Source organism: Vibrio sp. Vf1514 (assembly GCF_052076135.1).
Classification (GTDB): Bacteria; Pseudomonadota; Gammaproteobacteria; order Enterobacterales; family Vibrionaceae; genus Vibrio; species Vibrio furnissii.
Window position 1 is genome coordinate 230,686 of the sequence record NZ_CP197267.1, and the last position, 115,343, is coordinate 346,028.

Below are 115,343 nucleotides of genomic sequence, written 5' to 3' on the forward strand. Positions count from 1 at the left end.
AAACTGCACCAAACGACGCATGTCGTAGGATTCTGGAAACCCTTTCTTATGCATGATATCACGTTCATTGAGCACGCGGTTGGGATGCAGAAATCCATCGGTGGTGACCAGCTCGACTTTCGGGTGATTTTCCCAGCGTGACAACAGTGCTTTGAGTAGACGAGCGGTGGTGCTTTTTCCGACGGCAACACTGCCAGCGATGCCAATCACAAACGGTGGCGCTTTCTCGGTGTTCCCCAAAAATTGATTCAGCACTGAGTTACGGCTTTGCCTTGCAGCAACATACAAGTTCAGTAACCGAGCAAGGGGCAGATAGATCTCCACCGCTTCTTTGATGGTTAGGTTTTCATTGATGCCTTGCAGCTCTTGAAGGTCCGTTTCTGACAACGTCATAGGCACAGAATTACGTAACTCTGCCCACTGATGACGAGCAAAAGACAAGTACGGGCTCATAAAATGCTCAATCGTATAATTAGAATAAGAGAGGGGAACATACAATATGGCGCTGATAATTCAAATGAGAAAGGTGACAGAATTAGCGATTGAATCGAAATTTGAGTGAAAAATCATCGAATAAACAAAAACGTGCCAAATTTGGATTTTTTTTGGTTTTAAGGGTTGCAAGGTAAGAAATCATTCAATAGAATGCGCTCCACTTATGCCGACTTAGCTCAGTAGGTAGAGCAACTGACTTGTAATCAGTAGGTCACCAGTTCGATTCCGGTAGTCGGCACCATTTTCCTTCGGAGTAAGACTCCAAGTCGTAAAATGGGTAAAAAATTTGGAGGGGTTCCCGAGTGGCCAAAGGGAGCAGACTGTAAATCTGCCGGCTCCGCCTTCGATGGTTCGAATCCGTCCCCCTCCACCATATTCTTAAGGAAATAGCTCTCAGAGTTACGTGTTGCGGGCATCGTATAATGGCTATTACCTCAGCCTTCCAAGCTGATGATGCGGGTTCGATTCCCGCTGCCCGCTCCACTCATTTAAGAGTGCTGATATAGCTCAGGCGGTAGAGCGCATCCTTGGTAAGGATGAGGTCGGCAGTTCGAATCTGCCTATCAGCACCAGCTCTAAGCAAACTTTTCCTTTTGATATATACTTTACTACCGGTAATTTTTGGTTGCGTGGTCATTATTTAAAGCCACCTATATCCGTACCTAGAGGGACAACCCATGTCTAAAGAAAAATTTGAACGTACGAAACCGCACGTAAACGTTGGTACTATCGGCCACGTTGACCACGGTAAAACAACTCTAACTGCAGCAATCTGTACTACACTGGCTAAAGTGTACGGCGGTGCAGCTCGTGACTTCGCGTCAATCGACAACGCTCCAGAAGAGCGTGAGCGCGGTATCACAATCTCTACTTCACACGTAGAGTACGACACTCCAAGCCGTCACTACGCACACGTAGACTGCCCAGGACACGCTGACTATGTTAAAAACATGATCACAGGTGCTGCGCAAATGGACGGTGGTATCCTAGTTGTTGCTGCAACAGATGGTCCAATGCCACAAACTCGTGAGCACATCCTACTAGGCCGTCAGGTTGGTATTCCTTACATCATCGTATTCATGAACAAATGTGACATGGTTGACGATGAAGAGCTACTAGAACTAGTAGAAATGGAAGTACGTGAACTTCTGTCTGAATACGATTTCCCAGGTGATGACCTACCAGTTATCCAAGGTTCTGCACTAGGCGCACTAAACGGCGAAGAGCAGTGGGAAGCGAAAATCGTTGAACTGGCTGAAGCACTGGACAACTACATTCCAGAGCCAGAGCGTGCAGTAGACATGCCGTTCCTGATGCCAATCGAAGACGTATTCTCAATCCAAGGTCGTGGTACAGTAGTAACTGGCCGTATCGAGCGCGGTATCCTGAAAGTAGGTGATGAAGTAGCGATCGTAGGTATCCACGACACTACAACAACTACTTGTACTGGTGTAGAAATGTTCCGTAAACTGCTAGACGAAGGTCGTGCAGGTGAGAACGTTGGTGCACTACTACGTGGTACAAAACGTGATGAAGTAGAACGTGGTCAAGTACTAGCGAAACCAGGTTCAATCACTCCACACACCAAGTTTGAATCAGAAGTATACGTACTGTCTAAAGATGAAGGTGGTCGTCACACTCCATTCTTCAAAGGCTACCGTCCACAGTTCTACTTCCGTACAACTGACGTAACAGGCAACATCGAACTGCCAGAAGGTGTAGAGATGGTAATGCCAGGCGACAACATTCAAATGATTGTTGAGCTGATCGCGCCAATCGCAATGGACGAAGGTCTACGCTTCGCAATCCGTGAAGGTGGCCGTACAGTTGGTGCTGGTGTTGTTGCTAAGATCATCGCTTAATCACAGATTCTGTGAAGAATGATTTGACTACACAGTAGCAAAGAGGGCATCATTTGATGCCCTTTTTCTGCGCTGTAGTTTTTGGTGCTGATTTATTCATCAAATCTCGCACTTAGCAAGGAATTCCGGGGCTAAGAGATCCTCTTGGTCTTGAACGATCGATTGGCACATTTTGTGTCAATGGAATGGATTTGCCCTGCAACAGCGGGGTTGTTGTCGTCTATAGTTAGACTTGTGACAGGTTGGTTTATGAAAGCAAACAATGCTGAGACTCCTGATAGCTCAAGTGCAGCAAATACACTGAAGTGGGTTGTCACTTTTGTACTGCTAGCTGCCGCTGTTGTGGGTAATTACCTGTATGGTGAATTGTCTGTAGTGATTCGCGCTGCAGGTGTGATTGTGTTGATTGCCGCGGCGCTTGGCGTTGCTGCAACGACATCAAAAGGTAAAGCCGCGATTATTTTTGCACGCGAATCTCGCATGGAAGTTCGCAAAGTTGTTTGGCCTACGCGCCAAGAAACAATGCAAACGACACTGATCGTGTTAGCTGTAAGTATTGTAATGGCTCTAGTGCTTTGGGGCATTGACGGCATTATGGTTCGTCTTGTTGCCTTTGCAACTGGGGTATAGAGGGTTTAATACATGAGTGAAGCTCCAAAAAAACGCTGGTATGTAGTTCAAGCCTTCTCGGGATTTGAAGGTCGTGTCGCTCAATCACTGCGTGAACATATCAAAATGCATAGCATGGAAGAGTTGTTCGGCGAAGTATTGGTTCCAACTGAAGAAGTTGTAGAGATGCGCGCGGGCCAACGCCGCAAAAGCGAACGTAAATTCTTCCCTGGTTACGTGTTAGTGCAAATGATCATGAATGATGAATCATGGCACTTAGTGCGTAGCGTTCCTCGTGTAATGGGCTTCATTGGTGGTACCTCTGATCGTCCAGCGCCTATCACTGATAAAGAAGCTGACGCTATTTTGAACCGTCTTGAGAAAGCGAGCGAAGCTCCGCGTCCTAAGACCATGTTTGAAGCGGGTGAAGTGGTACGTGTTAACGAAGGTCCGTTTGCTGACTTCAACGGTACCGTTGAAGAAGTGGACTACGAGAAGAGCCGTCTGAAAGTGTCTGTGTCGATCTTTGGTCGTGCGACACCAGTTGAGCTTGAATTTGGTCAGGTTGAAAAACTTGATTAAAAAAACAGCTTTATAGGCTTGTTTAAGGCGTGAAATCTGACTATAATTTCGCGCCTTTTTGCTTCTACGGAAGTGAAAAGTTTTTTGCTCTAACGGGGAGCTGATCAATCGATTAGCGTCTGAACCCATAATCTAGGAAATATCATGGCTAAGAAAGTTGAAGCTTATATCAAGCTGCAAGTTGCAGCGGGTATGGCTAACCCAAGTCCACCAGTTGGTCCTGCTCTAGGTCAACGTGGTGTGAACATCATGGAATTCTGTAAAGCGTTCAACGCACGTACAGAGTCTGTAGAGAAAGGTCTACCAACTCCAGTTGTTATCACTGTATACAGCGACCGTTCTTTCACTTTTGAAACTAAGACTCCACCTGCAGCAGTTCTTCTGAAGAAAGCGGCTGGCGTTAAGTCTGGTTCAGGTCGTCCAAACACTGAAAAAGTGGGTACCATCACTGACGCTCAAATCCAAGAAATCGCAGAAACTAAAGCTGCTGACATGACTGGTGCTGATATCGAAGCAATGAAGCGTTCTATCGCGGGTACTGCTCGTTCAATGGGCCTAGTGGTTGAGGGTTAAGACAATGGCAAAACTAACTAAGCGCATGCGTACTATCCGCGAAAAAGTGGATGTAACTAAAGAGTACGACATCAACGAAGCTGTTGCTCTTCTGAAAGAACTTGCAACTGCAAAATTCGTAGAGTCTGTTGACGTTGCTGTTAACCTAGGTATCGACGCTCGTAAATCTGACCAAAACGTTCGCGGTGCAACTGTACTGCCACACGGTACTGGTCGTGATATCCGCGTTGCTGTATTCACTCAAGGTGCAAACGCTGAAGCGGCTAAAGCTGCTGGCGCTGACCTAGTGGGTATGGAAGATCTTGCTGAGCAAGTGAAGAAAGGCGAAATGAACTTCGACGTAGTTATCGCATCTCCAGATGCAATGCGCGTTGTAGGTCAACTAGGTACTATCCTAGGTCCTCGCGGTCTGATGCCAAACCCTAAAGTTGGTACTGTAACTCCTAACGTTGCTGAAGCAGTAAACAATGCTAAAGCGGGTCAGGTTCGTTACCGTAACGACAAGAACGGTATCATCCACACTACCATCGGTAAGGTGTCTTTCGAAACTGAACAACTAAAAGAGAACTTAGAAGCTCTGCTAGTTGCTCTGAAGAAAGCAAAACCTTCTTCTGCGAAAGGTACTTTCGTGAAGAAAGTTAGCATCTCTACTACCATGGGTGCTGGTGTTGCTGTTGATCAGGCGACTCTGACTGCTCAAGTATAATGCATTTGCTTAGGCGCGAAATTTGTGTATAATTTCGCGCCTAATATTTGTGGTTGGGGCTGAGGTCTCATTCTTTGAATGAGTGTTCAGTCTCCGTCCAAGACCGTAGGCGTTATCTCTTGATAACTTAATGCAACCTACGTAGATGGTGCCCGAACCTGACAGAAAGATTTTCATTTTTTATTTTAAAGAATGCGTTAACTTTCTTCTGGGACTGCACCTAATAAGCTCTCACTGTTGTGATAATAGTGAGTGGTGTAACGACAACCAGGAGTAATCCAAGATGGCTTTAAATCTTCAAGACAAAAAAGCAATTGTCGCTGAAGTCAACGAAGCGGCCAGTGGTGCACTTTCTGCAGTTGTAGCTGACTCTCGTGGTGTACAAGTTGCTGCGATGACAACTCTACGTAAACAAGCGCGCGAAGCGGGTGTTTACCTACGTGTTGTTCGTAACACACTAGCACGTCGCGCAGTAGAAGGCACAGCTTACGAATGTCTACAAGACGTATTCGTAGGTCCGACTTTGATCGGCTTCTCTAACGAGCACCCAGGTGCTGCAGCACGTCTTTTCAAAGACTTTGCTAAAGAGAACAAAGCATTCGAGATCAAAGCGGCTGCATTTGAAGGCGCAATTACTGACGTTGAAGTACTAGCGACGCTACCAACTTACGATGAAGCAATCGCACGTCTGATGATGTGCATGAAAGAAGCTTCAGCTGCTAAGCTGGCTCGCACTATCGCTGCTATCCGTGATCAAAAAGAAGCTGCTGCGGCTTAATTGCCTTGCTTTTTACTGGTTGCAAAATAAACTTATTGTTGACTTAAAAGAGAATTGTTATGTCTATTACTAACGAGCAAATCCTAGACGCTATTGCAGAAATGTCTGTAATGCAAGTTGTTGAACTGATCTCTGCAATGGAAGAGAAATTCGGTGTTTCTGCTGCTGCTGCAGTAGTTGCTGGCGGCGCTGCTGCTGGTGGCGCAGCTGCTGAAGAACAAACTGAGTTCGACGTAGTTCTGACTTCTGCTGGTGCAAACAAAGTTGCTGTTATCAAAGCAGTACGTGGCGCAACTGGCCTAGGTCTGAAAGAAGCTAAAGCTCTAGTTGACGGCGCTCCAGCACCTCTGAAAGAAGCTGTATCTAAAGATGAAGCTGAAGCACTGAAGAAAGAGCTTGAAGAAGCTGGTGCATCTGTTGAAGTTAAGTAATAATTACTTAAATTCTTAGCCGCAAGGCTAATGGCTGGTGGTTTAATGACCACCGGCCTTTTTGCGCTGTAGGGTATGAGCGAATTTTCCCGCTGTTTAGGCGTCTCATATTCTTGCAAAAAACGTCTCATTCATACGTAATGAGCCGTCACTACAGTAAACAGCGATTTAGTCACTGTCCCCTCTTTAGCGGACAGTTTGGGTCACTTATCAGCGAGCTGAGGAACCCCATGGTTTACTCTTATACCGAGAAAAAGCGCATCCGTAAGGACTTTGGTACTCGTCCACAAGTGTTGGACATTCCATACCTGCTATCGATCCAGCTCGATTCGTTCGAAAAATTCATCGAACAGGATCCTGAGGGACAATACGGTCTTGAAGCCGCTTTTCGTTCTGTATTTCCAATCCAGAGCTACAACGGCAATTCAGAGCTGCAATACGTTAGCTACCGTCTTGGTGAGCCAGTTTTTGACGTTAAAGAATGTCAAATCCGTGGTGTAACTTATTCAAAACCGCTACGCGTGAAACTGCGCCTAGTGATCTTTGATAAAGACGCGCCAGCAGGTACTGTCAAAGACATTAAAGAACAAGAAGTCTACATGGGTGAAATTCCACTCATGACAGACAATGGTACCTTTGTAATCAATGGTACCGAGAGGGTTATCGTATCCCAGCTGCACAGAAGCCCTGGCGTATTCTTCGACAGCGATAAGGGTAAGACCCACTCTTCAGGCAAAGTGCTTTACAACGCACGCATCATCCCGTACCGCGGTTCTTGGTTGGATTTCGAATTCGACCCTAAAGATAACCTGTACGTGCGTATTGACCGTCGTCGTAAGCTACCTGCATCTATTATCCTGCGTGCGCTGGGTAAGACGACTGAAGAAATCCTCGACATCTTCTTCGAAAAAATTAACTTCGAAGTGAAAGACCAAACTCTGATGATGGAGTTGGTGCCTGAGCGTCTACGCGGTGAAACTGCGTCTTTCGATATCGAAGCAGATGGTAAGCTGTATGTTGAGAAAGGTCGTCGTGTAACGGCTCGTCACATTCGTCAACTTGAAAAAGATGGCGTGACCTTTATCGAAGTACCGGTTGAGTACATCGTAGGTAAAGTTTCTTCTAAAGATTACATCAATGAAGCAACTGGCGAGATCATCGTTGCAGCGAACCAGGAAATTAGCCTTGAATCGCTGGCGAACCTGTCACAAGCAGGCTACAAAAAACTAGAAGTTCTGTTTACGAACGATCTAGACCACGGTCCGTTCATGTCTGAGACCTTGCGTGTCGACAGCACAACAGACCGTATTTCGGCGTTGGTAGAAATCTACCGAATGATGCGCCCTGGCGAGCCGCCAACAAAAGAAGCGGCAGAAGCCCTATTTGAAAGCCTATTCTTCTCTGAAGAACGCTACGATCTGTCTACTGTCGGTCGTATGAAGTTCAACAGCTCTATCGAGCGTGCAGACGCTGAAGAGCAAGGCACTCTTGACGAAACAGACATCGTCGAAGTGATGAAGAAACTGATCGCGATCCGTAACGGTAAAGGCGAAGTGGACGATATCGACCACCTTGGCAACCGTCGTATCCGTTCTGTTGGCGAAATGGCAGAGAACCAATTCCGTGTTGGTCTTGTACGTGTTGAACGCGCAGTGAAAGAACGCCTAAGTCTTGGCGATCTGGACAACGTGATGCCACAAGATCTGATCAACGCGAAACCGATTTCTGCTGCTGTTAAAGAATTCTTCGGTTCTTCACAGCTGTCTCAGTTTATGGACCAGAACAACCCGTTGTCAGAAGTTACGCACAAACGTCGTATCTCTGCATTGGGCCCTGGCGGTCTGACTCGTGAGCGTGCTGGCTTTGAAGTACGTGACGTACACGTAACTCACTACGGTCGTCTATGTCCTATCGAAACGCCTGAAGGTCCGAACATCGGTCTGATCAACTCGCTGTCTGCGTTTGCACGCTGCAACGAGTACGGTTTCCTTGAAACCCCATACCGTCGCGTTGTAGATGGCGTTGTCACGGATGAAGTGGATTACCTGTCAGCTATCGAAGAAGGTCAATTCGTTATCGCACAGGCGAACGCGAAACTGACTGAAGAAGGTGGCTTTGCTGATGAGCTGGTTACAGCACGTCAAAAAGGTGAATCTGGTCTTCACCCACGTGAACACGTGAACTACATGGACGTTGCAACGAACCAAGTTGTATCGATCGCAGCATCGCTGATTCCATTCCTGGAACACGATGACGCGAACCGTGCATTGATGGGTGCGAACATGCAACGTCAAGCAGTCCCAACGCTGAAAGCTGAGAAGCCTTTCGTTGGTACCGGTATTGAACGTAACGTAGCGGTCGACTCAGGCGTAACTGCAGTCGCGAAACGCGGCGGTATGATTCAGTCTGTTGACGCATCACGTATCGTGGTTAAGGTTAATGAAGAAGAGTTGATTCCTGGCGAAGCGGGCATCGATATCTACAACCTGACTAAATACACCCGTTCTAACCAGAACACTTGTATCAACCAGCGTCCATGTGTGATGCCGGGTGAACCTGTGGCTCGCGGTGACGTACTGGCTGACGGTCCATCAACTGACCTTGGTGAACTGGCGCTTGGCCAAAACATGCGTATCGCGTTCATGCCTTGGAATGGTTACAACTTCGAAGACTCGATCCTAGTTTCTGAACGTGTTGTTCAAGATGACCGTTTCACGACTATCCACATTCAAGAACTGTCTTGTGTGGCGCGTGATACTAAGCTGGGTGCAGAAGAGATCACTGCGGATATTCCAAACGTCGGTGAAGCTGCGCTGTCTAAGCTGGATGAGTCAGGTATCGTTTACATCGGTGCTGAAGTGAAGGGTGGCGACATCCTGGTTGGTAAAGTAACGCCGAAAGGCGAAACCCAACTGACTCCTGAAGAGAAGCTGCTACGCGCTATCTTCGGTGAGAAAGCATCGGACGTTAAAGATACTTCTCTGCGTGTACCTAACTCTGTTGCGGGTACGGTTATCGACGTTCAAGTCTTTACTCGCGATGGCGTAGAGAAAGACAAACGTGCGCTTGAAATCGAACAGATGCAGCTGAAAGAAGCGAAGAAAGACTTGACCGAAGAATTCCAGATTCTGGAAGGCGGTCTGCTTGCTCGTGTTCGTTCTCTGCTGATCACTGGCGGTTACAGCGAAGCGAAACTGGATGCTATCGATCGTAAGAAATGGCTAGAACAGACGCTAGAAAACGACGAACTGCAAACTCAGCTAGAGCAAATGGCTGAACAGTACGACGAACTGAGAGCTGAATTCGATAAGAAATTCGAAACCAAGCGTCGCAAGATCACCCAAGGTGATGACCTTGCACCTGGCGTTCTGAAGATCGTGAAAGTGTACTTGGCAGTGAAACGTCGCATCCAACCGGGTGATAAGATGGCGGGTCGTCACGGTAACAAGGGTGTAATCTCTAAGATCAACCCTGTTGAAGACATGCCATACGATGAGAAAGGCCAACCGGTCGACATCGTACTGAACCCACTGGGTGTACCTTCTCGTATGAACATCGGTCAGATCCTAGAAGTTCACTTAGGTCTGGCTGCGAAAGGTATCGGTGACAAGATCAACCAGATGATCAAGGAACAACAAGAGCTGGCTAAGCTGCGTGAGTTCCTACAGAAAGTTTACGATCTGGGCGAAACTCGTCAACAAGTCGATATTGCGGCGCTGTCTGATGATGAAGTACGTACACTGGCACAAAACCTGCGTTCAGGTCTGCCAATTGCGACGCCAGTCTTTGATGGTGCGAACGAAGCGTCAATCAAAGCGCTGCTGAAACTGGGTGATCTGCCAGAATCTGGTCAGTTGACTCTGTTTGATGGCCGTACTGGTGATGCGTTTGAGCGTTCTGTCACTGTTGGTTACATGTACATGCTGAAACTGAACCACTTGGTTGACGACAAGATGCACGCTCGTTCAACGGGTTCTTACAGCCTAGTAACTCAGCAACCACTGGGTGGTAAAGCTCAGTTCGGTGGTCAGCGTTTCGGTGAGATGGAAGTATGGGCACTGGAAGCATACGGTGCAGCTTACACCCTACAAGAAATGCTAACTGTTAAGTCGGATGACGTTAACGGCCGTACGAAGATGTACAAAAACATCGTCGACGGAAACCACGCGATGGAACCTGGTATGCCAGAATCGTTCAACGTACTGTTGAAAGAGATTCGCTCGCTAGGTATCAACATCGAGCTAGAAGACGAAGAGTAAACCTTAAGGTTCCCCACTCGGGGAGCCTAACCGGTTTTCTGGTAGGAAGGAGCTCGCTAGTTCACACGGCGAGTTCCTTTTAACTCCTTACAGGAGCTGATTGTGAAAGACTTATTAAACTTTCTAAAAGCACAGCACAAGACCGAAGAATTTGATGCAATCAAAATCGGTCTGTCTTCACCTGACATGATTCGTTCATGGTCATTTGGTGAAGTGAAAAAACCTGAGACCATCAACTATCGTACGTTCAAACCTGAACGCGATGGTCTTTTCTGTGCGCGTATTTTTGGCCCGGTAAAAGACTACGAATGTCTTTGTGGCAAATATAAGCGTCTGAAACACCGTGGCGTTATCTGTGAGAAGTGTGGCGTTGAAGTCACGCAAACTAAAGTTCGTCGTGACCGTATGGGCCACATCGAACTGGCTTCTCCTGTTGCTCACATCTGGTTCCTAAAATCACTGCCGTCTCGTATCGGTCTGTTGATGGATATGCCACTGCGCGACATCGAACGTGTGCTTTACTTCGAAATGTACGTGGTGACTGAACCAGGCATGACTGACCTAGAACGTGGTCAGATGCTGACTGAAGAAGAGTATCTGGATCGCCTGGAAGAGTGGGGCGACGAGTTCACTGCGAAAATGGGTGCAGAAGCGATCAAAGATCTGCTGTCATCTATGGATCTGCTGGCTGAAGCTGAGCAGATGCGCGAAGAGCTGGATACGACGAACTCAGAAACTAAACGTAAGAAAGTTACGAAGCGCCTGAAACTGGTTGAAGCATTCGTTGCATCAGGTAACAAACCTGAGTGGATGATTCTGACTGTGCTTCCGGTACTTCCGCCAGATCTACGTCCGCTAGTACCGCTAGATGGCGGTCGCTTTGCGACATCCGATCTGAACGATCTATACCGTCGTGTGATTAACCGTAACAACCGTCTGAAACGCCTTCTAGAGCTTGCTGCTCCGGACATCATCGTACGCAACGAAAAACGTATGCTACAAGAGTCTGTTGATGCGCTTCTGGATAACGGTCGTCGCGGCCGCGCGATCACAGGTTCGAACAAGCGTCCTCTGAAATCTCTTGCTGATATGATCAAGGGTAAACAAGGTCGTTTCCGTCAGAACCTGCTTGGTAAACGTGTAGACTACTCAGGCCGTTCTGTAATCACAGTAGGTCCTTACTTGCGTCTGCACCAGTGTGGTCTTCCTAAGAAGATGGCACTTGAGCTGTTCAAACCATTCATCTATAGCAAGCTGGAAACTCGTGGCCTAGCTACGACGATCAAAGCTGCGAAGAAAATGGTTGAGCGTGAAGAAGCGGTTGTATGGGATATCCTGGATGAAGTTATCCGTGAACACCCAGTGCTACTGAACCGTGCACCAACACTTCACCGTCTAGGTATTCAGGCGTTTGAACCTGTTCTAATCGAAGGTAAAGCGATTCAGCTACACCCACTTGTGTGTGCGGCGTACAACGCGGACTTCGATGGTGACCAAATGGCGGTACACGTGCCTCTAACTTTAGAAGCACAGCTAGAAGCTCGTACACTGATGATGTCGACAAACAACATTCTGTCGCCAGCGTCAGGTGATCCGATCATCGTACCTTCTCAGGACGTTGTATTGGGTCTGTACTACATGACTCGTGAAAAAGTGAACGCTCTGGGTGAAGGCATGTACCTTGCTGGCCCTAAAGAGGCTGAAAAGGCATACCGCACGAAGACGGCTTCACTGCACGCACGCGTTAAAGTACGTATCACGGAAACCGTGGTTGACGAAGACGGCAATCGCACAACTGAGACCAAGATGGTGGATACCACTGTCGGTCGTGCAATGTTGTGGCAAATCGTACCGAAAGGTCTGCCATATAGCGTCGTGAACCAGAAGCTAGGTAAGAAACAGATTTCTAACCTGCTGAACGAGGCGTACCGTAAACTGGGTCTGAAAGACACTGTTATCTTCGCAGACCAAATCATGTACACCGGTTTCGCTTACGCGGCACTGTCAGGTGTTTCTGTTGGTATCGACGATATGGTTGTACCACCTGCGAAATACACTGAAATCTCCGAAGCGGAAGAAGAAGTACGTGAAATCCAGGAACAGTTCCAGTCTGGTCTGGTAACTGCTGGGGAACGCTACAACAAAGTGATCGATATTTGGGCATCAACCAACGATCGCGTTGCGAAAGCGATGATGGAGAACCTGTCGTCTGAAATGGTGATCAACCGTGATGGCGAAGAAGAGAAACAAGAGTCGTTCAACAGCATCTACATGATGGCTGACTCTGGTGCTCGTGGTTCTGCAGCGCAGATTCGTCAGCTTGCTGGTATGCGTGGTCTGATGGCTCGTCCAGATGGTTCGATCATCGAAACGCCAATCACAGCGAACTTTAAAGAAGGTCTGAACGTCCTTCAGTACTTTATCTCAACGCACGGTGCTCGTAAGGGTCTGGCGGATACAGCACTGAAGACAGCGAACTCAGGTTACCTCACCCGTCGTCTGGTAGACGTTGCTCAAGACGTTGTTGTTTATGAGCACGACTGTGGCACCCAAGAGGGTGTTGACATGATGCCTCACATCGAAGGTGGTGACGTTAAAGTTCCGCTGACTGAGCTTGCGCTGGGTCGTGTGGTTGCTGAAGACATCCTGAAGCCAGGTACAGAAGAAGTGCTTGTTCCTCGTAACACGCTTCTAGATGAGAAATGGTGTCAGGTTCTTAACGACAACTCTGTTGACCGTATTAAAGTACGTTCAGTGGTAACTTGTGACGCTGACTTCGGTTGTTGTGCACTGTGTTACGGTCGTGACCTAGCACGTGGTCACTTGGTGAACCAAGGTGAAGCTGTGGGCGTTATCGCGGCTCAGTCAATCGGTGAACCGGGTACACAGCTAACCATGCGTACGTTCCACATCGGTGGTGCGGCATCGACAGCAGCAGCAGAGAACAGCATCCAAGCGAAGAACAACGGTTCTGTGAAACTGCACAACGCGAAGTTCGTAACGAACAAAGATGGCAAGCTGGTGATTACTTCTCGTGCATCTGAACTGACCATCATTGATGAGTTCGGCCGTACGAAAGAGAAACACAAACTGCCATACGGCTCGCTACTGAGCAAAGGTGACAACGATGCAGTTCAAGCGGGCGAAACCGTGGCGAACTGGGAAGCGCACACCATGCCAATCATCACTGAAGTGGCAGGTCGCATCCAATTCGTTGACATGATCGATGGCGTCACTGTTTCTCGTCAAACGGATGACCTCACTGGTCTGTCTTCAAGCGAAGTGACCGATGCAGCCGCTCGTCCAGCAGCAGGTAAAGATATGCGTCCAGCTATCAAACTTGTGGATGAGAAAGGTAACGATGTCCTGATCCCTGGTACCGATATGCCAGCTCAGTACTTCCTACCTGGTAAAGCGATCGTGAACATCGACGATGGCGCTGAAGTGAATGTGGGTGACACACTGGCTCGTATTCCTCAGAAATCTGGCGGTAACAAGGACATCACCGGTGGTCTACCACGCGTTGCTGACCTGTTCGAAGCACGTAAGCCGAAAGAGCCTGCGATTCTTGCTGAGTACACAGGTACTGTGAGCTTCGGTAAAGAGACCAAAGGTAAGCGTCGTCTCGTGATCACTCGCGATAGCGGTGAAGTTTACGAAGAGATGATTCCTAAGCATCGTCAATTGAACGTGTTTGAAGGTGAGCGCATCGAACGTGGTGACGTGATTGCAGATGGTCCAGAATCGCCACATGACATTCTGCGCCTACGTGGTATCCACGCTGTGACCACTTACATCGCGAACGAAGTTCAGGAAGTTTACCGTCTGCAAGGCGTTAAGATTAACGACAAGCACATTGAAACAATCGTTCGTCAGATGCTACGTAAGTGTACTATTACTCACGCAGGTGACTCTGAGTTCCTGCCTGGTGAGCAAGTAGAATACTCACAAGTGAAGATCGCCAACCGTGATCTGGAAGCTGAAGGCAAAGAGCCAGCACGTTTTGAACGTGAACTTCTGGGTATTACGAAAGCGTCTCTGGCAACAGAATCGTTCATCTCAGCCGCATCGTTCCAAGAAACGACTCGCGTTCTGACTGAAGCTGCGGTTTCTGGTAAGCGTGATGACCTACGTGGTCTGAAAGAGAACGTTATCGTGGGTCGTCTGATCCCTGCTGGTACTGGTTTTGCGTACCACCAAGACCGTCAATCTAAGCGTGAAGCTCAGAAAGAAGGTCCTTCAGCAGAGCAGGCTACCGACAACCTAGCAGCGCTGCTTAACGCAGGCTTCTCAGCTGACGAGTAATCGTTCTGATAGCAAAAAAGGCACCTTCGGGTGCCTTTTTATTTGCCTGCGATTCACGCTGGTGGTTTTCGTTGACGGTGAATCAAGCGAATACGTTAAGCGCCCGGCGGAATCGAAAGGCTATCTGCGATGAGCTGGATCAAACCATCTTCGGTTTCAAAACGCGACTCCAACAATTCCCCAACGTGCGACAAATCATCATCCAGCGTTTCCAGATCATCGTCTGCGTGGATGGTGGCGTATTTGTCGGTGAAATTGAGCAACGGCTCGGTGGTTTCGATGATCTGCGCATACGTCTGATTGATTTCATCAGTGGCATGAAAACCGGTCGCATGCCATGTGTTCATGACCATATCGTAAATCTTAAAATGGCCTTCTGAAATGTAATCGACGAGCTCTTGGCTGAAGTATTGCAGCGCTTTGGGGGATGGAAGTTCGGTGACCGCAGCTTTGGTTGCGCAGGGTTGTAGCGCTGCGAGTTTGCAGTATTCGACGATCAGGTGCTGACGCTTATCCAGCCAATGATCGATGACTTGACTCGAACCGCCCCATTGTTCTTGCGTTCGTTTAAGTTTTTTTAGCATGACCATGCCCTCATGATCGGGATCATTCAACGATGATCTTTCCTTTGCACGTTTGTTGTAGTGGTACAGCACAACGTCTTGTCCCTACTAGAATTTATAGATTTAAAATCAAATCTATACAAACTCTGGTATGAAATTAGATTGCCAGTAAAATGAACGAACTGCAAGCAATCAGGAGTTGGCATGTTAAAAAACAGTGACACAAAATCCGCTTATTGGTGTGTGGTTTCAGGCAGTGAGATCTGGACGATTGATGGGGAAATCCCGTTTGGCAACGGTGAGCAGTGGGATCTACCCGTTGAGGCGGCGATCAAAATCGATCAGCATCAGGGTGCGCCGGTGTATTGGGTGAATGCCTCGGATTGGGATCGCGACCTGACGTTGACCTCATTGCGTGACTTACTGCACGTGCCGGAGCCGCTGTTCCTGATGGCAAGCAAAGCGATTCAATACGGCCATATGAGCCAGAGCTTGCGTTTTTGCCCGCAATGCGGAGGCCGCAACTACCTTAACCATCGCGACTTAGCGATGCAGTGCCACGATTGCCGAACGTTACATTATCCGCGTATTTTCCCGTGCATTATTGTCGCGGTGCGTAAAGACAACGAGATTCTGCTGGCCCAGCACCCACGCCATCGCAGCGGCATGTACACCGTGATTGCGGGCTTTTTGGAAGTGGGAGAAACGCTGGAGCAGTGCGTTGCGCGTGAAATCAAAGAAGAAACGGGCATTGCGGTGAACAACATTCGCTATTTTGGCAGCCAGCCGTGGGCATTTCCGTCCAGTATGATGATGGGCTTTCTGGCCGATTATGCGGGTGGAGAGATCAAGCCGGATTACTCTGAATTGAGCGATGCACAGTGGTTTCGACCAACCGAAATGCCGCCCGTGGCGCCGCAAGGCACCATCGCCCGCGCCTTGATTGAGCAAACACTCGAAGATATTCGTCTTACGTCGGAAAATAGATAAAAAAAACCCTCCGATTAGGGAGGGGGTAAGTAAGATGTCGTTATGAGATGCTGAGTACTGAATACTCAGTTTATAATTGTAGTTTTCGCTAGCGAACAAATTTGTAACATCGAAAAAGATTGTACGCAAATTAAGCATTGATTTAAAAGTTAATAACTTGATCTGGGTTGCAAAGCTCTCCGCTCATGAATAAAAATCAATGCTAGAATACGCCCCATAAATAAGCCCAAAAAAGAAGTGGAATACGGAATGACTGAATTAAAAAACGACCGCTATCTGCGCGCTCTGCTCAAGCAGCCTGTGGATTGCACGCCGGTATGGATGATGCGTCAGGCTGGGCGATATCTCCCAGAATACCGTGCCACACGCGCTCAAGCTGGCGACTTTATGTCTCTGTGTAAAAACGCTGAACTCGCTTCTGAAGTGACGTTACAACCATTACGCCGTTTTCCGCTCGATGCCGCGATTCTGTTTTCAGACATTCTGACCATTCCCGATGCCATGGGATTGGGGCTGCGTTTTGCCGCGGGTGAAGGCCCGGTATTTGACCGCCCAATCACGTGCAAAGCAGATGTCGATAAAATTGGCTTGCCGGATCCCGAAGGCGAACTGCAATACGTCATGAATGCTGTGCGTCAAATTCGCAAGGATCTGCAAGGTGAGGTGCCACTGATTGGCTTCTCTGGCAGCCCATGGACACTGGCAACCTATATGGTTGAAGGTGGCAGCTCTAAGGCATTCACCAAGATTAAAAAGATGATGTACGCCGAGCCTGCGACTCTGCATTTGCTACTGGATAAACTGGCGGACAGTGTGATTGAGTACCTCAACGCGCAAATCAAAGCCGGCGCGCAATCGGTGATGGTATTTGATACGTGGGGCGGCGTGCTGACGCCACGTGACTACAATCTGTTCTCACTGCAATACATGCACAAGATTGTGGATGGCCTGATCCGTGAACACGACGGTCGCCGCGTCCCCGTGACGCTGTTTACTAAAAACGGCGGCATGTGGCTAGAGCAGATCGCGGCTACCGGGTGCGATGCGGTTGGCCTTGACTGGACCATCAATATTGCCGATGCCAAAGCGCGCGTTGGTGAGAAAGTGGCGCTGCAAGGCAACATGGACCCATCCATGCTGTACGCGCCGGAAGCACGCATTCGTGAAGAAGTGGCATCGATTCTTGATGGCTTTGGTCACGGTGGCACTGGCCATGTGTTTAACCTCGGTCATGGCATTCACCTCGACGTGCCGCCCGAAAATGCCGGTGTATTTGTGAATGCGGTGCATGAGCTGTCGAAGCCATATCACAAGTAAGCCAATACGATCAGCGCCCGACATGGGCGCTTTTTTACCATTTAAGGGAGCTGTTTTATACTTTAGGTAATCAGGAAGGAATGTGACCCATTAATGAAAACAAGAGACCGAATTGTCCATGCCGCGTTAGAGCTGTTTAACGAGCATGGTGAACGCCCGATGACCACCAACCATATCGCGGCACATATTGAGATCAGCCCGGGCAATCTTTACTACCATTTCCGCAATAAGCAGGAAATTGTGCGTGAAATTTTTGCGCTCTATTCGGCCGAGCTGATTGAACGCTTTACGCCGCTGCAAGGTCAATATGAAAGCCTGACCCTGCTCAAACACTACCTCGACTCCATCTTCACCCTGATGTGGAAATACCGTTTTTTCTACGCCAATTTGCCTGAAATTCTGCAACGGGACGAAGAGCTGCATGACGATTACATTCGCGTGCAAGAAAAACTGCAAACCAACTTGGTCAACATCATGCGTGCTTTTGTTGGCATGCAGTTGCTGGCACTCAATGACGATGAGATGAAAAAGCTGGTTACGACTTTACACCTGATTGCGTGCAGTTGGCTGGCGTATCAGTCAGCAATGTCACCGAAAACTCAGATCACTGAACAGGTGATTCATCAAGGCATGTTACAGATTATCTCGGTCATGAAACCAAATGCGACTGAGCAAGGACTCGAGCAGTTGCAGTTGCTGGAAGATGGCGTGCGCGCCATGCATGCTTAAACGAGATGACATATAACCTTTCATTCTTGTGCTGGTGGGCGTGAAACTGCTAGTTTCTGATGTTATTCCAAGGCTTTAAAGTAGCGCTCACTATGCATTATGACGTATTTAATGGTGATGCCGATGGCATCATCGCTCTTCTTCAACTTCATTTGGCTCAGCCCAGAGACAGTCAGTTGATCACGGGTGTGAAACGCGATATCGAGCTATTGGCCAACGTGGATGCACAACCCGGTGATACCCTGACCGTGCTGGATATCTCCATGGCGAAAAACCATCAGGCGTTGTGCCATGTGCTGAACAACGGCGCGCACGTGTTTTATGCCGATCACCATCAATCGGGTGACATTCCCCAGCATGAGCAGTTAGAGGCACACATCAATCTGGATGCCAATGTGTGTACCGCATTGATTGTAGATGCGCTGCTTGACGGTCAGTTTCACCCTTGGGCCATCACAGCGGCTTATGGCGATAACTTGCTCAGTGTTGCCGATGCGCTGGCAGCCAAGGCAGGTTTCAGCGCTGAACAGGCCGAGCAGTTAAAACAGTTGGGGACCTTGATCAATTACAACGGTTATGGCCAAACGGTGAGCGACTTGCATTATCATCCGGCGGATTTGTTTCGCGCGCTGCAAGGCTACGTGTCGCCGTTTGATGTGATTGCAGATGCCCAATCGCCTTATGCGGTGCTGAAACAGGCGTATGAGCAGGACATCGCTCAAGCGCTGGCTAAATCGCCCTACTATGAGAGTGACACGTTGCGCGTGTTTGAATTGGCTGATGAAGCGGCCTCACACCGCGTGAGTGGGGTATACAGTAATTTGCTTGCCAATCAACGGCCTGAACAAGCGCATGTGGTGTTGACCGTGGCCGATGAAGCGCACTATACGGTATCGCTGCGCGCGCCCCTGAACAATAAGCAGGGGGCAGGAACGGTGTGCAGCCAGTTTGCCACCGGTGGTGGCCGAGAGGCTGCGGCGGGGATCAATCGCCTACCCAAATCAGAGCTGATGCGCTTCATCGATGGCGTGCAAGCCTATTACGCGGCGACAAATGCCTAGGGTATGGAACATGAAACAGGCCGCTCATTGAGCGGCCTGTTTGCTTTAAAGGTGATGGGATTAACGAGTCAGCCAGGTGCGCGGGTTTTCCGCTTTACTGTTGCGGCGAATCTCAAAATAGAGGGCGGGACGAGATTGCCCCCCGGTGTCACCAGCCAGCGCTAATGTTTCGCCAGCCGCGACTTTATCGCCCTCTTTTTTCATCAGTGTTTGGTTAAAACCATATAGCGTCATGTCGCCTTTTCCGTGGTCCAGCAGTACCACTAAACCATAGCCGCGCAGGTATTCGGCAAACACCACTGTACCCGGGTACACCGCTTTGACCGGTTGTCCGTAATTGGCATCAATCACCAGCCCTTTCCAATCGATTTGACCAGTTTGGCGCTCGCCAAATTGATGCAACACCTTGCCTTGCAATGGCCACGGTAACTTACCGCGCTGACGGCTGATACCATCCATCGGTACAGCATTCCGTTTTGCAGCTTTCGCAATTTCGGCTTTGAGGCGGGTTTCATTGCGTTGCAATTCGGCCAGATACACTTTATCGCCCGAGATGCTTTTTTGAATGCTGCCCAGCGTCTGACGACGTTCGGATTGCGTTCTGGCCAGTTGGTCGCGTTTTTTCGTTTGTTGCTCCAGCAGCGCATTGATTTGGTCGCGCTCCAACTGCAACTGACGTTCGTTGTCTCGCAGCGCCTGACGCGTTGTTTCTAACGCCGCAATGGTTTCGGTTCGTGCTTTGGCCAAGTGCTGGTAATACTGACTGATGCGATCTTCTTCCACACCATTGTTGAGTAGGTCGCCACTGGCTTTGGCGCGTTGTGTGACGTAATAGGTTTGTAGCAGCTCGGCCAGCTTATCGGCCTGCTGTTGACGCTGCGCTTCCAAGGCCGTTATTTTTTGCTGCAATCGACCAATGTTGGCATTGGATTCTGCCAGCTGGTTCTTGGTTTGCTTGATTTGGTTTTCCAAGCCGGAAATGCCCACTTCCTGTTGCTTCAGCGTGTGTTGCAACTGGTCGAGTGTTTTCTGTTGCTGCGATAACGATTGTTGCTGACGTGAGATCTCGCTCTTGACACCTTTCAGTTCCTGTTGCGTCGCGGCAAAGGCATGGCTGGAGAGCACGCCGGTACTGAGACACAGAATGAGCAGGCTTTGACACAGGCGTGAAGCCGGCTGGGAAGTTGATAACGTCATGTTTTTACGATAATCGCGATTGGAAGCATGGAGCACTCAGTATACCCAATGTGCAGAATGAGGCGAGTGCAGCAGGTAAAAAGTTTGCAATTGTTCCAATGTCACGGGCAAAAAAATAAAAAAAAGCCTCGAGCAAGTCGAGGCTTTTCATTCATCGTTCTGGCATTAAGAGAACAGGACGTGACCTGTCATTTCCGCTGGAATGTCTTGATCGGTCAGTGCCAGCATAGTTGGTGCTAGGTCAGACAGTTTGCCGCCATCGTTCAGGGCAATGTCTTTGCTGCCGACGTAGATCAGTGGCACAGGCAGGTTGGTGTGCGCAGTGTGCACGCCGCCAGTTTCTGGGTTCACCATCATTTCCGCGTTACCGTGATCTGCTGTGATCAGCAGTTGACCATCCACTTCTTTGATTGCTTCAACCACACGACCGATGCATTCATCAACCGCTTCACATGCTTTCACAGCTGCATCGTAAACGCCGGTGTGACCAACCATGTCGCCGTTCGGGTAGTTACAGATGATTGCATCGTATTTGCCTGATTTGATCGCGGCAACCAACTTGTCAGTCAGCTCTTTTGAACTCATTTCTGGTTGCAGGTCGTAGGTCGCAACTTTTGGCGAAGCCACCAGTTGACGTTCTTCACCTGGGAATTCACTTTCAACGCCGCCGTTGAAGAAGAAGGTCACGTGTGCGTATTTCTCGGTTTCAGAGATACGAAGCTGCGTTTTGCCTGCTTTCGACAACCATTCGCCGTAGGTGTTATCCAGAGACGCTGGTGGGAATGCACATTGCAGCGGAATGTCTGCTGCGTATTGAGTCAGCATCACGAAGTCAACGGCTGGGAATGCTTTACGTTCGAAGCCCGCGAAATCGGTCACGAAAGTACGTGTGATTTCACGTGCGCGGTCAGCACGGTAGTTCATGAACAGCACCGCATCGCCATCACGCATGGCTGCTGAATCTTGGCCTTCAGCACGCACTTCAGTGGCTTTCACGAATTCATCGTTTTCGTCACGTGCGTAAGCGGCTTGCAGGGCTTCAACCGCAGAACCGAAGGTGAAATCGCCGTGCGCTGCAGTCAGCAGGTCGTACGCTTTTTCAACGCGATCCCAGTTGTTGTCACGGTCCATGGCGTAGTAACGACCAACCAGTGACGCGATGCGACCTTTGCCCAGTTTTGCGAATAGTTCATCAAAACGTTTCAGAGAGGCTTCTGCGCTGCGAGGTGGTGTATCACGACCGTCAAGGAAGCAGTGCAGGTAGATTTTTTCTGCGCCACGTGCCGCTGCCAGTTCAACCGCAGCGTAGATGTGGTCTTCATGAGAGTGCACGCCACCGGGTGACATCAGACCCATCAAGTGAACTGCTTTACCCGCTGCGACGGCTTTATCGATGGCCGCAACCAGCACTTCATTTTTTTGGAATTCGCCGTCGGCGATCGCTTTGGTGATGCGCGTCAGATCTTGGTAAACGATACGACCCGCACCAATGTTGGTGTGACCCACTTCCGAGTTACCCATTTGACCGTCAGGTAGACCGACGTCCATGCCTGAAGCAGAGATAAGCGTGTGTGGATTGTGCGCCATCAGACCGTCAAGAACCGGTGTGTTTGCGTTGTTGATCGCGTTGCTTGAGTTGTCTTCGCGGTAACCCCATCCATCTAGGATCACCAGAGCCATAGGCTTCTTAGCTGACATAGTTATGACCTCGTCAAATTCAAAGTAACTAGAAATCGAAATTAGCGTAATTTTACTACACTTTGGTGCGCTTGCAGTAGGTTAAGATCAATGATTCTCCCTATCAATGCAATAAAACGTTGCCTATTGATCAAAATCGGCCAGCCCGTGGCCGCAAGGTCGTTCTCAATACACCAATATGCTGGTGCCCATGACGGCCACCAGTGCACCCAGCCAGGCGAATCGATTCGGCCTTTGCTTGGTATAGACCCATAGTATAGGCAAAAGCATGATGGGTGTGGTGGAAGAAAGGAGCGCCACCATGCCCACGTTACCCTCTCGGAGTGCGTAAAGAATCAATGTCATGCCCACCGCCATCGCCAGAAAACCGTTGAGGGCGGTGATGGCAAAAATCGTGCGGTTCATCGGTTGAGTCGCACGCGCCACGCGTGAGCCGGTGGCTCGCAACACACAGTGCGCCGCGAATGCGGTCATCATTCGAATCGCTGATGCGGCCACGGGATCAATCGCCGTTTGCATGACTGGTTTGGCGATGATGCCGCCCAGCGCCTGACACGTGGCGGCGGTGAGCCCAAGCCCAACCCCGATCCAGACGTTGCCGCGGATCATCTCCAGCGTGTTGTTGGTTTGACCTCGGCGCCCGAAAAAGATCGCCGTGAGCACGCCAGAAAAGACCAGGGCGGAGCCGAGTAGTTCGCCCGACGTCATGCGCTCGCTAAACAGAAAGTAGCCTAAAATGGCGGAAAACACCGCGTGGCAGGAGAAGAGCAACCCGGCCTGGCGCGGTCCCATGCGGTTGAGACACGCAAACAGCGCCGTATCGCCAATAAAAATTCCGATCAAGCCCGATAGCATCATCGGCGTGACCGCACTGACCTCGACGCTCGACCAACCACCACTCAGCAGCGCAATGCTCCCCAAAATCACCGACGTGCATCCCATGCGCCAGCGGCTGTAAGCAAAGGTGCCTAGATGGCGAGCGGGTGTCACCGACATCAGGCCAGCGATGGCCCACAAAAAGGCAGCGGCGAGCGCGAGCCATTCGAATCCCATAACATCGTCCTTGGGTATGCGGGGGAAAAATAGGCTCTCAATATGCCACTAAGGCTGGGGAAAACAAAGCAAATTCAAGGCGCCGGATGCCCCGTCAACAGGGGCATCCGACAAACGCGTTCAAGCGCTGGGGAGGTTATACTTTAAAGCGACTGATTTCTTGGCGCATTGCATCGGCCGCTTGGTGCATCTCGCTTGCACTTTCGCTGCTTTGTTGCGCTTGAGCGGCGAGATCATCAGAAGCGTCTTTGATGCCTTGCGTGTTGCGACTGATGTCTTCACTCACCGCGCGTTGCTCTTCGGCAGCACTGGCGATTTGCAACGCCATGTCGTTGATCTCATTGATGGCCTGCGTGATGCTGCTGAGGCTATCTTGCGCTTGCTGCGCGTAAGAGACGCTGCTATCGGCCAGCGAGGTGCTGGCTTCCATGCTCTCCACCGCCTGCTGCGTATTGCGTTGCAGGGTTTCAATCATGGTGCGAATCTCCTCGGTGGAGCCGTGTGTGCGCTGGCTCAGCACGCGCACTTCATCAGCCACCACGGCAAAGCCTCGGCCTTGTTCTCCGGCGCGCGCTGCTTCGATGGCAGCGTTGAGTGCCAACAGGTTGGTCTGTTCTGCAATGCCTTGAATGGTCGACAAAATCTGGTTGATGCTCTGGGCGTTGCTTTCCAGTTCCCGAATCACGCTGGCAGCGCTGGTGACTTGATTGGCCAGATCGGTGATGGCTTGACGGTTTTTGCCAATCACTTGCTGGCCGTCTTCGCATGCAGATGATGACGCTTGCGATGCGTTGGCAGTCAATTCCGCATGGCTGGCGACCTCGGCCGCAGTGGCCGACATTTCGTGAATCGCGGTGGCGATCTGGTTGACGTCGTCTTGTTGGTGTTTCACGCGGTCCGTCGATTGAATCGACAGTGATTTTGCATGCTGCGCTTGGCTCGACAAGTTGTGACTGTGTTCCACGATGTCTTTGAGCATCATTTGCATCTGGCTGATGAACTGATTGACCTTCTCAGCCAGCTCACCAATTTCATCTTTGCGTTCAATATTGACGCGTTGAGTTAAATCGCCTTCCCCGCGTGACAGCTCTTCCAGCGCGCCGGACAGCACTTGCAGCGGTTGCAGCAGACGATTGACCACCCAAGTACTGGCCAAGGCGATCAGCACATACAGAATCAACGTGGCGATGGAGGTAAAGGTGATTTGCTCACTGACCGAGGCATACGCCATGTCGTGATCCACCACAATCCCCAGCAGCCAATTGGTGCCCGCAATCTTGCTGACGTAGATGAGTTGGTCATCGCGACCGGGCCATTGGATTTGGCGCGCATCATCTGCTGCAGCGAGTTGTTGCATGGTTTGAACATTCAGTTGGGCGTTCAGCTCGGTGAGTGGTTTTTGACTCAGCTTTTCATCTTGGTAAGCGACGATTTTATTGTTGCCATCGACTAAAAATGCAAAGCCATTGTTGTCGAGTTTGATGCTCAACACTTGTTTGATCAGGTTGGTGACTGTTAAATCTGCCGCCAAAACACCATCGCGTTTGCCGTGGAACGCTTTGGCAAAACTGACCACAATGCTGCCGTCAAAGTCTTGATACGGTTCGGTGAGGATCAAGCCGTTGCTCGCCATCGCGTCTTGATACCAAGGACGTGTGCGCGGGTCGTAATCGGCTGGCCAATCTTCGCTTTTGTCGCCGTACGCAATGGTGCCGTCGTTAAAGCCGGCATACACCGACAAAAATTGACCGGCATGTTTGGTCAGCAACAGTTCACGGTCGGCATTGTCGCCACTGGCGATGCGCGGTTCGTTGGCTAACATCATGTCGCTGCGAATTTCGAGCCAGTCATTGATGTAGCGGTTGGTCGCGAGGCTGACGTTGGCCATCTCGCTGTTGATTGACTTCGTCGTTTCTTGTCGTAGCTGGCTGATGGAGTTCCACGCCTGCACACCACTGACGATGGCAATGATGATCGCTATCGCGACCTGAATTTTAAACTTTATTGTATGTCTCATAGTCTACCTTACCTGCCGGACAACCTGATGCCGCGAATAGATCGTACTGAAATTTAATCCAATAAGCGTGAATAGTTAATTTAAATTACTGAAATACGGTAATTTTTAATGTTTTATCACTAAAAGCCTAAGAAATTATCGTTTCAATTAACTTGATCGGGATCGATTATTAATTGATCAACAACCGTGTGGATAAGGGAATTATGGACGAAAATGATGAACTCGTGACTTGTGTGCCAGAAAACACAAGTCACGAGTGAAGCGGGTTAGCCCAGAATGGCGGCGGTAATATAGACGATGACCAAACCAATTAATCCAATAATTAAGCCGGTTTTGGCCATATCTTTGCTTTGAATCAGACCGGTCGAGTAGGCGAGGGAGTTGGGCGGGGTCGACACTGGCAGAATCATCCCCAATGAGGCGGAGAACGCGACCACAACCAACAGGCCTTGCAATCCGCCCACCTCGTTGAGGCTGCTCATGGTGGTGCCAATGGCCGCGGCAATTGGCATCAACAAGTTCGCGGTGGCAGTGTTGGACATGAAGTTGGCCATCAGCCAGCAGACCAGCGACAGCGTGATCACCACCGACATCGGCGACAGCGATTCATAATCGATGGCATGTGCCAGCGCTTGCGCCAAGCCGGTCTGTTCCAAACCAATCCCAATGGCAATCCCCCCGGCTACCAACCACAGCACATCCCAGTTGATCTGCTTCAGCTCTTCTTTGCCCATGATGCCCGTCAGCGTAAACACAGCCAGCGGAATGATCGAGACCACATAAGTGTTCATGCCGTGCAGTGATGTGGTCATCCACAGCACAATGGTGGCGGCAAAGGTGAGATACACCACGATGGCGCGCCAGTTGCGCTGAAACGTGCCGTCGAGTTTCAGCGTCATGGTCGGTTGCGATGAAGGAAACAGCTTTTGCAGCAAGAACCAAGCGATGGTCAATTGGATCATCACAAACGGCAAGCCCATCATCATCCACGATAAAAAGCTGATGCTGTTCTCACCAGTCAAATATTGCAGGGCAATGGCGTTCGGCGGTGTGCCGATGGGGGTGGCTATCCCGCCGGTGTTTGCTGCAATCGGAATACACAGCACCAGCGCTTTAATGCCCAAATCGCCTTTGGGTGCTGAGGCAACAATCGGCCCAAGCAATGCCAACATCATGACTGTGGTGGCGGTGTTGGACATGAACATCGAGAACACCGAGGTGATCAGCATCAGGCCGAGCATGATGTATTTCGGTTGGTTGCCAAAGGGCTTAAGCAGTACGCGTGCTAAGTTGTTGTCGAGTTCGTACTTCGACGCTGCAATTGCCAGCGCAAATCCCCCCATAAACAGAATGATGATGGGGGATGAAAAGGCACTGAAAATGTCGGTATACGGCAGCAAGTGGCCCAGCTCATGGTCATCGACTGGCGCGCGGAACGGATGCAGCCCTTTGTCGGAGATCATCACCAATTCCAACGCAATGATCAGAATCGACGTGGCAAACACTGGCACAGGTTCCAGAACCCACAACAGGGCGGCTAATAAAAAAATCGCCAACAGACGGTGTTGGACCAATGTGAGATCGTCAATTGGGATGGCATCGATGGGCAACATCAATACCAGAATCGGGAGTCCGAAACTGAGTGCGAGCCGCAGGAGAAGGCCCTTATCCAGAGTCTGCATAGCGTCTTCCTTGGTGAGTTCGACAAGATTGCAGCTAGGGTAACGCGTTGAATGACAAAGGTCTTAGAGGGGCGACAAAGTTTTACGTTTTTGGCGCGCTGGGCGAAAAGAAGTGTGCTGGCCGTCAAAAACAAACATCCCGGCGCGCGGGCCGGGATGTGAATGGCGATTAAGCTTTGTGGGCGTATGGCGCGCCAAGGCGAGTGGTGACGTTGAGCTGCATGCTGTCATCAAAACGAATCGCATCTTTTGCGAACAGGTTAATGACGGTCGACCCCAGCTTAAAGCGGCCCATCTCTTCCCCTTTTTTCAGCATAACGGCTTTGTTGCCAGTTGCGGGGTAATCCCAACGGTAGACCGTGTTGCCGCGCGGTGGTGTGACGGTGCCGGCCCAGACGAGTTCAATGCTGCCCACGATGGTGGCGCCAACCAGCACTTGGGCCATTGGGCCGAATTCGGTATCGAAAATACACACCACGCGTTCGTTACGCGCGAACAGGTTTGGTACGTTGGCTGCGGTCAATGGGTTCACCGAGAACAGATCGCCCGGGACATAAATCATCTGGCGCAATGTGCCGTCACATGGCATGTGCACGCGGTGGTAGTCACTCGGCGATAGGTAAAGTGTAGCGAACTCACCGGCCGTGAATTCTTCGGCCAGTTTGGCATCGCCGCCAAGCAGCGTTTGCGCGGAGAAATCATGGCCTTTTGCTTGAATCAGCTTGCCGTCGTGGATGGGGCCAAACTGACTGACGCACGCATCGGCGGGGTGCGTGATCACGTCATCGCCTTGTGCGAGTGGGCGAGCATCCGGCTTGAGTTCACGGACAAAAAATTCATTAAAAGTTTTAAAATGCTTTGGATCGGAGTGCAATGCTTCGTCCATGTTGACGTTGTATTGCTTGATAAACCAGCGAATGATGGCTGTGGTTAGACCGCCGGCTTTGGCTGATGCCAATTTGCCCATCAAACGGGTCAGGCCGTGTTGTGGAATCCAGTATTGCAGTCCAACTTTAATCTTGTCCATTGTAAGTCATTCCAATGTGTTTAATTTGGGGTGTTTAATCTTTGGGCGCGGAATGTTACTGAAAATCGTGAATGATGTCAGCATTTATCCCCGCAAGAAGGAGAACCGCTCTCGTTTTATCTCACTGACGAAAGCGGAACCACGTTACAGATCGGCTTTTTTATTCCGCGAGTATTGTCGGTTAGCTTTGTTTTCCACCATGCTTTCGATGATGCGATGATAGTTCTCAAAGCGTGTCGCACTGATCTCGCCTTTTTCGACGGCTTCACGCAGCATGCAACCCGGATCATCGCCGTGTTTGCAGTCGCGGAATTTACAGCCCCCTAAATAAGGACGGAACTCGACAAACGCTTTGGTGACATCTTCCGCTTCCAAGTGCCAGAGGCCAAATTCGCGTACCCCCGGTGAATCGATCAGATTGCCGCCAGATGGAATATGATACAGACGCGCCGCCGTTGTGGTGTGTTGGCCCAGACCTGAGTTTTCAGAAATTTCGCCTTCTTCCACCATTTCGTCCAATTCGGGCATCAGGGCGTTCACTAAGCTGGATTTTCCAACCCCGGATTGACCGACAAAAATATTGGTGCGATCGCGCAGTTTGGCTTCCAGCGCTTCAATGCCTTCGCCACTGTTTTTACTCACGTACAGCACGTCGTAGCCAATTTTCTCGTAGGCCGAGAGCCACTGTTCATACTGCGCGCGCTGATCTTCATCCAACAAGTCGACTTTGTTGAGCACCAGCAATGGTGCGATGGCGAGCGTTTCGGCAGCAATCAGATAGCGGTCAATGATATTGAGCGACAACTCAGGCAGCACCGACGAGACGATGACCATCTGGTTGACGTTGGCCGCAACGGGTTTTAACCCATCGTAGTAATCGGGACGTGTCAGCACGGAGGTGCGTGGTTCAACCGCTTCCACCACGCCGGAAATTCCTGCCATGGTTTCGATGCCCGGACGCCAGATCACGCGATCGCCAGAGACCAAACTCTCAATGCCCCGGCGCAGGTTACAGCGATGAATGGCCTGAGTTTCAGGATCTTCAATATCCGCATGTTGACCGAAACGGGTGATCACCAAGCCAGTTTTGGCGTTCTCCAGCATCGACTCATCCCACTGAACGGTTTCTTCCTGCTTCAGTTTGCGGTGCTGGTTATTTCGTACGCGCCTTACCTGACCTTTTGTCAGCTTCTTTTTCTTTGCCACTCTGTTCTACTTTCGTGTTGCTGGACGGCATGAAGGAAGAGATTGTTCCCCTTCGCCGCCCGGTTTAGTACGTGTTATCAGACACTGCCGATAATTTGAATTGTACAGACTTGGGTATATAGTACCTGCTTTATCGACAAACCTATATAGGTACTCCTCTATGTCTTTTAGCGATCAAAACCTAATCTGGATCGATTTAGAGATGACAGGCTTGGATCCTGAAACCCATAAAATCATCGAAATCGCGACCATCGTGACCGACAGCCAGCTCAATATTCTGGCCGAAGGACCGGTATTGGCGGTGCATCAACCCGAGTCCGAACTGCAAAAAATGGATGATTGGTGTACCAATACGCACACCCAAAGTGGGTTGGTGGAGCGTGTACGCCAAAGCCAAGTGAGTGAAGACGATGCTGTGGCGCAAACCATCGCGTTTCTTGAACAGTGGGTACCTGCGGGCAAATCACCAATTTGTGGCAACAGTATTGGTCAGGATCGCCGTTTCCTCTACAAACACATGCCGCGTCTGGAAGAATATTTCCACTACCGTTACATCGACGTCAGCACCATCAAAGAACTGACTCGTCGTTGGCAGCCAGCCGTGTTGGATGGATTTTCAAAACAGGGTAGTCACCTCGCATTGGATGACATTCGTGAGTCGATCGCGGAGCTACAATTTTATCGTTCGACTGTCTTTAGCATCTAAAATAGGGCGTCGCATGGCTGGCCGCAACGGACGGTTGGCCTGCGTTGACCGGCGGTGAATGCGCGCGCTGGTGGCAAGTTCAGCACAATTTGCTGGCTGAATGTTCTGGGTTGCGCGCTTTTTCATCAACTGAAAAAAAATTAGATTTTTTTCGCGATAAGTTCTTGCATCACACAGAAATGCTCTTATAATTCGCAGCCCTAAACGACGGAAAACGTTGTTGATGCGACACTAGCTCAGTTGGTAGAGCGCAACCTTGCCAAGGTTGAGGTCACGAGTTCGAACCTCGTGTGTCGCTCCATTTACTTCAGGTAAATGGCAGAGTCTTCATCGTACTTAACGGTGACACAATACGGACGCGGGGTGGAGCAGCATGGTAGCTCGTCGGGCTCATAACCCGAAGGTCGTCGGTTCAAATCCGGCCCCCGCAACCAAATTCAGATGAAGTGCTTTGGCATTTTATCCTTGCGACACTAGCTCAGTTGGTAGAGCGCAACCTTGCCAAGGTTGAGGTCACGAGTTCGAACCTCGTGTGTCGCTCCACTTTCCTTTGGTAAAGTGGTGATAGCTCTCATCGTGCTTAACGATGACACAATACGGACGCGGGGTGGAGCAGCATGGTAGCTCGTCGGGCTCATAACCCGAAGGTCGTCGGTTCAAATCCGGCCCCCGCAACCAAATTCAGATTGAGTGCTTTGGCATTTGATCCTTGCGACACTAGCTCAGTTGGTAGAGCGCAACCTTGCCAAGGTTGAGGTCACGAGTTCGAACCTCGTGTGTCGCTCCAGTTTAGCCCGCATCGTGCTTAACGGTGACATGCGACACTAGCTCAGTTGGTAGAGCGCAACCTTGCCAAGGTTGAGGTCACGAGTTCGAACCTCGTGTGTCGCTCCAATTTAGCCCGCATCGTGCTTAACGGTGACATGCGACACTAGCTCAGTTGGTAGAGCGCAACCTTGCCAAGGTTGAGGTCACGAGTTCGAACCTCGTGTGTCGCTCCAGTTTAGCTCTCATCGTGCTTAACGATGACATGCGACACTAGCTCAGTTGGTAGAGCGCAACCTTGCCAAGGTTGAGGTCACGAGTTCGAACCTCGTGTGTCGCTCCAGTTGATAGCCCTCATCGTGCTTAACGATGACACAATACGGACGCGGGGTGGAGCAGCTTGGTAGCTCGTCGGGCTCATAACCCGAAGGTCGTCGGTTCAAATCCGGCCCCCGCAACCAATTTCTTCGTTTCAAGAGATCACTGCGCTAGACGCAGATTTTTTTACTCTTAAAACGGCAAAAGTTTGGCAAACCGCCAATGCTCTTTCTATAATGCTGTGAAGCATAAACCCCCTAAAAATAAACACGCTGCTGCGAGGTAGTGTGATTTTCTTTTTGTTTGCGACATTCGTCCGAATGTGCCCGCTTACCTGCTACAGACTGATTTTGTACTGTTCATCAACAGACTTATCCACATTTTATTTCTGTGGATAACTTGGTGTATAAAGTGTTTTTCAGTAGCTGGAATGGTGACTTGCGGCAGGATCTTTTTTGGCAACTCAGGTTGAGTGATAACACGGGTTTTTCTGTAACTCGTTGTTTTTGTTAACTTTAATTGACTTGTTAGCAACAAGCATTCCAACAAAAAAAGATCATTAACTGTATTTTCATTGATCCTAATCATTTCCTGCTGGTGTGACTAACTTTTCTAAGATTTAGAAAACAGAGTCGGATAAAAAATTTTTTCCACATTTGGGATATTTGAGAAGCATATCAAAGTCTGTGCGTAAGGCTTGTGCAACTCGCCCTCATTCAAGCATCTCTCGGCAACCCCTTCTCTATGATACGAACCAAGCGTTGGTGCTTGGTGTTGCTAAACGGCAACTGAGCTTGCTGTTCGGCTAAGGCCCATTCTATGTGTTCATCCAACAAGGCGGATTGCCCTTGGTGACGAGTCAGCGCGTCGATAATGCGAGACGAATAGGGCGCGTTGCCCATTGCGATTATCAGATTACGTTGCCACTGCTGGTGGCCTATCCGGCGAATAGCCGAGCCTTCCATGTTGCGCAAGAAGGTGGCTTCATCCCACGCAAACAGCGCGACCAAGTCCGGTTCGTTGAACGCTGGGCGGCGATGGAAGTCAGATTGCTGCGTCAGATCAGCAAAGCGATTCCACGGACACACCAGTTGGCAGTCATCGCACCCGTAGATGCGGTTGCCCATCGCTTTGCGAAATTCGAGTGGAATCACACCATCGTATTCAATGGTGAGGTAAGAGATGCAACGCCGAGCATCGACCACGCCATCGGCGACAATGGCGCCAGTGGGGCAAGAGGTCACACAGGCGCGGCATTTACCACATTGGTCTTCAGACGGCGTATCGACGGGGAGTGGAATATCAACCAGCAGTTCGCCGAGAAAAAACCACGAGCCGCTGTCTTGATCCAGAATCAGTGAGTGTTTACCGGTCCAGCCGAGTCCGGCTTTCTGCGCCAAAGGGCGTTCCAGAATCGGTGCAGAGTCGACAAACGGGCGATATCCCAGTTCACCCACCGCAGCTTCGATTTTCTCGCCCAGTTTCTTGAGCTGATTGCGCAGCAGCTTGTGGTAGTCACGGCCGAGCGCATAGCGGCTGATGTAAGCGTGAGTTGGGTTGTTGAGATTGCTGGCAAACTGCGCCTGCGGCGGTAGGTAGTTCATGCGTACGCTGATCACACGTAAGGTGCCGGGCAGGAGTTCAGCTGGGCGCGCGCGCATCATGCCGTGGCGCGCCATCCAATCCATCTCGCCGTGATATCCCGCGTCGAGCCATTGCTGCAATGCGGCTTCATGCTGACTCAGATCCACATCGCAGATCCCGACTTTTTCAAATCCGAGCTCAATGGCCCAGTGTTTGATCTGATCTGCAAGTGCGTGATAATCCATAACGGTTCAGCTCGGTAAAATGGGGCGGGGATCTTAGCGGATCTATCTGGGGGGATCCAGCGCTTCGCGCGTGCTTTTGTCCGCAACGCTGGCGAATATTTTTCGGTTTGCTTACAGAAGAGAGCTTGTCTCTCAAATCCAACCCAGTTTACTATTCGGTTTCTTTTGATTTTTATATAGTCGATGTTCGACACATTAGAGATATTTTCAATGACCACGAAGACCTTCACCCTTAAAGATGAGCACGCGACGGTAGATCTTGGCACAGCGCTGGCCAAGCTCTGTACGCAACAGACCACCTTATACTTACACGGCGATCTTGGTGCAGGCAAAACCACTTTCAGTCGTGGTTTCATTCGTGCATTGGGTCATACGGGCAATGTGAAAAGCCCGACGTACACCTTAGTGGAGCCGTACCAATTGGCTCAATGGCAAGTGTACCACTTTGATCTTTACCGTTTGGCGGATCCGGAAGAACTCGAGTTCATGGGGATCCGTGATTACTTTACCGATGATGCGATTTGTCTGGTGGAATGGCCGGAGAAAGGTCATGGCATGTTGCCAACGTCGGATCTGGATCTCGACATGCGTTACGATGGCAACCAGCGCCAAGCGGTGTTCACCGCAAACAACGACTATGGGCGTACATTATTGAATCAGTTGGAGTTATGTTGATCGTTCACGTTTGCCGTTCTTGGGTCGTCTGGCTTGCGCTGACGGCCGCCTTCCTGTCGAGTGCCGTCCAGGCCAACGTGTTGGAGGGGGTGCGAGTTTGGCCCTCTCCGGATGAAACACGCGTCGTGATCGACGTGAAATCCGAAGTGGATTTCAGCTATTTTACCCTCAGCGGGCCGGATCGTCTGGTGGTGGATCTCAAACAGACCTCGCTGGGCACCAAATTACCGGTTCATGTCCGCGACAGTGCGATCCTCACGAAAATCCGCGCCAGTTCTCCGCCTGAAAAGTCGAGCTATCGTCTGGTGCTGGAGCTGAAAAGGAAATCATCCCCGCAACTGTTTAAGCTCGCGCCGACACCAGGCGGCCAATATGGCCATCGTTTGGTGATTGATCTGCCACACGCCGAAAGTGCCAGCCAGCCAGCGGCTAAACCAAGCAGCGAGACCAAAGTGAGCCGAGATGCTTCGCAGCTCTATGGCACTGCCGATATCGTTGTCGCGATTGATGCTGGCCACGGTGGTGAAGATCCAGGATCGATCGGTCCGACCCGCAAGTACGAAAAAGACGTTACCTTGAGTGTGGCCAAGAAACTGGCGGATCAAATTGATGCCGTACCGGGAATGAAAGCGGTGCTTACGCGCCGCGGCGATTACTTTGTAAATCTGAACAAACGTTCTGAAATCGCCCGTAAGAACAAAGCACACTTGCTGGTGTCAATTCACGCGGACGCGTTCCATACGCCGCAGCCGCGCGGTGCCTCAGTGTTTGTACTCAATACCCGCCGCGCCAACACGGAGATCGCCCGCTGGGTCGAAAACCATGAGCAGCAATCGGAATTGCTTGGCGGGGCCGGTGAAGTGCTGGCAAAAAACAATGCCGACCGCAACGTCAGCCAAACCTTGCTCGATTTGCAGTTCAGTCATTCTCAAAAAGAAGGCTACAAAGTCGCGACCAACATCCTGCGTGAAATGGGTAAAGTCGCGCACTTGCACAAACGCGAACCAGTCAATGCCAGTTTGGCGGTGCTGAAATCGCCGGACATTCCATCCGTGCTGGTGGAAACAGGCTTTATTTCTAACCCCGCGGAAGAGAAATTGCTATTCCAGCGCAGCCATCAGGACAAACTGGCGCATGCGTTGACGGTGGCCGTGGTGCAGTATTTTGAAGACAACCCACCGGAAGGCACGCTATTTGCCAACCGAGGCAAAACGCAAAAACACAAAGTGCAGCGCGGTGAGTCGTTGTCGGTGATCGCCAACAAGTACGGCACCCGTGTCGAGGCGATTGTGCAAACCAATAAACTCAAGAGCAACAACCTCGCGGTGGGCCAGATCCTGACGATTCCGGGGGGCAGCCGCGGGCCGGTACATGTGCCGGTGGTGAGCAATCCGGTCGAAACCGAAACCGTGACTCACGTGGTCAAATCGGGTGATTACCTTGGCAAGTTGGCCAGCACGTACAAAGTCTCGGTGGACGCGATCAAACGCGAAAATAACCTGAGATCCGATACCTTGAAATTGGGCCAAAAGCTGAAAATTACCGTCAGCTTGAAGGACAAGCCGCTTCGCAAGCACACGGTGGCGCGCGGAGAGTTCTTAGGCAAGATCGCCAGCAAGTACAATGTCAGCGTGCAGAGCATTCGTGAAGCCAACAAGCTGCGTTCGGACAATCTTGCGGTCGGCCAGGTTCTGATCATTCCAAACAAATAACACGGGGCGTGTATGACGATTCGTATTCTGCCAGCGCGACTGGCCAACCAGATTGCTGCCGGGGAAGTGGTCGAGCGACCAGCTTCGGTGGTGAAAGAGCTGGTCGAAAACAGCCTCGATTCTGGTGCGACTCGAATCGATATTGACATTGAAAAGGGCGGCGCCAAGTTAATCCGCATTCGTGACAACGGCTGTGGCATCGACAAAGACGAATTGGGGCTGGCGTTGAGTCGTCATGCTACCTCCAAGATCCACACGCTGGACGATCTAGAAGCCATCATTAGCCTTGGCTTTCGCGGTGAAGCGCTGGCGAGTATCAGCTCGGTGTCGCGCCTCACGCTGACATCGCGCACAGCGACGCAGGAAGAAGCGTGGTCAGCGTACAGTGAAGGCCGCGACATGCAGGTGCAGCTGCAACCTGCCGCGCACCCGATTGGCACCACCGTAGAAGTGCTCGATCTGTTTTTCAATACGCCAGCGCGGCGCAAATTTCTGCGCACCGAAAAGACCGAATTTACGCACATTGATGAACTGTTAAAGCGCATTGCACTCAGCCGTTTTGATGTGACATTCAATTTGCGCCACAACGGCAAGCTGGTGCGCCAATACCGCGCTGCGAAAACCGAGATTCAGCTGGAGAAACGCATCGCAGCGGTGTGTGGCTCGGCCTTTGTGCGCAACATGCTCAAGATTGAGTTAGCGCATCAAGGGCTCAAACTGCATGGCTGGATCACCACACCCGATGGCGCGCGCCAGCAGAGTGATCTGCAATATTGCTACGTCAATGGCCGCATGATGCGCGACAAGCTCATCAACCATGCGATTCGTCAGAGCTACGAAACCAGTTTACGCCCTGATCAGTTTGCCACGTACGTGTTGTTTATTGAGTTGGATCCGCATCAGGTCGATGTCAACGTGCATCCCGCCAAACACGAAGTTCGTTTCCATCAGGCGCGTCTGGTACACGATTTTATTTATCAGGCACTCAGCAGCGCGCTGGCGGAAAGCCAACACATTGATGCGCCGGCGCACAACGAATCGGCTTTCCATTATCACGATGAGCCTGAACAGACGTCCGCGATATCAGAGCGGGTGACACAGGCGGTCGAAAGCACGCCTGCTTATCCGGGCCGCAGTGATTATGAACGCCCAGCGCGTGAAGCGACCCGCGATCAGGTGCGCGAAGCCTCCAAACACAGTGCATGGGTTGAATCTTCTCAAGCAAAACGCAAACCCGCGCAGGAACGCGTCAGTGCCCCTTCACCGTCTCAGGCTGAAGTGCGCGCGTATCAGGCGCTGATGCAAACCCCCGATGTGGCTGCGCCAACGCCTGACGAACATCGTCCATCTACACCGTCAGAACACACGCCGTTAGAACACGAGACTTTTACGGTGCAGCAATTGGGGAAAGCCATCGCGGTGGTGCGTGGATGCTATTTGCTGATGAACACGCCACAAGGTTGTGTGCTGCTGTCTCTTCGCGTGGCGGCGTGGCTGAGAGTGCGTGGGCAGTTGAATGCGCAGCACGAGCCCCTCAAGAGTCAGCCGCTGCTGGTACCGCTGTCGTTGAAAATGTCGGCATCGGAAGCCACCGCTTTGGAACAGTCCCAGCCGCTGCTGACGCAATTGGGTTTAGAGCTCAAGCCGCGTCATCCGGGATCCTTGATGGTGATGGGGGTGCCGCAACCGCTGCGACAGCAAAATCTACAACTTCTGATCCCAGATCTGTTATCTTACGCGTCTTTGAATTTTGAGCAGGCCGATCAGCCGCTGGATCTGAATTCGCTGGCCGATTGGCTGAGCGATCGTGTGGTGAGTGAGAAAGCTGACTACACTTTGTCAGAAGCGATCCAGTTGATTGCAGAGATTGAGCAGATGTGGCAGGGCAACCTCCCGCTGCACGATGAACGTTTTGTTCGACCTGTGGATTTTTCCGCGACCATTGCAGCATTAAACTCATGAGCACACAATTACCTTTAGCCCTGTTTCTGATGGGGCCGACCGCTTCCGGTAAAACAGACTTGGCCATTCGTCTGCGCCAAAAGTTTCCGGTTGAGATCATCAGCGTGGATTCGGCGCTGATCTACAAAGGCATGGACATCGGCACCGCCAAACCAGACCAGCACGAGCTGGCGCTGGCGCCTCATCGACTGATCGACATGCTCGATCCGAGTGAAGCCTATTCTGCGGCAGATTTTCGCCGTGACGCGCTGCGTGAAATGAACGACATTGTGGCACAAGGGCGAATCCCGCTGCTGGTGGGCGGTACCATGCTGTATTACAAGGCGTTGCTGGAAGGGTTATCCCCGCTGCCAGCCGCTGATCCTGAGATTCGTCAACAGATCGAACACGAAGCGGAACAACATGGTTGGATGGCGTTGCATGACCAATTACGCCAGATCGACCCCGTCTCGGCCGAACGAATTCATCCAAATGATCCACAAAGATTATCGCGGGCATTGGAAGTTTATCGGATTTCAGGTAAAACTCTTACTGAACTGACTCAAACCAAAGGGGAAGCATTACCTTTTCGGGTCAAGCAGTTCGCAATAGCTCCCAAGGAAAGGGCTGAGCTCCACCGTCGAATTGAACTCCGATTCGAAAAGATGGTCGAAGCAGGGTTTGAAGAAGAAGTCAAAGCACTCTATGCTCGAAAAGATCTTCATCCTGATTTGCCGTCGATCCGTTGTGTGGGATATCGACAAATGTGGGACTATTTAGACGGGAACGGTCGTTTGGAGGACGCAATCTTTCGCGGAATCTGCGCCACTCGTCAATTGGCCAAGCGACAGATCACCTGGTTGCGCAGCTGGGATGATTTAACTTGGTTAGATAGCGAAAACGTTGAACACGCGTTGGAAACTCTCTCAAATGCCATAGCATCTGATTGAGTTAGCTGTGTATAATGTGATCGCTTTTGCGTGATGTGCCCTGTAAAGGATCCGTTACTTGTTTTTGGCGCGTCAGCCCCAATGATCGGTAACAACGGGGTGTTTTTATTCGTTTAGCTCAGATGCGAAGGCCGCACAAATTTCAGTGCACCGCTAGCTAAATAACTACAACAAAATACAAATAAGGAAAATAAAATGGCTAAGGGGCAATCTCTACAAGACCCATTCTTAAATGCACTACGTCGCGAGCGTATTCCAGTGTCTATCTACCTTGTGAACGGCATTAAGCTGCAAGGCCAAATCGAGTCGTTTGATCAATTTGTGATCCTGTTGAAAAACACCGTGAACCAAATGGTGTACAAGCACGCGATCTCAACAGTTGTTCCTGCTCGTCCAGTGAGCCATCACAGCGGTGATCGTCCAACGAATGAGCGCGGCTCAGAGAAATCAGAAGATTAATTCTCTGTACGCAAATTATTATTTATTAAGGAGTTGATAGCTTGTTTGACCGTTACGAAGCCGGTGAGCGAGCCGTACTTGTTCATATCAACTTCACGCAAGAGGGTGAATGGGAAGATCTCAGAGAATGTGAAATGCTGGTCTCTTCCGCAGGAGTGTCGACCCTACAGGTGATCACCGGTAGCCGACAATCTCCTCACCCTAAATATTATGTCGGTGAGGGCAAAGCCCAGGAAATTGCACAGGCCGTCCAAACGACGGACGCTGATGTGGTGATTTTCAACCATGCCCTCTCTCCTGCCCAAGAACGTAACCTCGAACATCTCTGCCAATGTCGAGTGATCGACCGTACCGGTCTGATCCTAGATATCTTTGCACAGCGTGCGCGTACTCACGAAGGTAAATTACAAGTGGAACTGGCTCAGTTGCGCCATATTTCTACTCGTCTGATTCGTGGCTGGACGCACTTGGAACGTCAAAAGGGCGGTATCGGCTTACGTGGTCCGGGTGAAACCCAGTTGGAGACGGACCGTCGTTTATTGCGTGAACGAATCAAAGCCATCTTGCGCCGTTTAGAGCGCGTAGCGAAGCAGCGTGAACAAGGTCGACGTGCACGAAACCGGGCAGAAATACCCACGGTTTCATTAGTCGGTTATACCAACGCAGGGAAATCGACCCTGTTTAACCGCATAACCTCAGCGGGCGTCTATGCCGCAGACCAACTGTTTGCGACCCTCGACCCGACCTTGAGAAAAATTGATTTAGCCGATGTTGGGCCAGCGATTTTGGCCGACACCGTCGGATTCATTCGTCATTTACCACACGATCTGGTGGCCGCATTCAAAGCCACGTTACAAGAAACTCAGGAAGCTGACATTTTGTTACATGTTGTGGATGCGAGTGACGAGCGTTTTCGTGAGAATATTCAGGCTGTCGATGATGTTCTGCTGGAGATTGAGGCCAACGAAGTGCCCACGCTCTTGGTGATGAATAAAATCGATAATCTAGAAGGCCAACAACCTCGTATAGAAAGAGACGACGAGGGCGTTCCGAGAGCGGTGTGGGTCTCGGCAATGGATGGTCTTGGCATTGATTTGCTGTTTGCAGCACTGACCGAACGTCTGGTCAGTCAGATCGTTGAATATCGCTTGCGAGTTCCGCCACAACACCAAGGCAGAATTCGCAGTACCTTCTTCCAAATGAAGTGCATACAACACGAAGAGTATGATCAAGAAGGCAATTTACTGATCACAGTTCGTATGCAGCAAGTGGATTGGTCTAGACTAGAAAAAAGAGAAGAGGCAGTTTTACGTGACTTTATAGTTACTTAAAGGACTGCTAGAGTATAACGTCATATCAAATGATGGAGCTTTCTAATGGCGTGGAATGAGCCCGGAAATAATAACGGCAACAACGGCCGCGATAATGACCCATGGGGTAACAACAATCGCGGCGGTAAAGGTGGCCGTGAACAAGGTCCGCCAGATTTAGACGAAGTGTTTAATAAACTGAGTCAGAAGCTGGGTGGCAAGTTTGGTAAGAAAGGCGGTGGCGGTAAAGGGCCTTCTTTCTCCGGTGGTGGTGCGATTGGCTTTGGTGTCATTGCCGCGATTGCCATCGCGATTTGGTTCTTTGCTGGCTTCTACACAATTGGTGAAGCGGAGCGTGGTGTGGTGCTGCGTCTGGGTAAATACGATCGCATCGTTGATCCAGGCCTGAACTGGCGTCCGCGCTTTATTGATGAAGTGACACCGGTTAACGTGCAAGCGATCCGTTCACTGCGTGCGTCGGGTCTGATGTTGACCAAAGACGAAAACGTGGTCACCGTATCGATGGATGTGCAATACCGTGTGGCTGACCCATACAAGTATCTGTTCAAAGTGACCAATGCAGACGACAGCCTACGCCAGGCGACAGACTCTGCACTGCGTGCTGTGATCGGTGACTCATTGATGGATAGCATTCTGACCAGTGGTCGTCAGCAAATTCGTCAGAGCACTCAGGAAACCCTGAACCAGATCATCGACGGCTACGACATGGGCTTAATCATCGTTGATGTGAACTTCCAGTCTGCCCGTCCGCCGGAGCAGGTGAAAGATGCGTTTGATGACGCCATCGCGGCGCGAGAAGATGAAGAGCGTTTCATTCGTGAAGCAGAAGCGTACAAAAACGAAATTCTGCCAAAAGCGACCGGTCGTGCTGAGCGTCTGAAGAAAGAAGCGCAAGGTTACACCGAACGTACCGTGAACGAAGCGTTGGGTCAGGTGGCACAGTTTGAGAAACTGCTACCGGAATACACCGCGTCACCAAAAGTTACGCGTGATCGTCTGTACCTAGATGCGATGCAAGAAGTGTACTCCAACACGTCGAAAGTGCTGATTGATTCAAAATCCAGTGGCAACCTGCTGTACTTGCCAATTGATAAGTTGGCCGGACAGGAAGGCGCGGCAACCAAGCGTCCGACAAAGTCGTCTTCGGCTTATGACCAAATTGAGTTGGAATCACAACGCACTGAAACGGAAAGCGATACCCAATCTCGCTCAACCAGCACACGTCAAGGGAGATACTAAGAATGCGTAAGTTAATGATCCCTGTTGTCGTTGTTGTTCTGGCGTTGCTGCTGATGTCGATGTTCGTTATCCCGGAAGGGGAGCGTGGTATCGTCATTCGTTTCGGTCGAGTGCTGAAAGACAACAATGATGTATCGAGAATTTACGAGCCAGGTCTGCATTTCAAAATGCCAATGTTTGACCGTGTCAAAACACTGGATGCGCGCATTCAGACCATGGACGGCCGTTCGGACCGTTTCGTCACTTCGGAGAAAAAAGACGTCATCATCGATTCGTATGTGAAATGGCGTATTGAAGACTTCGGTCAGTTCTACTTGGCAACCGGCGGCGGTAACACGCTCACGGCGGAAGCCCTACTAGAGCGTAAAGTGACTGACGTACTGCGTTCTGAAATCGGTGCGCGTGAAATCAAGCAGATCGTTTCAGGCCCGCGTAACAGCGATGTGTTGCCAGACAGCCCTGATTCGGATGTGGTCACGACTGAAGCGGCGAAGCAGGCGTTGGAAATTGATGGTCAACGTGACCAAATCATGGAAAACGTTCTAGAAGATACGCGTCAAAGTGCGATGAAAGACTTGGGTGTTCGTGTGGTGGATTTCCGAATGAAGAAAATCAACCTACCGGATGAGATCAGTGAATCGATTTACCGTCGTATGCGCGCAGAGCGTGAATCGGTGGCTCGTAAGCACCGTTCACAAGGTCGTGAAAAAGCAGAAGTGATCAAAGCACAAGCTGAGCTTGAAGTGGCGACCATTCTGGCAGAAGCCGACAAAACCGCGCGTGTAACACGCGGTGGTGCGGATGCACGAGCGGCGAAGATCTACGCGGATGCTTACAACAAAGATCCAGAGTTCTTCAGCTTCCTACGCTCTCTTCGTGCGTATGAAAAATCATTCAGTCAGAAGAGCGACATTCTGGTCTTGGATCCGAATAGCGAATTCTTCCAATACATGAATAACTCGAAAGGCACTGCGCCTGCGAAATAATCGCCGGCTGCAGATAACATAAAGGCTCCGCAAGGAGCCTTTATTGTTTGTCGATGGATCAAACGAAGGAGAACCCGGTGTCGAATTCAATTTGGGTTGCGGTTGGGCTGGTGCTCATTGTCGAAGGACTTGGCCCGTTGATTGCCCCCAACGGCTGGCGTCGCATGGTGGCACAACTGAGTGAGCAGCCGGATCACCAATTACGCCGCATCGGCGGTTGTCTGGTGGTGGCGGGCGCCGTGATCGCGTATTACTGTATGCGCTAGCGCTCGAGCATGGCGCCCCTCACGTGCGCCGTTAATAATGTGGTGGTGGTGTTTCTTGGGAGGGATCGGCCAGATTGGACGTATCCATGTTTTTCACCTTGCCCACCACGTATTTCATTTGATCCTGCATTTTGGTGATCAAGAGTTGCTGATGGCTTAACGCTTCGTTGAGTTCATCAATGGTTTGCTCCTGAAACGCCACTTTGCATTCCAAGTCATCTATGCGCTGCAACAGCGAAGTCAACATATCGTCTTTCATGATTAGTCGTCGAGTTTCCAAGCTTGAGCTATACCGGCAGACGTGCCTGAAATGACACGCTGCTGTGAATCGAAAGCCGCATCATACACCACCGCGCGCGGTGGGCGGGCATCTTTTCTCGGCTCCGCTTCAAAGCTGTCGAGTTTCTTACCGCTTTGCGTGTCCCAAACGGCGATACGGCTGGATGGGGTGCCTGTCACCAAGCGGGAACCATCATCGGAAAAGCGGGCCGCAGAGAAAACCAACTGGCGTGAAAAACTGCTCAACGATGTGCGTTTTTGCCCGGTTTTCAGATCCCATATGATGGCTTGATTGCCGCCGTCTGAGGTAAAAGCGAGTTGGCCGTCCCGTTGCAGCGCAACGCGGTTGACGCGCTGATCGTGTTTAAACTGACGTAAAATTTGGCCCGTTTGGGTGTCCCATAGATAGGCGGTGTAATCGTTGCCGCCCGTCAGGGCGTAACGACCATTGGGTGAAATTGCGACTGAATTGACTTTTTCCTGATGGGCAAGGAACTCCAGACGTCGTCCGGTGACTAAATCGACGTAAATGGCTTTCCCGTTGGAGAGGCCGAGCAGAACTTGCTCGCCATTGCTGGTGATGTCGACATCGCGAATCAGTCCGTCCGAAATGGACCAAAGGCCTTTGGCTTGCGTCCAAGCCAAATCCCAGACGGCGAAATTGATTTGGCTCGCGGTCACGGCATAGCGGCCGTTGTCAGAAAGGCGGATGAGCGACACGGTGCTCGCTTGAGGATCTTGCGCGCCGAGGTCGGCGAGTTTTTTGTGTTCGCTCAGATCCCAGAGCACCAACTGATGTTCTTTGGAGTAAATCAGCGCGAATCGCCCATCTCTACTGAGCCCAAAACTGGTGGACCCGTTGGGTTCTAAATCCCAGCGTTCGACATTCTGGTCAGAGAAAAAACAGCCATTTAACAATGAAATGACAACAAACAGTAGGATGGAATGAGAAATTATTCGCATCAGTTCTAATTATCCGCCTCGTGTGTAAAGACAATCTGAAAACATAAGGCTATATTGGTACAACTCTGTGTTGCGCACCAGCTTGAAACCAAGATTTGTGCACAATCACAAAAGGTTTGCCTACAAATTGGAGAATTCAATGAAATCACTTTTTAAAGTGTCGCTACTGGCCGCAACCGTAGTGTTGGCCGTTGGCTGTCAGAAAGAAGAAGCTGCAAAACCAGAAACCGCAGCACCAGCCGCAGAACAAGCTTCTGCCGCAAAAACGGTAACCTTCCAGAATGAAGACGACAAAGCAGCGTACGCAATTGGTGTTTCGTTTGCGAATTACCTCAGCACCAGCATTGAAAAACCAAGTGAAATTGGCATCAATCTGAACAAAGATATGGTTCTTCAGGGAATTCAGCATGTATTTGCTGGGAACGCTGAAATGACCGAAGAAGAGACCCGTGCGGCGCTGGAAGCGCTCGATAAACGCGTGGCTGAAAAAATGAAAGCGCAAGCCACTGAAAAAGCGGCTGCGAACAAAAAAGCAGGTGATGACTACCGTGCTGAGTTTGAAAAACAGGAAGGCGTGAAGAAAACTGCCACAGGCCTGTTGTACCAAGTGATGACCCCAGCGCAAGGTGATTCACCTAAAGATACGGATACCGTGCAAGTGCACTACAAAGGTACGTTGATTGACGGCACGCAATTTGACAGCTCTTACGATCGTGGTGAGCCAGCGACATTCCCGTTGAATCGCGTGATCCCAGGTTGGACCGAAGGCGTGCAACTGATGCAAGTGGGCTCGAAGTACAAGTTCGTGATTCCGCCAGAGTTGGCTTACGGCGAACAAGACACGCCAACCATTCCGGCCAACTCAACCTTGGTGTTTGAAGTGGAACTGCTGAAAATCGACAACGGTGACAAAGCAGCGCAATAAGCATCACGGATTGCAACGCAAAGGGCCTGACTTGTTCAGGCCCTTTTTGATCCCGCTCTAGAACTGCTACATAATTTGTTCTAAATCACTTGTTGGCAATATAGCAGAGTCTTCGGCTAAAATTTTCTGATAAACTTACACCAATTTGTTGATTTTTCGTTCTAAGGTCAAAATACAGTGACAACGACAGAGACTATTAATGCCGATATGTTGCTTGAGATGGAATCCGTGCATGTGAAACCATTTACAGAGCATGACAAAGTAATTTTGCGTTCATACGAAGCCGTTGTGGATGGAATTGCCAGCTTGATTGGCCCTTTTTGTGAAATCGTTCTGCACTCGCTGGAAGATCTCAACACGTCCGCGATCAAAATTGCGAACGGGGAGAACACGGGGCGTCAGGTGGGGTCACCAATCACAGACCTCGCGCTGAAGATGCTGCGCGATATTGAAGGATCAGAGCGAAACTTTTCACGTTCGTACTTTACGCGTGCCAAAGGCGGCGTCTTGATGAAGTCGATCACGATTGCCATTCGTAACGGTGACAATCGCGTGATTGGCTTATTGTGTATCAACGTCAACTTAGATGCGCCGTTCTCTCAAGTGCTGCAATCGTTTATGCCAACCCAGGAAGCGCAAGAAGCGGCGTCTTCTGTGAACTTTGCCAGTGATGTGGAAGAGTTGGTTGATCAAACGGTAGAACGCACCATTGAAGAGATTAACGCGGACAAGTCGGTGTCAAACAACACCAAAAACCGTCAAATCGTCATGGCGCTGTTTGACAAGGGCATCTTTGATATTAAAGATGCCATCAACCGCGTGGCGGATCGCCTGAATATTTCTAAACACACAGTTTACCTCTACATTCGTCAGCGTAAAACTGAGGATGACGAGAAGTGAGTTTAACCTACACCTTGTTGGTGAATGGCTCCGTCTATGGCACGCAGTCAGCGCGGAATGCGTACCTGTTTGCCAAGGCCGTGATTGAAAAAGGCCACACGTTGACCAGCGTCTTTTTCTATCAGGATGGCGTGCAAAATGGGTCGGCGCTTACGGCACCGGCCAACGATGAGTTCGACCTCGCCAAAGCATGGCAACAATTAGCTCAGCAGCACCAAGTGCGCTTAGAAACGTGTGTGGCGGCAGCGCTGCGCCGTGGCGTGGTGAGCCAAAGTGAAGCTGAGCAACATCAGTTGCCGGGGGCAAACTTAGCTCCTTTGTTTGAGCAAACCGGATTAGGCAGCTTGGCGGAAGCATTATTGACTCAAGACAGAGTGGTACAGTTTTGAAAAAAATCGCGTTTGTCTTTCATTCCGCGCCACATGCGACCAGTGCGGGCCGCGAGGGCTTGGATGCGCTGTTGGCTGCGTCGGCTTACAGCGAGGATCTGGCGGTGTATTTCATCGGCGAAGGGGTGTTGCAATTGGTCTGCGATCAACAGCCGCAGTCGGTGCTCAGCCGTGATTACATCAGTGCGTTTAAGCTTTTGGATCTCTACGACATCGAGCATCGTGTGGTGTGCGCTGCCAGTTTGGCAGAATGGGGCATCGCGGGTGAAGATCTGCTGGTGGACGTCGAATGCTTAGATCCGCAAACCATCGGATCGCAATGGCAAGCGTTTGATCAGATCATGACCTTTTAATCTCAGGAGCGGCTGTGCTACATATTGTTAAACATCCTCAGCAATTGGTGCTGATTGGTCGCTATCTTCAAGCGAATGATCAGCTGTTGTTGGTTGAAAGCGCCGTCTACGCGACGAGCGAACATTCGCCATATTTTGCTCATTTACCCACCCAACAGTGCGTTTATGCGCTGAAAGAAGATCTCGAGGCCAGAGGGTGGATCAATCGTTGTGCGCAGAACATTCAGGTTGTGAATGTCGATGCGTGGGTTGAATTGAGCGTGAATCACGATAAATCAATGAGTTGGTGATACTTCGTCGTTGTTGTACGCCACACTGTCCATTCCCCCATTTTGGCCCGGCAAAAAAGATCTGTATATTTCTTGACACACATCCCACTGCTGCATAGAATTTTGCGTCCCTATTTGCGCAATGTGCATTTGGGGCTAGATTTTTCACAAAGCTTACTTTCAAGTAAATTCAGGAGCTAGTTAATGGCAACTATTAACCAGTTGGTACGTAAGCCTCGTGCAAAGCAAGTTGCTAAAAGCAACGTGCCAGCACTAGAAGCGTGCCCACAAAAACGTGGTGTATGTACTCGTGTTTACACTACTACACCTAAAAAACCTAACTCAGCACTTCGTAAAGTTTGTCGTGTACGTCTGACAAACGGCTTCGAAGTAACATCGTACATCGGCGGTGAAGGTCACAACCTTCAAGAGCACTCAGTTGTTCTGATCCGCGGTGGTCGTGTTAAAGACCTTCCAGGTGTTCGTTACCACACTGTACGTGGTGCACTTGACTGTGCAGGCGTGAACGACCGTAAACAAGCTCGTTCTAAATACGGTGTGAAGCGTCCTAAGTCTTAATGGATTCCGTTAAGTAAGGCCAAACACTAAATTATTTTTTAATTTTTTGAAAAAACTGAAAAGTTTTGGATAAAACCTGAAGAAGACAACGGAGAATATTCCATGCCACGTCGTCGCGTCATTGGTCAGCGTAAGATCCTTCCAGATCCAAAGTTCAAATCTGAACTGCTGGCAAAATTCGTTAACATCCTTATGGTTGACGGTAAAAAATCTACTGCAGAAAAAATCGTTTACACTGCACTAGATGCTATGGCTGAGAAATCTGGTAAAGATCACTTAGCTGTATTTGAAGAAGCTCTTGAAAACGTTCGCCCAGCGGTAGAGGTTAAATCTCGCCGTGTTGGTGGTTCAACTTACCAAGTGCCAGTAGAAGTACGTCCGGTTCGCCGTAACGCACTTGCTATGCGTTGGTTGGTTGAAGCTGCGCGTAAGCGTGGTGAAAAATCTATGGCTCAACGCCTAGCTGCTGAAATGCTAGATGCGTCAGAGAACAAAGGTACTGCTGTTAAGAAACGTGAAGACGTTCACCGTATGGCAGAAGCGAACAAAGCGTTTGCTCATTACCGCTGGTAATACCTTCTGTGCTGCGAGGTCCTCTCGCAGCACATTTCTATTTTCTAAGGTGAACCTTAGTAAGAGGATACAATCGTGGCTCGTAAAACTCCTATTGAGCGCTACCGTAACATCGGTATTTGTGCTCACGTAGATGCAGGTAAAACAACCACTACTGAGCGTATTCTGTTCTACACTGGCCTTTCTCACAAAATCGGCGAAGTTCACGATGGTGCCGCAACCATGGACTGGATGGAGCAGGAGCAGGAGCGTGGTATTACCATCACCTCAGCTGCGACGACTACCTTCTGGCGTGGTATGGAAGCACAGTTCCAAGATCATCGCATCAACATCATTGATACCCCTGGACACGTTGACTTTACGATCGAAGTAGAGCGTTCTCTTCGTGTACTTGACGGTGCAGTGGTTGTGTTCTGTGGCTCATCTGGTGTTGAACCTCAGTCTGAAACTGTATGGCGTCAGGCAGACAAGTACCACGTTCCACGTATGGTATTTGTGAACAAGATGGACCGTGCGGGTGCAGATTTCCTACGCGTTGTAGACCAAATTAAACATCGTCTTGGTGCGAACCCAGTTCCAATCCAATTGAACATTGGTGCGGAAGATGAGTTCAAGGGTGTCATCGACCTGATCAAGATGAAAGCCATCAACTGGAATGATGCCGACCAAGGCATGACGTTCACATACGAAGACATTCCGGCTGACATGCTCGAGCTTGCTGAAGAGTGGCGCAACCATCTGGTTGAAGCTGCCGCAGAAGCCACTGAAGAGTTGATGGAAAAATACCTAGAAGAAGGCGAACTGACTGAGCTTGAAATCAAGCAGGCACTTCGTCAGCGTACATTGAACAACGAAATCGTACTGGCCACGTGTGGTAGTGCGTTTAAGAACAAAGGTGTACAGGCCGTACTGGATGCAGTCATCGAGTATTTGCCATCACCCGTTGATGTACCGTCTATCAAAGGTGTCGATGAACGTGAGAACGAAGTTGAGCGTCATGCTGACGACAACGAACCGTTCTCAGCGCTGGCATTTAAGATCGCGACTGACCCATTTGTGGGCACGCTGACTTTCATTCGTGTTTACTCCGGTGTTGTGAATTCAGGTGATGCTGTTTACAACTCGGTAAAAGAGAAGAAAGAGCGTTTCGGTCGTATCGTTCAGATGCACGCAAACAAACGTGAAGAAATCAAAGAAGTTCGCGCAGGTGACATCGCCGCAGCGATCGGCCTGAAAGATGTGACAACAGGGGATACTCTGTGTGATCAAGACCATAAAGTGGTTCTAGAACGCATGGAATTCCCTGAGCCGGTTATTCAGATCGCAGTAGAACCTCGTTCTAAGGCAGACCAGGAAAAAATGGGCATTGCGCTAGGTAAACTGGCTGCAGAAGACCCATCATTCCGTGTCGAAACCGACAATGAAACCGGTCAAACACTGATCTCAGGTATGGGTGAACTTCACTTAGACATCATCGTTGACCGCATGAAGCGTGAATTCAGCGTTGATTGCAACGTGGGTAAACCTCAGGTTGCATACCGTGAAACCATTCGTGGTAAAGCGGAAGTAGAAGGCAAGTTTGTTCGTCAGTCTGGTGGTCGTGGTCAATACGGTCACGTGTGGCTGAAGATTGAACCTTCTGAACCAGGCGAAGGCTTTGTCTTCGTTGACGAGATCGTGGGTGGTGCGATTCCTAAGGAATTCATCGGCCCGGTAGCGAAAGGTATCGAGGAGCAAATGAACAACGGTGTGTTGGCGGGCTATCCTGTATTGGATGTGAAAGCCACACTATTCGATGGTTCATTCCACGATGTCGACTCAAGTGAGATGGCGTTTAAGATCGCTGGCTCAATGGCATTCAAGAAAGGTGCGCTTGAAGCAAACCCTGTCATTCTTGAACCGCTGATGAAAGTTGAAGTAACCACTCCGGAAGATTGGATGGGTGATGTGGTCGGTGACCTGAACCGTCGTCGCGGCATCATCGAGGGAATGGATGAAGGCCCTGCGGGTCTGAAAATCATTCGTTCACGCGTACCACTTTCTGAGATGTTCGGTTACGCAACTGACCTACGTTCTGCAACCCAAGGTCGTGCTTCTTACTCTATGGAGTTTTCTGAGTACGCTGAGGTGCCTAAAAACATTGCTGAAGCAATTGTGGCAGAGCGCGGTTAATAATGAATCTATTGCGCTGACGAGCGTTGGCGCATAAAATAGCAATTTCTGGCGCGCCCTGAGTGTACGTGACTCAAGGCGAATCATAACTAGGAAGGAACACGATCGTGTCTAAAGAAAAATTTGAACGTACGAAACCGCACGTAAACGTTGGTACTATCGGCCACGTTGACCACGGTAAAACAACTCTAACTGCAGCAATCTGTACTACACTGGCTAAAGTGTACGGCGGTGCAGCTCGTGACTTCGCGTCAATCGACAACGCTCCAGAAGAGCGTGAGCGCGGTATCACAATCTCTACTTCACACGTAGAGTACGACACTCCAAGCCGTCACTACGCACACGTAGACTGCCCAGGACACGCTGACTATGTTAAAAACATGATCACAGGTGCTGCGCAAATGGACGGTGGTATCCTAGTTGTTGCTGCAACAGATGGTCCAATGCCACAAACTCGTGAGCACATCCTACTAGGCCGTCAGGTTGGTATTCCTTACATCATCGTATTCATGAACAAATGTGACATGGTTGACGATGAAGAGCTACTAGAACTAGTAGAAATGGAAGTACGTGAACTTCTGTCTGAATACGATTTCCCAGGTGATGACCTACCAGTTATCCAAGGTTCTGCACTAGGCGCACTAAACGGCGAAGAGCAGTGGGAAGCGAAAATCGTTGAACTGGCTGAAGCACTGGACAACTACATTCCAGAGCCAGAGCGTGCAGTAGACATGCCGTTCCTGATGCCAATCGAAGACGTATTCTCAATCCAAGGTCGTGGTACAGTAGTAACTGGCCGTATCGAGCGCGGTATCCTGAAAGTAGGTGATGAAGTAGCGATCGTAGGTATCCACGACACTACAACCACTACTTGTACTGGTGTAGAAATGTTCCGTAAACTGCTAGACGAAGGTCGTGCAGGTGAGAACGTTGGTGCACTACTACGTGGTACAAAACGTGATGAAGTAGAACGTGGTCAAGTACTAGCGAAACCAGGTTCAATCACTCCACACACCAAGTTCGAATCAGAAGTATACGTACTGTCTAAAGATGAAGGTGGTCGTCACACTCCATTCTTCAAAGGCTACCGTCCACAGTTCTACTTCCGTACAACTGACGTAACAGGCAACATCGAACTGCCAGAAGGCGTAGAGATGGTAATGCCAGGCGACAACATTCAAATGATTGTTGAGCTGATCGCGCCAATCGCAATGGACGAAGGTCTACGCTTCGCAATCCGTGAAGGTGGCCGTACAGTTGGTGCTGGTGTTGTTGCTAAGATCATCGCTTAATCGATAATCTTACTGCGAACCTCGCATGAAAAAAGGGAAGCTTCGGCTTCCCTTTTTGCGTTTTGGTTATAAAAAAATTTTCTAATCTTCACTGTTTGTCTGTGATCATGTGCCATAAAACAATTGCTTAGCAGTCGTGTATTCAATGCACAGCGTGCTAAGTGATCTTGCCTTGAAAATCCGTGGTTTTGATATAACGAAACGATCTTAATGAAGTTGAAAACTAACTGGTAATAAGAACGATTCCTTTTTATAGTTCAAGGCAACAAGATAATGAGGTTGCAGTATGTACGTGTGTTTGTGTCACGGTGTGTCAGATAAGAAGATCAAAAAGCTTGCCCTTGAGCAAGGGATCACCGATATCCGCGGCATCAAACGTTGCACCGCACTGGGCTCGCAATGTGGCAAGTGCGTGAAACAGGCTAAAGAAATTCTGAACGAAACCATCGTCGTACAGTACCAACAAGCCAGTTAGGCCAGCGACCTTTTTGACACCTTCTCAATTGGTTCTACAGTTATAAGAGCCAAAGAGGAGGGCTTTGTCATGAAAGGTGATCCAATCATCATCCAACACCTGAATAAAATTCTCGGCAATGAACTGATTGCCATCAATCAATACTTTCTCCATGCGCGCATGTACAAGGATTGGGGGTTAAAACACCTCGCGGATAAGGAATATCACGAATCCATCGATGAGATGAAGCATGCGGATCATTTGATTGAGCGTATCCTGTTTCTCGAAGGCCTGCCTAATTTGCAAGATCTCGGCAAGCTGATGATCGGGGAAGACACCAAAGAAATGCTCGAATGCGACCTCAAACTTGAGCTCGCTGCCATTCCGGACCTTCGTGATGCAATTGCCTATGCCGAAGACATTCGCGACTACGTGTCACGTGACCTCTTTCAGGACATTCTGGAAGATGAAGAAGAGCATGTGGACTGGCTGGAAACTCAGCTTGGTTTGATTGATATGACAGGGATTGAGAATTACCTTCAAGCCCAATTCGTCGACGAAGATTAACCGTTTTTCAGCCAGCGCCACGCCTTGGCACTGGCTGCAAAACGCCGCGTTTCCTGCCTAATATTTCCCTTGCTAATGCTGCTGTCTTTCTGTACTATTCTCGCTCCTTAATTCTCGGTCAAATTTCATTAGTTCCTTGCTTCCTCTGGATGACCGGGCCAACTTGGGAAGCTGAATAATCCGTAAGGAGCAAATAAATGCGTCATTACGAAATCGTATTCATGGTGCACCCAGATCAAAGCGAGCAAGTTGCTGGCATGATCGAGCGTTACACTGGTTCAATCACTGAAGCTGGCGGTAAAGTACACCGTCTAGAAGACTGGGGCCGCCGTCAACTGGCTTACCCAATCAACAAGCTTCACAAAGCTCACTACGTTCTGATGAACGTTGAAGCTGACCAAGCTGTTATCGATGAACTGGAAACTGCTTTCCGTTTCAACGATGCGGTTCTGCGTAACATGATTATGCGTACTAAAGCTGCAATCACTGAACCTTCAATCATGCTGAAAGCTAAAGAAGAGCGTTCTAAGCGTGACGAAGCGAAATTTGAAGCAGACGCTGAGTAATTTCATTGATGACCAATCGAATGGAGTTAAGTGGTTCCATCGCTAAACCTCCGATTCGAAGCCAAAGCCCTTCGGGCATCGAACACTGCCGATTTTGGCTAGAGCATCGCTCTACGGTGATCGAAGCTGACCTACCGCGACAGGTGTATTGCCGAATCCCGGTGGTTGTCAGTGGGCAACGGTCAAAAGCGTTAACTCAAAATTTAGTACAAGGCAGCATCATTCAGGTAAGTGGCTTTTTGGCTTACCAAACCGGCCGAAATGGCGTGGGGAAATTGGTGCTACATGCCGACAACATTATCCAAATTTAGATCAGGAGATAGCCCATGGCTCGTTTCTTCCGTCGTCGTAAATTCTGCCGTTTTACAGCAGAAGGCGTACAAGAGATTGATTACAAAGACGTAGCAACTCTTAAGAACTACATCACTGAAGCTGGCAAAATCGTACCTAGCCGTATCACTGGTACTAGCGCTAAATATCAGCGTCAGCTAGCTCGTGCAATCAAGCGTTCTCGCTACCTAGCTCTACTGCCATACACTGACAAACATCAGTAATTGGCACCGTTTATTAAGAAAGAGGATTAAGCAATGCAAGTTATTCTACTTGATAAAATCGGTAACCTAGGTGGTCTTGGCGATACAGTTAGCGTTAAATCTGGTTACGCTCGTAACTTCCTTATCCCTCAAGGTAAGGCTGTTATGGCAACTAAAGCTAACGTTGAAATGTTTGAAAGCCGTCGTGCTGAGCTAGAAGCACAAGTTGCTGAACACCTAGCAGACGCACAAGCTCGCGCTGACCAAGTTAACGCTCTGGAAGCAGTAGTAATTGCTTCTAAAGCTGGTGACGAAGGTAAACTGTTCGGTTCTATCGGTACTCGTGACATCGCTGACGCTATTACAGCGGCAGGTGTTGCAGTTTCTAAGAGCGAAGTTCGCCTACCTGAAGGCGCTCTGCGCAACACTGGTGAATTCGAAGTTAGCGTTCAACTTCACTCTGAAGTTTTCGCTACTGCGAAAGTACAGGTTGTTGCTGAGTAATTTCAGTATACAGACGAATCAAAAACACCAGCCTCGGCTGGTGTTTTTTTATGTCTGAAGCAACGCAATGAGCGGCTTCAGAAGAGGAAAATCAGGTTCACGGACAAGACGGTGTCCGCCTTGCTCATGCCATCAGGTACACGCGTATGGTACTGACGAGATTGGTTGATCTTCAGTGCGATGTCTTCAGTGATGTTGTTAATCACACTCAGCTCGGAGTCCAAGCGAGTGTTACTTTCACCATTCACCAACGTCAGGTCTGCCGCAAACTTGAGCGACTTCAGCGCTTGCCATTCGGTTTTCAAATTGCTACGAAAAATCGGCTCCTGCACGATGTCTGGAAAGACGACGTCCGTTTTATCGATCTCATCCAAATTCGGCTCTTGATAGCGATAACCTGGGCCCAATTCCACCTCGATCAACAACTGCTCTGTGTGGGTGATTTGATAACCCAAACCGCCAGATAAGGTGTAGTCCTTAAAATAAGCACTGTAACGTGAATCAATGCCTTTAAAGCTGCCGTACAAGTAGGTTTTGGGGCCAAGCTTGTAGTCGGTTTGCAATGCATAGTTCGATTGGCGCTTATTCTCTTTGCCGTTTTTGTCCAACTTATAAAAACGCCATTCCCCGTTGGTCCGGTGACGCCCTTCGATATATTCCCCTTTCAGGCGCGTATTGAGCGATTCTGAATCGGTATTGCCAGTATGCGACTGATAGCCGAACTCAATCTGGCTGTGCCAGTGAGAAGGAATCTTGATGTCCGTATCGCGCTTGGGATCTTCGTTTGCGCAGACGTTATAACTCGTCAGTAGGCCAATACTTAGAAGCCAAACTTTGGACACATTTTACCTCATATACACGGGTTGAATCGTTGCATGATAAGCATCTATGTTGCTAATTGGGTCATGAGACGGTTAATTCTGCCGCTAGCATACACAAACTTTCGTATCATTAATTACAAATTTTGTATTCTCGTTATAATGGACGGTCATTAAAGAGTTACCGAGTGAAGTCATGGCTGATCCCCGAACAGATAACCGAAACCGTAAATCTGCTGATGCGCAGGTCGATGCGATTAAAGTTCCTCCCCATTCCTTAGAAGCTGAACAATCCGTGATTGGCGGCTTGTTGCTGGATAACGAACGCTGGGACACGGTCTCTGAACGTGTATTGACATCAGACTTTTACAGCCGTCCGCACCGCCTGATTTTTGATGGTGTGAAGTCGATTCTGGATGCGGGTAAGCCGCTCGATTTGATCACGCTGTCGGAATTTCTCGAACAACGAGAACAGCTCGAAGACGTGGGTGGCTTTGCTTATCTCGCCGATCTTGCCAAAAATACCCCGAGTGCGGCCAACATCAACGCCTATGCGGAGATCGTGGCGGAACGTGCGCTGGTGCGCAATCTGATTGGTGTGGCGAATGAAATTGCCGATGCGGGTTACGATCCGCAAGGCCGCAGTTCGGAAGACCTGCTCGATCTGGCCGAAAGTAAAGTATTTGCGATTGCAGAAGCGCGCACCAGCGAAAATGAAGGCCCACAGAACGTCGACAACATTCTGGAAAAAACGCTTGAGCGTATCGAGCTACTGTACAAAACGCCGCAGGATGGTGTGACCGGCGTGAATACTGGCTTTACCGACCTCAACAAGAAAACGGCAGGTCTGCAGGGGTCTGATTTGATCATCGTTGCGGCACGTCCATCGATGGGTAAAACCACGTTTGCGATGAACTTGTGTGAAAACGCGGCGATGGAGCAGGAAAAGCCGGTGCTGATCTTCTCGCTGGAGATGCCCGCCGAACAGATCATGATGCGTATGTTGGCGTCGCTGTCTCGTGTTGACCAAACCAAAATCCGTACCGGTCAGCTCGATGACGAGGACTGGGCGCGAATTTCTTCCACCATGGGGATTCTCATGGAGAAGAAGAACATGTACATCGATGACAGCTCTGGCCTGACGCCGACCGACGTGCGCTCACGTGCGCGCCGTATTGCCCGTGAGCATGGCGGTTTGTCGCTTATCATGGTCGACTACCTGCAATTGATGCGTGTACCGGCGTTGTCGGATAACCGAACGCTGGAAATCGCGGAAATCTCTCGCTCGTTGAAAGCGCTGGCGAAAGAGCTGAATGTGCCCGTGGTGGCACTGTCGCAGCTGAACCGCTCGCTGGAACAACGTGCTGACAAACGCCCGGTTAACTCGGACTTGCGTGAATCCGGCTCTATCGAGCAGGACGCGGACTTGATTATGTTTATCTACCGTGACGAGGTTTACCATCCTGACAGTGCGCTCAAAGGCACCGCCGAGATCATCATCGGTAAACAGCGTAACGGCCCTATCGGTTCTGTACGTCTGACCTTCCAGGGCCAGTTCTCCCGCTTTGATAATTATGCAGGACCGGCATTTGACGACGATGAGTAAAACGATGAATTACATGAAAGCTGCGACGGCCTGTATCAATTTGGACGCGTTACGCCACAATCTGCAGCAGATTAAGCAGCAAGCGCCCAACAGTAAATTAATGGCGGTGGTCAAAGCCAATGGTTACGGCCATGGGTTACGCCATGTAGCCAAGCACGCCGTCGGCGCTGATGCCTTTGGTGTGGCTCGCATTGAAGAAGCGTTGCAACTGCGCGCCAGTGGCGTGGTGAAGCCGATTCTGCTGTTGGAAGGGTTCTACTCGCAGGGGGATTTACCTGTGCTGGTGACCAACAATATTCAAACTGTGCTGCACTGCGAAGAGCAGTTACAGGCACTGGAAAGCGCTGAGCTGGAAACGCCGGTGGTGGTGTGGCTGAAAATCGACAGTGGCATGCACCGTTTAGGCGTGCGTCCAGAGCAATATGCGCAGTTTGTGGCACGGCTTCAAGCATGTAACAACGTGGCGAAACCGCTGCGCTACATGAGCCATTTTGGCTGTGCTGATGAGCTGGATAAATCGACCACCACGGAGCAAATTGAGCTATTTTTATCACTGACCAACGGCTGTGAAGGTGAACGCTCTATGGCAGCATCGGCAGGCTTATTGGCGTGGCCGCAAAGCCAGATGGAATGGGTTCGCCCGGGCATCATCATGTACGGTGTGTCGCCTTTTGCTGAGAAAAACGCGCAGCAACTCGGCTATCAGCCGGTGATGACACTCAAATCGCATTTGATCGCTGTACGCGACGTGAAAGCTGGCGAAAGTGTGGGCTATGGCGCGACTTGGGTCAGCGAGCGCGATACCAAAATTGGCGTCATTGCGATTGGGTACGGCGATGGCTACCCACGCACCGCGCCCAATGGCACACCTGTGGTGGTCAATGGCCGTGTGGTACCGCTTGCCGGTCGAGTGTCCATGGATATGCTTACCGTTGATTTGGGGCCTGATGCGCGTGATAACGTGGGCGATGAAGCCATTTTGTGGGGCAGTGAATTGCCTGTCGAAGAAGTGGCTAGCCACATTGGCACATTGGGTTATGAGTTAGTGACTAAACTGACCTCCCGCGTTGACATGTCATATTACGGAGCAGGCCGATAGGCCTGCTTTTTTATTCCCCTTGCAGCGTCGCAACCAGGCGGCGTTTGCCACCGTGGTCACGGTGCTCGCCTAAGTAAATGCCTTGCCATGTTCCCAACGCTAAACGACCGTGTGAAATGGGAATCGTCACGCTGGAGCCGAGTAGTGACGCTTTGATGTGGGCGGGCATGTCATCATCGCCTTCGTAGGTGTGCACATAATACGGGGCACGCTCGGGGACAAAGTGATTAAAGTGCTGTTCCATGTCCGAGCGGACAGTCGGATCGGCATTTTCATTGAGCGTGAGGCTGGCTGACGTGTGTTGAATAAACAGATGTAGCAAACCGACAGAAATATCAGCTAATTGTGGTAATTGTTGTTCAATTTCATCAGTAATCAAATGAAAACCGCGTGGATATGCACGTAGGTGAATTTGCTGCTGAGCCCACATTTGTCTCTCTCCATAATCTGATTGGCAAACGGCCGGATAAACGCTATGGTTGGCGCCAAGTGATTGCAACACAATTGGGTAAACACTCGGTGTTTACGTGACTTAACTCAATGTGGGGGTACATGAGCTGAGTCATAATTGTGCATTGAAAATTTATTACACTTTGCTCTGCGTCAGGCAGAGAACTTTATCATTTTCTTTTTGCTTAATCGGGGATTCTGCATTCTTGGTGCCAGTGACTAAGATTAGTGGAATAAAATCTACAGTAACATCGGGATAGATACCATGTTGAAAAATATCAATCCAACGCAAACTCAAGCTTGGAAAGCACTGACCGCGCATTTTGAATCCGCGCAGGATATGGACCTCAAAACTCTGTTCGCAGAGGACAGTCAACGTTTTGCTAAATACTCCGCCCGTTTCGGTAACGACATTCTCGTCGACTACTCAAAAAACCTTGTGAACGAAGAAACCATGAAGCACCTATTCGCTCTGGCTGACGAAGCGGATGTGAAAAGTGCGATTCAGGCAATGTTCAGTGGCGAAGCCATCAACCAAACCGAAGGTCGTGCCGTGCTGCACACCGCGCTGCGCAATCGCAGCAACACACCGGTGATGGTTCATGGTGAAGATGTCATGCCTGCGGTAAATGCCGTGCTTGAGAAAATGAAAGCGTTCTCTGAGCGTATTATTGGCGGCGAGTGGAAAGGCTTCACTGGCAAAGCGATCACGGATGTGGTGAACATCGGTATCGGTGGTTCTGACCTTGGTCCTTACATGGTGACAGAAGCGCTGGCGCCATACAAAAACCACCTGACCATGCATTTTGTATCGAACGTCGATGGCACGCACATTGCGGAAACACTGAAGAAAGTGAATCCAGAAACCACGCTGTTCCTGGTGGCTTCAAAAACGTTCACCACGCAAGAAACCATGACCAACGCGCACTCTGCGCGTGACTGGTTCCTTGATACTGCGGGCGATGAAGCGCACGTTGCGAAGCACTTCGCGGCGCTATCTACCAACGCGTCAGCGGTTGCAGAGTTTGGTATTGATACCGACAACATGTTTGAATTCTGGGACTGGGTTGGCGGCCGTTACTCACTGTGGTCCGCGATTGGTCTGTCGATCATTCTGTCAATTGGTTTTGACAACTTCGTTGAACTGCTGAGCGGTGCTCATGAAATGGACAAACATTTCGTTGAAACTCCGTTCGAAAACAACATCCCAATGATCCTGGCGTTGATTGGTATTTGGTACAACAACTTCCACGGCGCAGAATCTGAAGCGATTCTTCCGTACGACCAATACATGCACCGTTTTGCTGCTTACTTCCAACAAGGCAACATGGAATCGAATGGTAAGTACGTTGACCGTGATGGCAACCCAGTGACTTACCAAACTGGCCCAATCATTTGGGGCGAGCCTGGCACCAACGGCCAGCATGCGTTCTACCAGTTGATTCACCAAGGCACCAAACTGATCCCATGTGATTTCATTGCGCCAGCACTGACACACAATGCAGTCAGCGATCACCATCAGAAACTGATGTCGAACTTCTTCGCACAAACAGAAGCATTGGCATTTGGTAAATCAGCGGATGTTGTGAAAGCGGAATTGGTGAAATCTGGTAAATCAGAGCAAGAAGTTGCAGCGCTGGTGCCATTCAAAGTGTTTGAAGGGAACCGTCCAACCAACTCTATTTTGGTGAAAGAGATTACGCCACGTTCTCTGGGTAACCTGATCGCGATGTACGAACACAAGATCTTTGTTCAAGGCGTGATTTGGAACATCTTTACCTTTGACCAATGGGGTGTAGAACTGGGCAAACAGCTGGCGAACCAAATTCTGCCTGAACTGGCAGACAGTGCGCAAATCAGCTCTCACGACAGTTCGACCAACGGTCTGATCAACGCATTCAAAGCGTTTCGTGGTGAATGATGAATTGACACTGAGCTTCGACTCGGAGTAAGCGCAATAAAAAAAGCGGATGCCAAGGCATCCGCTTTTTTATGAAATCTCACCGAAGCGTTTATTCGAAACAGATCTCGATGAAGGCATTTCCCCATTGAGAAGAAAACGGCATGATGATGATTGAGCCTTCGCATTTGTGACGAATGGTGTGGCCTTTACCAGACACCACCACAGGGGTTGCCATATCAAAATCAAACCCACTCTCTGCCAGAATGCGTTTCGCGCCACCAGTCACCATGTTGGTGATTTCACCCACCATGTCTGTCACTTCTTCGTTTAACCCGTTCGGTCGTTCGCCCAGCATGTTCTGCATAATTTCCAGCGCCAGACTTTCATCGAACGTAATCGACATGGAACCACGGGTCTGTTGACCGACCATACCAATCAGGCCAGACACATCTCCGCGAGCAATTTCGTCTTTTTTCAAACGAGGTTTTTGAGGCTTCAATTCAAGAGAAGCCATTGTTTTTAGCACGTTCAGCAAAGACGCTAAAAACGGGTTTACAAATTCAGCGCGCATAACCTTCTTCTATTGTTTCATTCTTTATTTCGAGGAACACGATTGGCACACACCATGCGACTCAATCACGTGGTTGGCAATTTTGAAGCCGTGTTTCTCCGCGTTGTCTGCCAGCAATGCTATCAGGCTATCATCTTGCAATTCAATCACGTTGCCGCACTGGTCGCAAATCAATAGCTGTGAAAAGTGCTTGTGTGCATTACAAGAGCAGCAGGATATAAAGCTATTTGTTGATTCTACCCGGTGAATGAAGCCTTGTTCCATCAGAAAATCCAGCGCTCGGTAAACCGTCGGTGGTTTGGCCTGAGGTTCACTCTGTTTCAGATCTTCCAGCAATTCATAAGCACTCGAGGCTTTTTTGCTCGCACAGATGAGTTCAAACACCCGTTTTCGTTGAGACGTCAGCCTGACACCTCGAGCCGTACATATTTCTTCAATCTGTTTGGTAAGCTTATTGTCCAAATCTATCACCATAACCGTCGGACTTTAGTAATCATATACTATTTCCGGATGAATATCGTTTTGCTCATCAATAAATCTGGTTTGATTCATACACTAACGACGATATTTCCATAGATAAGCGCTAAGTTACCTTATCTTGTCGCGAAACGATACCTCCGAAGAACTGTTGGCGATATAAACAGAAGCGATTACAATGCCAAACTTTCTTTTTGGTCACTCGGTGGCCAAATGCTTTTTGATTGAAATGGGGATGTTGAACCAATGACTCACTCATGCCGGCTTTCTGTGGCGCCGATGCTCGATTGGACAGACCGCCACTGCCGCTATTTCCATCGTTTGCTGTCATCGCAAACCTTGCTTTATACCGAAATGGTAACCACAGGTGCGATCATCCATGGAAAGGGTGACTTCTTGGCGTACAACGAGGAAGAACATCCGCTTGCGTTGCAACTGGGTGGCTCGAACCCCGTCGATCTAGCGCATTGTGCGAAGTTGGCACAGGAACGCGGGTACGATGAAATTAACTTGAATGTCGGCTGCCCGTCTGATCGCGTGCAAAACGGTCGCTTTGGCGCGTGCTTGATGGCGGAACCTGAGTTGGTTGCGCAGTGTGTCGCGGCCATGAAAGCGGTGGTGGACATTCCGGTCACGGTGAAAACCCGGATTGGTATCGACGATCAGGATTCGTATGAGTTTCTGACCCACTTCGTTACCGTGGTGTCGGAGCAAGGTGGCTGTGAGCAGTTTACCATTCACGCGCGTAAAGCGTGGTTGAGCGGCTTGAGCCCGAAAGAGAACCGCGAGATCCCGCCGCTGGATTACCCACGCGCGTATCAGTTGAAGCAGGATTTCCCGCAGTTGACCATCGCTGTGAATGGTGGCGTGAAATCATTGGCGGAAGCCAAAGAACATCTCCAACATCTGGATGGCGTCATGATCGGCCGTGAAGCGTACCAAAGCCCATACTTGCTGGCCGAAGTTGATCAGCAAATCTTTGGTCTGGATACGCCAGTGAAGAAGCGTTCTCAGGTGGTGCAAGAGATGTATCCGTACATTGAGCAACAACTGGCACAGGGCAGTTATTTAGGACATATCACGCGTCACATGCTGGGGTTGTTCCAAAATATGCCGGGCGCGCGTCAATGGCGTCGTCACATCAGTGAAAACGCGCACAAAGCGGGCGCGGGGATTGAAGTGGTCGAGCAGGCGCTGGCCAAAATTCCGTATCAAGAGCTGGATGTGTAAATTTCACCAACTGTTGGTGACTTTAACCAGTTAGATGAGGTCGTGGACGTTTATTCGCCACGGCCTTTTTATTTACTTCAGCTAAATCAGTTAATTAGCCTGGCGCGCTCGGTTGGCGCGAAACGTGCAATAACACCAAGAAAAGGAGAACGATGATGGTAGAGCTGATTTTTATTTTGGTATTTGTGGCCAGCTTGTTGGTGACGGGGTTGACCGTCTTCGGCACACTGGTAGCCATCGCTGTGGCGTTTGGTGTGTTGATGTTGCTGAGCTTGCTCGGTTTTGCGCTCAAACTGCTGCCTTGGCTGATTGTGATTGCGCTAGGCGTATGGGTGTATCGTCACTATCAGCAAATTCCACGTTAAGAATGGTTTGGCCATCTCAACATGGTCTGTGCCTGTGCTACTATGCCGACCCAAAAGATGACATATACTTAGCACTTTGACAGGAGCAATGATCATGAATAAGCCAGCCCTGGCGATACTGACAACCGCGTTATTATCGCTTTCTGCCACGGCGTGGTGTGACGACACGGCTTATGACGTCAAACTGGGCGCAGCGATGTGGTGGGGCAGCACCAAGGTTGATGAAGTGCGCCATGAGACGGATCAAGCGCCTGCATTTCAGGCCGCGCTCGACCACCAATTGCGTTACCTGCCGAACTTCAGCGTTCGTTACACGAGTGTCGATGCCAATTACGCCGCATTCGATAAACTCGATTACACCTTCTATTACAACTTACTGCATCATGAGTGGATGAACTTTGATGCCGGGGTGACGGTCACGCAGTACCGCAGTTCTCATTACCGTGCTCAGGATGACAAAACGTACGACTTTAACGACACCACGTTTAACTGGTATGCCGCCGCGGAGCTCTCGATCCCAGAGACCAACTTTGACATCATCGGCCAGTTTGATGTCGGCAATAACAGTGGCATGAAAAGTTCGGATGTAACAGCGGGCGTGCAATATCGTTTACCAGTGAAAGACGGGGAATGGGCACTCAAAGGCGGATACCGTGTGATTGACCTTGAGTTTGATGACTTGGCCACGCAGTCGCCAGATACCGGAACCTCTTATGTATTTGTTGATGGTTGGTTCCTCGGCGCGGACTTCCGCTTTTAAATCATCCCGATGTTGTCCTCACGCCACCGTCTCTTGGTGGCGTTTTTGTTGTGCTAACGACAATCTCATCAGCAGAATTCGCAATCCGCTCGAAATAGACCATGCTTAATAGGATGGAACGGCAATATGAGTGAGAGTGGCGATGACGATCACGGAACTGAGAAACCTTTACCGCGAGAACCAGCTTGTAGAAGCCATAATTGAGCCTTCTTCAGAAGAAGGCGCATGGATAGTGGAATTTCGTCACCAACGCGGCGGATTTGTCCTGCTGACCGGCATCAATGGCGAGGAGTGCCATTACATCGATCTCGACCAAGCTTCTAAATCGGCGATGGCGGTGGGATTTAAGCAGGTGAGAGTGGAATCCAAGTGAGTTCAAATTTTACCCGCCTTACTTCCAAAAAGTTATAAAACATGCTCATCTATTCTTTCTTGTTATTAAGAGGAGTGGTTAATCTATCGTCACGCAATGAATAAGGAAGTCGTGACAATGTCTTCAGGAAACACCATACCAAAAGAGCTCGCTGGGCTTGCCAGCCCACTCAACGACTCGCAGCTCAATCAGCTGCAACAAACGATTTCACAACTCTCACCTCAGCAAATGGCTTGGGTGAGCGGTTATTTCTGGGGGCTCAGCCAGTCTCAGACGCTGGGGGCTTCAGCACCTTTGACTCAGGCGGCAGCGCTGACTGCGGCAAAACCTGCCGGTAAGCTGACCATTATCTTTGCTTCGCAAACTGGGAATGCGAAAGGTGTGGCTGAAGCGTTGGAACAAGAGGCCCAAGCGGCGGGTATTGCCGTGCAACTGTTTGATGCCAGCGATTACAAAGGCAAAGATCTGGCGAAAGAAACGCACGTGATCGTCGTGGCTTCAACCAATGGTGAAGGCGAAGCGCCGGACAATGCGTTGGCGCTGCACGAATTCCTGCAATCGAAAAAAGCCCCGAAATTACCCAACCTGCAATATGGCGTGATTGGCCTGGGCGACTCGAGTTACGAGTTCTTCTGCCAAACAGGCAAAGATTTCGATACGTTCCTTGAAAAACTGGGTGCGAAGCGCTTTATCGATCGCGTGGATTGCGATGTGGATTACGATGCCCCTGCCGCAGAATGGCGTGCGAAAGCGTTAGCCAGCGTCAAAGAAGCATTGGCAAGCAGCCAAGCGGAAGTGGTTCAGTTGCCTGTCGGTCAAGCCACGACGTCCCATTCTCAGTACAACAAACAAAATCCATATACCGCCACGTTGTTGACCAGCCAGAAAATCACGGGCCGTGATTCAGGCAAAGATGTACGTCATATCGAAATCGATCTGGCGGACTCGGGGCTGACGTATCAACCGGGTGACGCGTTGGGCGTCTGGTATGAGAACAGTGCAGAACTGGCGAATGTGGTTCTGGCGGCGGCAGGGTTGTCGGGTGTCGAAAGTGTTGAAGTTGATGGTGAAAGCCTTTCTTTACATAGCGCGCTAGTGAGCAAATACGAGATCACTGGTTCGAACCCGCAGTTTGTCACCAAGTTTGCTGAGCTGTCAGGTAGCAAGAAACTACAAAAGCTGGTGGAAGACAAAGACAAGCTGCGTGAATACGCGGCCAATACTCAAATTGTCGATGTCCTAAAAGAAAAGAAAACCAAGCTCTCGGCGGAACAATTGATTGCTCTGCTGCGTCGTCTTACGCCACGTCTGTACTCTATTGCGTCCAGCCAGTCGGAAGTGGATGAAGAAGTGCACTTGACGGTTGGTATCGTGGAATACGATGTGGATGGCGATGTTCGCCAAGGCGGGGCGTCCAGCTTCTTGGGTCAACGCCTAGAAGAAGGCGAGTCCGTGAAAGTGTTCATCGAGCACAACAACAACTTCAAACTGCCGCAAGATGATGCAACGCCAGTGATCATGATTGGCCCGGGGCCGGTATCGCACCGTTCCGCAGCTTTATTCAAGAGCGGGATAACCGTGGAGCGGAGGGTAAGAGCTGGTTGTTCTTTGGTGACCGCACCTTCACTCAAGATTTCCTCTACCAAGTGGAATGGCAGAAATACCTGAAATCAGGTGCGCTGACGCGTTTGGACGTCGCCTTCAGCCGTGACCAACATGAGAAAGTGTACGTACAACACCGTGTGTTGGAACAAGCGGAGCAGGTATGGCAATGGTTGCAAGATGGCGCCTACGTTTACATCTGTGGTGATGCGACACGCATGGCGAAAGATGTCCATGAAGCGCTGATCGTCGTCGGGCAGCAACAGGGCGGCCTGTCACGTGAAAAAGCAGAAGAATATTTCAATGAGCTTCGTAAAGCGAAACGTTACCAGAGGGATGTGTACTAATGAGCACCAAGATTGAAAACAACGTACAGGAAGTCCTTGGCGAAGTGCTCGGCTCGCTTTCTGATAATGAACGCCTCAAACGCGAAAGTAATTTCCTGCGTGGCACGATCGAACACGATCTGCAAGATCGCATCACGGGTGGATTCACGGCTGATAACTTCCAGCTGATCCGCTTTCACGGCATGTATCAGCAAGATGACCGTGATATTCGTAACGAACGTACCAAACAAAAACTGGAGCCGCTGCACAACGTGATGCTGCGTGCTCGTATGCCAGGCGGCATCATCCAACCCAAACAATGGCTGGCGATCGACAAGTTTGCGACCGAACACTCGCTGTATGGCAGTATTCGTCTGACGACCCGCCAGACGTTTCAGTTCCATGGCGTTCTAAAACCGAATATTAAACTGATGCACCAGACGCTCAATAGCATCGGCATCGACTCGATTGCGACGGCAGGCGACGTCAACCGTAACGTATTGTGTACCTCAAACCCGGTGGAATCTGAGCTGCACCAAGAAGCTTACGAGTGGGCGAAGAAAATCAGTGAGCATTTGCTGCCGAAAACGCGCGCTTATGCAGAAATTTGGTTGGATGGCGAGAAAGTCGAAACCACCGACGAAGAACCGATTCTGGGTAGCAATTATCTGCCACGGAAATTCAAAACCACGGTGGTGATCCCGCCGCATAACGATATTGATGTGCATGCGAACGATTTGAACTTCGTGGCGATTGCAGACAACGGCAAGCTGATTGGCTTTAACGTGCTGGTGGGTGGTGGTCTGGCGATGACCCATGGTGATACCTCGACATACCCACGTCGCGCGGATGACTTTGGTTTTATTCCGCTGGAGAAAACGTTAGATGTGGCGGCTGCTGTGGTGACGACACAGCGCGATTGGGGTAACCGTTCAAACCGTAAGAACGCGAAAACCAAATACACGCTGGATCGTGTTGGCGTGGATGTCTTTAAAGCGGAAGTCGAAAAACGTGCAGGCGTGACGTTCGGCGATAGCCGTCCATACGAGTTCACCGAACGCGGCGATCGCATCGGTTGGGTAGAAGGCATCGATGGGAAGCATCACCTGACGCTGTTCATTGAAAACGGTCGTCTATTAGATTTCCCTGGCAAGCCACTGAAAACCGGTGTGGCGGAAATCGCGAAGATTCACCAGGGCGATTTCCGGATGACGGCAAACCAAAACTTGATTGTTGCTGGTGTCCCGGCCGACCAAAAAGCTGAGATTGAAGCATTGGCAGTGTCCCATGGTTTGATGGACAGCAGTGTCAGCGAACAGCGTAAGAATTCGATGGCGTGTGTGGCGTTTCCCACCTGTCCATTGGCGATGGCTGAAGCTGAACGCTTCCTGCCGGAGTTTGTCACTCAGGTCGAAGGTATTCTGGAAAAACACGCGCTGCCAAAAGAAGACAACATCATCCTGCGTGTTACCGGCTGTCCAAACGGATGTGGCCGTGCGATGCTGGCTGAAATCGGTTTAGTCGGGAAAGCGCCTGGCCGTTACAACCTGCACCTCGGTGGTAACCGCGCGGGAACTCGTGTGCCGAAGATGTATAAAGAGAACATTACCGATAAACAGATCCTCGACGAAATCGATACGCTGGTGGGCCGTTGGGCGACAGAGCGTGAGGTTGGGGAAGGTTTTGGTGATTTCACGATTCGTACCGGCATCATTCAAGAAGTGATTGTGTCAAAGAGGGATTTTTATGCCTGAGATCGTCGCGACTCCGAATTTGGCGGAGTTGTTAACGCTCACCAAGGCGGAGCAGGCGCTCCACTTGGCCGAGGTTAACGCATATTTAGAAACGCTCACGGCGCAAGAACGTGTCGTTTGGGCGCTGGAACATTTGCCGGGTACGCATGCCGTCTCTTCTAGCTTCGGTATTCAGGCGGCGGTAATGCTGCATTTGGTGACGTCTGTGAACAAAGACGTCCCGGTGGTCCTGACCGACACGGGCTATCTGTTTCCGGAAACCTACCAGTTTATTGACCAACTGACGGAGCGTTTGGATCTGAATCTCAAGATCTACACCGCAGAGATGTCATCCGCGTGGCAGGAAGCTCGCTTTGGTAAATTGTGGGAACAGGGCGTGACGGGGATTGAACAATACAATCGCATCAATAAAGTGGAACCGATGCGCCGCGCGCTGCATGAACTTAATGTTGGCACTTGGTTTTCGGGCTTACGTCGTGAGCAATCGAAGTCACGGGCGACCTTACCGATTTTGGCGGTTCAAAATGGCGTCTTCAAATTCCTTCCGGTGATCGATTGGACCAATAAAGATGTCCACTATTACCTGAAAGACAACGATCTGCCGTATCACCCACTTTGGGACCAAGGCTATCTGTCAGTCGGCGATACGCATACGACCCGTAAGTGGGAACCGGGCATGAGTGAAGAAGAAACACGATTCTTTGGTTTGAAGCGAGAATGTGGGCTGCATGAAGAATCTCCTGAGCAAGATGGCTCTGGTATTTAATCTGCCTAATATAGAAAAAGCCGCGTTAGCGGCTTTTTCTATATATAAGTGATGTAGATTCGCCGCGATCAAAGGGCTAAAAAGAATAACTCTGTGGATAAGTTGTACGTATCGTTGGGGTAAAATTGGATAAATAAGGCTTTGAGCGTTAATTCATCACTTAAGCGTTATTTTTTCATTTTTTCATAAAAAGTACTTGCCAGTGTGATTCGGATCTCTATAATGCCACCTCGTCGACAGGGCAAGGGCTCACAAGGGTTCAAAGCTAGTCAGACAGGCCAGAAAGAAAAACGAAATGATTTGAAAAAAAGTGTTTGACACTGAAGATTATCTCGCTAGAATGGCCGCCTCTTCCACGGTGACTCAGTCGCTGAAGTAGGAAGAAAGCTCTTTAACAATATAAACCTATCAATCTGTGTGGGCACTCGTTGATGATAATCGAAGATGATTCTAAAGAATCAACTTAGGTATCAATGAACTGAGTGACCAATCGATACTTCGGTATCGGCACAGTCAATTCATTATCGTTCTGTTGGAACGATAATAGCTTTGAATTACTAAGGTAATTTGAAGTCAGTATTCATTGAGCCACAAAATCTTAAATTGAAGAGTTTGATCATGGCTCAGATTGAACGCTGGCGGCAGGCCTAACACATGCAAGTCGAGCGGCAGCGACAACATTGAACCTTCGGGGGATTTGTTGGGCGGCGAGCGGCGGACGGGTGAGTAATGCCTGGGAAATTGCCCTGATGTGGGGGATAACCATTGGAAACGATGGCTAATACCGCATGATAGCTTCGGCTCAAAGAGGGGGACCTTCGGGCCTCTCGCGTCAGGATATGCCCAGGTGGGATTAGCTAGTTGGTGAGGTAAGGGCTCACCAAGGCGACGATCCCTAGCTGGTCTGAGAGGATGATCAGCCACACTGGAACTGAGACACGGTCCAGACTCCTACGGGAGGCAGCAGTGGGGAATATTGCACAATGGGCGCAAGCCTGATGCAGCCATGCCGCGTGTATGAAGAAGGCCTTCGGGTTGTAAAGTACTTTCAGCAGTGAGGAAGGGGATATCGTTAATAGCGGTATTCTTTGACGTTAGCTGCAGAAGAAGCACCGGCTAACTCCGTGCCAGCAGCCGCGGTAATACGGAGGGTGCGAGCGTTAATCGGAATTACTGGGCGTAAAGCGCATGCAGGTGGTTTGTTAAGTCAGATGTGAAAGCCCGGGGCTCAACCTCGGAATTGCATTTGAAACTGGCAGGCTAGAGTACTGTAGAGGGGGGTAGAATTTCAGGTGTAGCGGTGAAATGCGTAGAGATCTGAAGGAATACCGGTGGCGAAGGCGGCCCCCTGGACAGATACTGACACTCAGATGCGAAAGCGTGGGGAGCAAACAGGATTAGATACCCTGGTAGTCCACGCCGTAAACGATGTCTACTTGGAGGTTGTGGCCTTGAGCCGTGGCTTTCGGAGCTAACGCGTTAAGTAGACCGCCTGGGGAGTACGGTCGCAAGATTAAAACTCAAATGAATTGACGGGGGCCCGCACAAGCGGTGGAGCATGTGGTTTAATTCGATGCAACGCGAAGAACCTTACCTACTCTTGACATCCAGAGAACTTAGCAGAGATGCTTTGGTGCCTTCGGGAACTCTGAGACAGGTGCTGCATGGCTGTCGTCAGCTCGTGTTGTGAAATGTTGGGTTAAGTCCCGCAACGAGCGCAACCCTTATCCTTGTTTGCCAGCGAGTAATGTCGGGAACTCCAGGGAGACTGCCGGTGATAAACCGGAGGAAGGTGGGGACGACGTCAAGTCATCATGGCCCTTACGAGTAGGGCTACACACGTGCTACAATGGCGCATACAGAGGGCAGCCAACTTGCGAAAGTGAGCGAATCCCAAAAAGTGCGTCGTAGTCCGGATTGGAGTCTGCAACTCGACTCCATGAAGTCGGAATCGCTAGTAATCGTGGATCAGAATGCCACGGTGAATACGTTCCCGGGCCTTGTACACACCGCCCGTCACACCATGGGAGTGGGCTGCAAAAGAAGCAGGTAGTTTAACCTTCGGGAGGACGCTTGCCACTTTGTGGTTCATGACTGGGGTGAAGTCGTAACAAGGTAGCGCTAGGGGAACCTGGCGCTGGATCACCTCCTTATACGAATGATTATTGCGATGAGTGTTCACACAGATTGATAGTGTTTAATAAAGTGAAGAGATTCGTGCCTCTGCCCTTTAGCGCGAGCACATTGCTGTGTCCCGTTCGTCTAGAGGCCTAGGACACCGCCCTTTCACGGCGGTAACAGGGGTTCGACTCCCCTACGGGATACCATCTTTAAAGGTTTTACCTTTAGAATCTTTAAACATGGTTTTCATTAGAAAATCTGCTCTTTAACAATTTGGAAAGCTGACAAAACAACAATTTATTGTTGTTTGTAAAGTTCTCAATGTATTCCTTAATGGAATACACCAACAAACACATTCAAGTGTGCTTGGTATCGAAGCTTACTGATTCAGTAAGTCTTCAAATTGAGTCCGGCAAAATCAGTCACACACTCATGTAAATTAAATGTGTGACACCTAGGTTGTTTAACAACAACCCGAAACTCCTTCGGGTTGTATGGTTAAGTGACTAAGCGTACACGGTGGATGCCTTGGCAGTCAGAGGCGATGAAGGACGTAGTAACTTGCGATAAGCTCAGATTAGGCAGTAACAGCCACTTGAGTCTGAGATTTCCGAATGGGGAAACCCAACTGCATAAGCAGTTACTGTTAACTGAATACATAGGTTAACAGAGCGAACCGGGGGAACTGAAACATCTAAGTACCCCGAGGAGAAGAAATCAACCGAGATTCCGATAGTAGCGGCGAGCGAAATTGGATTAGCCCTTAAGCTTTACATGCGTCAGGTGAAGGTTCTGGAAAGGACCGCGAAACAGGGTGATAGCCCCGTAGCCGACAGCGCATGTTCAGTGAAATCGAGTAGGGCGGGACACGTGTTATCCTGTCTGAATATGGGGGGACCATCCTCCAAGGCTAAATACTCCTGACTGACCGATAGTGAACCAGTACCGTGAGGGAAAGGCGAAAAGAACCCCTGTGAGGGGAGTGAAATAGAACCTGAAACCGTGTACGTACAAGCAGTAGGAGCCTCCTTTGTGGGGTGACTGCGTACCTTTTGTATAATGGGTCAGCGACTTATATTCAGTGGCAAGGTTAACCATATAGGGGAGCCGTAGGGAAACCGAGTCTTAACTGGGCGTTCAGTCTCTGGATATAGACCCGAAACCGGGTGATCTAGCCATGGGCAGGTTGAAGGTTGAGTAACATCAACTGGAGGACCGAACCGACTAATGTTGAAAAATTAGCGGATGACTTGTGGCTAGGGGTGAAAGGCCAATCAAACTCGGAGATAGCTGGTTCTCCCCGAAAGCTATTTAGGTAGCGCCTCGGACGAATACTACTGGGGGTAGAGCACTGTTAAGGCTAGGGGGTCATCCCGACTTACCAACCCTTTGCAAACTCCGAATACCAGTAAGTAATATCCGGGAGACACACGGCGGGTGCTAACGTCCGTCGTGGAGAGGGAAACAACCCAGACCGCCAGCTAAGGTCCCAAATTACAGCTAAGTGGGAAACGATGTGGGAAGGCTCAGACAGCTAGGATGTTGGCTTAGAAGCAGCCATCATTTAAAGAAAGCGTAATAGCTCACTAGTCGAGTCGGCCTGCGCGGAAGATGTAACGGGGCTAAGCTGTAAACCGAAGCTGCGGCAATGCGATTTATCGTATTGGGTAGGGGAGCGTTCTGTAAGCCGTTGAAGGTGTGTTGTAAAGCATGCTGGAGGTATCAGAAGTGCGAATGCTGACATGAGTAACGACAAGGGGGGTGAAAAACCTCCCCGCCGGAAGACCAAGGGTTCCTGTCCAACGTTAATCGGGGCAGGGTAAGTCGACCCCTAAGGCGAGGCTGAAAAGCGTAGTCGATGGGAAACGGGTTAATATTCCCGTACTTCTTACAATTGCGATGGGGGGACGGAGAAGGCTAGGTGGGCCTGGCGACGGTTGTCCAGGTTCAAGTGCGTAGGCTTGAGAGTTAGGTAAATCCGGCTCTCTTTAAGGCTGAGACACGACGTCGAGCACCTACGGGTGTGAAGTCATTGATGCCATGCTTCCAGGAAAAGCCTCTAAGCTTCAGATTGTAAGGAATCGTACCCCAAACCGACACAGGTGGTCGGGTAGAGAATACCAAGGCGCTTGAGAGAACTCGGGTGAAGGAACTAGGCAAAATGGTACCGTAACTTCGGGAGAAGGTACGCTCTTGATGGTGAAGTCCCTCGCGGATGGAGCTGATGAGAGTCGCAGATACCAGGTGGCTGCAACTGTTTATTAAAAACACAGCACTGTGCAAAATCGTAAGATGACGTATACGGTGTGACGCCTGCCCGGTGCCGGAAGGTTAATTGATGGGGTTAGACTTCGGTCGAAGCTCTTGATCGAAGCCCCGGTAAACGGCGGCCGTAACTATAACGGTCCTAAGGTAGCGAAATTCCTTGTCGGGTAAGTTCCGACCTGCACGAATGGCGTAATGATGGCCACGCTGTCTCCACCCGAGACTCAGTGAAATTGAAATCGCTGTGAAGATGCAGTGTACCCGCGGCTAGACGGAAAGACCCCGTGAACCTTTACTACAGCTTGGCACTGAACATTGAACCTACATGTGTAGGATAGGTGGGAGGCTTTGAAGACGTGACGCCAGTTGCGTTGGAGCCGACCTTGAAATACCACCCTTGTATGTTTGATGTTCTAACTTAGACCCGTTATCCGGGTTGAGGACAGTGCCTGGTGGGTAGTTTGACTGGGGCGGTCTCCTCCCAAAGAGTAACGGAGGAGCACGAAGGTGGGCTAATCACGGTTGGACATCGTGAGGTTAGTGCAATGGCATAAGCCCGCTTAACTGCGAGAATGACGGTTCGAGCAGGTGCGAAAGCAGGTCATAGTGATCCGGTGGTTCTGAATGGAAGGGCCATCGCTCAACGGATAAAAGGTACTCCGGGGATAACAGGCTGATACCGCCCAAGAGTTCATATCGACGGCGGTGTTTGGCACCTCGATGTCGGCTCATCACATCCTGGGGCTGAAGTCGGTCCCAAGGGTATGGCTGTTCGCCATTTAAAGTGGTACGCGAGCTGGGTTTAGAACGTCGTGAGACAGTTCGGTCCCTATCTGCCGTGGGCGTTGGAAGATTGAAGGGGGCTGCTCCTAGTACGAGAGGACCGGAGTGGACGAACCTCTGGTGTTCGGGTTGTGTCGCCAGACGCATTGCCCGGTAGCTAAGTTCGGAATCGATAACCGCTGAAAGCATCTAAGCGGGAAGCGAGCCCTGAGATGAGTCTTCCCTGACAGTTTAACTGTCCTAAAGGGTTGTTCGAGACTAGAACGTTGATAGGCAGGGTGTGTAAGCGTTGTGAGGCGTTGAGCTAACCTGTACTAATTGCCCGTGAGGCTTAACCATACAACACCCAAGGGGTTTTGTACTGGACTCAAAGCTAAGCGCATAAGAATGTGTTGAGAGAATAGAAAACAGCTTTCCGAATTTTAAGAATTTGCTTGGCGACCATAGCGTTTTGGACCCACCTGATTCCATTCCGAACTCAGAAGTGAAACGAAACAGCGTCGATGGTAGTGTGGGGTCTCCCCATGTGAGAGTAGAACATCGCCAGGCTTTAATTTGCACTTGCTTAAACTTTAAGCAAGTCACCATAGAGCTCTAAAAAACTTAGAGTTTTATGTTGACTTTCACGGTGTGAAGCGTAATATACGCGTCCTGCCTAAGTGCTAACGCACTGAAAGCAAAGCTCTTTAACAATATAAACCTATCAATCTGTGTGGGCACTCGTTGATGATAATCGAAGATGATTCTAAAGAATCAACTTAGGTATCAATGAACTGAGTGACCAATCGATACTTCGGTATCGGCACAGTCAATTCATTATCGTTCTGTTGGAACGATAATAGCTTTGAATTACTAAGGTAATTTGAAGTCAGTATTCATTGAGCCACAAAATCTTAAATTGAAGAGTTTGATCATGGCTCAGATTGAACGCTGGCGGCAGGCCTAACACATGCAAGTCGAGCGGCAGCGACAACATTGAACCTTCGGGGGATTTGTTGGGCGGCGAGCGGCGGACGGGTGAGTAATGCCTGGGAAATTGCCCTGATGTGGGGGATAACCATTGGAAACGATGGCTAATACCGCATGATAGCTTCGGCTCAAAGAGGGGGACCTTCGGGCCTCTCGCGTCAGGATATGCCCAGGTGGGATTAGCTAGTTGGTGAGGTAAGGGCTCACCAAGGCGACGATCCCTAGCTGGTCTGAGAGGATGATCAGCCACACTGGAACTGAGACACGGTCCAGACTCCTACGGGAGGCAGCAGTGGGGAATATTGCACAATGGGCGCAAGCCTGATGCAGCCATGCCGCGTGTATGAAGAAGGCCTTCGGGTTGTAAAGTACTTTCAGCAGTGAGGAAGGGGGTATCGTTAATAGCGGTATTCTTTGACGTTAGCTGCAGAAGAAGCACCGGCTAACTCCGTGCCAGCAGCCGCGGTAATACGGAGGGTGCGAGCGTTAATCGGAATTACTGGGCGTAAAGCGCATGCAGGTGGTTTGTTAAGTCAGATGTGAAAGCCCGGGGCTCAACCTCGGAATTGCATTTGAAACTGGCAGGCTAGAGTACTGTAGAGGGGGGTAGAATTTCAGGTGTAGCGGTGAAATGCGTAGAGATCTGAAGGAATACCGGTGGCGAAGGCGGCCCCCTGGACAGATACTGACACTCAGATGCGAAAGCGTGGGGAGCAAACAGGATTAGATACCCTGGTAGTCCACGCCGTAAACGATGTCTACTTGGAGGTTGTGGCCTTGAGCCGTGGCTTTCGGAGCTAACGCGTTAAGTAGACCGCCTGGGGAGTACGGTCGCAAGATTAAAACTCAAATGAATTGACGGGGGCCCGCACAAGCGGTGGAGCATGTGGTTTAATTCGATGCAACGCGAAGAACCTTACCTACTCTTGACATCCAGAGAACTTAGCAGAGATGCTTTGGTGCCTTCGGGAACTCTGAGACAGGTGCTGCATGGCTGTCGTCAGCTCGTGTTGTGAAATGTTGGGTTAAGTCCCGCAACGAGCGCAACCCTTATCCTTGTTTGCCAGCGAGTAATGTCGGGAACTCCAGGGAGACTGCCGGTGATAAACCGGAGGAAGGTGGGGACGACGTCAAGTCATCATGGCCCTTACGAGTAGGGCTACACACGTGCTACAATGGCGCATACAGAGGGCAGCCAACTTGCGAAAGTGAGCGAATCCCAAAAAGTGCGTCGTAGTCCGGATTGGAGTCTGCAACTCGACTCCATGAAGTCGGAATCGCTAGTAATCGTGGATCAGAATGCCACGGTGAATACGTTCCCGGGCCTTGTACACACCGCCCGTCACACCATGGGAGTGGGCTGCAAAAGAAGCAGGTAGTTTAACCTTCGGGAGGACGCTTGCCACTTTGTGGTTCATGACTGGGGTGAAGTCGTAACAAGGTAGCGCTAGGGGAACCTGGCGCTGGATCACCTCCTTATACGAATGATTATTGCGATGAGTGTTCACACAGATTGATGGTTTATACGTTTTAGAGACGATACTGGGTCTGTAGCTCAGGTGGTTAGAGCGTTCGCCTGATAAGCGAGAGGTCGGTGGTTCGAGTCCACTCAGACCCACCAATCTTCCTCCCAGAGGATTGGCACACAGTATCAACACCTGATGGGGCTATAGCTCAGCTGGGAGAGCGCCTGCCTTGCACGCAGGAGGTCAGCAGTTCGATCCTGCTTAGCTCCACCATCTTTAAGCACATTTGCTTAAGTGTTCTTAAACATGGTTTTCATTAGAAAATCTGCTCTTTAACAATTTGGAAAGCTGACAAAACAACAATTTATTGTTGTTTGTAAAGTTCTCAATGTATTCCTTAATGGAATACACCAACAAACACATTCAAGTGTGCTTGGTATCGAAGCTTACTGATTCAGTAAGTCTTCAAATTGAGTCCGGCAAAATCAGTCACACACTCATGTAAATTAAATGTGTGACACCTAGGTTGTTTAACAACAACCCGAAACTCCTTCGGGTTGTATGGTTAAGTGACTAAGCGTACACGGTGGATGCCTTGGCAGTCAGAGGCGATGAAGGACGTAGTAACTTGCGATAAGCTCAGATTAGGCAGTAACAGCCACTTGAGTCTGAGATTTCCGAATGGGGAAACCCAACTGCATAAGCAGTTACTGTTAACTGAATACATAGGTTAACAGAGCGAACCGGGGGAACTGAAACATCTAAGTACCCCGAGGAGAAGAAATCAACCGAGATTCCGATAGTAGCGGCGAGCGAAATTGGATTAGCCCTTAAGCTTTACATGCGTCAGGTGAAGGTTCTGGAAAGGACCGCGAAACAGGGTGATAGCCCCGTAGCCGACAGCGCATGTTCAGTGAAATCGAGTAGGGCGGGACACGTGTTATCCTGTCTGAATATGGGGGGACCATCCTCCAAGGCTAAATACTCCTGACTGACCGATAGTGAACCAGTACCGTGAGGGAAAGGCGAAAAGAACCCCTGTGAGGGGAGTGAAATAGAACCTGAAACCGTGTACGTACAAGCAGTAGGAGCCTCCTTTGTGGGGTGACTGCGTACCTTTTGTATAATGGGTCAGCGACTTATATTCAGTGGCAAGGTTAACCATATAGGGGAGCCGTAGGGAAACCGAGTCTTAACTGGGCGTTCAGTCTCTGGATATAGACCCGAAACCGGGTGATCTAGCCATGGGCAGGTTGAAGGTTGAGTAACATCAACTGGAGGACCGAACCGACTAATGTTGAAAAATTAGCGGATGACTTGTGGCTAGGGGTGAAAGGCCAATCAAACTCGGAGATAGCTGGTTCTCCCCGAAAGCTATTTAGGTAGCGCCTCGGACGAATACTACTGGGGGTAGAGCACTGTTAAGGCTAGGGGGTCATCCCGACTTACCAACCCTTTGCAAACTCCGAATACCAGTAAGTAATATCCGGGAGACACACGGCGGGTGCTAACGTCCGTCGTGGAGAGGGAAACAACCCAGACCGCCAGCTAAGGTCCCAAATTACAGCTAAGTGGGAAACGATGTGGGAAGGCTCAGACAGCTAGGATGTTGGCTTAGAAGCAGCCATCATTTAAAGAAAGCGTAATAGCTCACTAGTCGAGTCGGCCTGCGCGGAAGATGTAACGGGGCTAAGCTGTAAACCGAAGCTGCGGCAATGCGATTTATCGTATTGGGTAGGGGAGCGTTCTGTAAGCCGTTGAAGGTGTGTTGTAAAGCATGCTGGAGGTATCAGAAGTGCGAATGCTGACATGAGTAACGACAAGGGGGGTGAAAAACCTCCCCGCCGGAAGACCAAGGGTTCCTGTCCAACGTTAATCGGGGCAGGGTAAGTCGACCCCTAAGGCGAGGCTGAAAAGCGTAGTCGATGGGAAACGGGTTAATATTCCCGTACTTCTTACAATTGCGATGGGGGGACGGAGAAGGCTAGGTGGGCCTGGCGACGGTTGTCCAGGTTCAAGTGCGTAGGCTTGAGAGTTAGGTAAATCCGGCTCTCTTTAAGGCTGAGACACGACGTCGAGCATCTACGGATGTGAAGTCATTGATGCCATGCTTCCAGGAAAAGCCTCTAAGCTTCAGATTGTAAGGAATCGTACCCCAAACCGACACAGGTGGTCGGGTAGAGAATACCAAGGCGCTTGAGAGAACTCGGGTGAAGGAACTAGGCAAAATGGTACCGTAACTTCGGGAGAAGGTACGCTCTTGATGGTGAAGTCCCTCGCGGATGGAGCTGATGAGAGTCGCAGATACCAGGTGGCTGCAACTGTTTATTAAAAACACAGCACTGTGCAAAATCGTAAGATGACGTATACGGTGTGACGCCTGCCCGGTGCCGGAAGGTTAATTGATGGGGTTAGACTTCGGTCGAAGCTCTTGATCGAAGCCCCGGTAAACGGCGGCCGTAACTATAACGGTCCTAAGGTAGCGAAATTCCTTGTCGGGTAAGTTCCGACCTGCACGAATGGCGTAATGATGGCCACGCTGTCTCCACCCGAGACTCAGTGAAATTGAAATCGCTGTGAAGATGCAGTGTACCCGCGGCTAGACGGAAAGACCCCGTGAACCTTTACTACAGCTTGGCACTGAACATTGAACCTACATGTGTAGGATAGGTGGGAGGCTTTGAAGACGTGACGCCAGTTGCGTTGGAGCCGACCTTGAAATACCACCCTTGTATGTTTGATGTTCTAACTTAGACCCGTTATCCGGGTTGAGGACAGTGCCTGGTGGGTAGTTTGACTGGGGCGGTCTCCTCCCAAAGAGTAACGGAGGAGCACGAAGGTGGGCTAATCACGGTTGGACATCGTGAGGTTAGTGCAATGGCATAAGCCCGCTTAACTGCGAGAATGACGGTTCGAGCAGGTGCGAAAGCAGGTCATAGTGATCCGGTGGTTCTGAATGGAAGGGCCATCGCTCAACGGATAAAAGGTACTCCGGGGATAACAGGCTGATACCGCCCAAGAGTTCATATCGACGGCGGTGTTTGGCACCTCGATGTCGGCTCATCACATCCTGGGGCTGAAGTCGGTCCCAAGGGTATGGCTGTTCGCCATTTAAAGTGGTACGCGAGCTGGGTTTAGAACGTCGTGAGACAGTTCGGTCCCTATCTGCCGTGGGCGTTGGAAGATTGAAGGGGGCTGCTCCTAGTACGAGAGGACCGGAGTGGACGAACCTCTGGTGTTCGGGTTGTGTCGCCAGACGCATTGCCCGGTAGCTAAGTTCGGAATCGATAACCGCTGAAAGCATCTAAGCGGGAAGCGAGCCCTGAGATGAGTCTTCCCTGACAGTTTAACTGTCCTAAAGGGTTGTTCGAGACTAGAACGTTGATAGGCAGGGTGTGTAAGCGTTGTGAGGCGTTGAGCTAACCTGTACTAATTGCCCGTGAGGCTTAACCATACAACACCCAAGGGGTTTTGTACTGGACTCAAAGCTAAGCGCATAAGAATGTGTTGAGAGAATAGAAAACAGCTTTCCGAATTTTAAGAATTTGCTTGGCGACCATAGCGTTTTGGACCCACCTGATTCCATTCCGAACTCAGAAGTGAAACGAAACAGCGTCGATGGTAGTGTGGGGTCTCCCCATGTGAGAGTAGAACATCGCCAGGCTTTAAATTTAGACTCTTGAGTCTAACCAGTGCGGAGCGGTAGTTCAGTTGGTTAGAATACCGGCCTGTCACGCCGGGGGTCGCGGGTTCGAGTCCCGTCCGCTCCGCCACTTATTTTGAAAACCCAGTCTTTGACTGGGTTTTTTGCTATCTGGCGTTTAGAAAACGCACCGAATCTCTATCCTTTATCTCAGCGCGATTGCTCATTCAGCTCCCCTTCCCCTTCTCACGTTATGTTTATCTGGCTTGATGAGGTTACCTACACAGCATCGTGCCACCTCCGCTCCTATCCTTTTATGAATTGCACATCATGATTAGATTCCACACCAATGACCCCATTACTGGTTGACCCCATTGCTGATGGTGCGATTCTGAGGTCTATAGGGAGTCTCTCAAGGGCGGTATCGTCTGAGCAGCATGACAAACCGATGAGACAGCATGTGATTTGAGGAAGTGCTCGATGATGTATTGAGACGTTGAGATAGAAGAGCGGGGGAGTCGAGACAAAAAAGCCGATGCACAGGCATCGGCTCAAAGAGGAGGGAGTCGCTCAGAGGATTTGTTTCAGCACTCGGTCGGCTTTGACGCGGGTGATTTTACGAATCAAATGCTGATGCTGAATGGTTATCGAGGCGTTCTCAACGTTGATCATCCCTGATTACCTATGTTCGTAACAACCGACATGCCTACGATAACTGGATAAGGAAGAGGAAGGATGTGGCGGCAATAAAAAAGCAGCAACTAAGTTGCTGCTTTCACCATGGATGACGATGGTGCCTTTAAACGTTTTGTTCTTGCTGTTCTTTGGCTTGTTCTGCCTCGCTTTTCGCAACCTGCAGTTCGTGTTCCATTTCTTTTTCAGCTTGCTTCGCTTTCTCAATCATTGGGGTAATGGTTGACCCTTGAATCAAGATAGAGAATACCACCACGGAATAAGTCATCACCAGAATCAGCTCTTTCACGTCAATGAGCTTGTCTGGAATCACCATCATGCCAGATGGAATTGATAGTGCCATTGCGAGCGCCAAACCACCGCGCAAGCCACCCCATGTCAGGATCTTAATCGACCAAGGGTTGTATTTCCGGTAACGCTTAAAACCGATGTAAGACACGAACACACTCAGGTAACGCGCGCACAGAACCAGTGGAATCGAGATGGCCATCATGATCCAGTCTTCCTCGTGGAATTCAAATAGCAGCATCGACATACCGATCAGCAGGAACAGTACGCCGTTGAGGAACTCGTCGACCAATTCCCAGAAGTGATCCAAATGTTCTTCACTCTCTTTCGAGAAACCGATAAAGCGGGTCCAGTTACCAATCATGATGCCCGACACTACCATTGCTAGCGGGCCAGAGACGTGAATCACATCAGCAAACACATAACCTGCGGTTGGAATACCAATGGTCAGTAACAGCTCCATGGAGTGGTCGTCAGTGGCACTGATCAAGTAGTGGAAAATTAGACCCAATACGAAACCATACAGAATGCCGCCCATGGCTTCTTGTGCAAACAAACCAAACACACTGCCGACGGTTGGTGTTTCATGGCCGAATGCGATGGTAAAGATGGTCACGAAGATCACCAGACCAAAGCCGTCGTTAAACAGCGATTCGCCTTCGATTTGCGTGGAAATACGTTTTGGGGCGTTGAGTTTTTTGACGATGGCCAGAACAGCGATGGGGTCGGTTGGTGAAATCAGTGCGCCAAACAGCAGGCAGTAGACTAAATCAAATTGGATACCGATAAGCTGACAGAGGCCGTAGAGACCGAAACCAATGAAGAAGGTTGAGAAGAGCGTCGCACCCAGTGCTAAAACCGTAATTTCCCACTTTTGATCTTTCAGGTTCGGCAGTTTAATGCCCAGACCACCGGCAAATAGAAGGAATCCTAAAATGCCTTTGAGGAGGAAGTTTTCGAAGTTGATGCTGGTGACTGTTTCAGTAGCAATTTGAGTCAGATGAAACCAGTTATTCTGACCGGCGATGAGGATAAGTAAGGAAAGCAACATGGACCCGGCAGTGATTGCAATCGTGGTTTGCATCTTACCTATCTTACTGTTTAAAAAGGCGATCATCATTGCCGCAGCAGATAGAAAGCACAGAGTATAGTAGACCGACATTTTCTTCTCGTTGTGTAACAAAATATGAACGAAATTGTCCTTCGATGCTGGGTAAATAGCAAACACTTTTTTATATACCCTTTTATCAATTCGCGGGTCAATGAATCGAGTAAATTTGCTGTTTTAGACGTCTAGATTTCTATTCAATGTGTGATAGGATGGGAAAAAAGCAAAAGGAATGAGGCTGTATTGTGGGAACTAATGTAAGACACCAAATTGAATCGCAACTGCAACAGCGAATCTTGTTGATCGACGGTGGTATGGGCACCATGATCCAAGGATATAAGCTGGAAGAGCAGGATTATCGCGGTGAACGTTTTGCCGACTGGCACAGTGATCTGAAGGGAAATAATGACCTGTTGGTACTTACTCAGCCTCAGTTGATCAAAGAGATTCATACCGCTTACCTCGAAGCGGGCGCCGACATACTCGAAACCAACACCTTCAATGCCACCACCATTGCGATGGCGGATTACGACATGCAATCGCTGAGTGCTGAGATCAATTTGGCAGCAGCGAAGCTCGCGCGTGAAGCGGCAGACGAATGGACGGCGAAAACGCCGCATAAACCTCGCTATGTGGCTGGCGTGCTTGGCCCAACCAACCGTACGTGTTCGATTTCACCGGATGTGAACGACCCCGGCTATCGAAATGTCACCTTTGATCAGTTGGTTGAAGCGTATTCTGAATCGACGCGCGCACTGATTAAGGGCGGCAGTGATCTCATCCTGATTGAAACCATCTTCGATACACTGAACGCCAAAGCGTGTGCGTTTGCGGTCGAGTCGGTATTTGAAGAGTTGGGCATTGAATTGCCCGTGATGATTTCAGGCACCATTACGGATGCCTCTGGTCGTACGTTGTCGGGCCAAACCACAGAAGCCTTCTATAACGCCCTGCGTCACGTGCGCCCAATTTCTTTTGGCTTGAACTGTGCTTTGGGTCCTGACGAACTACGTCAATACGTGGAAGAGTTATCACGTATTGCCGAATGTCATGTCTCTGCTCACCCCAACGCCGGCTTACCCAATGCCTTTGGTGAATACGACCTTTCCGCAGAGGAGATGGCCGAGCACATTGAAGAATGGGCCAAAACGGGTTTCCTCAATTTAGTGGGCGGCTGTTGTGGGACGACGCCGGAACACATTGCTGCAATGGCGAAAGCCGTGGAAGGCGTGACGCCTCGCGCGTTGCCAACGCTCAATGTGGAATGTCGTCTCTCGGGCCTTGAGCCGCTGAACATCGCCAAAGAAACGCTGTTTGTGAACGTGGGGGAACGCACCAACGTGACCGGTTCGGCACGTTTCAAGCGCCTGATTAAAGAAGAGCTGTATGACGAAGCGCTCGATGTCGCGCGTGAACAGGTCGAAAATGGCGCGCAGATCATCGACATCAACATGGATGAAGGCATGTTAGATGCCGAAGCTTGTATGGTGCGCTTTCTGAACCTCTGTGCGTCGGAGCCAGAGATTTCGAAAGTTCCGGTGATGGTCGACTCATCCAAGTGGGAAGTCATCGAAGCGGGCCTGAAATGCATTCAGGGTAAAGGTATCGTGAACTCCATCTCCCTCAAAGAGGGAAAAGAGAAATTCGTTCAACAGGCGAAACTCGTACGTCGCTACGGCGCCGCGGTGATTGTGATGGCGTTCGATGAAGTTGGCCAAGCCGATACTCGTGAACGTAAATTAGAAATCTGTCGCCGCGCTTACCATATTCTGGTTGATGAAGTGGGTTTCCCACCAGAGGACATCATTTTTGACCCGAACATCTTCGCGGTCGCGACCGGTATCGATGAACACAATAACTATGCGCTCGACTTTATTAACGCGGTTGCGGACATCAAACGCGATTTGCCGCATGCCATGATCTCTGGCGGTGTCTCCAACGTGTCGTTCTCCTTCCGCGGCAACAACTATGTGCGTGAAGCGATCCACGCGGTGTTCCTGTATCACTGTTTCAAAAACGGCATGGACATGGGCATCGTGAATGCCGGCCAGCTGGAAATTTACGACAACGTGCCAGAGACGCTGCGGGAAGCGGTCGAAGATGTGATCCTCAACCGTCACAACGACGCGACCGAACGCCTACTGGAGATTGCTGATGCGTATCGCGAAAACGCGGTGGGCAAACAGGACGATGCGTCTGCGCTTGAATGGCGGACTTGGCCAGTTGCGAAACGTCTGGAACATGCGTTGGTCAAAGGGATTACCGAATTTATTGTTGAAGATACCGAAGAAGCACGCGTCAATGCGAGCAAGCCGCTGGAAGTGATTGAAGGCCCGCTGATGGACGGCATGAACGTGGTGGGCGATCTATTTGGCGAAGGCAAAATGTTCCTGCCGCAGGTGGTGAAGTCGGCGCGCGTGATGAAGCAGGCGGTGGCGCACTTAGAACCGTATATCAATGCTGAAAAACAATCGGGCTCAACCAACGGTAAGATCCTGCTTGCGACAGTGAAAGGCGATGTGCATGACATCGGTAAGAACATTGTCGGTGTGGTATTGCAGTGTAATAACTACGAAATCATTGACTTGGGTGTGATGGTGCCGTGTGAACAGATCCTTAAAGTGGCGCGTGAGCAGAACGTCGACATCATCGGTTTGTCTGGTCTGATCACACCATCGCTGGATGAAATGGTACACGTCGCCAAAGAAATGGAGCGTCAAGGGTTTGATTTGCCGTTGCTGATTGGCGGTGCGACGACCTCGAAAGCGCATACCGCGGTGAAGATTGAGCAAAACTATCATCAGCCTGTGGTGTATGTAAACAATGCCTCACGCGCGGTGGGGGTGTGTACCTCATTGCTGTCGAATGAGTTGCGTCCAGCCTTTATTGAAAAATTGGATTTGGACTACGAACGCACACGTGATCAACATGCGCGTAAAACGCCGAAGACGCGTCCGGTGACACTTGCGGAAGCTCGGGCAAATAAGGCGCCGATTGATTGGGATAGCTACACACCGCCAGTGCCAGCCAAACCTGGCGTCCATGTGTTTGAACACTTTGAGCTATCTACATTGCGTCAGTACATCGACTGGACGCCATTTTTCATGACCTGGTCGCTGATGGGTAAATACCCTGCGATCTTGCAACACGAAGAAGTGGGCGAGGAGGCGCAGCGTCTGTTTAGAGATGCCAACGAATTGCTGGACAAGGTTGAACGAGAGGGGTTACTCAAAGCCAGCGGTATGTGCGCGTTGTTCCCAGCCGCGAGTGTCGGGGATGACATTGAAGTGTACCGCGATGAGTCGCGTACGGAAGTGGCGCACACGCTGTATAACCTACGCCAGCAAACCCACAAGCCCAAAGGAGCAAACTACTGCTTGTCGGATTACATCGCGCCGAAATCGAGTGGTAAAAAGGATTGGATTGGTGCATTTGCGGTCACGGGCGGGATTGGCGAACGTGAGTTGGCGGATCAATACAAAGCGCAGGGCGATGATTACAATGCGATCATGATTCAAGCGGTGGCGGATCGTTTGGCTGAAGCATTTGCGGAATACCTGCATGAAAAAGTGCGCAAAGAGATTTGGGGCTACGCGACGGATGAAAACCTGTCGAACGACGAACTGATTCGCGAAAAATATCAGGGGATTCGTCCAGCGCCCGGTTATCCCGCGTGTCCTGAGCATACTGAGAAAGGCACCCTGTGGGAGATGCTTAAGGTTGAAGAGACGATTGGCATGTCGCTGACCACCAGTTATGCGATGTGGCCGGGTGCATCAGTGTCGGGCTGGTATTTCTCGCATCCGGATTCACGCTACTTTGCCATTGCGCAGATTCAAGATGATCAGGTGCAAAGCTACGCTCAGCGCAAAGGGTGGGATCACCTCGAAGCTGAAAAATGGCTTGGGCCCAATATCAACGGCTAAGTACTGAAATAGCACAGCACAGAAACAACAAAGGTCACCCTCGGGTGACCTTTTCTTTATGCGTGTGACTCATGAAAGCGACTTATTACTCGAACAGATCTTCATGCAGTTTCTGAATCACGTTCTTCGACACGGGGGCATCGACCAAGAAACACAGGTTGTGATCACTGGCGCCGTAGCAAATCATGCGCAGGTTGAAGTCACCCAATGTGCTGAATACTTGTTTGGCGTAGCCTTTGGTTTCCATCTGGTTACCGATCAACGCCACCAGACACAGGTTGTGTTCCACCTCGACTGTCGCCAATTCTTCCAGTTCTGCACGAGCCTCTTGCGGCAGCTCCGGTGCGCCGCCAGCGGTGTCGGTTTTGTCTAATGTGAGCGAAACACTGATCTCTGAGGTGGTGATCAGATCGACGGAGATTTTGTACTTGGCCAGCACCTCAAACACTTTGGCGAGGAAGCCGTAAGCGTGGAACATTTTGGCGCTGCGCAGGGTCACCATGGTTTGGTTGCAGCGCAGGGCCAAGGCGCGAAATTGTGGCGAGTTTTCTACTTCTTGGCGAATCCAAGTGCCGCCTTTTTCTGGCTCTTTTGACGAACCGACAAACACCGGGATACCGTGACGAATCGCCGGAACCAGCGTCGAAGGGTGCAGGATCTTGGCGCCAAAGTTGGCCATCTCTGACGCTTCGCTGAAGCTAATCTCTGGAATAGGGGCCGCTTTGGGGGCAATGCGTGGATCGGTGGTGTAGATGCCTGGGACATCCGTCCAGATCTCAAGTCCGCTGGCTTCAACAGCTTCGGCAATCAGCGCCGCGGAATAGTCACTGCCGCCACGCCCTAGTGTGGTGGTGTTGCCTTGTTCATCTGAACCAATAAAGCCTTGCGTGATAACCACGTTTTGCTGGCACAAAGGCACCAGTGTTGCTTTTGCCAGACGCTTAATCTCGTCGAGCTGAGGTTCCGCACGGCCGTAATGATCATCGGTGCGCAGCACGTCGCGAATATCAAAACGTACCGCATTGATGCCTCGCTCGCGCATCAGTTGCGCCAAAATATGCGTCGACATCAGCTCACCACACGCCACTAGATGATCGGTTAGTTTTTTGCTGGATTGAAACGAGGCTGCTTCAGCCGCGCTCGCGACGCTGTCTAAAATCGTGTGTACCTCTTTTTCGACCTGAGTCGGATCCGCCAATTGGTCAATGATGGCATGATGAATATCTGCCAACTGTTTGAGGATCAGGGCGCGTTGTTCTGACTCTTGCACGCCATTGGCCAGTTCAACCAATAGGTTGGTCACACCTGAGCAGGCACTGCTGACCACTAATTTGGTGTGTGGATTGTTTTCAATGATGGCAGAGCAACGGCTCATGGCTTCGAAATTTGCAACACTTGTACCGCCAAATTTGGCGACATTGAATGCACTCACGGCATTTCTCCCAGACTTCCCAGAAAATAAAATGGTTGGTAATCCAACGTCCAATGTTTTGAAGAGAGTGTTCTTAGAGCAAAAAAGAGAGGTGTACTTTGACAGGTTTCCTCAGAAGCTCTTCATCAGCGTTGTACTGATGACAGTTGAAGGGATTCAGCCCATTCAACCGACAAACCAGAACCACAATTCTGATCCATCTCGGCACTGCTCCCCCTGAGTGTTCTGTTTTGGAGTTGAGGCTCCACAAAACACCTGCCTGGGCAGTGCTCCTCTTCTGCTAGATAGCTCAGACATTGAACGGGTTTATGTACTTAATGTCAATCGTAAATGTCTTAGCAAATGAAAATAATTATGCACTGAATGTGACAGTGGTTCGACCTCTAGACCTCCGTCGAATTGTGGTGGCGAACGAATTGGATTAACCTTGATTTTCCTCAACCCCCAAAGCAAGGAGCACTTATGACCATCCGCAGTTTCATTCCCCCACACCGCATTTTGATGGGCCCGGGGCCATCGGATATTTCCCCTCAGGTTTTGCAGGCATTAAGCCGCCCAACAGTTGGCCACTTGGACCCGCTGTTTGTCGGCATGATGGATGAACTCAAGCAGTTGTTGAAATATGCATTCCAAACTCAGAACGATTTTACCATTGCAGTCTCCGCGCCAGGCAGTGCGGGCATGGAAGCGTGTTTCGTCAACTTGGTTGAACCGGGCGATAAAGTGATCGTGTGCCGCAACGGTGTGTTTGGTGAGCGCATGCGTGAAAACGTGGTGCGTTGCGGTGGCGATGTGGTGATTGTGGATGATGCATGGGGCGCCCCCGTCTCGGTTGACAAAGTGGCTGACGCGATCGCACAACATCCTGATGCGAAGATTCTGGCATTTGTGCATGCGGAAACCTCGACCGGCGCGTGCAGTGATGCCCAAGCGTTGGGCGCATTGGCAAAGCAGCATGGCATGTTGACGATTGTCGATGCGGTGACTTCACTCGGCGGAGTGCCGTTGCTGGTGGATGAGTGGCAACTGGATGCAGTGTATTCGGGTAGCCAGAAGTGTTTGTCGTGTGCACCGGGTTTATCGCCGCTGACGTTCTCTGCTCAAGCGATTGAGAAAATACAGTCACGCAAGACGCCGATTCAAAGCTGGTTCCTCGATCAGAGTTTGGTGCTGGGGTATTGGAGCGGGCAGGGTAAACGCAGCTATCACCATACTGCTCCTGTGAATAGTTTATATGCGCTGCATGAAGCGTTATTGATGCTGAAAAATGAAGGGCTGGAAAGCGCGTGGGCACGCCATCGGCAGATGCACGAGAAACTCAAAACGGGGCTGGAACAGCTCGGATTGACGTTTGTGGTGGACGAAGCCAGTCGTTTGCCGCAGTTGAATACGGTTTACATTCCTGACGGGGTTGATGATGCCGCGGTGCGCAATCATCTATTGAATGAATACAACTTAGAAATTGGTGCAGGTTTGGGGGCGTTGGCGGGGAAAGCGTGGCGCATTGGCGTGATGGGTTATGGCGCGCGAGCGGAAAATATTGCGCTATGTCTTAAGGCTTTGGAAGATGCTCTGACGCAATAAATGGCGACGTTGCATGGCAAAAAGTTTTACTGCAAAAAAGGTGGCTGAGGCCACCTTTTTTATTCGTCATCTTCATCCAGATTCGGTACGCTCGAGACCGCCGCAGAGGGCGGCTCGTAGTGCACAGTGGTGAAGTCTTGACGAGGAAACAGGAATTCTGCTTCGGCACGGATCTGTTCGGCGCGGCTGTGATCGCCCAAGCCTTGGTAGGCCAGAATCAGGTTGCTGTAAAACGCAGGGCGAGGTTTGTGTTTGATGATCGCCAACGACCAATCAATATAAGGCTGAATGTATTGCGGCTGCTGATTGTACAAACCGATATTGAGGTAAGTGCTGTAGACGTCCCAATCATAGCGATCCTGCCATACCACGGGATTGGTGACCTGATTCAACAGATCCGGATTCTTTGGATGCGAGCCTTCAAACTTCATCAGAATGTAGTTGGTGTGTAATGCGCTGAGCATATACACCGCCGTCAAGAACGGCAGCAACAAACTGGTGATGCGCAGGGCGGACTTGCTGATTTTGCTAAAGCGCGCAAAGCGATATTTTGCGACGCGCTGGTCGATCCAAAATAGGAGGATCACAAAGGTAATCCAGTGAATGGCAGAGTGATAAAACGGATATTCCAACTGGCTGTGCAGCACCATCGGCAACAACAGCGCAAACATCGCCAGTCGCGTACCTTTTTTGGCCGAACGGATGCGCATCAACACAAATCCTGCCGCAATCGCCATGCCGAGGATCGGCAGCAATCCACCTTCGACACCCCAATACAGGATTTCATTGTGCGGATGATCCATCGCAGGTAAACCGGGCGGGTAGCGGTTGTTCAGTTGATGCTGACGCGCGGTATACAACATGTATTTGGCTTCGAAATTCCCGTAACCGTAACCGGTAAATGGTTTCTCGATCAGCATGTCCACTGCTTGAGGAAAGGTGTAACGGCGCGGACTGTCCAAATCAGCTTTTTGCTCAATCAATTGCGCAGTGCCCGCAGAGTGCCCTGCGGCGAGACCGAGAAGGACACCAGCGAGGGTGGCCAGCAGCCAGTTGATAAAACGCTGACGCGTTGAAAAGCGGTAGAGATACGGCAGAATTAACGCCACCCCGAAGAGGGCCGACAACCACCCTGTCCGCGATGCCAGCACAACCAGCAGGGGGAGCGTCATGAGCGGGGTTAAATAGAGCAGGCTGACTTCACTGAGGTGTTTGTTGTATTTCTTGGGCTGGCGAGCGAGGAGATACCCTGAAAGTACCAACCCCGTGGCCAAGAAGCTGGCCATCACATTCGGTTGTTGGAAAATGCCGTAAGGACGATTAGCCGTGGTGTTGTAGCCAAAGAGATTGCCGGGTTTGAGCTCAAAGTATTGAAACAGGCCAAAGGCGGCTTCTATCAGACAAGCCAGAACGATGAACCAGAGCAAGCGTTGTTTGTGTTTGTTGCTGAAATAAAATTGCTGGAGCACAACAAACAACAGCATCCCAGCCCATAGTCCGGTCAAGCGGCTCAGTGCGCCTTGCCAATTGGCGTTGGTGTAACACATTGGCAGCGTCATGATCACGCAACTGAGTACAAATACGACCGTCAGTTTGGAGTAACGCAGCTTACGGGAATTGGCCAGTTGATAGAGGCCAACGGCGAGCGCAATGCTCAGTACCAGCCACGTGGTGACATTGAACGATAATGCCAATCCGGCGCCGCCCGGATTGGGCATAAAAAAGTGCATGGCGAGCAGGTACACGCCCCCCAACGCAAGCAGAAACGGTTTATTCAACGGAACACTGGGTGCTTGCGGTTCGAGTTGAGTGCCACTCAGTAACAATGTTGCCATAATGTCTCACAACCAAATGGAAAAAAAGAAACCAGCGTGAGGTCGCTGGTTTCGTCACTTTACCGCTTTTTTTTATTTCAACATAGGCTTAAGGAAGCGCGCTGTGTGTGATCCTTCGACCTGCGCCACATCTTCTGGCGTGCCTTGCGCAATAATTTCACCGCCCCCTTGTCCGCCTTCTGGCCCCAAATCGACAATCCAGTCCGCCGTTTTGATGACGTCCAAATTGTGCTCGATCACCACCACGGTGTTGCCGTTATCACGCAAGCGATGCAGCACATCCAACAGCTGCTGAATATCATGGAAGTGCAGGCCAGTTGTGGGTTCATCAAGAATGTACAGCGTTTTACCAGTGTCGCGTTTAGATAGTTCTCGCGCCAACTTCACTCGCTGCGCTTCCCCGCCAGACAGCGTGGTCGCCGCTTGACCAAGACGAATGTAAGACAAACCGACATCGATCAGGGTTTGCAGTTTGCGCGCGATCACCGGAACCGGTTCAAAAAATTCACGCGCATCTTCCACCGTCATGTCCAGCACTTCATCGATGGTTTTGCCTTTATAACGCACTTCCAAAGTTTCGCGGTTGTAACGCTTTCCTTTACACACGTCACACGGCACATACACATCTGGCAGGAAATGCATTTCGACTTTGATCACCCCGTCTCCCTGACACGCCTCACAGCGACCGCCACGGACGTTGAAACTAAAGCGCCCCGGTTTGTAGCCGCGAGAGCGCGATTCTTGCGTGCCGGAAAACAGCTCGCGGATCGGCGTGAAGATGCCGGTGTATGTGGCCGGGTTAGAACGCGGTGTACGGCCGATCGGGCTTTGATCGATGTCGATCACTTTATCGAAATGTTCCAAGCCCTTGATCGATTTGTACGGCGCTGGCGTTGAGGTTGTTGCTCCGTTGAGCGCCACATGCGCAATGTTGAAGAAGGTGTCGTTGATCAGGGTGGATTTACCTGAACCGGAGACGCCCGTGATACAACTGAACAAGCCGACCGGAATCGACAGATTCACGTTTTTGAGGTTGTTGCCGGTCGCGCCGATGAGCTCAACGGTTTTCTTGGCATCGCGGGGAACGCGCTGTTTCGGAATGGCAATCGCTTTGGCACCGCTCAGGTACTGACCGGTTAAGGAGTCTTTGTTCGCGATGATCTCATCCACGGTGCCTTCGGCCACCACAGAGCCACCATGCACGCCGGCACCCGGGCCGATATCAATCACGTGATCCGCCAAACGAATGGCATCTTCATCGTGCTCGACGACCAGCACCGTATTGCCCAGATCGCGCAAATGATTCAGTGTTTTCAATAGGCGTTCGTTGTCACGCTGGTGGAGGCCAATCGACGGCTCATCCAGCACATACATCACCCCCACAAGACCGGCACCGATTTGGCTCGCGAGGCGAATACGTTGCGCTTCACCGCCAGAGAGTGTTTCGGCACTGCGCGACAGGTTGAGGTAGTTGAGGCCGACGTTGACCAGAAATTGCAGGCGGTCGTTGATCTCTTTCATCACCTTCTCGGCGATTTGCGCGCGCTGACCTTCTAGTTTCAGCGACTGAAAGAATGTCAGCGCATCGGCAATGCTCAGCTCGACAATTTGCGGCAGGGTGGTGTCGTTGACAAACACGTTGCGCGCTTCAAGGCGCAGGCGTGTGCCTGCACAGCTCGCACACGGTTTGTTGGAAATGTATTTCACCAACTCTTCGCGTACCGAGCTGGATTCCGTGTCACGGTAGCGACGTTCCAAGGTATTGAGAATGCCTTCAAACGGATGACGTTTGACACGAATGTCGCCACGGTCGTTGATGTATTTAAATTCTACTTCCGTGCGGCCCGAGCCGTGCAGAATGATCTCCTGAGTTTTCTTGGGCAGTTTGTTAAATGGGGTGTGTAGATCAAACCCATAATGATCCGCCAACGAAGTCAGCATTTGGAAGTAGTAGTAGTTTTTCTGATCCCAACCGCGAATGGCACCTTGCGCAAGGCTGAGGTTGGCATCTTGAATCACGCGAGCCGGATCGAAGTATTGTTGCACCCCCAAGCCGTCACACGTTTGGCAGGCGCCCGCAGGGTTGTTGAATGAGAACAGGCGAGGTTCGAGCTCGCGCATGCTGTAACCACAATGCGGACACGCAAAATTGGCAGAGAAGACCTGCTCTTCGCCTTCGCCTTCCATCGGTGCGACGACCACAATCCCGCCAGACAGCTCCAGCGCGGTTTCAAACGATTCCGCCAGACGTTGTTGTAGATCGCTGCGCACTTTAAAGCGGTCGACCACCACTTCAATGGTGTGTTTTTTGTGCAGTTCTAAGGTCGGTGGATCGGACAAGTCGCAGGTTTCCCCATCGATCCGAGCGCGAATAAAGCCCTGAGCGGCGAGGTTTTCCAACGTTTTAACGTGTTCGCCTTTGCGCTCTTTCACAATCGGAGCCAGCAGCATCAGCTTGGCGCCTTCGGGCATTTCCAGCACCTTATCCACCATTTGGCTGATGGTTTGCGCGGTCAGCGGGACTTTGTGCTCCGGACAACGAGGTTCGCCGACGCGAGCGTACAACAGACGCAGGTAATCGTAGACTTCGGTGATGGTTCCGACGGTTGAACGCGGGTTGTGGGATGTCGATTTTTGCTCAATCGAAATCGCCGGAGAGAGGCCTTCAATGTGGTCGACATCCGGTTTTTCCATCAATGACAGAAATTGACGTGCATAAGCTGATAGGGATTCGACGTAGCGACGTTGCCCTTCGGCGTACAAAGTATCAAACGCGAGTGACGATTTGCCTGAGCCGGAGAGGCCGGTGATGACAATCAGTTTGTCGCGTGGAATGGTGAGGTTGATGTTCTTGAGGTTATGGGTACGAGCGCCACGTACTTCGATTTTATCCATCAGATTTGCTCTATGTCATACCAAGTCGAACAAGTATTACATAGAGTGAGATTTGTGCAAAGAAGTACTGGATAAAAAAACAGTTAAAAAGAAAGCCATCGTTTCCGATGGCTTTCATGCGTTCTGCTCAAAAAGGATTACGCTTTTTTGGTTGAATGTTTTGCCAATTCAACAGTTTGCTGGTCTTTTTTGTACAGGTGTTCAAAGCAGTAGTTGGTTGCTTCGATGTAGCCTTCAACGCTACCACAATCAAAGCGTTTGCCTTTGAATTTGTACGCCAGAACACACCCAGCTTTCGCCTGTTTCAGCAGCGCGTCGGTGATCTGAATTTCGCCACCTTTGCCCGGTTCGGTGTTTTCGATCAGTTCGAAAATATCGGGGGTCAGGATGTAACGACCAATGATCGCCAGATTGCTTGGCGCCGTGCCTGCCTCCGGTTTTTCGACCATGTCATCGACACGGAACAGATCGTCTTTGATCATTTCGCCAGCAATCACGCCGTATTTGTGGGTCTCGTTCTCAGGGACTTCTTGTACGGCCACGATTGAGCAGCGGAATTGCTTGTAGAGCGCGACCATTTGCTCAAGGACACCTTGATCTTCGTTGACGCACAGATCGTCTGCCAGAACCACAGCGAAAGGTTCATCACCCACCAGTTCACGTCCGGTGAGGATCGCATGGCCTAATCCTTTCATTTCGCGTTGGCGAATGTAAGTAAATTGCGCGGTTTCGATAATGTGGCGAATATCGACTAATAGTTCTTCTTTGTTGGTCCCACGAATCTGGTGTTCCAGTTCGTAGTTCATGTCGAAGTGATCCATGATCGAGTGTTTACCACGGCCGGTCACGATGCACATACCCGTCATGCCCGCTTGAATTGCCTCTTCGACGCCGTATTCAATCAGGGGTTTGTTGACGACAGGCATCATCTCTTTTGGCATGGATTTGGTTGCAGGTAAGAAACGTGTGCCATAGCCAGCTGCCGGGAATAGGCATTTCTTAATCATAATTAAAGCCCTATTTTTTATTAGATTTGCGTATGGGGAAGCAAAGATTGCGGGCACTTTATCATGTTCTCGATGTGAACTTCAGCACATTCTCAGGTCTGGGGCGAGAAAATGTGCTGATGACCCAATTATGAGAGCAGGTTTTGGTTGGCCCATGTGATGGCTTGGGTTCGGTTCTTGACCGAGAGCTTTTTAAAGATCTGATAGAGGTGCGACTTGACGGTAAATTCACTGATGAACAGGCTCTCCGCCATCTGCATGTTTGAGGCGCCCGTCTGCAAGCTGCGTAGGATTTGTAATTCACGTGTGGTGAGCTCGATGGTTGCTTGCGTGTGATGATGCTGGAAAATGTGGCGATAGTAATGCAACAACTGACTGCTGACATGGCGTGGCAGCCAATTCTGACCGTTGATGATTTCCGCCAATCCCTGCGCGATCGATGAGGGCGCGTCATCTTGATAAAACAAGCCTTTCAGGTTGCCAAAGGTGAGAAGTTCTTCCGTGCGCAGGCGTTTTTCTACACCAAATAAAATGGTTTCCAAGTGGGGGCTGGTGATGGGCAAGGGGCCTAAACGCTGGCGAATCGCGTCATGTTCACCATAATTAAACAGTAGGATTTTATGTTTGTCGGCTTGATACGCTTGCAACAGTTGTTCGGGTTCAATCTGTGGCACAGGCAGGGCGAGTCGTGTGAGTGCGTCACCCAATGGGGGTGGCGGAGGGAGGGTGGCATCCAGACACAAATAGTAAATCGTTCGGGCGTAATTGGCGCGTTGCATGAGCTCTTCCTTGAGGGTGCAAAGTATGAATCGGTTACCTTGCCGAACTTTGTGCGTGCAGGCGAATTTTTACTGAGTGTTTGCGTGAGAATTCAATCTGTGGCGTAAATGAGCGTCCTATCAAAACTGAATTTTTCGATGGATGCCGAAAAAAGAGCGACGTTGGCGTGGATTTTTAACTCGGGACCGATAACAATCCGGCGGATGATTGGTACGCGAATGAAAGCGTGTTATCCTTGCGGACTTATCTAAAAAACACCAGATTTGAATACGGAGCAGAACATGGCAAGCCGTGGCGTGAATAAAGTAATTTTGGTTGGCAACCTTGGTAGTGATCCGGAAGTTCGCTACATGCCAAGTGGTGGTGCAGTCGCAAACATCACTGTAGCCACGTCAGAAACATGGCGTGATAAAGCAACTGGCGAACAGCGCGAGAAAACAGAGTGGCACCGTGTTGCTCTGTACGGAAAACTGGCGGAAGTCGCGGGTGAATATCTACGCAAAGGTTCTCAGGTCTACATCGAAGGTCAACTGCAAACACGTAAGTGGCAGGACCAAAGTGGTCAAGACCGTTACTCAACCGAAGTGGTTGTGCAAGGTTACAACGGCACAATGCAGATGTTGGGTGGCCGTCAACAAGGCGGCATGCCAGCACAGGGTGGCGGCATGAACCAACAGCAACAACAAGGCGGTTGGGGTCAACCTCAGCAACCCGCGATGCAGCAGCATAAACCGATGCAGCAGCAAGCACCTCAGCAATCTCAGCCTCAGTACAATGAACCGCCAATGGATTTTGATGACGATATCCCATTCTAAGCGTTCTGTTTCTGAAAAAAGCCGCGAAATTCGCGGCTTTTTTATATAGTTAAGTATCCATCTGTTCCATTAAGTGTTTGAAACCCAGCTCGGTCTTGTGTCCTCAACCGATGAATAGGAAGGGAATTCAGTTTCATGCGGTATACACCGACTCTTAAATTGAGTACGCGTTTGGTCGCGTTTGTCACCCTGATCGTCACCAGTGCCATGTTCATCTTGTTCATTGGCGGCGCACTTTCCTTTCAGCGAATGGGGCAGGAATACCTCAATCACTACTTGCAAGGGATCGTGGAAGTGGTGGATAAAGAGCTGGAAGATCCGGACGCTGCCTATTCTATGCAGCGTTGGATGCCGAAAATGTTGCAAGCGTCAAACATCGTCGAAATGCAGCTCTCTTCTCAAGCGGGTACCATCTACCGTTTCAAAGACACCTCCTCAAAAGCGGATCCCGATCGGCTCTATGCCGTCGACCTACCTTTGGCGCGTAACCAAGGCTATTCAATTCATTTCAAAGCGGTGCCACCGTACCTCGGATATGGGTATTCGATGGGCGCGATGTGGTCGATTTCTTTGGCGGTCGCGTTGATCGTGTTCTGTCTGGTTCGCAGCATTAAGTGGTTGCGTGAGCAGTTAATGGGGTCTGAATTGCTGGAAGAGCGCGGGCGCATGATCTTAGCCGGGCGTGTCGAGCAGTTCGCCAAAGGGGATGAGCGCGAATGGCCTTACACCGCCAGTGAAGCATTGGACGTGCTGATTGAGGAGTTACAAGATGCGCGCCAAGAGCGCAGCCGCTTTGATACCTTCATTCGCAGCCAAACCTTTTTGGATCAGCTCACCGGTGCTGCCAACCGAGTGCTGTTTGACAGCAAGTTAGAATCGGCACTGCTTGAAAGCGGCGCGCGTGGTGGCGTGATCATGATTCGTTTGGATGAATTAGATGCCGCGCGGGAAGAGCAAGAAAAACGCACCATCGATGAATTTGTGGTGGAAGTGGGCGAATGCATTTCCAACGTGATTGCGCGTTATCCAGACGTCATTTTGTCGCGTTACTACGAATCCGTGTTCGCCATCTTTATGCCGCATCAAAGCTCTAAAGATGTCGCGCACGTTGCCACGCAATGTCTGAAACTGATTGAGCGTTTGTCGCCGCCTTATCCGCTCGATGCGGATAATTGGTTCCACATCGGCGTCAGCATGTATCAGGAAGGGGAGCGCCGAGGCCGTATTATTGATGAAGCGGAAACCGCGCTGAAGAGTGCCGGCCTTCAAGGCTGTAATGCGTGGAGTAAGTTTAAAAAAGTCGCCAAAGTGGAGGATGAGCGCGGCAGTGTACGCTGGCGTTCCTTATTCAATCAGTGTCTTACGCCTGAGAAAATCAGATTATTCCGACAGTCGTGCTATTTATCGGAAGAATTGAATGGATTAACATTGATTCACGACGAGCTGTTTGTTCGAATCTACGATCCTGAGCAAGGCATCCTGAAAGCATCCCGCTTCAGCGCCGCCCTGGAAACGGTCGGTTATGAAATGGTGTTGGATCGCGCGGTATTTGTCCGTGTGTTACAACTGCTGAAAATGACCGATTTCACGGGGCACTATTCCCTGAACATGAATGTCACGCCATTTGCCGATAAGCGTTATTTACGTTGGTTCCGCAATGAATTGATGCAACTGCCACACAGTTTGCGTTCGCGCTTGTCGTTTGAATTCTCTGAAGGTCACTTAGTGCAGCACCTCGACTACATGCGCCCGGTACTGAAAATGATTGCGGGGCTTGGCTGCGATTTAGTGGTCGGCCAAGCGGGTCGGACGATCGTCGCAACGCATTACATTAAAGATCTCAACATTAAGTATTTGAAATTACACCGCAGTTTGATAAAGAATATCGATCAGCGCCATGAAAATCAGCTGTTTGTACGCAGTATGATTGGCGTCTGTGGTGGTACGCAAACAAAAGTCATTGCCGTCGGCGTAGAAAATGAGACCGAATGGCAAACCTTGCTATCGCTGGGGGTTGATGGAGGGCAGGGACGTTTGTTTGAAGCGGAACAAGCGCTGTTACCTGCACCACTCGATCAGGCTGACACACACGTGAAACCGGGTAAACGCAATCGCTGGCGAACCAAGTAAGTGACCAATGAACATTGATGCTCTGATAAAGAAACTGCTCCCCAAGACTCTTCCTGACCGCTCTATTTTTGCCGTGGTTCAGCCAGATGCCATCTATTTTTCCTCGTCGACGGATCTGGTGTTACCCGACAGTGTTCCGCTTGCCAATCTATCATGGCCTCAAGCCTTAGCGCAGGCGCTCAAACAGAGTGCAGCCAAAGGCGTGACGGTCGATGTGGTGTTGCATTCTCAGTTGTACCACAGTTATCAAATCGAAAAGCCGGCGATTCCGCAAGAAGAGTGGCCGGCCGCATTGCCGTTCCTACTCAAAGATCTGATCAATGAAAAAGTCACCGAAGTGGTGGCTGATGCGCATCCGCTGACGGGCAGCAGCAAAATTCAAGCGTATGTGATGGCCAAGAAGCAGGTGTTGGAAGTGGCGGCTGCGCTGGAAGGGCTCGGGTGCCAACTTGGCCGGATGCTGCCAGAGCAAGAAGTTTGGGCGCACTGTTTACCAGACTTGTCCCATTTTCTGTTGCTGCAACGCAGCAAAGGCGGCTATTTCAAACTCGATGCCTTTGTCGATAAACGGTGCAACTTTCAGCGTACATTACGCGGCATCGTGGCACCGATCACGGGCGTGGCAAGCAGTGCGTTGCAGTTGGATGGCTTAGCGCTTGAGCTGCAGCGCTCCATCGACTATCTCTCGTCGCAAATGAAAGGGGTGGCCCTTCATCAACTGCGTGTGTGTTGCGATGACGAAGACCACGCCGAGTTAGTACAAGCGCTGAATGAGCGTTTGAACGTCAAAGTGGCGCCGTTATGTGAAGATGAATGTTCGTCGGAATCGGGCCGAGTGCTGGCGCAGCATACGTCGCTCACGCCGACAGATACGCTTAACTTTTATCAGGATGCACTGAAACCGAAAAAAGAGTACTTCACGTTAACGACGATGGTCGCAGCGTGGGGCGCGGTGTTGGTGTTGATGCTGATGACGGCAGGATGGTATGGCTGGACCACCGCGCAGCAAGCAGAACAGCTTCGCGTGGCCCAACAACAAGCGTCGCAATTGAACCAACAATTTAAAACGTTGAAGCAAGACTTGGATCGGCATCAGCCGTCTGCCAGCAAAGTGGCGGCGGTGGCGCGGCTGAAAAAAGAAATTGAAGCCAAACAGGCCTCTTTAAATGCGATTCATGATTTTGACCATGCACAGCAAGTGGGTTACTCCGGTGTGATGGATGCGTTGGCAAAATTGGCGCGCCGCGATATTTCTCTCAGTCAGATTGAAATGGATCAACAGCGCTTTGATATTCAAGGCTTGGCGCGCGATGCCCAAGTGGTGCCGAGTTGGATCGCAGCCTTCCAAAGTGAATTGCATCTGGTTGGACGCAGCTTCGATCAATTGGTGATTGGTCGCAACGACGAAGATGTTGTGACGTTTGAGCTCAAAACCAAACAGGGAGCGAAATAATGAAACAGCAGTGGAATGCGTGGTCTGACGCATTTGACAAACGCTCACCGCGAGAAAAATGGTTGATTGGTTTGTGTGGCTTGATTGCTGTGGTGTTGCTGCTGCAAACCCTGCTGGTGGACCCGCTGATGGCGAAACATGGTCAGCAGGCCATGCAATTGCAGGGGCTGACCTCGTCCAATCAAAGTATGCAGCTCAGCATCGAGCAGCTGCAAGTGGCGTTGAGTAAGGATCCCGATGCCAGTGTTGATCAAGAATTAGCAACCTTGCTGGAGCAAAGTCAGTCCCTATCGATGGATCTGGCGCAGATCACCGAAACCCTGGTATCGCCAACGCAGATGGCGCAACTGCTGCAAAGCGTGCTGGATAGCAGCAGCAAATTGAAGCTGATTAGTCTGCAATCGTTACCCGCGGAATCGATCATTCCGGCTAAAACCAATTCGTATGCGGTGAAATATTATATTCATCCCGTTCGCATTGAACTGACGGGCAATTATTTTGCGATTCGCGACTACTTGTTGGCTCTGGAAAGTTTGCCAGTGAAGTATTTTTGGCGCAGCTTTAAATATCAAGTGGAAACCTACCCACAAGCCCGTTTGATTTTGCAGGTGTACACCCTTGGCTCTCGGGAGGAATTTATCGGTGGTTAAAGCAGGTGTATTGCTGGGCGCGTTACTGTGTTCTATGACGCTACAGGCCGCAGAAGACCCGACGGCTCCGCTCGGCTACGCGCCGAGTCAGGTACAAAAGAAGGCGCGTCAGTATCCGTTGCCAGAACTGCAAAGCATCATTTGCCAGCAGCAGTGTTCTGCGATCGTTAATGATCAGCTGGTGGCGGCGGGTGACAGCATTCGTGGTTATCAGGTCGCGAAAGTGACGCCATCCACGGTCACGCTGGTTCGCGGTGGTCAACGTTGGGAGCTTGAGCTTTTCTCCCTGAATATCAAGAATTAAGGTATGAATTTGCATATGCGTAAAGTGGCTATCGGTGTCATGATCACCGCCCTGGTGGGTTGCTCCATGGGACACAGAGATCCCGTGGAAGTGAAGCAGTCGTTGAATCAGTCGATCAACGAGGCCAACAGTCGTCAACTGGAACAGTTGCCTGCGTCGGTGGAAGCGGATCTAATGCCTGATCTGACCCCAAGCGATTCAGCCGCTGCAACGCACTTAAAGCGTTTTCGTATTCAGGCCAATAATGTGGCAGCGAAAGCCTTCTTTGCCAGCTTGGTGCAGAACAGCGAATATAGTGTGGCGCTGCATCCTGCGGTCGAAGGCCGCATTACCGTTAACCTGACCGATGTCACGTTGGATGAAGCGCTAAATGTGGTGCGCGATTTGTACGGATATGAGATTGAGAAAGTCGGCAAAGTGATTCAAGTCTATCCGGCGGGCCTACGCACGGTGACCATTCCGGTGGATTACCTGCAATTCAAGCGCAGTGGCCGCTCATTAACGGCGATCACCACCGGCACGATCACCAACACGGATACCAATTCGAACAACTCAAGTTCTTCGAGTTCGACATCGTCCAGTTCAAGTAGCAACAACAGCAGTTCCAGCAACAGCAACAGTACGTCAGCGCGTGGCGGGACTGAAATTGAAACGCTCAGTGAAAGTGATTTCTGGCCACAATTGGAAAAAGCCGTGTCACGGCTGATTGGCAGCGGCCGCGGGCAGAGTGTGGTCGTGACGCCGCAAGCCGGGGTATTGACCTTGCGTGCCTATCCTGACGAAGTGCGTGAAGTGCGTCAGTTCCTGAACGTGTCTCAGCAACGCATGCAGCGTCAGGTGATTCTGGAAGCCAAAATTCTGGAAGTGACGCTGACCGATGGCTATCAACAAGGCATTAACTGGTCAAATATGTCGTTTGGCAATGGCAAAGTGGTGATTGACCGCATTGGTTCTTCGGCGTCGACCCTGCCGGGGTTGGATGCGATCGGCACGCTGCTGTCCGGCCAGACCAACATTACCGTTTCAGACGGCAGTTTCTCTTCGGTGCTGAGCTTTATGGCGACGCAAGGGGATTTGAACGTGCTGTCGAGCCCACGGGTGACGGCCGCGAACAACCAGAAAGCGGTGATCAAAGTCGGCAGCGACGAGTACTACGTGACCGATTTATCCAGCGTGGTTGGCTCGGGTGACAACACTCAAGCTGCGCCAGATGTTGAGCTGACGCCCTTCTTCTCAGGGATCTCCTTGGACGTCACGCCCCAGATCGATGACAAAGGCAACGTGCTGTTGCATGTTCACCCCAGCGTGATCGAAGTGACTCAACAAGACAAAGAGATTACCTATAACGACAGCACATTTACGCTGCCGTTGGCACGCAGTTCGATTCGGGAATCGGATTCAGTGATCCGTGCTCAAAATGGCGACGTGGTGGTGATCGGGGGGCTGATGAAGACCAACACCAGCAATAAAGTCTCGAAAGTGCCTTTCCTGGGGGATATTCCTGCGTTGGGGCATCTGTTCCGCAGCACCACGGAATTGACCGAAAAAACGGAATTGGTGATCTTGCTGAAACCAACAGTGGTTGGCGTGAATACGTGGCAGAAAGAGCTTGAACGTTCGCGTGATCTCCTACAAGAGTGGTTCCCGGACGCGGAGTAACGCGGATGTACTTGGAACACTTTGGCCTGACTCAGATGCCGTTTCACCTCACGCCGGACACGCGCCTGTTCCTTGGGCTTGCGCCGCATTTTGAAGCGATTCAAACGGTGGGGGCGGCGCTGTCCATGGGCGAAGGTGTGATCAAAATTACCGGTGAAGTCGGGACGGGCAAAACCATGGTGTGTCGCATGTTGCTGACGCATTTAGCACAGGACATTGTGTTGCTCTATTTGCCCAATCCGGCGCTCAACGGTGCAGAATTGCGTCGAGCGGTCGCGACCGAGTTGAAGCTCGATATCGCGGATGAAGGCGATTGGGTTGAGGGCATTCAGACGGAGCTGATGCGGTTGCATTTTGCGGGCAAACGGGTGATTGCCATGGTTGATGAAGCACAAGCCTTGTCCGATGATGCGTTGGAAGTGCTGCGCTTGTTTGGCAACTTGGAAACTGAACAAGCCAAGTTGCTACAAATCGTCCTGATTGGTCAGCCTGAGCTCGATGCGCGACTTGAACAACATCATTTGCGCCAGTTTCGTCAGCGCATCACGTTTAGCGCGCACCTGCGCCCTTTAACGCTGAATGAAACAGTCGCTTACATCGACAACCGCCTTGAAAAATCGGGCGCGCAACCGAGTTTGTTTAGTCTTCATCAGAAAAAGGCCCTGTGGCGCGCTTGTCGCGGGGTACCGCGGTTGCTGAACCAAGTGTGTCACAAGTCGCTGCTGCTGGCGTATTACGCGCAGCAACACCGAGTTCAGAATCAACAATTGTTTACTGCGGTGCACGATACGTTTGATACGTGCAAACCGAAATTTAAAACCCCGATGCTGTGGGGATGGAGTCACTGATGAGTGAGATCAACAAAGCGTTATCGCAGCTCGCAACACAACACCATGCGACGTTGGATCAAATCCAAGCCGCGAATGTCCCACCGGTGCGTCAGCGCCCGGCGTGGTTGTGGGCCGTGGGCGGCTTTGGGTTGAGTTTGGCGGTGGGCGGTTGGGCGGTGTCGCAACAAGCCCCGGTCAACGACATCACCACCTCCGTGAGCGTGCCTGTTCCTGTGCAAACCAGTATCGCATCACCCACGCAAAAAACAGACGTTTCTCCGGTCGCTATTTATCAGCAACGGAACAAGGATCAGCAACGTCAACATGATGTGCCAGATCAACGGGTAGCGCCGCAGGAATCGTCATCCGTGAATGTCGCTGCTGCGTCGCAAACCGCGGCTGAGCATCCGTCGGAACCGCTGCTTCTTGCCAGTACGGCGAGTGCGCAGCCTGCAGAACATGCGGCGCTCACCTCAGCGGAGCCTGCACAAATTTCGATTGAGCAAGTGGAACTGACGCCACAACAGTTGGCGGAAAAGGCGGTGGTGCGCGCGAGCAAAGCGTTAGACAGCAACGATTTTCAATCCGCAGTGAGCGCTTACAGCGAGGCGCTGCGTTACACCCCAGAAAATGAACGCGTGCGCCAAAAACTGGCGGCGCTCTATTACGGCAAAGGCGATGTTCGCCGCGCGTTTGATCTACTGCAGGTCGGCATTGAGCTAAACCATGATGGTGAAACATTGCGTATCGCGCTCGCGAAGTTGTTGATGAAAGAGAAACAAATCGAAGCCGCATTATCGCCACTGGCCTATTTGCCGAATTCGGCATCGGTGGACTATTTGTCACTGCGCGCGGCGCTGGCACAAAAGAGCCAACACAACGACCTTGCGCTGGAAAGCTATCAACAACTGACGCAACAAGACGCCAACAACGGGCGTTGGTGGTTGGGGCTGGCAATTCAGCAGGAACGCGCGTTTGAACTGCCACAGGCCAAGCAATCGTATCAACAAGCGTTGTTGAAGGTGGGATTGTCCACGCAATCGCAAACCTTTATTCGCGACCGTCTGGCGGTGCTAGCCAGCCTAGAGGAGACCCAAAGTGCAAATTAAGCTTCGTAAACGCCTGGGTGACTTGCTGGTTGAAGAAGGCATTGTGACTGAGCAGCAGGTGGACCAAGCGCTGGTGGCTCAACGCCAAAGCGGCAGTAAACTGGGCAGCACGCTGATCGAACTTGGCTTTTTGACCGAGCAGCAAATGCTGAGTTTCTTGTCTCAGCAATTGTCGTTGCCGCTGATTGATTTGAGCCGCGCTCATGTCGATATCGACGCGGTGCCGTTGCTGCCGGAAGTTCATGCCCGTCGACTGCGAGCGTTGGTGATTGGCCGCCATGGCGACACACTGCGTGTGGCGATGAGTGATCCGGCGGATTTATTTGCCCAAGAATCATTGCTCAACCAACTGCCGAACAACAACTTTGAATTTGTCATTGCACCAGAAAAACAGCTGGTGGAAGGATTTGACCGCTATTATCGCCGCACGAAAGACATCGCGACGTTTGCCGAGCAACTGCATGCCGAGCATCAGGTCAATGATGCGTTTGACTTCTCCATCGGCGATGCCGATAGCGAAGAAGTCACCGTTGTTAAGTTGATCAACTCGTTGTTTGAAGACGCGATTCAGGTGGGCGCATCCGACATTCATATCGAGCCCGATGCCAACATGCTGCGTTTGCGTCAGCGGATTGATGGGGTGTTGCACGAAACTTTGTTGAACGAAGTCAACATCGCGCCCGCATTGGTGCTGCGTCTGAAATTGATGGCGAATTTGGATATTTCCGAAAAACGTCTGCCTCAGGATGGGCGTTTTAACATTCGTGCTAAAGGCCAATCGGTGGACATTCGAATGTCGACCATGCCAGTGCAGCACGGTGAATCGGTGGTGATGCGTTTGCTCAACCAAACGTCGGGCGTGCGTAAGTTGGAAGAGGCGGGCATGCCCACGGATCTGTTGGTACGTTTTCGCCGCCAGTTGAAGCGCCCGCATGGCATGATCCTCGTCACCGGGCCAACCGGCTCGGGGAAAACCACATCGCTGTATGGCGCGTTGTCTGAGCTTAACACGCCGGGGAAAAAGATCATTACCGCAGAAGATCCGGTGGAATACCGCATCGAGCGAGTGAACCAAGTGCAAGTGAACTCAAAAATCGGCCTTGATTTCTCGACGCTGCTGCGCACCTTTTTGCGCCAAGACCCAGACATCATTTTGGTCGGCGAGATGCGCGATCAGGAAACGGTGGAAATTGGTCTGCGAGCGGCATTGACGGGGCACTTAGTGCTCTCGACCTTGCACACTAACGATGCGGTCGACAGTGCATTGCGTTTAATCGACATGGGCGCGCCGGGGTATCTGGTTGCCAGTGCGGTTCGCGCGGTGGTGGCGCAGCGTTTGGTGCGCAAAGTGTGCCCAGATTGCAAAACCGAAGACACGCTGGATGATGCGCGTCAGCAATGGTTGTCGGTGCGTTTCCCGAATCAGGTGCAGGCAAGTTTTTCCAAAGGTCGTGGGTGTCAGAACTGTAACCTGACGGGTTATCGCGGCCGTATTGGTGTGTTTGAAATGCTGGAATTGGAGCAGAACATGATGGACGCGCTGCGCGCCAACGATGCGGTTGGTTTTGCGCAAGCGGCGCGTGCATCTGAGGACTACAAGCCGTTGTTAGCATCCGCGATGGAACTGGCGCTGCAAGGGGTGGTAAGCCTTGATGAAGTGATGGCGCTGGGCGAAGGTGACGCTTCGGGTGTCGCACAAGCCATTTATCTGTAGGACAAGGCATGCCAACGTATCACTACTCCGGACGGAATTTAGACGGCAGCAAAGCTAACGGCTCCATTGAGGCGCCGTCAGAAGACATCGCGGCGGAAAACTTGCTCCATAAAGGCGTGATTCCCACCTCGATTTCGCATGGCAAAGGGCAGGGCAAGGCTAGTGTTGATTGGCGTGCCTTGCTGGTGCCAGCGGTGCCCTTGGAAGTGTTGGTGATTTTTTGTCGTCAGTTGTACAGCTTGACCAAAGCGGGCGTGCCATTGCTGCGTTCGATGAAAGGGTTAACCCAAAACTGCGCCAATAAGCAACTGCAACACGCGTTGGAAGAGGTGTGTAGCGAACTGACGAATGGCCGAGGATTGTCGGCATCGATGCAGATGCATGCCGGGGTGTTTAGCCCGCTGTTCGTGTCGATGATCAACGTGGGTGAAAATACCGGTCGTTTGGATGAAGCGTTACTGCAACTGGCAAACTACTACGAACAAGAGCTGGAAACCCGCAAACGGATCAAAACCGCAATGCGTTATCCGACATTCGTGGTGAGTTTTATTGTGATTGCGATGTTTATTTTGAACGTCAAGGTGATCCCACAATTTGCCAGCATGTTTAACCGCTTTGGCGTAGAACTGCCACTGCCGACGCGCATCCTGATTGGCATGTCGAATTTCTTCGTCAATTACTGGATGGTGATGTTGGGCGCGATGGTGGCGCTGTTTTTTGCTTTTCGCGCCTGGCTCAATACTTCGTCAGGGCGAGAAAAGTGGGACAAAATTCGTCTGCGGATGCCGATTGTCGGCAACTTGGTGAATCGCGCTCAGTTGTCACGTTTTTCTCGCACGTTTTCTTTGATGTTGCGTGCGGGTGTGCCACTGAACCAATCACTGGCGTTAGCGGCGGAAGCGCTGGACAATAAATTTTTGGAAGCGCGCTTGCTGGAGATGAAAGCGGCGATTGAAGCGGGCAGCAGTATCTCTGCGACAGCGATCAACACCGGTATTTTTACACCGCTGGTGATTCAGATGATCGCAGTGGGCGAAGAGACCGGCCGAATTGATGAACTGCTGCTGGAAGTGTCGGATTTCTATGATCGCGAAGTGGATTACGATCTGAAAACCCTGACCGCGCGTATTGAACCGATTTTGTTGGTGATCGTGGCAGGCATGGTGCTGGTGTTGGCGTTGGGGATTTTCCTGCCGATGTGGGGCATGCTCGATGCGATCAAAGGGCAGTGAACATGGGGGCTGAACGCTCGCGTTTGATCCTCTGGGCATTGGTGGTGTTGAGCCTGATTGCCGCCTTGCTGATGGCGTGGCAGCCGATTAATCGGGAGCTGGATGCCACCGCGATGGCGGTGGCCAATCAACGTATCATTGAGCGCGCGAATGTCTACAAGCAAGAATGGTTGTTGCGGGGAAGCCCTGATGAAATGGCGTTTGATGGACAACGATTGACGTTCTCGCCAACAGGATGGGTGTTCCCTCGGCAAGATGACAATATTGATTGTGGCCGCTTGTTGCAGTGGCTTTACCCTGATGAAAAAATTCTCAATATTGCGCCGATGATTCATGGTGAAAATCTAAGCGATGGTTACATGTGTTATTTCGATTTTTACGCACATCGTTCAATCAAAATTATTTTACAAAACAATAGGTTTACATCGTCCGTCATCCCTTCGACGTAATCCAATTATTTGACGTTCAGCAGATGTTTGTTCGCAAGGTTCCGCTTATAATAGGCAGCGTTCATGAATGTGGTAGGATGTGAGATGTACAAAAAACAGTCGGGCTTTTCCCTCGTGGAATTGGTGATCGTGATTGTGGTCGTCGGCCTGTTGGCGGTGGCGGCATTACCGCGTTTTCTGGATGTGACCGACGAAGCTAAAAAAGCCAGTATTGAAGGTGTCGCAGGTGGTTATGCAACTGGTATACTATCTGCGCGAGCGCAATGGGAAGCGAAAGCACGTCCTTCCGTGGTAGTCGGCGCCGAGCGCTACAACACCGTGAATTATGACGGCGTTGATTTTTGGCTGACGCGTTCTCAGGATAGCAGCGGAGCGGATACGGATTTTCGCGATGGGTATCCGGTTGCGCTCAATCGCGACAACGCAAGTTTTCCGAGCAGTTTGAGTGATCAAAACTGCATCGATTTAATGGAAAATCTGCTGCAAAACCCACCGGCGGTTGATACGGTGAGCAATGCCAGCAGTAATTCCAATATCAAGTATTCTGCTCAGGCGGATGGGGGCAACTGGACGTGCACGTATGTGCAGCAGGAAGGGAAAAGCGCTCACCAGTTTGTGTATGAAGTAAAGACGGGCCGTGTCACGGTCACATTGCAATAATTCATTATATGTTGAGCTAAGAGAGAGAGTCATAATGAAAAAACAAGGCGGTTTTACCCTTATCGAATTGGTAGTGGTTATCGTAATTCTGGGTATTCTCGCAGTGACTGCGGCCCCACGTTTCCTTAACCTGCAAAATGATGCGCGTAAAGCCTCACTGCAGGGTCTGAAAGGTGCGATCGATGGCGCTGCGGGGATTGTCTACGGCAAAGCTGCGGTTCAAGGTGTAGATACCAGTACTACCGCAACTGATGTTGCTGGAATTCAAACTATTTATGGTTATCCAACAGCAACTAGTGCGGGTATTGTGACTGCGGTGAAAGGGTTTAGTGAAGATTGGGCGTTCAATACTAACTCAGCAGGTTTAGTTGCTACGTTCCTATCAAGCAGTATCACTTCTGCAGCTACTGCTACTGATATTACAAACACGAATTGTTATGTGACATACCAGCAAGCAACATCAACGGCCGTTGGTACTGAAGCTAAGACAAGCATCACTGATTCTGGTTGTTAATATTAAATAAAGGCCAGCGTTGCTGGCCTTTATGCTCTGTCAGATTAGACTGAAGTTCGCCCATGGCCTGTTGCTTGGTGGGCGAGTTGGTTACACTCCTTTTCCTTCTTTCGAGCCGAGATAGCGATGCGAGCATACACACGAAAAGCAGGCGGTTTCACCTTAGTCGAGCTGATTGTCGTGATTTTGCTGGTCGCCATTTTGTCGGCTTACGCCGCCAGCCGCTTTATCGGTGTGTCCAGTTTTTCCGCATTTGCCGCTCAAGAGCAGGCCATCTCGATCATTCGCCAGATTCAAGTGAGCCGCATGCAATCGAATTTGTCGGACACCGCATTGTCGGCGGTTGCCGATGCCGACAACTATTTCACCCTCGCCATCACGACAAGTTGTCTCGGCTCCGTGTCGGCATGCAGCGCTGCGAATGACGACAGCCGCAGCGATGTGCTGCGCGGCAACAATCTATTCTTCTCTTCTTCCGTGACACTGAGCAATCAGCGCGTGCAGTTTAACTTACTGGGCAACCCCCAAGGTAACGCTGCCGCCGGAGTGACGGTGACCATTTCTGCGCCCGATAGCACCGCTGCGGTGTGCATCAACGCGCAAGGTTACGTCGCAAGAGGCGCCTGCTTATGAAGCGAATTACCGGCTTTACCTTAGTCGAAAGCATTATCGCCATGGTGATCCTTGGGCTGGCGATGGTGGTGCTGATTAGCTTCTTGTATCCCCAAGTGGAACGTTCTGCAACGCCCCATTACCAGACTCGGGCTGCGAATTTAGGTCAAAGCTTGATGAGCCAGATTTTGGCGCGTGGGTTTGATGACAACAGTGATTTTGATGGCGGCGCCATTCGGTGTGGTGAATCAACCCTTACATGCACAACGCCTGAAAAATTAGGTGCAGAGACCTATAAGGGAGAAACATCCCCTGCGTTTTATAACGATGTCGATGACTATATTGGCTGCTGGTACGGCGACCGTGCCGCTGATTGTGGTTCAGTTACCCGTACTCAGCCATTAACCAATATTTTGGGCGAAAACATCGCACCGAATTACCGCCATTTCATCGTGTTCGTTGACGTCACCTATGTGAATAGCGACTTTCAACCGGTGACTTCGATCACCGACATGAAACGAGTTGAGCTGGTGGTGGATACTGGTCGTTATGGCCGCTATTCCTTCGTTGCCTATCGGGGGAATTACTGATGCGTACCCGTGGCTTTACCCTGATTGAAATGATCCTCACCATCATTGTCGGCTCCATTTTGGTACTGGGCATCGCTGGGTTTGTCGAGTTAGGCAGCCGTGGTTACGCCGATACCGTGGCTCGTCAGCGCATTCAAACCCAGGCGACATTTGTGTTGGAGAAAATGACGCGTGAACTGCGCCACGCGGTACCCAACAGCATTGCGATTTCTGTCGATAGCAGCACGCAGCAATGTGTGTCGTTTTACCCTATTGTTTATTCCGGCTTCTATGCGCTAAATGCCGCCGATGACAAGCAGTTGTCGTTTATCGTGGGTAACTTGTCTGGCAGTACCGACGCACTGAATTTTGATGGGCTGACGATGATCATCAACCCCAGCAATCAGGACGAATTGACGTCCAGTGCGGCGATTGCCATGAGTGGCAGTGACAAAACCATCACGTTAAGCACGCCATTGGCGAGTCAATCGGTGGCGCAGCGCTTTTACATTTATCAACATCGGGTGGAGTATTGCCTCAATTATGGCGCGAGCACCATCACGCGGAATTTGATCCAGGTTGCGGACAGTGTGTCGTCGGGGGCGTTTACTTATGACGAGCCGACGCTACAACGGGGTGGGGTGGTGCATTTATCTCTGGCGTTTGCGCAAAACGGAGAGGTGAGTGAGTTTGAACAAGATGTGCAGGTGCTGAATGTTCCCTAAAATCAAAAAACAGGCGGGTAATCTGTACATCGTGGTGATTTTTGTCATCGTGGTGATGGGCTTTCTTGCTGCCGCGTTGGGACGGATGGAATGGTCGAATCAAGATGCGTTGTCTCGTGACCTTCTGGGCACCAAAGCGTGGTTTGCTGCGCATTCCTTAAATGAGTTGGCTCTCACGCAGCTCTATCCGGTGGGGGCGTCGTCTGCTGTGAGTACGACCTGTGAAACTCATTGGAATATTGTGCAAAATGCAGCAACGCGTTTGATTGCGCAATATGCGGGGTGTTCTGAGTCGATCACCTGCGATTCGCTCGGCACGTTAAATGATGAGGACGTGTTTAAAGTGGAAAGCCGCGTGGTGTGCGGCTCTGGGCGCTACCAAGTCGAACGTGTTCAAGAAGTGTTGGTGAAGGAATAAATTATGCAAAGAATCTTTTTGTTTTTATTGTCTCTTTTGAGTTACCCAACCTTTGCGGCAAACCAATGCGATTTAAAAGGAAATAACTATTTTGAAATTCAATTTAATATTGTTGCAGATAATAATAAATACCAAGAAGTCTATGTAACGAATAATGGAGGGAAAAGAACGGAAACACTTTGGTACACGGGAAGTGAAAAACAGGATAATAAAACACCATATTTATTTAATGAACAAGGTTTAGAGCAAGGTGTTGAATACCAAATTAAAATAATTAATGATAATGTTAATGATTTAGCTAGATATTATTTGAGGCGTTATGAATCTGGTGATGGCGAGTGGTCTTTTGTTGAGCAACTAAATGAGAAAATTCATCAGGGGCAAATTAACATATTATCCAATGATAATGATATAGATTTAATTTGTGATGAAAGTCAGGTTGAGCCTGAAAATCCTATTCCGTTTGATCAATGTGAGTATTTCCCTCAACCGGTCCAGAGCTGGATTACTGAAGGAACGAGTGATTATTCCGCATTCCCTGAGAGTGTGTTGGATGTTAGAAATAATGCCGAGATTAAAGGATGGTCTCAGGCGTACGTGAGTGATCCCATTAATATCTACCGTTATTCTGAAAATGGCTCATCGTGGGATACTCTGCGCGTTGGATTCGATCAGGTGTCTGATAAGTATTGGGCTTACCAAAAACCTAATTCCACATTGTGTAATGGTGACATGGGGTGTTACCCAGGTAACGACGACGGCAATATCAATCTGCGGAAAGCACAAGCGCCGGATCCTTTGAGCGTAGATTTTTCTGCGACGACAGAATTGAGCATCACCCCCTATAACTACACCTCAGTATGTGATGGTGTTGTCTGTACTGCTTCGTTCACCAATAACGTTTACGACATTGTCATCAAGCAAGATTTAAAGAAATTAACTTTAGGGTTTTATGGCGATAAAGCGAATGTTTCGTTTTTTGGCAACAGAACCATTGAAGATATAACAACTGGCAATGGTGTCACACTGAATATGAGTGAGCATTCTGTGCTGACCATCGGTCGTGTAACTTTTGACGGAGCATCTGGATATATTTCTTTTGAGCGCGCCGCCAGAATTAATGTGGTCAATGCATTTAACCCGGGAAACTCGACCCTCTATTTCACTTATGAAGAATCGAGTGACTTTACGTATCCGATGATTTACGGCCCGCAAGCGTCGATGATCTTTCATAGCCCCAGCGGCCAAACGATTAAAGGTTTTTTATTAGGTAAAGAGATTGCTTTTCCGAATGCCTCAACGGTGGAAGGTGCGATCACGGCGAATAAGTTAATCGTTGAATCGGGTTTAACTCTCATCCCATTGGATGGCTCGCCCGACTGTTGGGACGGTGGCTCAGAGGAAAGTGATTACGCGCTCACCCTCCAACCCACGGAAGCCTACTCGCTCATTTGCGAAGATCAACGGCTCGAGTTTCAGGTGGTGGATAACAATAACCAAGCAACCGGCGATTTTACCGGAACGATTTCAGTAAGCCCTGCTTCTGCTCGCCTTGCCTTGGTTCAAGGAAAAGGGTCGGGCAGCAATGGGAGCTACACGGCCAATGCGAATGGGGAATTGTGGTTCGATTTAAGTGCCAGCGCGAGTCAAACCGTCACGATTACTGGTACTCTGAACCCGCAAGGCGACAGCGATTCGGTGTCCGGCACGTATCATTTTGTGCCCTACAAGCTTGCGGCGGACGATCAATATGTGATTGCCAATAAACCGCAAACAATCGAGCTGAAAGCGTTGGCGTGCAATGATAACGGTGGCGTGGTGGATATCAACTACGCGGGCACCCCGACGATCCAATCGGGTTGGGTGGCGCCCACCTCGGGAGTGGGAAGCCTGACGTTTGCGCCAAGCTTTACTCAGGGGGTTGCCAGCAGTGAGCTGACGATGGAAGACTCTGGTATTCAAACCGTCACCATGACCGACAGCAGCTTTGATTGCTCTGGATTGACCGACTGCCCAGTGGAAGGTTCTGGCGTGCTGAAAGGCAGTTTTACTGTCTATTCCCGCCCATGGACGTTTGCGATCTGTTCACCCGATAACAATGCGATGGATGGCAATATTACCGATGCTGCGAGCGAAAAATTTACCGCTGCCGGGAATACCTTTGCGCTCAATATTCGCCCACTGCGTTGGGTCAGCAGTTCCGGTGACGACAGCTCGCCGCAAGCGGGTGGCAGCGCGATTGAAACGTCGGCCTACTGCACTTCAGCCGTGACGCAAAACTTCTTTTCGGATCAGAGTCAATTAGCGGCGCTAGTTGTGCTCAGTCATCAGGTGGCGCAACCGGCTAATGGCAATGATGGCACGTTCAATGGCACGCTTGAACAACTCAACACCACGGGGGGCAATAGTGAGTACTTGCCGTTTTCGGGGTTGAGCTGGAGCGAAGTGGGTGTACTGCGCGTGAACGCGGATATCAGCGGTACCTATTTGGAGATGAAGGTGAATCAGGGCTACCGCGAGATCGGCCGTTTCTCGCCTGATCATCTCGCATTGATCAGCAATGATTGGGACTATGCGGATGGTCACACGGGTTTTGTGTACATGAATCAAACCATTCCTTACCAGTTCATCGTCGAAGCGCAGAATTTACAAAATGAAGCCACGACCAACTACAGTGCTTTTTCTGAAGCCTTGATTGCCGATATCAAATTGCTGGCAGTTGACAGCCAGGGAGAAGAGCTGGGCGATCGCATTCAAGATTACGATCTGCAATTTTGGGATGGATCAGGCGTTGGTGCTTGGTCGGGGGCGTTGCTCTCCCTGAACAGCAGCAATAATGCGTTTACGTTCTTAAAACAACAGCAATCGGCGTCGCATTATACCACCAGTGTCGATGGTCCTTATCAAAGCGGATTTGGCTTGCGTGTGACCGATAAAGTCGACGGGGTCGATTTTGCGTCGACAGATTTAGATTTGAATGCGTCATCGACGCTGCTCGACACCGGAAAGGCCTTTGCCACTCAGCCGGACATTCGATACGGCCGTATGGCGCTGAAAGATGTGGGCGGTACGTCCGTAAGTACGATTAACATCCCTTTGCGCGTGGAGTATTGGCAGGGCAGTCGCTTTGTGACCAACAGCGATGACTCGGGATCACACTTTGCCACGCCGGAGGATTACATTTGTCGCCAAACCGTTTGGTCACAAGCCAGCAGTAGCGCAAATGCTACTTTGTCGGGGTCGGATACATCGTCCAACTGGACAAAAGTGGCCTCCGGGCAAAGCTCAGCGCTGTTTGCGAAGCCAGCGAGTTCGGATGAGTCAGTGAATGATCGCCAACAGATCCGCTTTTGGTTGCGTCTCGATGATGACACGAGCAACGCCAGTGACGACACGCGTTCACCGCAAGTGGGCGAAACCGGAGTGACTTGTGGGGCGCAATATACCGCTCAACCTTGGTTGCAGTACAACTGGCGCGACAAAGGGGATGAGGATCCGTCGGCTGTGGTCACTTTTGGGATTCATCGTGGTAATGACAAAGTGATTTTCCGTGGGGAAACCCGCCTGACCGGACAATGATTCGCAGTTTTTTCTAACTCAGGTTAGGAATCTGTTAGAAATTGCGTGTTTCAGTCCATGTTTATACGTCAATGCCTTGCTGTGATCGCAAGGCATTGGTACATTTAGAGCAATTTTCATCTTCATATCTTGCAGGACGAGCGAAGAATATGTTCAAAAAACTTCGTGGCATGTTTTCAAACGACCTATCTATCGATTTAGGTACAGCCAACACTCTTATTTACGTCAAAGGACAGGGCATTGTTCTTGACGAGCCTTCCGTAGTCGCTATTCGCCAAGACAAAGGCCGTGGCGGAAAAACCGTTGCCGCCGTCGGTCACGCGGCGAAACAAATGTTAGGTCGTACGCCGGGCAATATTTCTGCCATTCGTCCGATGAAAGACGGCGTGATTGCTGACTTCTATGTGACTGAAAAAATGTTGCAGCATTTTATCCGCAGCGTGCATGACAACAGCATTCTGAAACCAAGCCCGCGTGTACTGGTGTGTGTGCCTTGTGGTTCCACACAAGTTGAGCGCCGTGCGATTCGTGAATCGGCATTGGGTGCGGGTGCACGTGAAGTGTATTTGATCGATGAGCCAATGGCCGCGGCGATCGGTGCTGGCCTGCGCGTTTCTGAGCCGACCGGTTCGATGGTGGTCGATATCGGTGGTGGTACCACAGAAGTGGCGGTGATCTCCCTGAACGGCGTGGTGTATTCATCATCTGTGCGTATCGGTGGTGACCGTTTTGATGAAGCGATCATCAATTACGTGCGTCGTAACTATGGCAGCTTGATCGGTGAAGCCACTGCAGAAAAGATCAAACACGAAATTGGTTCCGCTTACCCTGGCGATGAAGTTCAGGAGATCGAAGTTCGTGGTCGCAACCTTGCTGAAGGTGTGCCGCGCAGCTTTACGCTGAACTCCAACGAAATTCTTGAAGCGCTGCAAGAGCCTCTGACGGGCATTGTGTCCGCGGTGATGGTTGCGCTGGAACAGTGCCCACCAGAACTGGCTTCGGATATTTCAGAAAACGGCATGGTCCTGACGGGCGGTGGCGCACTGCTGAAAGATCTGGATCGTTTGCTGACGGAAGAGACCGGCATTCCGGTGGTGATCGCTGAAGATCCACTGACCTGTGTGGCTCGTGGCGGCGGTAAAGCTCTTGAAATGATCGACATGCATGGTGGTGACCTCTTTACCGACGAGTAATGGCTTGTCAGGCGCTCGCAAGAGCGCCCGAATACAACTCTAGGATTGTTATAAGATGAAGCCAATATTTGGTCGTGAACCATCTCTTCAACTGCGTCTGTTTTTCGCGGTCATTTTATCAGCCAGCCTCATGCTGGCTGATAGTCGTTTAGGCGCATTCACTCATGTGCGTTTTTTACTCAATAGCTTAGTGGCTCC

At 50.4% G+C, this 115,343-nt stretch carries 91 protein-coding genes, 17 tRNA genes, 6 rRNA genes, 1 pseudogene and 1 riboswitch (2 of these 116 only partly in view); of the genes and pseudogenes, 93 read left to right on the top strand and 22 right to left on the bottom strand.

Annotated elements, in window-relative coordinates; translation table 11 throughout:
• Window positions 1–453, bottom strand: partial view of a type I pantothenate kinase gene (gene coaA / locus ACS18Q_RS01055; protein WP_004728251.1) — the 5' end (the start) only. The gene continues 471 nt to the left of window position 1, outside the view; the window shows 453 of its 924 coding nt (coding positions 1–453); the start codon lies at window positions 451–453; its stop codon lies off the left edge, out of view.
• Window positions 454–660: 207 nt separating this feature from the next.
• Here coaA and ACS18Q_RS01060 point away from each other — a divergent pair.
• The 13 genes from ACS18Q_RS01060 (at window position 661) to rpoC (ending at window position 14,600) form a co-directional block, all read left to right on the top strand.
• A tRNA-Thr gene (locus ACS18Q_RS01060) sits at window positions 661–736 on the top strand.
• Between the two features lie 47 nt (window positions 737–783).
• Window positions 784–868: transfer RNA gene (locus ACS18Q_RS01065), tRNA-Tyr, on the top strand.
• Window positions 869–903: 35 nt separating this feature from the next.
• A tRNA-Gly gene (locus ACS18Q_RS01070) sits at window positions 904–978 on the top strand.
• A 13-nt stretch (window positions 979–991) separates the two neighbouring features.
• Window positions 992–1,067: transfer RNA gene (locus ACS18Q_RS01075), tRNA-Thr, on the top strand.
• Window positions 1,068–1,172: 105 nt separating this feature from the next.
• The gene (gene tuf, locus ACS18Q_RS01080) at window positions 1,173–2,357 is read left to right on the top strand and encodes an elongation factor Tu (RefSeq protein WP_004728252.1); all 1,185 of its coding nucleotides are present in this window, start codon (window positions 1,173–1,175) and stop codon (window positions 2,355–2,357) included.
• A 249-nt stretch (window positions 2,358–2,606) separates the two neighbouring features.
• Window positions 2,607–2,987, top strand: a complete 381-nt coding sequence (gene secE / locus ACS18Q_RS01085) for a preprotein translocase subunit SecE (RefSeq protein WP_038152501.1) — start codon at window positions 2,607–2,609, stop codon at window positions 2,985–2,987.
• 12 nt (window positions 2,988–2,999) lie between these two features.
• On the top strand, window positions 3,000–3,548 hold the full coding sequence (gene nusG / locus ACS18Q_RS01090; RefSeq protein WP_004728254.1) for a transcription termination/antitermination protein NusG: 549 nt from the start codon (window positions 3,000–3,002) through the stop codon (window positions 3,546–3,548).
• Between the two features lie 144 nt (window positions 3,549–3,692).
• Entirely contained in the window at window positions 3,693–4,121 is a 429-nt protein-coding gene (gene rplK / locus ACS18Q_RS01095; RefSeq protein WP_004728255.1) for a 50S ribosomal protein L11, read from the top strand.
• Between the two features lie 4 nt (window positions 4,122–4,125).
• Window positions 4,126–4,827 carry a 50S ribosomal protein L1 gene (gene rplA / locus ACS18Q_RS01100; RefSeq protein WP_004728256.1) on the top strand — a complete coding sequence of 234 codons (702 nt, stop codon included), beginning with the start codon at window positions 4,126–4,128 and terminating at the stop codon, window positions 4,825–4,827.
• A 283-nt stretch (window positions 4,828–5,110) separates the two neighbouring features.
• Entirely contained in the window at window positions 5,111–5,605 is a 495-nt protein-coding gene (gene rplJ / locus ACS18Q_RS01105; protein ID WP_004728257.1) for a 50S ribosomal protein L10, read from the top strand.
• A 59-nt stretch (window positions 5,606–5,664) separates the two neighbouring features.
• Window positions 5,665–6,036 (top strand): 50S ribosomal protein L7/L12, encoded by a 372-nt coding sequence (rplL, locus tag ACS18Q_RS01110; protein ID WP_004728258.1) that lies wholly within the window; start codon window positions 5,665–5,667, stop codon window positions 6,034–6,036.
• A 230-nt stretch (window positions 6,037–6,266) separates the two neighbouring features.
• A complete protein-coding gene (rpoB, locus tag ACS18Q_RS01115) occupies window positions 6,267–10,295 on the top strand; it encodes a DNA-directed RNA polymerase subunit beta (RefSeq protein ID WP_004728259.1) in 4,029 nt (1,342 codons plus the stop codon).
• A 102-nt stretch (window positions 10,296–10,397) separates the two neighbouring features.
• Window positions 10,398–14,600, top strand: coding sequence for a DNA-directed RNA polymerase subunit beta' (gene rpoC, locus ACS18Q_RS01120; RefSeq protein WP_014203980.1), 4,203 nt, complete (start codon window positions 10,398–10,400; stop codon window positions 14,598–14,600).
• Between the two features lie 95 nt (window positions 14,601–14,695).
• Here the strand turns inward: rpoC and rsd are convergent, their stop codons facing one another.
• Complete coding sequence (gene rsd, locus ACS18Q_RS01125) at window positions 14,696–15,184, bottom strand: sigma D regulator (protein WP_172475400.1); 489 nt, start codon at window positions 15,182–15,184, stop codon at window positions 14,696–14,698.
• 183 nt (window positions 15,185–15,367) lie between these two features.
• On the opposite strand from rsd, the gene nudC reads away from it, so the two are divergent.
• The 4 genes from nudC (at window position 15,368) to ACS18Q_RS01145 (ending at window position 19,260) form a co-directional block, all read left to right on the top strand.
• Window positions 15,368–16,153, top strand: a complete 786-nt coding sequence (nudC, locus tag ACS18Q_RS01130; protein WP_441257282.1) for an NAD(+) diphosphatase — start codon at window positions 15,368–15,370, stop codon at window positions 16,151–16,153.
• 249 nt (window positions 16,154–16,402) lie between these two features.
• The gene (hemE, locus tag ACS18Q_RS01135) at window positions 16,403–17,470 is read left to right on the top strand and encodes a uroporphyrinogen decarboxylase (RefSeq protein WP_004728263.1); all 1,068 of its coding nucleotides are present in this window, start codon (window positions 16,403–16,405) and stop codon (window positions 17,468–17,470) included.
• Between the two features lie 93 nt (window positions 17,471–17,563).
• Window positions 17,564–18,199: a TetR/AcrR family transcriptional regulator gene (locus tag ACS18Q_RS01140; RefSeq protein WP_004728264.1), complete on the top strand. Its 636-nt coding sequence runs from the start codon at window positions 17,564–17,566 to the stop codon at window positions 18,197–18,199.
• A 92-nt stretch (window positions 18,200–18,291) separates the two neighbouring features.
• The gene (locus ACS18Q_RS01145) at window positions 18,292–19,260 is read left to right on the top strand and encodes a DHH family phosphoesterase (RefSeq protein WP_441257283.1); all 969 of its coding nucleotides are present in this window, start codon (window positions 18,292–18,294) and stop codon (window positions 19,258–19,260) included.
• Between the two features lie 60 nt (window positions 19,261–19,320).
• On the opposite strand, the gene ACS18Q_RS01150 is transcribed toward ACS18Q_RS01145, so the two are convergent.
• From ACS18Q_RS01150 to rsgA, 7 genes are all read right to left on the bottom strand, one after another.
• Window positions 19,321–20,457, bottom strand: coding sequence for a murein hydrolase activator EnvC family protein (locus ACS18Q_RS01150; protein ID WP_441257284.1), 1,137 nt, complete (start codon window positions 20,455–20,457; stop codon window positions 19,321–19,323).
• 165 nt (window positions 20,458–20,622) lie between these two features.
• On the bottom strand, window positions 20,623–22,155 hold the full coding sequence (gpmM, locus tag ACS18Q_RS01155; RefSeq protein WP_038152503.1) for a 2,3-bisphosphoglycerate-independent phosphoglycerate mutase: 1,533 nt from the start codon (window positions 22,153–22,155) through the stop codon (window positions 20,623–20,625).
• 165 nt (window positions 22,156–22,320) lie between these two features.
• The gene (locus ACS18Q_RS01160; protein ID WP_055467055.1) at window positions 22,321–23,208 is read right to left on the bottom strand and encodes a DMT family transporter; all 888 of its coding nucleotides are present in this window, start codon (window positions 23,206–23,208) and stop codon (window positions 22,321–22,323) included.
• A gap of 136 nt (window positions 23,209–23,344) precedes the next feature.
• Window positions 23,345–25,225, bottom strand: coding sequence for a methyl-accepting chemotaxis protein (locus ACS18Q_RS01165; protein WP_014203974.1), 1,881 nt, complete (start codon window positions 25,223–25,225; stop codon window positions 23,345–23,347).
• Window positions 25,226–25,491: 266 nt separating this feature from the next.
• Complete coding sequence (locus ACS18Q_RS01170; RefSeq protein ID WP_238809175.1) at window positions 25,492–26,907, bottom strand: SLC13 family permease; 1,416 nt, start codon at window positions 26,905–26,907, stop codon at window positions 25,492–25,494.
• A 169-nt stretch (window positions 26,908–27,076) separates the two neighbouring features.
• Entirely contained in the window at window positions 27,077–27,934 is an 858-nt protein-coding gene (gene asd / locus ACS18Q_RS01175) for an archaetidylserine decarboxylase (protein ID WP_055467053.1), read from the bottom strand.
• A gap of 144 nt (window positions 27,935–28,078) precedes the next feature.
• On the bottom strand, window positions 28,079–29,140 hold the full coding sequence (gene rsgA / locus ACS18Q_RS01180) for a small ribosomal subunit biogenesis GTPase RsgA (protein WP_014203972.1): 1,062 nt from the start codon (window positions 29,138–29,140) through the stop codon (window positions 28,079–28,081).
• A 160-nt stretch (window positions 29,141–29,300) separates the two neighbouring features.
• Here rsgA and orn point away from each other — a divergent pair, with 160 nt between their 5' ends.
• The 10 genes from orn (at window position 29,301) to ACS18Q_RS01230 (ending at window position 31,072) form a co-directional block, all read left to right on the top strand.
• A complete protein-coding gene (orn, locus tag ACS18Q_RS01185) occupies window positions 29,301–29,846 on the top strand; it encodes an oligoribonuclease (RefSeq protein WP_004728272.1) in 546 nt (181 codons plus the stop codon).
• A gap of 225 nt (window positions 29,847–30,071) precedes the next feature.
• Window positions 30,072–30,147 (top strand) — tRNA-Gly (locus ACS18Q_RS01190).
• 56 nt (window positions 30,148–30,203) lie between these two features.
• Window positions 30,204–30,280 (top strand) — tRNA-Met (locus tag ACS18Q_RS01195).
• 33 nt (window positions 30,281–30,313) lie between these two features.
• Window positions 30,314–30,389, top strand: a tRNA-Gly gene (locus ACS18Q_RS01200).
• A gap of 58 nt (window positions 30,390–30,447) precedes the next feature.
• A tRNA-Met gene (locus ACS18Q_RS01205) sits at window positions 30,448–30,524 on the top strand.
• Between the two features lie 33 nt (window positions 30,525–30,557).
• Window positions 30,558–30,633, top strand: a tRNA-Gly gene (locus ACS18Q_RS01210).
• 31 nt (window positions 30,634–30,664) lie between these two features.
• Window positions 30,665–30,740: transfer RNA gene (locus tag ACS18Q_RS01215), tRNA-Gly, on the top strand.
• 31 nt (window positions 30,741–30,771) lie between these two features.
• A tRNA-Gly gene (locus ACS18Q_RS01220) sits at window positions 30,772–30,847 on the top strand.
• A 31-nt stretch (window positions 30,848–30,878) separates the two neighbouring features.
• A tRNA-Gly gene (locus ACS18Q_RS01225) sits at window positions 30,879–30,954 on the top strand.
• Window positions 30,955–30,995: 41 nt separating this feature from the next.
• Window positions 30,996–31,072 (top strand) — tRNA-Met (locus tag ACS18Q_RS01230).
• A 573-nt stretch (window positions 31,073–31,645) separates the two neighbouring features.
• Here the strand turns inward: ACS18Q_RS01230 and queG are convergent.
• Window positions 31,646–32,758 carry a tRNA epoxyqueuosine(34) reductase QueG gene (gene queG, locus ACS18Q_RS01235; protein WP_441257285.1) on the bottom strand — a complete coding sequence of 371 codons (1,113 nt, stop codon included), beginning with the start codon at window positions 32,756–32,758 and terminating at the stop codon, window positions 31,646–31,648.
• A gap of 210 nt (window positions 32,759–32,968) precedes the next feature.
• Between queG and tsaE the strand changes: the two genes are divergently transcribed.
• The 9 genes from tsaE to ACS18Q_RS01280 all read left to right on the top strand — a co-directional run bounded on the left by tsaE (window position 32,969) and on the right by ACS18Q_RS01280 (window position 42,317).
• Entirely contained in the window at window positions 32,969–33,433 is a 465-nt protein-coding gene (gene tsaE / locus ACS18Q_RS01240; RefSeq protein ID WP_004728274.1) for a tRNA (adenosine(37)-N6)-threonylcarbamoyltransferase complex ATPase subunit type 1 TsaE, read from the top strand.
• Complete coding sequence (locus tag ACS18Q_RS01245; protein WP_441257286.1) at window positions 33,427–35,145, top strand: N-acetylmuramoyl-L-alanine amidase; 1,719 nt, start codon at window positions 33,427–33,429, stop codon at window positions 35,143–35,145. Before tsaE ends, ACS18Q_RS01245 begins: the two co-directional genes overlap by 7 nt.
• Window positions 35,146–35,157: 12 nt before the next feature.
• Complete coding sequence (mutL, locus tag ACS18Q_RS01250; protein WP_441257287.1) at window positions 35,158–37,107, top strand: DNA mismatch repair endonuclease MutL; 1,950 nt, start codon at window positions 35,158–35,160, stop codon at window positions 37,105–37,107.
• A complete protein-coding gene (miaA, locus tag ACS18Q_RS01255) occupies window positions 37,104–38,036 on the top strand; it encodes a tRNA (adenosine(37)-N6)-dimethylallyltransferase MiaA (protein ID WP_143680962.1) in 933 nt (310 codons plus the stop codon). The genes mutL and miaA overlap by 4 nt, the downstream gene beginning before the upstream one ends.
• 195 nt (window positions 38,037–38,231) lie before the next feature.
• Entirely contained in the window at window positions 38,232–38,495 is a 264-nt protein-coding gene (hfq, locus tag ACS18Q_RS01260; protein ID WP_014203968.1) for an RNA chaperone Hfq, read from the top strand.
• A 41-nt stretch (window positions 38,496–38,536) separates the two neighbouring features.
• Window positions 38,537–39,826 carry a ribosome rescue GTPase HflX gene (gene hflX, locus ACS18Q_RS01265; RefSeq protein ID WP_004728279.1) on the top strand — a complete coding sequence of 430 codons (1,290 nt, stop codon included), beginning with the start codon at window positions 38,537–38,539 and terminating at the stop codon, window positions 39,824–39,826.
• A 45-nt stretch (window positions 39,827–39,871) separates the two neighbouring features.
• Window positions 39,872–41,065 (top strand): FtsH protease activity modulator HflK, encoded by a 1,194-nt coding sequence (hflK, locus tag ACS18Q_RS01270; RefSeq protein ID WP_143680961.1) that lies wholly within the window; start codon window positions 39,872–39,874, stop codon window positions 41,063–41,065.
• Window positions 41,066–41,067: 2 nt separating this feature from the next.
• Window positions 41,068–42,051: a protease modulator HflC gene (gene hflC, locus ACS18Q_RS01275; RefSeq protein ID WP_143680960.1), complete on the top strand. Its 984-nt coding sequence runs from the start codon at window positions 41,068–41,070 to the stop codon at window positions 42,049–42,051.
• Window positions 42,052–42,128: 77 nt separating this feature from the next.
• Complete coding sequence (locus ACS18Q_RS01280; protein WP_014203966.1) at window positions 42,129–42,317, top strand: DUF2065 domain-containing protein; 189 nt, start codon at window positions 42,129–42,131, stop codon at window positions 42,315–42,317.
• Between the two features lie 31 nt (window positions 42,318–42,348).
• On the opposite strand, the gene ACS18Q_RS01285 is transcribed toward ACS18Q_RS01280, so the two are convergent.
• A complete protein-coding gene (locus ACS18Q_RS01285) occupies window positions 42,349–42,576 on the bottom strand; it encodes a SlyX family protein (protein WP_004728283.1) in 228 nt (75 codons plus the stop codon).
• 2 nt (window positions 42,577–42,578) lie between these two features.
• Window positions 42,579–43,559: a WD40 repeat domain-containing protein gene (locus ACS18Q_RS01290; RefSeq protein WP_014203965.1), complete on the bottom strand. Its 981-nt coding sequence runs from the start codon at window positions 43,557–43,559 to the stop codon at window positions 42,579–42,581.
• Window positions 43,560–43,698: 139 nt separating this feature from the next.
• Here ACS18Q_RS01290 and fkpA point away from each other — a divergent pair, with 139 nt between their 5' ends.
• The 15 genes from fkpA to rplI all read left to right on the top strand — a co-directional run bounded on the left by fkpA (window position 43,699) and on the right by rplI (window position 53,635).
• Window positions 43,699–44,484, top strand: a complete 786-nt coding sequence (gene fkpA, locus ACS18Q_RS01295; protein WP_004728285.1) for an FKBP-type peptidyl-prolyl cis-trans isomerase — start codon at window positions 43,699–43,701, stop codon at window positions 44,482–44,484.
• Between the two features lie 177 nt (window positions 44,485–44,661).
• Window positions 44,662–45,384, top strand: a complete 723-nt coding sequence (locus ACS18Q_RS01300; RefSeq protein ID WP_041942412.1) for a helix-turn-helix transcriptional regulator — start codon at window positions 44,662–44,664, stop codon at window positions 45,382–45,384.
• Window positions 45,381–45,773: a sulfurtransferase complex subunit TusD gene (gene tusD, locus ACS18Q_RS01305; protein ID WP_014203963.1), complete on the top strand. Its 393-nt coding sequence runs from the start codon at window positions 45,381–45,383 to the stop codon at window positions 45,771–45,773. Before ACS18Q_RS01300 ends, tusD begins: the two co-directional genes overlap by 4 nt.
• Window positions 45,770–46,126, top strand: coding sequence for a sulfurtransferase complex subunit TusC (gene tusC, locus ACS18Q_RS01310; RefSeq protein WP_014203962.1), 357 nt, complete (start codon window positions 45,770–45,772; stop codon window positions 46,124–46,126). Before tusD ends, tusC begins: the two co-directional genes overlap by 4 nt.
• A 14-nt stretch (window positions 46,127–46,140) precedes the next feature.
• On the top strand, window positions 46,141–46,416 hold the full coding sequence (gene tusB / locus ACS18Q_RS01315) for a sulfurtransferase complex subunit TusB (RefSeq protein ID WP_441257288.1): 276 nt from the start codon (window positions 46,141–46,143) through the stop codon (window positions 46,414–46,416).
• Between the two features lie 183 nt (window positions 46,417–46,599).
• The gene (gene rpsL / locus ACS18Q_RS01320; RefSeq protein WP_014203960.1) at window positions 46,600–46,974 is read left to right on the top strand and encodes a 30S ribosomal protein S12; all 375 of its coding nucleotides are present in this window, start codon (window positions 46,600–46,602) and stop codon (window positions 46,972–46,974) included.
• Between the two features lie 102 nt (window positions 46,975–47,076).
• The gene (gene rpsG, locus ACS18Q_RS01325; protein ID WP_014203959.1) at window positions 47,077–47,547 is read left to right on the top strand and encodes a 30S ribosomal protein S7; all 471 of its coding nucleotides are present in this window, start codon (window positions 47,077–47,079) and stop codon (window positions 47,545–47,547) included.
• A gap of 75 nt (window positions 47,548–47,622) precedes the next feature.
• Window positions 47,623–49,719, top strand: a complete 2,097-nt coding sequence (gene fusA / locus ACS18Q_RS01330) for an elongation factor G (protein ID WP_014203958.1) — start codon at window positions 47,623–47,625, stop codon at window positions 49,717–49,719.
• A 107-nt stretch (window positions 49,720–49,826) separates the two neighbouring features.
• A complete protein-coding gene (gene tuf, locus ACS18Q_RS01335; RefSeq protein ID WP_004728252.1) occupies window positions 49,827–51,011 on the top strand; it encodes an elongation factor Tu in 1,185 nt (394 codons plus the stop codon).
• Between the two features lie 286 nt (window positions 51,012–51,297).
• Window positions 51,298–51,486 carry a (2Fe-2S)-binding protein gene (locus ACS18Q_RS01340; RefSeq protein ID WP_004723747.1) on the top strand — a complete coding sequence of 63 codons (189 nt, stop codon included), beginning with the start codon at window positions 51,298–51,300 and terminating at the stop codon, window positions 51,484–51,486.
• 69 nt (window positions 51,487–51,555) lie between these two features.
• The gene (gene bfr / locus ACS18Q_RS01345) at window positions 51,556–52,032 is read left to right on the top strand and encodes a bacterioferritin (RefSeq protein ID WP_004723745.1); all 477 of its coding nucleotides are present in this window, start codon (window positions 51,556–51,558) and stop codon (window positions 52,030–52,032) included.
• A 197-nt stretch (window positions 52,033–52,229) separates the two neighbouring features.
• Window positions 52,230–52,598: a 30S ribosomal protein S6 gene (rpsF, locus tag ACS18Q_RS01350; RefSeq protein ID WP_004723737.1), complete on the top strand. Its 369-nt coding sequence runs from the start codon at window positions 52,230–52,232 to the stop codon at window positions 52,596–52,598.
• Window positions 52,599–52,606: 8 nt separating this feature from the next.
• Window positions 52,607–52,909: a primosomal replication protein N gene (gene priB, locus ACS18Q_RS01355; RefSeq protein ID WP_086027247.1), complete on the top strand. Its 303-nt coding sequence runs from the start codon at window positions 52,607–52,609 to the stop codon at window positions 52,907–52,909.
• Window positions 52,910–52,924: 15 nt separating this feature from the next.
• The gene (gene rpsR, locus ACS18Q_RS01360; protein ID WP_000090472.1) at window positions 52,925–53,152 is read left to right on the top strand and encodes a 30S ribosomal protein S18; all 228 of its coding nucleotides are present in this window, start codon (window positions 52,925–52,927) and stop codon (window positions 53,150–53,152) included.
• Window positions 53,153–53,185: 33 nt separating this feature from the next.
• On the top strand, window positions 53,186–53,635 hold the full coding sequence (rplI, locus tag ACS18Q_RS01365; protein WP_004723735.1) for a 50S ribosomal protein L9: 450 nt from the start codon (window positions 53,186–53,188) through the stop codon (window positions 53,633–53,635).
• Window positions 53,636–53,712: 77 nt separating this feature from the next.
• On the opposite strand, the gene ACS18Q_RS01370 is transcribed toward rplI, so the two are convergent.
• Window positions 53,713–54,477, bottom strand: a complete 765-nt coding sequence (locus ACS18Q_RS01370; RefSeq protein ID WP_014205883.1) for a DUF481 domain-containing protein — start codon at window positions 54,475–54,477, stop codon at window positions 53,713–53,715.
• A gap of 172 nt (window positions 54,478–54,649) precedes the next feature.
• Here ACS18Q_RS01370 and ACS18Q_RS01375 point away from each other — a divergent pair, with 172 nt between their 5' ends.
• Together ACS18Q_RS01375 and alr are read left to right on the top strand one after the other, a co-directional pair.
• Window positions 54,650–56,059, top strand: coding sequence for a replicative DNA helicase (locus ACS18Q_RS01375; RefSeq protein ID WP_004723730.1), 1,410 nt, complete (start codon window positions 54,650–54,652; stop codon window positions 56,057–56,059).
• A gap of 13 nt (window positions 56,060–56,072) precedes the next feature.
• The gene (alr, locus tag ACS18Q_RS01380; protein WP_038150563.1) at window positions 56,073–57,158 is read left to right on the top strand and encodes an alanine racemase; all 1,086 of its coding nucleotides are present in this window, start codon (window positions 56,073–56,075) and stop codon (window positions 57,156–57,158) included.
• Window positions 57,159–57,168: 10 nt separating this feature from the next.
• On the opposite strand, the gene ACS18Q_RS01385 is transcribed toward alr, so the two are convergent.
• Window positions 57,169–57,588, bottom strand: coding sequence for a secondary thiamine-phosphate synthase enzyme YjbQ (locus tag ACS18Q_RS01385; RefSeq protein WP_014205882.1), 420 nt, complete (start codon window positions 57,586–57,588; stop codon window positions 57,169–57,171).
• A 285-nt stretch (window positions 57,589–57,873) separates the two neighbouring features.
• Between ACS18Q_RS01385 and pgi the strand changes: the two genes are divergently transcribed.
• Complete coding sequence (gene pgi, locus ACS18Q_RS01390) at window positions 57,874–59,529, top strand: glucose-6-phosphate isomerase (RefSeq protein ID WP_055467279.1); 1,656 nt, start codon at window positions 57,874–57,876, stop codon at window positions 59,527–59,529.
• A 91-nt stretch (window positions 59,530–59,620) separates the two neighbouring features.
• Here pgi and ACS18Q_RS01395 read toward each other — a convergent pair whose 3' ends face one another.
• On the bottom strand, window positions 59,621–60,082 hold the full coding sequence (locus tag ACS18Q_RS01395) for a chemotaxis protein CheX (RefSeq protein WP_004723722.1): 462 nt from the start codon (window positions 60,080–60,082) through the stop codon (window positions 59,621–59,623).
• Window positions 60,083–60,106: 24 nt separating this feature from the next.
• Complete coding sequence (zur, locus tag ACS18Q_RS01400) at window positions 60,107–60,556, bottom strand: zinc uptake transcriptional repressor Zur (protein ID WP_038150561.1); 450 nt, start codon at window positions 60,554–60,556, stop codon at window positions 60,107–60,109.
• Window positions 60,557–60,805: 249 nt separating this feature from the next.
• Between zur and dusA the strand changes: the two genes are divergently transcribed.
• The 17 genes and pseudogenes from dusA (at window position 60,806) to ACS18Q_RS01485 (ending at window position 79,112) form a co-directional block, all read left to right on the top strand.
• Window positions 60,806–61,789: a tRNA dihydrouridine(20/20a) synthase DusA gene (gene dusA, locus ACS18Q_RS01405; RefSeq protein ID WP_081454415.1), complete on the top strand. Its 984-nt coding sequence runs from the start codon at window positions 60,806–60,808 to the stop codon at window positions 61,787–61,789.
• Between the two features lie 155 nt (window positions 61,790–61,944).
• Window positions 61,945–62,154: an envelope stress response protein PspG gene (gene pspG / locus ACS18Q_RS01410; protein ID WP_038150560.1), complete on the top strand. Its 210-nt coding sequence runs from the start codon at window positions 61,945–61,947 to the stop codon at window positions 62,152–62,154.
• Between the two features lie 94 nt (window positions 62,155–62,248).
• On the top strand, window positions 62,249–62,914 hold the full coding sequence (locus ACS18Q_RS01415) for a TIGR04219 family outer membrane beta-barrel protein (RefSeq protein WP_238854471.1): 666 nt from the start codon (window positions 62,249–62,251) through the stop codon (window positions 62,912–62,914).
• Window positions 62,915–63,056: 142 nt separating this feature from the next.
• Window positions 63,057–63,287, top strand: coding sequence for a hypothetical protein (locus tag ACS18Q_RS01420; RefSeq protein WP_143680997.1), 231 nt, complete (start codon window positions 63,057–63,059; stop codon window positions 63,285–63,287).
• A 96-nt stretch (window positions 63,288–63,383) separates the two neighbouring features.
• Window positions 63,384–65,236 (top strand): annotated as a pseudogene (locus tag ACS18Q_RS01425) (assimilatory sulfite reductase (NADPH) flavoprotein subunit).
• Window positions 65,236–66,969 carry an assimilatory sulfite reductase (NADPH) hemoprotein subunit gene (cysI, locus tag ACS18Q_RS01430; protein WP_158166153.1) on the top strand — a complete coding sequence of 578 codons (1,734 nt, stop codon included), beginning with the start codon at window positions 65,236–65,238 and terminating at the stop codon, window positions 66,967–66,969. Before ACS18Q_RS01425 ends, cysI begins: the two are co-directional and overlap by 1 nt.
• The gene (locus ACS18Q_RS01435; RefSeq protein WP_014205874.1) at window positions 66,962–67,735 is read left to right on the top strand and encodes a phosphoadenylyl-sulfate reductase; all 774 of its coding nucleotides are present in this window, start codon (window positions 66,962–66,964) and stop codon (window positions 67,733–67,735) included. The genes cysI and ACS18Q_RS01435 overlap by 8 nt, the downstream gene beginning before the upstream one ends.
• A 600-nt stretch (window positions 67,736–68,335) precedes the next feature.
• Window positions 68,336–69,888: ribosomal RNA gene (locus tag ACS18Q_RS01440) — 16S ribosomal RNA — on the top strand.
• A gap of 98 nt (window positions 69,889–69,986) precedes the next feature.
• Window positions 69,987–70,062: transfer RNA gene (locus tag ACS18Q_RS01445), tRNA-Glu, on the top strand.
• 290 nt (window positions 70,063–70,352) lie between these two features.
• Window positions 70,353–73,243 (top strand): 23S ribosomal RNA (locus ACS18Q_RS01450).
• A gap of 94 nt (window positions 73,244–73,337) precedes the next feature.
• Window positions 73,338–73,453 (top strand): 5S ribosomal RNA (gene rrf, locus ACS18Q_RS01455).
• 346 nt (window positions 73,454–73,799) lie between these two features.
• Window positions 73,800–75,352: ribosomal RNA gene (locus tag ACS18Q_RS01460) — 16S ribosomal RNA — on the top strand.
• Window positions 75,353–75,417: 65 nt separating this feature from the next.
• Window positions 75,418–75,494: transfer RNA gene (locus ACS18Q_RS01465), tRNA-Ile, on the top strand.
• A 42-nt stretch (window positions 75,495–75,536) separates the two neighbouring features.
• Window positions 75,537–75,612, top strand: a tRNA-Ala gene (locus ACS18Q_RS01470).
• A 290-nt stretch (window positions 75,613–75,902) separates the two neighbouring features.
• Window positions 75,903–78,793 (top strand): 23S ribosomal RNA (locus ACS18Q_RS01475).
• A gap of 94 nt (window positions 78,794–78,887) precedes the next feature.
• Window positions 78,888–79,003, top strand: a 5S ribosomal RNA gene (gene rrf / locus ACS18Q_RS01480).
• Together the 16S, 23S and 5S rRNA genes with 4 tRNA genes alongside form the textbook arrangement of a ribosomal RNA operon.
• Window positions 79,004–79,035: 32 nt before the next feature.
• Window positions 79,036–79,112, top strand: a tRNA-Asp gene (locus ACS18Q_RS01485).
• A gap of 669 nt (window positions 79,113–79,781) precedes the next feature.
• Here the strand turns inward: ACS18Q_RS01485 and ACS18Q_RS01490 are convergent.
• Window positions 79,782–81,125 (bottom strand): cation:proton antiporter, encoded by a 1,344-nt coding sequence (locus ACS18Q_RS01490; RefSeq protein ID WP_038150628.1) that lies wholly within the window; start codon window positions 81,123–81,125, stop codon window positions 79,782–79,784.
• A gap of 191 nt (window positions 81,126–81,316) precedes the next feature.
• Between ACS18Q_RS01490 and metH the strand changes: the two genes are divergently transcribed.
• Window positions 81,317–84,997 carry a methionine synthase gene (metH, locus tag ACS18Q_RS01495; RefSeq protein WP_394624190.1) on the top strand — a complete coding sequence of 1,227 codons (3,681 nt, stop codon included), beginning with the start codon at window positions 81,317–81,319 and terminating at the stop codon, window positions 84,995–84,997.
• A gap of 85 nt (window positions 84,998–85,082) precedes the next feature.
• Here metH and lysC read toward each other — a convergent pair whose 3' ends face one another.
• A complete protein-coding gene (lysC, locus tag ACS18Q_RS01500) occupies window positions 85,083–86,429 on the bottom strand; it encodes a lysine-sensitive aspartokinase 3 (RefSeq protein ID WP_441257289.1) in 1,347 nt (448 codons plus the stop codon).
• 107 nt (window positions 86,430–86,536) lie between these two features.
• A riboswitch (Lysine riboswitch) is annotated at window positions 86,537–86,714 on the bottom strand.
• Window positions 86,715–86,891: 177 nt separating this feature from the next.
• Between lysC and ACS18Q_RS01505 the strand changes: the two genes are divergently transcribed.
• Window positions 86,892–88,013, top strand: coding sequence for a pyridoxal-phosphate-dependent aminotransferase family protein (locus tag ACS18Q_RS01505; protein ID WP_154180664.1), 1,122 nt, complete (start codon window positions 86,892–86,894; stop codon window positions 88,011–88,013).
• Between the two features lie 59 nt (window positions 88,014–88,072).
• Here ACS18Q_RS01505 and ACS18Q_RS01510 read toward each other — a convergent pair whose 3' ends face one another.
• The 4 genes from ACS18Q_RS01510 to ACS18Q_RS01525 all read right to left on the bottom strand — a co-directional run bounded on the left by ACS18Q_RS01510 (window position 88,073) and on the right by ACS18Q_RS01525 (window position 94,529).
• Window positions 88,073–89,848, bottom strand: a complete 1,776-nt coding sequence (locus tag ACS18Q_RS01510) for a PglL family O-oligosaccharyltransferase (RefSeq protein WP_441257290.1) — start codon at window positions 89,846–89,848, stop codon at window positions 88,073–88,075.
• Window positions 89,849–89,920: 72 nt separating this feature from the next.
• Complete coding sequence (gene uvrA / locus ACS18Q_RS01515; RefSeq protein WP_441257291.1) at window positions 89,921–92,743, bottom strand: excinuclease ABC subunit UvrA; 2,823 nt, start codon at window positions 92,741–92,743, stop codon at window positions 89,921–89,923.
• A gap of 137 nt (window positions 92,744–92,880) precedes the next feature.
• Window positions 92,881–93,750, bottom strand: coding sequence for a UTP--glucose-1-phosphate uridylyltransferase GalU (galU, locus tag ACS18Q_RS01520; RefSeq protein WP_172561867.1), 870 nt, complete (start codon window positions 93,748–93,750; stop codon window positions 92,881–92,883).
• A gap of 128 nt (window positions 93,751–93,878) precedes the next feature.
• Window positions 93,879–94,529 (bottom strand): LuxR C-terminal-related transcriptional regulator, encoded by a 651-nt coding sequence (locus tag ACS18Q_RS01525; RefSeq protein WP_014205868.1) that lies wholly within the window; start codon window positions 94,527–94,529, stop codon window positions 93,879–93,881.
• Between the two features lie 282 nt (window positions 94,530–94,811).
• Here ACS18Q_RS01525 and ACS18Q_RS01530 point away from each other — a divergent pair, with 282 nt between their 5' ends.
• From ACS18Q_RS01530 to mreC, 20 genes are all read left to right on the top strand, one after another.
• Window positions 94,812–95,345, top strand: a complete 534-nt coding sequence (locus tag ACS18Q_RS01530; protein ID WP_014205867.1) for a single-stranded DNA-binding protein — start codon at window positions 94,812–94,814, stop codon at window positions 95,343–95,345.
• Between the two features lie 135 nt (window positions 95,346–95,480).
• On the top strand, window positions 95,481–97,475 hold the full coding sequence (csrD, locus tag ACS18Q_RS01535) for an RNase E specificity factor CsrD (protein ID WP_049781822.1): 1,995 nt from the start codon (window positions 95,481–95,483) through the stop codon (window positions 97,473–97,475).
• A 7-nt stretch (window positions 97,476–97,482) separates the two neighbouring features.
• Window positions 97,483–98,928, top strand: coding sequence for an MSHA biogenesis protein MshI (locus tag ACS18Q_RS01540; protein WP_441257292.1), 1,446 nt, complete (start codon window positions 97,483–97,485; stop codon window positions 98,926–98,928).
• On the top strand, window positions 98,928–99,578 hold the full coding sequence (gene gspM / locus ACS18Q_RS01545; RefSeq protein ID WP_441257293.1) for a type II secretion system protein GspM: 651 nt from the start codon (window positions 98,928–98,930) through the stop codon (window positions 99,576–99,578). The genes ACS18Q_RS01540 and gspM overlap by 1 nt, the downstream gene beginning before the upstream one ends.
• Window positions 99,571–99,882, top strand: coding sequence for a hypothetical protein (locus tag ACS18Q_RS01550; RefSeq protein WP_004724074.1), 312 nt, complete (start codon window positions 99,571–99,573; stop codon window positions 99,880–99,882). Before gspM ends, ACS18Q_RS01550 begins: the two co-directional genes overlap by 8 nt.
• 15 nt (window positions 99,883–99,897) lie before the next feature.
• The gene (gene mshL, locus ACS18Q_RS01555) at window positions 99,898–101,541 is read left to right on the top strand and encodes a pilus (MSHA type) biogenesis protein MshL (protein WP_004724073.1); all 1,644 of its coding nucleotides are present in this window, start codon (window positions 99,898–99,900) and stop codon (window positions 101,539–101,541) included.
• A 5-nt stretch (window positions 101,542–101,546) separates the two neighbouring features.
• Window positions 101,547–102,389 carry an ExeA family protein gene (locus ACS18Q_RS01560; protein ID WP_441257294.1) on the top strand — a complete coding sequence of 281 codons (843 nt, stop codon included), beginning with the start codon at window positions 101,547–101,549 and terminating at the stop codon, window positions 102,387–102,389.
• Complete coding sequence (locus tag ACS18Q_RS01565; protein ID WP_441257295.1) at window positions 102,389–103,480, top strand: tetratricopeptide repeat protein; 1,092 nt, start codon at window positions 102,389–102,391, stop codon at window positions 103,478–103,480. The genes ACS18Q_RS01560 and ACS18Q_RS01565 overlap by 1 nt, the downstream gene beginning before the upstream one ends.
• Window positions 103,470–105,194: a GspE/PulE family protein gene (locus ACS18Q_RS01570; protein WP_004724067.1), complete on the top strand. Its 1,725-nt coding sequence runs from the start codon at window positions 103,470–103,472 to the stop codon at window positions 105,192–105,194. Before ACS18Q_RS01565 ends, ACS18Q_RS01570 begins: the two co-directional genes overlap by 11 nt.
• A gap of 8 nt (window positions 105,195–105,202) precedes the next feature.
• Window positions 105,203–106,426 (top strand): type II secretion system F family protein, encoded by a 1,224-nt coding sequence (locus ACS18Q_RS01575; protein ID WP_004724065.1) that lies wholly within the window; start codon window positions 105,203–105,205, stop codon window positions 106,424–106,426.
• 44 nt (window positions 106,427–106,470) lie between these two features.
• Window positions 106,471–106,875 carry an MSHA biogenesis protein MshF gene (locus ACS18Q_RS01580; protein ID WP_441257296.1) on the top strand — a complete coding sequence of 135 codons (405 nt, stop codon included), beginning with the start codon at window positions 106,471–106,473 and terminating at the stop codon, window positions 106,873–106,875.
• Window positions 106,876–106,959: 84 nt separating this feature from the next.
• Entirely contained in the window at window positions 106,960–107,535 is a 576-nt protein-coding gene (locus ACS18Q_RS01585; protein WP_004724061.1) for a prepilin-type N-terminal cleavage/methylation domain-containing protein, read from the top strand.
• Window positions 107,536–107,569: 34 nt separating this feature from the next.
• Window positions 107,570–108,049 (top strand): prepilin-type N-terminal cleavage/methylation domain-containing protein, encoded by a 480-nt coding sequence (locus ACS18Q_RS01590; RefSeq protein ID WP_238819703.1) that lies wholly within the window; start codon window positions 107,570–107,572, stop codon window positions 108,047–108,049.
• 126 nt (window positions 108,050–108,175) lie between these two features.
• Window positions 108,176–108,682, top strand: a complete 507-nt coding sequence (locus ACS18Q_RS01595; RefSeq protein WP_441257297.1) for a pilus assembly FimT family protein — start codon at window positions 108,176–108,178, stop codon at window positions 108,680–108,682.
• Window positions 108,679–109,251, top strand: coding sequence for a type IV pilus modification PilV family protein (locus tag ACS18Q_RS01600; RefSeq protein ID WP_441257298.1), 573 nt, complete (start codon window positions 108,679–108,681; stop codon window positions 109,249–109,251). Before ACS18Q_RS01595 ends, ACS18Q_RS01600 begins: the two co-directional genes overlap by 4 nt.
• Complete coding sequence (locus ACS18Q_RS01605; protein ID WP_441257299.1) at window positions 109,251–109,955, top strand: PilW family protein; 705 nt, start codon at window positions 109,251–109,253, stop codon at window positions 109,953–109,955. The genes ACS18Q_RS01600 and ACS18Q_RS01605 overlap by 1 nt, the downstream gene beginning before the upstream one ends.
• Window positions 109,945–110,373 carry an MSHA biogenesis protein MshP gene (locus ACS18Q_RS01610; RefSeq protein ID WP_441257300.1) on the top strand — a complete coding sequence of 143 codons (429 nt, stop codon included), beginning with the start codon at window positions 109,945–109,947 and terminating at the stop codon, window positions 110,371–110,373. Before ACS18Q_RS01605 ends, ACS18Q_RS01610 begins: the two co-directional genes overlap by 11 nt.
• A gap of 3 nt (window positions 110,374–110,376) precedes the next feature.
• Complete coding sequence (locus ACS18Q_RS01615; RefSeq protein WP_441257301.1) at window positions 110,377–113,952, top strand: DUF6701 domain-containing protein; 3,576 nt, start codon at window positions 110,377–110,379, stop codon at window positions 113,950–113,952.
• 149 nt (window positions 113,953–114,101) lie between these two features.
• Window positions 114,102–115,145: a rod shape-determining protein gene (locus ACS18Q_RS01620; RefSeq protein ID WP_004724046.1), complete on the top strand. Its 1,044-nt coding sequence runs from the start codon at window positions 114,102–114,104 to the stop codon at window positions 115,143–115,145.
• Window positions 115,146–115,200: 55 nt separating this feature from the next.
• Window positions 115,201–115,343, top strand: partial view of a rod shape-determining protein MreC gene (gene mreC / locus ACS18Q_RS01625; protein ID WP_441257302.1) — the start only. It continues 745 nt past the right edge of the window; only the first 143 of its 888 coding nucleotides appear in the window; it begins with the start codon at window positions 115,201–115,203; its stop codon lies beyond the right edge, outside the window.

Bases quoted from the DNA above. Each gene is read 5' to 3' on its own strand.
- csrD (WP_049781822.1), top strand. From the start codon at position 95,481: ATGCGGTATACACCGACTCTTAAATTGAGTACGCGTTTGGTCGCGTTT.
- rpsF (WP_004723737.1), top strand. From the start codon at position 52,230: ATGCGTCATTACGAAATCGTATTCATGGTGCACCCAGATCAAAGCGAG.
- hfq (WP_014203968.1), top strand. From the start codon at position 38,232: ATGGCTAAGGGGCAATCTCTACAAGACCCATTCTTAAATGCACTACGT.
- ACS18Q_RS01435 (WP_014205874.1), top strand. From the start codon at position 66,962: ATGCCTGAGATCGTCGCGACTCCGAATTTGGCGGAGTTGTTAACGCTC.
- hflC (WP_143680960.1), top strand. From the start codon at position 41,068: ATGCGTAAGTTAATGATCCCTGTTGTCGTTGTTGTTCTGGCGTTGCTG.
- mutL (WP_441257287.1), top strand. From the start codon at position 35,158: ATGACGATTCGTATTCTGCCAGCGCGACTGGCCAACCAGATTGCTGCC.
- ACS18Q_RS01620 (WP_004724046.1), top strand. From the start codon at position 114,102: ATGTTCAAAAAACTTCGTGGCATGTTTTCAAACGACCTATCTATCGAT.
- ACS18Q_RS01490 (WP_038150628.1), bottom strand. From the start codon at position 81,125: ATGTCGGTCTACTATACTCTGTGCTTTCTATCTGCTGCGGCAATGATG.
- uvrA (WP_441257291.1), bottom strand. From the start codon at position 92,743: ATGGATAAAATCGAAGTACGTGGCGCTCGTACCCATAACCTCAAGAAC.
- ACS18Q_RS01150 (WP_441257284.1), bottom strand. From the start codon at position 20,457: ATGACGTTATCAACTTCCCAGCCGGCTTCACGCCTGTGTCAAAGCCTG.
- gpmM (WP_038152503.1), bottom strand. From the start codon at position 22,155: ATGTCAGCTAAGAAGCCTATGGCTCTGGTGATCCTAGATGGATGGGGT.
- ACS18Q_RS01395 (WP_004723722.1), bottom strand. From the start codon at position 60,082: ATGCGCGCTGAATTTGTAAACCCGTTTTTAGCGTCTTTGCTGAACGTG.
- rpsR (WP_000090472.1), top strand. From the start codon at position 52,925: ATGGCTCGTTTCTTCCGTCGTCGTAAATTCTGCCGTTTTACAGCAGAA.
- ACS18Q_RS01285 (WP_004728283.1), bottom strand. From the start codon at position 42,576: ATGAAAGACGATATGTTGACTTCGCTGTTGCAGCGCATAGATGACTTG.
- ACS18Q_RS01590 (WP_238819703.1), top strand. From the start codon at position 107,570: ATGAAAAAACAAGGCGGTTTTACCCTTATCGAATTGGTAGTGGTTATC.
- ACS18Q_RS01140 (WP_004728264.1), top strand. From the start codon at position 17,564: ATGAAAACAAGAGACCGAATTGTCCATGCCGCGTTAGAGCTGTTTAAC.
- hemE (WP_004728263.1), top strand. From the start codon at position 16,403: ATGACTGAATTAAAAAACGACCGCTATCTGCGCGCTCTGCTCAAGCAG.
- ACS18Q_RS01245 (WP_441257286.1), top strand. From the start codon at position 33,427: ATGTTGATCGTTCACGTTTGCCGTTCTTGGGTCGTCTGGCTTGCGCTG.
- nusG (WP_004728254.1), top strand. From the start codon at position 3,000: ATGAGTGAAGCTCCAAAAAAACGCTGGTATGTAGTTCAAGCCTTCTCG.
- asd (WP_055467053.1), bottom strand. From the start codon at position 27,934: ATGGACAAGATTAAAGTTGGACTGCAATACTGGATTCCACAACACGGC.
- gspM (WP_441257293.1), top strand. From the start codon at position 98,928: ATGAAACAGCAGTGGAATGCGTGGTCTGACGCATTTGACAAACGCTCA.
- rpsG (WP_014203959.1), top strand. From the start codon at position 47,077: ATGCCACGTCGTCGCGTCATTGGTCAGCGTAAGATCCTTCCAGATCCA.
- ACS18Q_RS01525 (WP_014205868.1), bottom strand. From the start codon at position 94,529: ATGCAACGCGCCAATTACGCCCGAACGATTTACTATTTGTGTCTGGAT.
- rsd (WP_172475400.1), bottom strand. From the start codon at position 15,184: ATGCTAAAAAAACTTAAACGAACGCAAGAACAATGGGGCGGTTCGAGT.
- rpsL (WP_014203960.1), top strand. From the start codon at position 46,600: ATGGCAACTATTAACCAGTTGGTACGTAAGCCTCGTGCAAAGCAAGTT.
- ACS18Q_RS01170 (WP_238809175.1), bottom strand. From the start codon at position 26,907: ATGCAGACTCTGGATAAGGGCCTTCTCCTGCGGCTCGCACTCAGTTTC.
- rplL (WP_004728258.1), top strand. From the start codon at position 5,665: ATGTCTATTACTAACGAGCAAATCCTAGACGCTATTGCAGAAATGTCT.
- tsaE (WP_004728274.1), top strand. From the start codon at position 32,969: ATGACCACGAAGACCTTCACCCTTAAAGATGAGCACGCGACGGTAGAT.
- pgi (WP_055467279.1), top strand. From the start codon at position 57,874: ATGTTGAAAAATATCAATCCAACGCAAACTCAAGCTTGGAAAGCACTG.
- cysI (WP_158166153.1), top strand. From the start codon at position 65,236: ATGAGCACCAAGATTGAAAACAACGTACAGGAAGTCCTTGGCGAAGTG.
- nudC (WP_441257282.1), top strand. From the start codon at position 15,368: ATGTTAAAAAACAGTGACACAAAATCCGCTTATTGGTGTGTGGTTTCA.
- alr (WP_038150563.1), top strand. From the start codon at position 56,073: ATGAAAGCTGCGACGGCCTGTATCAATTTGGACGCGTTACGCCACAAT.
- galU (WP_172561867.1), bottom strand. From the start codon at position 93,750: ATGATTAAGAAATGCCTATTCCCGGCAGCTGGCTATGGCACACGTTTC.
- bfr (WP_004723745.1), top strand. From the start codon at position 51,556: ATGAAAGGTGATCCAATCATCATCCAACACCTGAATAAAATTCTCGGC.
- fkpA (WP_004728285.1), top strand. From the start codon at position 43,699: ATGAAATCACTTTTTAAAGTGTCGCTACTGGCCGCAACCGTAGTGTTG.
- tuf (WP_004728252.1), top strand. From the start codon at position 1,173: ATGTCTAAAGAAAAATTTGAACGTACGAAACCGCACGTAAACGTTGGT.
- ACS18Q_RS01375 (WP_004723730.1), top strand. From the start codon at position 54,650: ATGGCTGATCCCCGAACAGATAACCGAAACCGTAAATCTGCTGATGCG.
- zur (WP_038150561.1), bottom strand. From the start codon at position 60,556: ATGGTGATAGATTTGGACAATAAGCTTACCAAACAGATTGAAGAAATA.
- ACS18Q_RS01145 (WP_441257283.1), top strand. From the start codon at position 18,292: ATGCATTATGACGTATTTAATGGTGATGCCGATGGCATCATCGCTCTT.
- ACS18Q_RS01560 (WP_441257294.1), top strand. From the start codon at position 101,547: ATGTACTTGGAACACTTTGGCCTGACTCAGATGCCGTTTCACCTCACG.
- priB (WP_086027247.1), top strand. From the start codon at position 52,607: ATGACCAATCGAATGGAGTTAAGTGGTTCCATCGCTAAACCTCCGATT.
- ACS18Q_RS01290 (WP_014203965.1), bottom strand. From the start codon at position 43,559: ATGCGAATAATTTCTCATTCCATCCTACTGTTTGTTGTCATTTCATTG.
- rplI (WP_004723735.1), top strand. From the start codon at position 53,186: ATGCAAGTTATTCTACTTGATAAAATCGGTAACCTAGGTGGTCTTGGC.
- ACS18Q_RS01595 (WP_441257297.1), top strand. From the start codon at position 108,176: ATGCGAGCATACACACGAAAAGCAGGCGGTTTCACCTTAGTCGAGCTG.
- hflK (WP_143680961.1), top strand. From the start codon at position 39,872: ATGGCGTGGAATGAGCCCGGAAATAATAACGGCAACAACGGCCGCGAT.
- ACS18Q_RS01600 (WP_441257298.1), top strand. From the start codon at position 108,679: ATGAAGCGAATTACCGGCTTTACCTTAGTCGAAAGCATTATCGCCATG.
- ACS18Q_RS01415 (WP_238854471.1), top strand. From the start codon at position 62,249: ATGAATAAGCCAGCCCTGGCGATACTGACAACCGCGTTATTATCGCTT.
- ACS18Q_RS01610 (WP_441257300.1), top strand. From the start codon at position 109,945: ATGTTCCCTAAAATCAAAAAACAGGCGGGTAATCTGTACATCGTGGTG.
- ACS18Q_RS01585 (WP_004724061.1), top strand. From the start codon at position 106,960: ATGTACAAAAAACAGTCGGGCTTTTCCCTCGTGGAATTGGTGATCGTG.
- rplA (WP_004728256.1), top strand. From the start codon at position 4,126: ATGGCAAAACTAACTAAGCGCATGCGTACTATCCGCGAAAAAGTGGAT.
- ACS18Q_RS01160 (WP_055467055.1), bottom strand. From the start codon at position 23,208: ATGGGATTCGAATGGCTCGCGCTCGCCGCTGCCTTTTTGTGGGCCATC.
- ACS18Q_RS01510 (WP_441257290.1), bottom strand. From the start codon at position 89,848: ATGGCAACATTGTTACTGAGTGGCACTCAACTCGAACCGCAAGCACCC.
- mshL (WP_004724073.1), top strand. From the start codon at position 99,898: ATGCGTAAAGTGGCTATCGGTGTCATGATCACCGCCCTGGTGGGTTGC.
- dusA (WP_081454415.1), top strand. From the start codon at position 60,806: ATGACTCACTCATGCCGGCTTTCTGTGGCGCCGATGCTCGATTGGACA.
- ACS18Q_RS01565 (WP_441257295.1), top strand. From the start codon at position 102,389: ATGAGTGAGATCAACAAAGCGTTATCGCAGCTCGCAACACAACACCAT.
- rplK (WP_004728255.1), top strand. From the start codon at position 3,693: ATGGCTAAGAAAGTTGAAGCTTATATCAAGCTGCAAGTTGCAGCGGGT.
- ACS18Q_RS01385 (WP_014205882.1), bottom strand. From the start codon at position 57,588: ATGTGGGCTCAGCAGCAAATTCACCTACGTGCATATCCACGCGGTTTT.
- rplJ (WP_004728257.1), top strand. From the start codon at position 5,111: ATGGCTTTAAATCTTCAAGACAAAAAAGCAATTGTCGCTGAAGTCAAC.
- ACS18Q_RS01615 (WP_441257301.1), top strand. From the start codon at position 110,377: ATGCAAAGAATCTTTTTGTTTTTATTGTCTCTTTTGAGTTACCCAACC.
- secE (WP_038152501.1), top strand. From the start codon at position 2,607: ATGAAAGCAAACAATGCTGAGACTCCTGATAGCTCAAGTGCAGCAAAT.
- ACS18Q_RS01505 (WP_154180664.1), top strand. From the start codon at position 86,892: ATGACCATCCGCAGTTTCATTCCCCCACACCGCATTTTGATGGGCCCG.
- ACS18Q_RS01530 (WP_014205867.1), top strand. From the start codon at position 94,812: ATGGCAAGCCGTGGCGTGAATAAAGTAATTTTGGTTGGCAACCTTGGT.
- ACS18Q_RS01420 (WP_143680997.1), top strand. From the start codon at position 63,057: ATGACGATCACGGAACTGAGAAACCTTTACCGCGAGAACCAGCTTGTA.
- ACS18Q_RS01340 (WP_004723747.1), top strand. From the start codon at position 51,298: ATGTACGTGTGTTTGTGTCACGGTGTGTCAGATAAGAAGATCAAAAAG.
- orn (WP_004728272.1), top strand. From the start codon at position 29,301: ATGTCTTTTAGCGATCAAAACCTAATCTGGATCGATTTAGAGATGACA.
- ACS18Q_RS01165 (WP_014203974.1), bottom strand. From the start codon at position 25,225: ATGAGACATACAATAAAGTTTAAAATTCAGGTCGCGATAGCGATCATC.
- ACS18Q_RS01605 (WP_441257299.1), top strand. From the start codon at position 109,251: ATGCGTACCCGTGGCTTTACCCTGATTGAAATGATCCTCACCATCATT.
- ACS18Q_RS01540 (WP_441257292.1), top strand. From the start codon at position 97,483: ATGAACATTGATGCTCTGATAAAGAAACTGCTCCCCAAGACTCTTCCT.
- ACS18Q_RS01575 (WP_004724065.1), top strand. From the start codon at position 105,203: ATGCCAACGTATCACTACTCCGGACGGAATTTAGACGGCAGCAAAGCT.
- miaA (WP_143680962.1), top strand. From the start codon at position 37,104: ATGAGCACACAATTACCTTTAGCCCTGTTTCTGATGGGGCCGACCGCT.
- pspG (WP_038150560.1), top strand. From the start codon at position 61,945: ATGGTAGAGCTGATTTTTATTTTGGTATTTGTGGCCAGCTTGTTGGTG.
- rpoB (WP_004728259.1), top strand. From the start codon at position 6,267: ATGGTTTACTCTTATACCGAGAAAAAGCGCATCCGTAAGGACTTTGGT.
- queG (WP_441257285.1), bottom strand. From the start codon at position 32,758: ATGGATTATCACGCACTTGCAGATCAGATCAAACACTGGGCCATTGAG.